Source organism: Microbacterium sp. XT11, assembly GCF_001513675.1.
Lineage (GTDB): Bacteria > Actinomycetota > Actinomycetes > Actinomycetales > Microbacteriaceae > Microbacterium.
This window is the reverse complement of sequence record NZ_CP013859.1, coordinates 2,616,613-2,731,955: the sequence shown is the minus strand read 5'-3', so window position 1 is coordinate 2,731,955 and position 115,343 is coordinate 2,616,613. Positions and strand designations below refer to the sequence as shown.

The following is a 115,343-nucleotide window of genomic DNA, read 5'->3' as shown; positions in this document are numbered from 1 at the left end:
GGATCGCCGGGACGATGGGCGTCTTGAGCTCGAGCAGCGGCAGGAAGTCGTTCGCGTTCTTCGACACGCCGCCACCCACGACGAAGAGGTCGGGGCTGAAGAGGAACTCGATGTGCGAGTAGAAGGCCTGGAGTCGCTCCGCCCACTCGGCCCAGCTCAGGCCCTCGCGCTCTCGCGCCGAGGTGGCCGCCCAGGTCTCGACCGATTCGTACTCGCGGAAGTTCAGGTGCCCGAGCTCGGTGTTCGGGACGAGCACGCCGTCGTAGAGGAACGCTGAGCCGATCCCCGTGCCGAGGGTCGTCATGAGCGTCAGACCTCGCACATCGCGGGCGGCGCCGTGACGCGCTTCGGCGACTCCGGCCGCGTCCGCGTCGTTGACGAACACGATGTTGCGACCGAGGCCGTCGCGGAAGAAGCGCTCAGCCTCGAAGTCCAGCCATCGCTTCGACACGTTGGCTGCCGAGAGCGTCTTGCCGCGCTTGACGATGGCGGGGAAGGCGACGCCGAGGGGGAGGGTCGAGTCGTGGACGTCGAGGGTCGTGAGCACCGTCTGGACGGCGACGAGCACGTCCTCCGGGGATGCCCCTTCGGGGGTCGGTACGCGCACCCTGTCGGATGCCATGACACCGTGGTCGAGGTCGACGATTCCTGCCTTGATTCCCGTGCCGCCGATGTCGACGCCGATCGCTTTTGCCATGGGCGATAGCTTAGCGACAGCCGCCTGGCCAGTAGGATCGATGACACCACGTGAAGAAGGGGGCGCCCCATGGCCAACGGCGATGAGAAGTACTGGTACAACCTCGAGACCGGGCAGGTCGAGTTCGGCATGATCTCCCCGTCGGTCGACCGCGTGGGGCCGTTCGACACCGAGGCCGAGGCCGCACGCGCTCCGGAGAAGCTCCAGGAACGGGCGCGGTCCTGGGCCGAGGAGGACGCCGCCGAAGACGCCGCCAAGAGCGGAGGCGCGGAGTAGCGATGGACAAGCAGCGCGATTTCGTCCTCCGCACCATCGAGGAACGCGGCGTCAAGTTCGTCCGGTTGTGGTTCACCGACGTCATCGGAACCCTCAAGTCTGTGGCGATCGCACCGGCTGAGGTCGAGGGAGCCTTTGCCGAGGGCATCGGCTTCGACGGGTCGGCGATCGAGGGTCTCACTCGGACCTACGAGTCCGATCTGCTCGCTCAGCCCGACCCGACCACGTTCCAGATCCTTCCGTGGCGGGGCGAGATCGATCCGACGGCGCGCATGTTCTGCGACATCACGACGCCCGACGGCCGCCCCGCGGTCTCCGATCCCCGCCACGTGCTCAAGCGCGCGCTCGCGAAGGCCGCCGACGCGGGGTTCACGTTCTACACGCACCCCGAGATCGAGTTCTATCTCCTCAAGTCATCGTCGTACGGTCCGGAGGGGCCGGTTCCGGTGGACTCCGCGGGCTACTTCGACAATGTCCCGGGCGGCACGGCGCACGACTTCCGTCGGCGTTCGGTGCGGATGCTCGAGGATCTCGGGATCTCGGTCGAGTTCAGCCACCACGAGGGCGGTCCCGGTCAGAACGAGATCGACCTCCGCTACGCCGATGCGCTCACCATGGCGGACAACGTCATGACGTTCCGCACGGTCATCAAGGAGGTGGCCATCGAGCAGGGCGTCTACGCGACCTTCATGCCGAAGCCGCTCAGCGGGCAGCCAGGCAGCGGCATGCACACCCACATGTCGCTCTTCGAGGGGGAGCGCAACGCCTTCTTCGAGGAGGGTGCCAAGTACCAGCTCTCCAAGACGGGGCGTCACTTCATCGCGGGGCTTCTCCGTCACGCGAACGAGATCGCGGCCGTGACCAACCAGTTCGTGAACTCGTACAAGCGCCTGTGGGGCGGTGACGAGGCGCCCAGCTTCATCACGTGGGGTCACAACAACCGCTCTGCGCTCGTCCGCGTGCCGATGTACAAGCCCAACAAGGGCGGCTCGACACGAGTCGAGTACCGGGCCCTCGACTCTGCGGCGAACCCCTACCTGGCATACGCGCTCATGCTCGCCGCCGGGCTGAAGGGCATCGAGGAGGGCTACGAGCTCCCGCCGGAGGCGGAGGACAACGTCTGGTCGCTCAGCGACGCCGAGCGTCGCGCCCTGGGGTACTCGGCGCTGCCGGCGAGCCTCGACCACGCCCTGGAGTACATGGAGGGCTCCGAGCTGGTTGCCGAGACTCTCGGCGAGTCGGTGTTCAACTACGTCCTTCTCAACAAGCGCAAGGAGTGGGAGTCGTACCGCGGTCAGGTGACGCCGCTGGAGCTGAAGAACAACCTCGAGCTCCTCTGAGGTCTGTGTGGCCCGTTCGCACGACTCCGTCTCCCTGTCCGCGCTGGCGAGACTCGGCTTCACCGATCTCGGCGATGCCGCCTCCGCGCTCGACGAGCTCGCATCGCTCCTTCGTAGCGACCGTGCCGGGGTGCTCGACGGCGCGGAGGCTGCCGACCCCGATTCCGCCCTGCAGGGTCTGCTGCGGATCGCCAGACGGGAACCGGGGGCACTCGACGGCTTCCGCGTCGACCGCGACATCCGGCGGCGCTTGTGGCTCGTGTTCGGCGCATCGGCCGGGCTCGCCGGGTTCTTCCTGCGTCACCCCGAGGAACTCGATGTGCTCGCCGCGCCCGCCGACGGCCTGCCCTCATCGGACGGGTTGCGTCAGCGCATGCTCGGCGCCGTCGGGGCGAGAGACGGCTTCGCCTCGTCGGGCGACGACGCGGCGGTGGTCGCGCTCCGGGTGGCGTATCGGCGGGAGCTGGCGGCGATCGCGGCGTTCGACCTGAGCCGAGATGATGCCGCAGCGGCGGTCGGCGACGTGGCGGCAGCGCTGTCCGACGCCGCAGGCGCTGCCATCGAGGCCTCGCTCGCGATCGCGCGCACGAAGGTCGGCGCCGCGATCGGCGCCGCCGAGGTGGCCGCCACGACCCTCGCCGTCATCGGCATGGGCAAGGCCGGGGCCCGCGAGCTCAACTACGTCAGCGACGTCGACGTCATTTTCGTCGGCGGAACGGCCGACGACCAGCTGGTGCCCGAGGCCAAGGCGATCGATATCGCGACGAGGCTCGCCAGGGAGACCATGCGCGGGCTCAGCGGGATCGAGGTGGAGCCGCCGCTGTGGGAGGTCGATGCCGCGCTGCGCCCAGAGGGCAAGCAGGGTGCACTCGTGCGGTCCCTCGCCTCGCACCTTGCGTACTACGACCGCTGGGCGAAGAGCTGGGAGTTCCAGGCCCTGCTGAAGGCCCGTCCGCTCGCCGGCGACGAGGCGCTCGGCGACGCGTACATCCGGGCCGTCCAGCCGAAGATCTGGTCGAGCGCTGCGCGGGAGGACTTCGTCGACAGCGTGCAACGCATGCGCGAGCGGGTGATGGACCACATCGATCCGGACGACGCCCCGTTCCAGGTGAAGCTGGGAGCGGGAGGCCTCCGCGACGTCGAGTTCACGGTGCAGCTCCTGCAGCTGGTGCACGGCCTGACCGACACCGGCATCCGGACCAGGGGGACTCTGGAGAGCATCGATGCGCTCGTCGAACGAGGCTACATCGGACGAGCGGATGCCGCGACGTTCGCCGGCGACTATCGGATGCTGCGGCTCATGGAGCACCGGCTGCAGCTGCGCGAGCTCTCGCGCACCCACCTCATGCCGCGCACGCCGTCGGGCCTCCGCGTGCTGGCGAGGGCTACCGGCCTCGCAGACTCCGGCGAGGCGCTCTGGGCGCGCTGGGAGGCCGTGCGCCGCGAGGTGAGGGAGATCCACACCCGGCTCTTCTACCGCCCGCTGCTCAGCGCCGTCGCCTCGCTCCCCGAGGAGGAGCGGACGCTGTCTCCCGAGCAGGCGCACGACCGGCTCGCGGCGATCGGATTCCGCGACCCGGCGGGCGCCCTGCGGCACATCGGCGCCCTCACGACGGGGCTGAGCCGCAAAGCGACGATCCAGCGACACCTCATGCCGGTCATGGTCCGATGGTTCGCCGACGGCAGCGACCCCGACTACGCGCTCATCGCGTTCCGTCGCATCAGCGAACGGCTCGGCGATACGCCGTGGTTCCTGCGGATGCTGCGGGACTCGTCCGGCGCCGCGGAGAGCCTGACCCGCCTCCTGTCGTCCTCGCGGTACGTGGGGGAGCTCATGGAATGGATCCCTGAGTCCGTGGCATGGCTCGACAGCAGCGAACTCCTCCGACCGCGCGGCGGTGCGGCGCTGGATGAGGAGGCGCGGGCCATCCAGACGCGGCACGACAACGTGCAGGATGCACTGCGAGCCGTGCGCGCCCTGCGGAGGCGTGAACTGCTGCGCACGGCGATGGGTGCCGTGCTGGACGTGCTCACGATCGACGAGGTGGCCCGTTCGCTCACCGAGATCACCGACGCCACGATCCAGGCCGCGCTGCGGGCGGTCATGCGCGAGATCGTCCCTCCGGAGGACGCAGACATCGACTTCGCCGTGATCGGCATGGGGCGCTTCGGCGGAGGGGAGCTGGGCTTCGGCTCGGATGCCGACATCCTCTATGTATACGACGCGAACGGCCTGGACCCGGAGAGGGCACAGCGCCTTGCAGCGCAGATCGTGCAGGGGCTTCGCGAACACCTCGCCGATGCGCGTGTTCCTCTGGAGCTCGACGCGGATCTGCGGCCGGAGGGCCGCAACGGCCCTGTGGTCCGCTCCATCGAGGCGTACGCGGAGTACTACCGGCGCTGGTCGCTGTCGTGGGAGGCTCAGGCCCTGCTGCGTGCACGTGGCGTGGCGGGGAGCGCCAAGCTCATCGCGCGGTTCACGTCGATGGCCGACGCCATCCGGTACCCGGAGTCCCTGGATCTGCAGGGGACGAGGGAGATCAAGCGCATCAAGGCGCGCGTCGAGGGCGAGAGGCTGCCGCAGGGCGTGGACCCGCGTCGTCACCTGAAGCTCGGTCCGGGGACCTTGAGCGACGTGGAGTGGCTCGTCCAACTCGTGCAGCTGCAGCACGCGCACGCGGTGCCCGCGCTGCGCACCACCTCGACGTTGGCGGCGCTCGACGCCGCGGTCGACGCAGGCTTCGTGCCGGCGGCGTCCGCGGCGCTCCTGCGAGACGCATGGCGCCTGTCGAGCCGCCTGCGGTCGGCGATCACGCTGTTCACGGGCCAGACCACCGATGTCCTGCCCGTCGACCCTCGCCGTCTCGACGCCGTGGCGCGCTTGCTCGGGTACCCCGACCGGGCCGCGTCTCAGCTCGAGGACGACTACTTGAAGACGACGCGTCGCGCACGCAAGGCGTTCGAGGACCTGTTCTACGGCTGACCCGTCGGCGGGGGCGACTTGCCTTCTCGCGCTCCGTCTCGCAGGCTGGCGTTATGAGCACGCGCATCGGATTCATCTGGAACCCCTCCAAGCTCGAAGAGCAGCCGCTCCGCGAGCAGGTCGACGCCGTCTTCGGCGACGCGTACGAGGTCCTGTGGTGGGAGACCAGCGTCGACGACCCCGGGCGCGGAATGGCGGGCGAGGCTGTCGAAGCCGGATGTGAGATCGTGGTCGCGGTCGGCGGCGACGGCACCGTGCGCGCCGTCGCCGAAGTGCTGGCGGGGACCGACGTCGCGCTGGGCATCGTCCCGCAGGGCACGGGAAACCTGCTCGCGCGGAATCTGGAGGTGCCCCTCGACGACATCGGAGCGGCGCTCGAACGGGTGCGGGATGGCGAGCCGCGTCGCATCGACATCGGATGGGTCGAGACCGACGGCGAGAAGCGCGCCTTCACGGTCATGGTCGGCTTCGGCATCGATGCGCAGATGCTCGTCGAGACGGACGACGACCTCAAGGATCGCGCGGGATGGCTCGCGTACCTGGAGGCCATGGGGCGGGCTGTCGCAGGCGCCGAGATGGTCGACATCACGGTCGCGCTCGATGGAAAGGAACCGACCGAGGTCCAGGGGCACACGATGCTCATCGGGAACTGCGGCATGCTGCAGGGCGGCATCCGCCTGCTGCCGGATGCCGTCATCGACGACGGCCGCCTCGACATCCTGCTCGTCAGCGCCGACGGCGCGCTCCAGTGGCTGGACACCGTGCGGTCGTTCGTCTGGGACAACGGCATCCGCCGGATGTTCGGAGGCTCCTCGGAGGCGGTGAGCACCGAATCCGCTCGTCATGTCTCGGCGGAGACGATCTCCGTGAGCCTCTCCACGCCTCAGCAGTTCGAGGTCGACGGCGAAGAACTGGGAGAGGTGTCCGCCTTCACGGTCGCCGTGCAGGCGGGCGCACTCATCGTGCGATGACGCCGGGAGGAGCCGTCTTGCGGTCCTGAGCCGGGAAAAGCACCTTCTGCACGATGATGATCACGCTCGCGGCGACGGGGATGGCGACGAGGGCTCCGGGGATGCCACCGAGCGCACCCCCGGCCACCGCGGCGATCACCACCAACGACCCGGGGACCGCGACGGCCTTGCTCATGATGCGCGGAGAGAGCACGTACGCCTCGACCTGCATATAGACCAGGTAGTAGCAGATCGCGATGAGGGCGGTGGTCGGGCCGGCGAACAGGCAGATCAGGGCGTTCACGATCGACGCCGACAGCGTTCCGACGAGGGGGATCATCGACCCGATGAAGGCGATGAGCGCCAGCAGCGCCGGCACGGGCGCGCCGATGATGCTCAGCATGATCAGGCTGAGGACGCCGTTGATGAGAGCGAGGCTCACCTGACCGATGACGTAGCGGCCGACGGCGCCAGAGACGTCCTCGACGAGTCCGCTGAAGGTCGCCCGCTGGTAGGCGGGGACGAATCGAGCGGCCACGCGCTTCATGCTGCGCAGCGATGCCATGAAGTACAGGGTGAGGATCAGCACGATGGTGACACCGGTGAATCCGCCCGCGATGCCCGTGCCGACCGCGAGCACCCCGCCGCCGATGTTGAGGAGGTTGGTCGGGTCCTGGACGAACTTCAGCACGGCGGCCGCGGCGTCTTCGAAGGTGGTTCCGAACTGGGCCGTCAGGTTCCCGTACCAGTCGGAGGACTGGATGTCCTTGACCATCTGCGGACCTCTCTCGATGAGATTCGAGATCTGCTCGACGAGGATCGGGACGATGGCGAGGATGATGCCGGCGAAGAGCAGCAGAACGGCCGCGACGACGATGGCGACGGCCCCGCCCCGCGGGATGGAGAGCCTTCGCTCGATGAACGACACGATCGGGTCGAGTCCGAGCGCCAGGAAGATGGCGAAGCCGATGTAGACGAGGACGGTGGCGAGCTGGCCGACGATGTCGCCGATGATCAGTGCCACGAGCACGCCGAGTGCGCCAAGGAGTCCGAACACGAAGGGGTTGATGCGCGAGATCGCCGCAGCCGCGGTGGTCGGCTCCTGGGCGCGTCGCGGCTCGTGGTCGATGTCGGCGACCGGCCTCGTGATGGCGTTCATCCTTTTCCGGCGCATGGAGCCCCCCGTGTCGTCTCGAATGTCTCAGTCGAGCATGCGTCGCGGGCGCCGGTCAAGCCGGTCGACACGCGGCGCCTCCCCGTGTTGGCCTAACCGTTCCGGAGGTCTCGCAACGCCTCGAGGTCGCGGCGAGCCTTGTCAACGTCGTTCGCGGCGTCCTCCAGCCGACGAGCGGCGCGGTCACGCCTGGCGGTGGCGGCCGCGGATTCGTCGCGCGCACTGGCCGACTCACGGCGGAGCCGACGGATCTCCGCGTCGAGTGCGGCGATGCGCTGTTCGGCCGCTTCTGCGCGTCGGTCGGCGTCACGGATCTCACGTTCGGCGGTCGCGTGGTCGCGTTCGGCGCGCGCATGGGCCTGCTCGGCATCGTGCAGCGCCTTCTCCGCTCTGCGACGTTCTCGCCGCTCCGACACCTCGTCCACCCGCATCTCAGGCGTCTGCTGTGGGCTTGGTGCGCCGCCGCCGCCGACGACGGCATCCATGTCGATCGGGAAGGAGCTCGACGGCTCCAGGTCATGGGTGAGCCTGCCGGACGCCACAGCCGACGCGGCGTCCGGGTCGAAGAACGCGGCGGAGAGAGTCTGGCGCACCGTCTCGATCGTCGCCTCCGTGACCCGACCGCCCCTGGCACGAGCGAGGGCCGCGGCTTCCGCCGCGAGCCGGTTCGTGAGCGCGCGTCGTTCGCGGCCCAGCTGGGAGAGCGCGCCGGCGTCGAGCTCGGCTTGCGCCTCCTGCAACTCGCCGGCGAGCTGCAGCGCTCCGTTAAGCTCTTCGCCCCGCTCTGACGCGAAGACGTCGATGATCCACGCGGCGACGGTCGGCTTGCGCAGTGCACGGATTCGCGCGGCGACGGAGCGGTCCTCCTCTTCGGATGCGCGCGCGTTGCGGCGTGCGACGAACGTGTCGAGCGGCCCGCTGTAGAGCTCTGCGGCGATGGTCTCGAAAGCGACAGCGCGCGTCATCGGAGCCTCCCGTCGCAGCCGCGCGCTCGGGGGCCGGCAGGTCGTTCCATGGAAGCGACCATACCTCCGTCGTCAGACGCCGACGGACTCCTGGGCGCGTTCGAAAGCTCCGCTGTCGGCGGGTTCGGGTGTGAGGTAGAGCCCGGTCGGGGAGTTCGCCGTGAAGGCGAGGGCGTCGACCCAGGTGCGGTTGATCGCCGGAGGCCTGCTGCCGAAGTACTTGAACACGAGCGAGCTTGCGGCATGCACCCAGACGGTCGTCCGGCCGCCGCCGACGCTCGCATCCTCCTTCCACGAGAACGCGAACGGCTCGCCACGTCGGAGCTTCGCCGTCATCACCAGTTGGACGTGTGTGAGGGCGCGGTCCTCGATATCGATCTTCGGACCGCCCTCGTAGATGAACTTGCCCATGGGGCCATTCCTCTGTTCATATCGCCACGGGAACCCGTGCCAAAGGCGCGATCGTCGATCGCTGTGGGGATGTGTCAACCTTCGCACACTTCGCGGTGGGACGGGTACGGGTATCTCCGCCGCGAGCCGGCGGCGGCTCCGGCGTGCGGTGCATCAGCGCGGAATCCGCGGGATCACGCGGGACCCAGGCGTGCTGTAGCGCATCGCGAGAGCCGAGGCAACCTCCTCTTGAGCCTGCGATCGTCCCACCTACGATCGTGGGCGCGGGTCTCGCACGGCCACTCGAGGGCAGGCCGACTTTCGGGGCGAGCACGACGCACTGCGGCCGGCTGCCGCTGCCCCCTTGTGGCAGCCGCCCGCCTGTCCCAGCGTGGTCGATCGTCGTCGCTGAGCATGCCCGTGCGATCCGACTGCGGGGCACGAGAGCAGCCCGCGCCGGGGAGCCCGACGCGGAAGAGCCCGCCCCAGCAAGACGCTGAGACGGGCTCTCTCCGAGATTCTGCGGAGCGGCTTCGGACCACCCCGACGAATCCCACGGCATCCGGTTACACCCCGTAGTACAGCTCGTACTCGAACGGGTGCGGGCGCTGGGCGATCGGGAGGATCTCGTTCTCGTACTTGTACGAGATCCACGTCTCGATGAGCTCTTCGGTGAACACACCGCCTTCGAGGAGGAAGGCGTGGTCGTTACGGAGCGCCTCGAGCGAGTCGAGCAGCGAGTTGGGCACCTGCGGGATGCCCTTCGCCTCCTCGGGCGGGAGCTCGTAGAGGTCCTTGTCGACGGGCTCGTGCGGCTCGATGCGGTTCTTGATGCCGTCGAGGCCGGCCATCAGCTGCGCCGCGAATGCCAGGTACGGGTTGCCGGACGCGTCGGGTGCGCGGAACTCGATGCGCTTGGCCTTCGGGTTCGAGCCCGTGATCGGGATGCGGATCGCCGCGGAGCGGTTGCCTGCGGAGTAGACGAGGTTGACCGGAGCCTCGAAGCCCTTGACGAGGCGGTGGTAGCTGTTGAGCGTCGGGTTCGTGAAGGCGAGGACGGCAGGCGCGTGCGCGAGCAGGCCGCCGATGTACCAGCGCGCGATGTCGCTGAGCTGCCCGTAGCCCGCCTCGTCGTAGAACAGCGGCTTCCCGTCGTTCCACAGCGACTGGTGGGTGTGCATACCGGAGCCGTTGTCGCCGAAGAGCGGCTTCGGCATGAACGTCGCCGTCTTACCCCACTGGTCGGCGGTGTTCTTGACGATGTACTTGAACTTCAGGATGTCGTCGGCCGCGTGCACCATGGTGTCGAAGCGGTAGTTGATCTCCTGCTGGCCGGCCGTACCCACCTCGTGGTGCGAACGCTCGAGGGTGAACCCCGCCTCGATCAGCTTGAGCGTGATGTCGTCACGCAGGTCGGCGGTCTTGTCGACCGGCGAGACCGGGAAGTAGCCGCCCTTGTACGGAGTCTTGTTGCCGAGGTTGCCGCCTTCCTCCTCGCGGCCGGTGTTCCACGCCGCCTCTTCGGAGTCGACCTTGTAGAAGCTCTCGCCGGCGGTGACCGAGTAGCGCACCTCGTCGAAGATGTAGAACTCCGCCTCGGGGGCGAAGTACGCCGTGTCGGCGATGCCGGTCGACGCGAGGTACTTCTCGGCGTTCTTCGCGACCTGACGCGGGTCCTTGGTGTAGATCTCGCCCGTGCGCGGGTTGTAGATGTCGAACACCATCACCAGCGTCGTGGCCTCGCGGAAGGGATCGACGTAGGCGGTCGTCACGTCGGGGATGAGCTGCATGTCGGACTCGTGGATGCTCGCGAATCCGCGGATGGAGGAGCCGTCGAAGAGCTGGCCGTTGACGAAGAAGTCCTCGTCGACGGTCGACGCCGGAATGTTGAAGTGCTGCTGCACACCCGGGAGATCGGTGAAGCGGATGTCAAGGAATTTGACGTCGTTCTCCTTGATGTACGCGAGCACCTCGGCTGAATCTTTGAACATGTACGGCTCCTGAATCGCGGATCGGTGGCGTGACGGCCACTGTGCACAGTACGGTCCGGGCGTTTCCCGAGAGTGTCCGCTTTGTTTCCGGCATGTTACGAGCCCGCCCGTCCGGGGTGCGTGCACGCGCTGGGTAGGCTGGAAGGGTGACGGATGCTGTGAACTCGTACCCCGGCGAGCGTCTCGGTCTCCCCGAGTCGGGGCCGCGCAGCATCGCCCGCCCCGGTCGCCGGATCGCCGGACTGCTCATCGACTACGCTCTCGCGACGATCATCGCGACGGGCTTCCTCGGATTCGATCAGTTCGCACACCCGACAGAAGCGGGATTGACGCAGTTCGCGCCGATGCTCGTGTTCGCCGTGCTGCAGGTGCTGTTCATCTCGACGCTCAGCGGCAGCCCCGGTCACCTGATTCTGGGGATGCGGGTGGTCCGCCTCGGAACCGGCTGGGTGGGCGTGTGGCGTCCGCTCGTTCGGACGCTGCTGCTCATCGTGGTGATCCCGGCGGTCATCTGGGATGCCGATCAGCGTGGGCTCCACGACAAGGCCGCCGGCACGGTGCTGATCCGGGCTTAGAGCTTGCCGCGGTTTCGTCGACGCGCTTCTCGCGGCGCGCGACCGCCGACGAACGAGCGGGCAGGGTCGACGACGTACCCCTGTCGCAGAGCCTCTCGTCCGATGAGCATCCGGAACCCCATCTCGTCGCGGTTGCTCAGCGTCACTTCGGCGAGCACTTCGCGGTCATGCAGACGGATGAGCAGTTCGACGACGAAACGCTCCTGTGCGTGCCCGGAGGAGCTGCGTACGGCTCGGCGGTCGTGCACGGGGCACTCGACCTCGACGGCATCCTCCTGGCTGTCCTGCCACGGCTTCACCCAGAAGCGCACCCAGTCCTCGCCGTCGCGCCGGAACTCCCGGATTCCGAACGCATGCAGCGACGAGGTGCGCGCGCCCGTGTCGATCTTGGCCTTGATCCAGTCGACCCCGAGATCGGGCAGGCTCACCCATTCTCGCCACCCGATAAGAGTGTTTGAATGGGATGTCTTACTCACCCGTACATCCTGGCAGGAAAACTCCGTGAAGATCGCTGTGCTCTCCCGTGCGCCGCAGGCGTACTCCACCCAACGGCTGCGTGCCGCGGCGCTCCAGCGCGGACACAACGTCAAGGTGCTGAACACCCTGCGCTTCGCGATCGACCTCACGTCCGACGAGCCCGACCTGCACTATCGAGGGCGCCAGCTCAGCGATTACGACGCGATCCTGCCGCGCATCGGCAACTCCATCACGTACTTCGGCACAGCCGTCGTGCGGCAGTTCGAGCAGATGGACGTCTACACGCCGAACACCGCGAACGGCATCTCGAGCGCGCGCGACAAGCTCAGGGCGAACCAGATCCTCTCGCGTCACAACATCGCGATGCCTCCGACCGCCTTCGTCCGCAATCGCGCGGACGTGCGGCCCGCGATCGAGCGGGTCGGCGGCGCTCCCGTGGTCATCAAGCTGCTCGAGGGGACGCAGGGCATCGGTGTGATCCTCGCTCCTCAGGTGAAGGTCGCGGAGGCGATCATCGAGACGCTGCACTCGACGAAGCAGAACGTGCTCATCCAGAAGTTCATCTCGGAGAGCCGTGGCAAGGACATCCGCGCGCTCGTGGTCGGCGATCGCGTGGTGGCGGCCATGAGGCGCTCCGCCGCGGGCGACGAATTCCGTTCCAACGTCCATCGCGGCGGGTCGGTGGAGGCCATCGAGCTCGATCCCGTGTACGAGCGCGCCGCCGTCCGTTCGGCGCAGATCATGGGCCTGCGGGTGGCCGGGGTGGACATGCTGGAAGGGGAGGAGGGTCCCCTCGTCATGGAGGTGAACTCCTCGCCCGGCTTGCAGGGCATCGAGACGGCGACCAAGCTCGACGTCGCGGGCGCGATCATCGACTACATCGCCGGCCAGGTGGCCTTCCCGGAGATCGATGTGCGACAGCGTCTCACGGTGTCGACCGGGTACGGGGTCGCAGAGCTCATGGTCCAGGGAGCCGCCGATCTCGTCGGCAAGACGCTCGGAGAGGCGGGTCTCTGGGAGCGGGACATCACGGTGCTGACGCTGCACCGCGGCGTGTCGGTGATCCCCAATCCGCGTAAGCATGTCGTGCTCGAGGCCGACGATCGCCTCTTCTGCTTCGGCAAGCTCGACGAGATGCGCTCGATGATCCCCGAGCGCAGGCGGAGGCGCGCCAAGGTCCGCAAGTTGCCTCGGCAGCCGCTGCCTGAATGACGACGACGGCCGAATGACGACGACGCGGCCGCCCCGAGGGGCGACCGCGTCGGTCGAGGTCCGATGGTGCGTCAGCGCGGACGCTGGGCGCGGACCTTGGTGGGGTCGATGCCCTTCGGGATCGGCAGCGACGACAGCGATTGCGATACCGACTCGATGCGGCGGATGACGGCGGCCATGGTCGGCTTGTCGATCGCCTTGGGCAGCTTCTTGATGGTCTTCGCGAGGTCGGCGATCGCGACGTCGTCATCGCCGTGGCCGACGTAGAGCACGGTGACGGGCACGCCGTGGGCGACGCGGGCGGCGCGGCTGCGCTCGTCATTGACCAGGCGCGTGAGCCGCCCGCGCGAGCCCTCGCCCACGACGACGATGCCTCCACGGCCGACGGTGCGATACACCGCGTCCTGCGTCTTGGGATTGATGCCGACGGGGGTGTCCGAAGCCTGCCAGTTGCGCCCGAGGCTGGTGCTCAGCACATGCCCGGTCGCGCCCGGCATGCCGTCGATCTTCTGGTACATCGCGGAGGTCGAGAGACGCGTCATCAGGAACATGGCGCCGAGCACGCCGAGCATGAGACCCGAGATGCCCCAGAGGACGAGCGTCCAGACCTGGAACGGCGGGATCAGGTAGCCGGCGATGAGGCCGACGAGGATGCCGGCGACGAGGATGGCGATCTGCGCCCACGGGAGCCAGGGGTAGACCTCGCGAGTGAAGGTGAAGAGGGACTTGATCTGGGAGAAGAACCCAGGTCGCTTCTCCGGTCCGGACGCACTTTTTGCCATGCTTCTCAGCCTACCGAGTCCCGCGCGCCGCCGATGTCCCGTTCGCGACCGGCGGACTCCACTTCTCCTGCACAATCTGCGGATCGCGAGAATCTGTCCACAATGCGCGGAAACCGGGCCTGGCGGCGGGGGCGATGCGGTGGGATCGAAGCATGACGGTCATGGGGGAGAACGCGAGTGCTGCCGGAGTGGTTCCCGGTGCGCACCGCGTCGTCAGGCTGCTCGACGCCGATGAGGGCCCATTCCGGGGCGCCCTCGTCAGCGCAGGGCAGACCGTCGCCGTGCTGGTCGACGCGGCGTCTCTGAGCGGCTGGGTCGGGTGGACCCACGCCGGTTCGGAGCACGTGGCGGCGCCGGGGGATCTGGTGCGGCGCGCGGATGGGCACGGCGTGCTCGTGCCCTGGTGCACCGAGCGGATCACGATGTTTCTGGGGCGTCGTGAATCCGCCGGTGCACCACTTGAACCAGGGGAGATCACGACGCTGGCGGGCAGTGTCCTCCGGGGGATCGACGAGCTCGGCGCTTCCGGCGTGACAGAACCGGGGGACTGGTGGCTCACTGTCGAGGGGCGTCCGGTCTTCGCGTTCGGCCGAGGTCCGCGTGCTCGAGAGGGGGCTGGCGAGATCCTGGCTCATCTGGCGGAAAACTGCGGCGACCGGGCGCTGACCCGGGTGCTCGATGGCATTCGGATGGAGCTCGCGTCGGCGGAAGAGCGCCCTCAGCTTGCGCGCGCGTGTGTGGATCGCTGGGAGGCCGACCTGATGGAGGTCGCCGCCCCGCGGCCGCTGCGCCGAGAGATCCACGCACCGGAGCCGATCCGCAGCATTCCTCTCCTTCGCCGAGAAGCGGCGTCGACGCCGTCCGCTTCGGCGGCCGGCCCCTTCATCGGTCCCGGTGTTCGCGGCAGAGCGGCGGCCCGAATGCCCCGTCCCGTGGTCGGTTCTGGCGACGCGGGGGAGGGAGAGACCACCGTACGATCGTGCAGGGCGCAGGCGCATGCTGCGAGGCTCTCTTCCCGAAGGTCTCGGGATCGGGCGCCACGACGCAACGTGCGCGCGGCGGCGGTGCGAGACGGTGCGGCCTGGATCGTCAGCGCCGTCCTCGCCGAGTGGGACAGGCGCTTCCGCGCGCATCATCCGGCCGGTGGCGACCGGAACGACGGGCGACCGGTGAATCGGCGTCGCATCGTGCTGGTCGCCGCCGTGACCACGGGCGTGGTGCTCGCGACCGGCCTGATGTGGCCTCATGCGGAGAGCGACACGGGCGGCGAAGCCGGGGGCGCCTCCGCGGCGCACAGCGGGCAGAGCGCGCAACCGAGCCGCGCGACGACGGACGATCGAAAGTCGCAGCCGCAGTCTCTGCCGAAGGAGCCTTCGGCAGAGGGGAAGGAACTGTCGTCGGCGGGAGGCGCGGACACCGAGAGCACTCGGGAGGAACCGCACCCCACCGATCCGGTCGCGGATACGCCGGACGATGCCGCATCGCTCGCAGAGGATCCGGTCAACGCGGCGCGGGCGCTGCTGCTGCTCATCAGAACCTGCGCGGACGACGGCGACACCGCATGTGCGAATGCCGTCGCGCCCGGATCCGCGATCGACGCACAGGGAATCGCGTCGCTACAGAAGCCGAACGTCGAGCTCGTGGATTCGTACGGCGACGTCGCTGTGGTCAGAGTCAGAAGCGCATCCGACGACGCGCCCCAGGAGGGCGCGTCCGAGCGGATGATCGTTCTCGTGCGCCAGGAAGAGAAATGGCTGGTCCGCGACGTCTACAGCGTCGCGGACCAGCCGGAGTGATTCGTTGATCAGATCCCGAGATCTGAAGCGAAGTCCGCAGCCTCGAGGCGGGCCTTCACCGCGCCCAGGAAGCGTGCGGCATCCGCACCGTCGATGATCCGGTGATCGTAGGAGATCGCCAGGTAGACGTACGAACGGACAGCGATCGCGTCGACGCCGTCGACCGTCACGACGCCTGGGCGCTTGAACACCGTGCCGGTGCCGAGGATCGCGGACTGCGGCAGGAACACGAGCGGCGTGTCGAACAGAGCGCCGCGCGATCCGGTGTTGGTCACGGTGAACGTGCCACCGGCGAGCTCGTCGGGCTTCAGCTTGTTGTCGCGCGTGCGAGCCGCGAGATCGGCGATCTCGTGCGCCAGCTGGGCGAGGTTCTTGCTCGCCGCATCGCGGACGACAGGGGTGAGCAGGCCACGCTCGGTGTCGACCGCGATCGAGATGTTCTCGGTGGCGGGGTAGACGATGTTGTCACCGTCGACCGTCGCGTTGATGATCGGGAACGCCTGAAGAGCCTCGGCCGCTGCCAGGGTGAAGAACGGAAGGAACGACAGCTTGTCGCCCGTCTTCTGCTGGAACGATGCCTTGACGCCGTCGCGGTACGCGGCGAGGGCGGTCACATCGACCTCGACGAAGGTCGTCAGCTGAGCGGTCTGCTGCATCGAGGCGACAGCACGCTCGGCGACGACCTTGCGCAGACGGGACATCTTCTGGGTCGTCCCGCGCAGCGGGGAGACCTCGAGGCGCGCGGGTGCCGGGGCGGAAGCAGCAGGCGCCGCCGAACCCGACTCGGCCGCCTTGAGGACGTCTTCCTTACGGATCCGTCCGCCGACGCCGGTGCCCTTGACGGTCGCGAGGTCGACGCCCTGCTGGGCCGCGAGGCGACGCACCAGCGGCGTCACATAGAGGTTGTCGTTTTCAGCCGGTGCCGCCGCGGGAGCCGGCGCAGCCTGCGCTGGCACGGGCTGCGCCGGAGCGGCCTGTGCGGGAGCAGCCGGCGCGGGAGCGGGAGCGGATGCGGGAGCAGCCGGCGCGGGAGCCGCGGCGGCAGGTGCGGGAGCAGCCGGCGCGGGAGCCGCGGCGGCAGGCGCGGGAGCCGCGGCGGCAGGTGCGGGAGCAGGTGCCGGAGCGGCAGGTGCCGGAGCGGGGGCGGCGGCTTCTGCCGGAGCCGCGGGCGCGGCGGGAGCAGCGGCAGGTGCAGCGCCCGAGCCGACGCGGGCGAGGACCGCGCCGACCGCGACGGTCTCGTCTTCGGCGGCGACGATCTCCTGCAGCACACCGGCGACCGGCGACGGGATCTCGGTGTCGACCTTGTCGGTGGAGATCTCGAGCAGCGCCTCGTCGACGGCGACCGTGTCGCCGACCTGCTTGAGCCAGCGGGTGACGGTGCCCTCGGTCACGCTCTCGCCGAGTTCGGGCAGCACGATGTCCGTGGAGTCGCCGGAAGCCGCCGCCGGAGCGGTCTCGGCAGGCGCCGCCCCGGCGGCCGGGGCGGCGGGCTCAGGGGCGGCCTCGGCTGCGGGCGCGGCCGCGGCGGGAGCATCCGTCGTCGGAGCGGTGCTGCTGCCGTCGCCGATGCGCGCGAGCAGCGCGCCGACCTCGACGGTCTCGTCTTCGGCGACGAGGATCTCCTCGATCACGCCGGTCACGGGGGAGGGGATCTCGGTGTCGACCTTGTCGGTCGAGATCTCGAGCAGGCCCTCGTCCGCCTGCACCGTGTCACCGACCTGCTTCAGCCAGCGGGTGACCGTACCCTCTGTGACGCTCTCTCCGAGAGCGGGGAGGACCACGGATGTGCTCATGACGGAGTCTCCTTCAGGAAGTTGTATGACGCTTGTCTAGCTTAGTGAACTGAGCACCGGTTGGTGGTCAGAGGACGTGGAGCGGCTTGCCGGCCAGTGCGAGGAAGGCCTCGCCGAGCGCCTCACTCTGGGTCGGATGCGCGTGGATGAGCGGGGCGATGTCCTCGGGATGCGCCTCCCAGGCGACCGCCAGCTGCCCCTCGGTGATGAGCTCGCCGACGCGGTCACCGAGCAGGTGCACGCCGAGGACCGGGCCGTCCTTGAGCCGAACCACCTTGACCAGCCCGCCGGTACCGATGATCTCGCTCTTCCCATTGCCGGCGAGGTTGTACTCGTAGCTCGTGACGGCATCGGCGCCGTGTGCGGCGACAGCCGCTTCCTCGGTGATGCCGACCGACGCGACCTCGGGACTGCAGTACGTGACCTTGGGGATCTGAGTGTCGGTGATCGTCGCCGGTGTGAGTCCCGCGATCCTCTCCGCGACGGCGATGCCCTGCTGGAAACCTCGGTGCGCGAGCTGGAGGCCGGGCACGATGTCGCCGACGGCCCACACCCCGGGCACGCTCGTGCGGAGCCGGTCGTCGACGGTCACGAATCCGCGGTCGAGTGCGACGCCTGCTTCCTCGAATCCGAGACTGGCCGTGGCGGGACCGCGTCCGACGGCCACGAGGAGATAGTCGGCGGTGAACTTCTTGCCGTCCTCCAGCGTCACCGTGACCGACGAATCGTCCTGCACGGCCGACTGGAACCTCACTCCGAGCGAGTACTGGATTCCCCGGCGGCGGAACGCCCGCTCGAGTCCCTTGCTCAGAGCGACATCCTCGTTCGGCACCAGGTGAGGCAGCGCCTCGATGATGGTGACCTCGGCTCCGAAGGAGCGCCACACGCTCGCGAACTCCACGCCGATCACGCCGCCGCCCAGCACGAGGACGCGCTCCGGGATGACGTCGAGTGTGAGCGCATGCTCGCTGGTGAGGATGCGGCCGCCGATCTCCAGTCCGGGGAGGGTGCGGCTGTACGAACCCGTTGCGAGGATCACATCGGCGCCGACATAGACGTCGTCTCCGACCGATACGGAACGGTCGGCGTTCAACCGCCCGGTTCCGGCGACGGTGGTGATGCCGCGTGCCTTGACGAGGCCCTCGAGCCCCTTGTACTTCTTCGCGACGATGCCCTCGCGATACGCGCGCACGCCCGCGGGGTCGATGCCGTCGAGCGACGCGGTGATGCCGACGTGCGAAGCACCGCGCACGTGCTCGGCGACTTCTGCCGCGTGGAGGAGCGCCTTCGTGGGGATGCACCCGCGATGCAGGCACGTGCCGCCGACCTTGTCCTTCTCGATGAGGGCGACGGACTTGCCGAGCTCGCTCGCGCGCAGAGCAGCTGCGTAGCCGCCACTGCCGCCACCGAGGACGACGATGTCGAAGGTGTGGGTTGTCATGGTCATGCCTCCGGGTGGGATGCGTCGGCGAAGGCGATGATCGATCGGACCATCGCCCCCGTTGGGCCCTTCTCAGTGAAGCCGTATGGTGCGCCGTTGTGCTCGCTGGAGCCGGCGATGTCGAGATGCACCCAGGGGATCCGCGGCGCGTCGTCTGCGTCGGTCGTGCGGCCGACGAACCGCTGCAGGAAGAGGCCGGCGAACGACGCCCCGCCCATGCGGTCGCTCATGTTCGCGTTCTGCAGGTCGGCGATGGGGGATTCGAGGGAGTCCTCCATGTACGCAGGCAGGGGCATGTGCCAGGCGGGCTCGTCCGTCGCCTCTGCCGCCGCGAGGAACTCCGCGACCGTCTCGTCGTCCCCGAAGACGCCGGTGTGGCGATGTCCGAGCGCCGCCACGATCGCACCTGTGAGAGTGGCGACGTCGATGATGACGTCCGGGTTCTCGCGGCTTGCCGCGACCAGTCCGTCGGCGAGCACCAGGCGTCCCTCGGCATCCGTGTTGTTCACCTCGACCGTGGTGCCGTCGAGCATCCGGATCACGTCGCCGGGGCGGAGCGCTCGTCCGGACGGCATGTTGTCGGTGATGCACATCCACGCCGTCATGCGCACGGGGAGCCGCAGGGTCGCGACCGCCCGGAGAGCCGCGAGCACCGTGGCGGCACCGGCCATGTCGAACTTCATCCCGACCATCGAGGCGGCGGGCTTCAGGGAGAGCCCGCCGGTGTCGAACGTGATGCCCTTGCCGACCAGAGCGATGTGTCGGACGGCATCCGCCGGGGAGTAGTCGAGTCGCACGAGGCGCGGCGGTCGATCGGAGCCCTGTGCGACGCCGAGGATGCCGCCGAAGCCCTGCTCGGCCAGCGCCTTCTCATCGAGGATCTCCACGGCGACGTCGAGGCCGGCGACGCTCTCCGCCGCGGTGTCTGCGAGCTGCGCCGGACTCTGCCATTCCGCCGGGACGTTCACGAGGTCCTTGACCAGTGCGACGGCCTCACCGATCGCCGTCGCCTTGGCGATGGCGTCGTCGTCGATCTCGGCGTGCAGCACGACGTTCGAGGCCCGGCTCTTGCCCTTGTCGCGGCGGTACGAGTCGAACCGGTAGCCGCCGAGCACGGCGCCCTCGGCTGCCGCTTCGGCGTGGTCGGCGAGGACCGGCGCGAGCGCCACGGCCACGGTGTCGAAGCCGGTGAGGCTTCGCAGGGCAGTGGCCACGGCGGCGCGCACGGCCTGCGCGGAGGGGTCGGCGCCAACGCCGACGACAGCGAACGGGAGCGACGTCACCTGAGGTGCGAACACGCGCGTGAACGACGAGGCTGCGCCGGTGAACCCTATGCCGCCGAGGGCCTCAGCCACGCCGGGGAAGTCGTCGATGGCCGCCGACGAATCGGTGAGATCGGGTACGACGAGCACTGCGGCATCTGCAGCGCTTCCGGGGAACGGATCTGAGGTGCGCGAGAGCGCGGGAAGCGTCATGCCTCCATCCTAAGGACCGTGCGTCCGGCGGTCGTGCGGCGGCGTGTTCGCTCTCAGCATGACGGCGTCGGCCCCGGGTCGCGGCACGGCTCGTAGCATGGGGGTATGCCCTTCTCCGGAGAGATCCACGAACGAGTCGCGAACGCGCCGGCGGTACCGCGCGGACTGCCCTTGGTGATGCTCCTGACCGGGTTCACCGACGCGGGAAGCGCGGTCTCCGGGCTCATCGAGCACCTTCGCGAGACGACATCGCCGCAGCCCATCGTGGTGTTCGACAACGACGCCCTGCTCGACTACCGCGCCCGTCGGCCCGTGATCTCCTTCGACCAGGATCATCTGACCGAGTTCCGCCCTGCGCGGCTCGAGCTTTCACTCGCGACCGACGCGCTGGGGCAGAAGTTCCTGCTCCTCGCCGGATACGAGCCCGACTTCGCGTGGAACGAGTTCGCGCGCACCGTGCTCGACCTGGCGACGGAGTTCGAGGTGTCCGGACTCAGCTGGGTGCACTCGATCGCCATGCCGGTGCCGCACACGCGCCCGATCGGCACCACGGTCAGCGGGAACCGTCGCGAGCTGACTGTGGCCCACTCGGTGTGGCGCCCGCGCACGCAGGTGCCGGCGACCGCCGGTCACCTGCTGGAGTTCCGGCTCGCGGAGCAGGGCGACCGGGTGGTCGGTTTCGTGCTGCTCGTGCCGCACTATCTCGCCGAGACCGAGAACCCGGATGCCGTCATCACCGCTGCCGACCGGCTCATGGCAGCGACCGGGCTGGTGCTGATGCTCGACGAGGTGCAGTCCCGCCGTGACGACTACATCGCGCGCGTCGACGAGCAGGTCGCAGGCAACGAAGAGCTGCAGCGCATGGTCCACAGCCTCGAGCGTCGCTACGACGCCTACATGGCCGGCCGCGACCCCGAGGACGACTCCTACGACGAAGGCGGCTTCAGCGAGCGCGACCTCCCCAGCGCCGACGAACTCGCAGCCGAACTGGAGCGTTATCTCGCGTCGCGGCGCTCGGGGGACGAGGACAAGCCGGGCCGCGGCTGACCTTTCGCCGACGAAGTTGCCGACAATGCAGCCGCACCGTCTCACGTGTGCGATACTAGGAGTCCGACCCGTTGTCAATCACTCTTTTCCGAAGAGCCGACTTGACAAGGGTCTTACTAGTGTCCGAAATGTCCCGGGGTGACCGCGTCGCCCCGTGAAAGGCGAAACGTGACTCCTGCCACGACCAACAAATCACGGACGAAGAAGAACGCCGAGACCCCCGAGAGCGACGCTCCTGTCGAGGAGCCCACGGAGGCCGCGGCGCCCAAGACCGCCGCTCAGCGTGCGGCTGCCAAGCGTGCTCCCGCGAAGAAGAAGAAGTCGGACGACATCGTCGATGAGGACGAGGCGCCCGTCATCGGTGCCGCTGATGAAGCGGAGGACGATGAGGAGGACGCGGCGCCGTCGTTCACGGAACCGCTGCCGACCGGCGCGATCGTCATCTCGTCCAACGACGACGAGGACGTCCCCGTCTACTCGACCCAGATCACCGGCGCCACCGCCGACCCGGTCAAGGACTACCTGAAGCAGATCGGAAAGGTCGCGCTGCTGAACGCGGCCGAAGAGGTCGAGCTGGCGATGCGCATCGAGGCAGGTCTCTTCGCCGAGGAGAAGCTGTCGACCATGTCGGAGGCGGAGAAGTCGAGCCAGCTCGGACTCGACCTCCAGTGGGTGGCCCGCGACGGCCAGCGGGCCAAGAGCCACCTGCTCGGCGCCAACCTCCGCCTCGTCGTGTCGCTCGCCAAGCGCTACACCGGCCGCGGCATGCAGTTCCTGGATCTGATCCAGGAGGGCAACCTCGGTCTCATCCGCGCCGTCGAGAAGTTCGACTACACCAAGGGCTTCAAGTTCTCGACCTACGCCACGTGGTGGATCCGTCAGGCGATCACGCGCGCCATGGCAGACCAGGCGCGCACGATCCGCATCCCCGTGCACATGGTCGAGGTCATCAACAAGCTCGCGCGCGTGCAGCGTCAGATGCTGCAGGACCTCGGTCGTGAACCCACTCCAGAGGAGCTCAGCCGCGAGCTCGACATGACCCCGGAGAAGGTCATCGAGGTGCAGAAGTACGGCCGCGAGCCGATCTCCCTGCACACTCCCCTCGGCGAAGACGGCGACAGCGAGTTCGGCGACCTCATCGAGGACACCGAGGCGGTCGTGCCGGCCGACGCGGTCGGCTTCACGATGCTGCAGCGGCAGCTCGAGCAACTGCTGGACTCCCTCTCCGAGCGCGAGGCCGGTGTGATCCGCATGCGCTTCGGCCTGGGTGACGGTCAGCCGAAGACCCTCGACCAGATCGGTGACACGTTCGGGGTGACGCGCGAGCGCATCCGTCAGATCGAGTCGAAGACGATGGCCAAGCTGCGGCATCCGAGCCGGTCGCAGTCGCTGCGGGACTACCTCGAATGATGGCGGGCGCACCTCAGGCGCGCTCCGCAGGCATCCGCTACGTCTTCCCCGTCCTCGCGGGGAAGGTGGCGCGCTTCGCGACGCGCCTCCGCGGCGGCGGCTCGGCGTTCCCCGGATATCTCACGAACCGGCTCGCGCCGACCCTGCTCCCGACGCTCGCCGACCAGTTCCGGTACGGCGTGGTGTTCGTGCTGGGTTCGAACGGCAAGACCACGACCACCCACATGATCAGCGAGGTGCTGCGCGCACACGGGCTGCGGGTGTTCACGAACCCGACGGGCGCCAACCTGCCGCAGGGCGTGACGAGCGCGCTGCTCGCCGACGCGACCCTGACCGGTCGCATCAAGGCCGACGTGGCGGTGCTCGAGATCGACGAGGGCTATGCGGCTGACCTGGCGGATCGCCTGTCGCCGTCGGTGATCCTCTCGCTGAACGTGCAGGTCGATCAGCTGTACCGCTTCTACGAGACCGAGCGCGTGGCTGACATGATGCTCGATGCGTCGACGCGCGCGTCCGCGCATGTGGTCGTGAACCGCGACGATCCGTACCTCAGCAAGATCGACGAGAGTGCCATGAAGGGCCAGGTGTCGTTCTTCGGTGTCTCCTCCGAGATCGTCGAGGCGTCGGCGCACGGCCTGGCGAACGCCGCCGACACGCGGAGCGGAATCGCAGGGACGGTCGAGCGCGACGCGTTCGCCGAGGTCGTCTCCGTCGACGGACGCGACGTCGTCGTGCGGGTCGACGGGGCGGATGCCGCGATCACGCTGCCCGCCCGCGGGCTGCACTACGCCGCGGATGCTGCCGCTGCGCTCACGGTCGCGGCGCGCGTGCTCGGCGACGGGTTCGCCGTCGCGAAGGCGGCCGCCGGCTTCGCGCACATGGCGCCGGCATATGGACGCGGGGAGGTCATCCCGCTGCGTCGTGACCCTTCCGGCGAGCAGGTCGAGTTCGTGATGTTCAAGAACGCGCCCAGCCTGCAGATGAACCTCGACGCGCTGGAGGAGACGCCGGAGCGTGCTCTGATCGCGATCGACGAGGGGACCCCCGACGTCTCCTGGCTCTACGACGTCGACTTCGACGTTCTGCGCAGGATCGACGTCGTGACGGGAGAGAAGGCGTACCAGCTCGCCCTCAGCCTCGAGCACGCCGGCGTCGAGATCGGCGTCGTCGAGCCCGATATGGAGAAGGCGGTAGAGCTCATGCGTGCGCTCGAGCCGACGTCGTCTGGCAGGCAGACGTGGTTCGTGAACTACGAGCTGATGATGATCGGACGGCGACTGCTCGGCCACGGAGATCAGGAGGTGGCGCGGCGATGAGCGAGTCCGTCCGTATCGTGCAGCTGTACCCTGCGGAGCTGGGCATCACAGGCGACAGGGGCAACGTGCGTGCGTTGCAGGTCCGCCTCGAGAGATCCGGAGTGCCGGTCGATGTGCACCGCGTCGGCATCGGCGAGCCGCTTCCCGCCGAGCCTGACATCATCATCCTCGGCAACGGTCCGTTGTCGGCCATGCGCATCGTCGTGGACGACCTCCGTACCCGCGCGGCGCAGCTGGAAGAGCACGTCGCCGCTGGTCGCTCCCTTCTGGCCGTCGGCGCGTCTGCGGAACTCCTCAGTGAGGGTGTCGACACACTCGACGGGGCGGTGCTTGACGGCCTCGGGATCTTCCCCTTCCGCGTCGCCAGGACACGGGAGCGCAACGTGGGCTACATCATCGCCGAAACGCCGCTCGGCCGCATCATCGGCTTCGAGGACCACGCGTCTCGATGGACCCTGCGTGACGAGGCGAAGGCCTTCGGGACCGTCGCTGCGGGCAAGGGGAGCTTCACGCGCGGCGGAACGGCGGGGGAGATCGTCCGGCGCGGCGAGGCGTACGCCACGAACGTGCAGGGTCCTGCGCTGCCGCTGAACCCGCGGTGGAGCGACGCGATCCTCACGGCGACGACGACGCGACGGGGGATCGCGTGGTCGACAGGTGATGCGCACGCGCGACTCGACGAGTACGCCGACGGCGCCCGCACGACGATCGAGCACCTGATCCACACCAAGGACTTCAGCACGATCGGCCTCTGACTCGCGGCGGCGTCGGCCGGGGGACAGGCGCACGGATGGATGAGGCGGTGACGGAGTGACGAGCAGCAGCGCGTTGCCGAGGGCGATCATGTCGCGCTCGGCGCTGGCCGCGTGCGCGGCGGCGGCGGTCGAGGCCGGAGGCCGGACCGCTGATCTCCGTCGCGACGCGTGGGGGCACGGCGTGCTCGCCGTCGCTCATGCGGTGACGGCCGCAGGTGCCTCATCGGTGCTCGTCGACCGGCCCACCGAGGTCGAGGCGCTGCGGCTCGAAGGCATCGACGCTGTGCTCGATGAACAGGCCGACATCGACGCTGACCTTCTCTACGGCCTTCCGGACGGCGACGGGGTGCTGCGGACCCCGCCGGTGATGCGGCTCGCCGGTCGCGTGATGTCCACGAAGCGGCTGAAGGCGGGGGACGCCGTATCGTACGGGTACACCCACCGCGCCGAGCGCGACACGGTGGCCGCGCTCGTGACGGGCGGATACGCGCAGGGCATCGTGCGCGCACTGGGCAATCAGGCCCACGTCGAAGTCGAAGGCAGGGAACGGCCCATCATCGGACGTGTGGCGATGGACGTGTGCGTCGTCGACCTCGAAGGGGAGGACGTCCCCGTCGACACCGAGGTCACCTACTTCGGCGGTCGGGGCGCCGCCGGACCCGCTCTCGCCCGCTGGAGCGCTGTCACCGGCCTGACGGTCGCCGAGCTCGTCGCGGTCGCCGGACTCCACGCGGAACGTGGATGGGAGGCATGATGATGCGTCCGGAACTGCGCCTGCACACGGCCCGCCTGCGTGCCAACATCGACGCCGTGCGCGCGCGCATCGCTCCGTCGGAGTTGATGTTCGTGATGAAGGACGACGCCTACGGACATGGCCTGACGTGGGCGACCGAGACCGCGGAGCAGGCCGGACTCGGATGGTACGGCAGCTACGACGTCCGGGGCGGCCTGGAGATCAGGAGGGTGCTGGAGACGCCGGCGCGCGTGTTCGCCTGGGCAACCTCCAGTGACGACGAAGTCGACGCTGCTCTCCTGCACGACATCGACCTCGGCGTCGGCACCCTCGAGTACCTCGACCGCGTGATCGCGCGGGCGGAGCGGCTCGGGCAGTGCGCCCGTGTGCACCTGAAGATCGATACAGGCCTGCACCGCAACGGCGTCCTCGGCGAGGACTGGGCGGATGCCCTCACACGCGTCCGCGCGGCGGAGAATGCCGGACTCGTCGACTTCGCCGGCATCTGGAGCCACCTCGCCGAGGCGAGCGACGACGAGGACGACGACGCGCAGAAGGCGTTCCTCGATGCGGTGGATGCGGCGTCCGCCACAGGACCGCAGCCGGGCGCTCTCCACCTCACGGCATCTGCGGCTTCGTGGTGGCGCCCCGAACTGCGGGGGTCGCTCTCACGCATCGGCGCGTTCTGCTACGGCATCCGCTCGGCCGACGGGCCGGAGCTGGAAGGTGTCACTCCCGCAGCCGATCTGGTCGCCTTCGTCACCGAGGTCGAAGACGACCGCGTCACACTCGGGATCGGAGCGTTCGACGGGTTGCCGTCCACGCTCGTCGGTGTCGACGTGGGTACGCCTGCCGGGTTGCGTCCGCTGACGGGAATCGGAGCGACCAGCGCCGAGGTCAGGGGATGGCCGGGGGTCGCGGTGGGTGACGAGGTGCGCGTGTTCGGTGCCGGCGATCGGGGCGAGTCGAACGCGACCACTCTCGCCGAGCGCATCGGAACGGTCGGGGAGGAGATCCTCACCAGGCTCACCTCACGGGTGCGCCGGGTGATCGTCGATCCTTCAGGCGGGGAGAATCCTCGCTGAGCTCACGCCTCGATGAGACGGGCGGTCTCGTCGTGCCAGCTCGTCGCCACGCTGCGCAGCTTCTCCTCGTACTTGCGACCGTGGTGGGCGCAGAAGAGCAGCTCGGAGCCGTTGACGGTGGCGGCGATGTACGCCTGGGCGCCGCACGAGTCGCACCGGTCCATCGCGGTCAGGCGGAACTCGATCGCGGAGGTCTCACGTTCGGTCGTTGCGTTCATCTCTGTGCCTCCTCGTTGTCGGGTTCGCTGTGAGGGCGTGCTCAATACAACCACGCCCCGGCTGTGGGCATGCCCGATGTGCGGCGTGTTTCGCTCAGCGCGTACGCCGGGCGATGCGGCTTGCTCTGCGCCGGGGAGTGTCTGCCGGGTCGCTGCGACCGCCGCGAATAGAATCGAGGATTGTGACCGCCGAGTATTCCGCCCATCATCTCCAGGTGCTCGAAGGGCTCGAAGCCGTCCGCAAACGACCCGGGATGTACATCGGCTCGAACGGCTCTCCTGGGCTCATGCACTGCCTCTGGGAGATCATCGACAACGCCGTCGACGAGGCCGTCGCGGGCAACGGGTCGAGGATCGATGTGATCCTGCACGCCGACGGCAGCGTCGAGGTGCATGACCGTGGTCGCGGCATCCCCGTCGACGTCGAGCCCCGCACCGGCCTGACCGGCGTGGAGGTCGTCTTCACGAAGCTGCATGCGGGTGGCAAGTTCGGCGGCGGGTCGTATGCGGCCTCCGGTGGGCTCCACGGCGTGGGCGCCTCCGTCGTGAACGCCCTGTCGGAGCGTCTCGACGTGGAGGTCGACCGGGGCGGCAAGACCTACGCGATGTCGTTCCACCGCGGCGAGCCCGGCATCTTCGCGGACGCGGGGGAGAAGCGACCGGACGCTCCCTTCTCCCCGTTCGAGGAGAAGAGCGAGCTCCGCGTCATCGGCAAGGCGCCGCGCGGCGTCACGGGCAGCAGGATCCGCTACTGGGCGGACAGGCAGATCTTCACCAAGGATGCGGCCTTCCAGCTCGGCGAACTGGAGACGCGCGCCAGGCAGACCGCGTTCCTCGTCCCGGGGCTCGAGATCGTCATCCGGGACGAGCGCGGCGACGAGCCCAACGAGACCTCATACCGCTATGAGGGCGGCATCTCCGAGTTCGTGGACTTCCTCGCCATCGACCCGCCTGTGACCGACACGTGGCGGGTGCAGGGACAGGGAACCTTCCGAGAGACGGTCCCCGTGCTCCAGCCAGACGGGCACATGGTGGCCACGGAAGTCGAGCGGGTGTGCGAGGTCGACCTCGCACTTCGCTGGGGCACGGGGTACGACACGGTCATCCGGTCGTTCGTCAACATCATCGCCACACCCAAGGGCGGTACGCATCAGCAGGGCTTCGAGCAGGAGCTGCTGAAGGTGCTGCGCGCGCAGGTGGAGCAGAACGCGCGTCGCCTCAAAGTGGGCAGCAACGACAAGCTCGAGAAGGACGACGTGCTCGCAGGCCTCACGGCGGTGCTCACCGTCAACGTGCCAGAGCCGCAGTTCGAAGGGCAGACCAAGGAGGTCCTCGGCCCCCCCGCCGTTCGTCAGATCGTCGCCCAGGTGCTGCGCAAGGATCTCGCCGCACGGTTCTCGTCGACCAAGCGCGACGACAAGAGTCAGGCCACCCAGCTGCTCGACAAGATCGTCGCCGAGATGAAGGCGCGGGTATCGGCCCGCGCGCACAAGGAGACACAGCGGCGCAAGAACGCCCTGGAGTCGTCGACCCTTCCGACGAAACTCGTCGACTGCCGCACGAACGACGTGGAGCGCAGCGAGCTGTTCATCGTCGAGGGCGACTCCGCGCTCGGCACCGCGAAGAACGCCCGGAACAGCGAGTTCCAGGCTCTGCTGCCGATCCGCGGGAAGATCCTGAACGTGCAGAAGGCGTCGATCGGCGACATGCTGTCGAACGCGGAGTGCGCCTCGATCATCCAGGTGATCGGCGCCGGCTCCGGACGCACGTTCGACATCGACGCCGCTCGGTACGGCAAGATCATCCTCATGAGCGACGCGGACGTCGACGGCGCCCACATCCGCACCCTTCTCCTGACGCTCTTCTTCCGTTACATGCGTCCGCTCATCGAGCACGGCCGGGTGTTCGCCGCTGTCCCGCCGCTGCACCGGATCATCGTCATCAACCCCGGTTCGAAGCCGAACGAGACGATCTACACGTACAGCGAGCAGGAGATGCACGCGCTGCTCGCCAAGCTGCGCAAGGCGGGCAAGCGCGGGCAGGAGCCGATCCAGCGCTACAAGGGTCTGGGCGAGATGGATGCGGAGCAGCTGGCCACCACGACCATGGACCGCGGCGGTCGTCTGCTTCGGCGGGTCCGCATGGAGGACGCCGAGGCCGCCGGTCGCGTCTTCGAGCTGCTCATGGGCAACGAGGTCGCGCCGCGCCGCGAGTTCATCATCGACTCCTCTGACCGTCTGTCGCGCGAGTCCATCGACGCCTGAGCCCGGGACCAGACGCCTGAGCCCGGGACCAGACACCTGCGTCCGGGGTCGACGCCTGAGTTCCAGCATCGACGCCTGAGCCCGGGATCCGGCGTCTGAGGGTTAGGACAGCGCGCGGCCGATCGAGCCGATGACGCCGTCGACGGGCTGACCCGACGCGTCACGGCGGGAACGCGTCTCCGGCAGCTTGCGCACGGCGCCGGTCGGGTCCACAGCGAGCGCGGGCGCCGGCCCCACCCAGGCCACGGTGAGCCGGTCTTCGCCCTTGAGGAACGCGTGCGCGCGCACGCCGCCCGTCGCGCGGCCCTTCGAAGGGTACTCGGCGAAGTCCGAGAGCTTCGCGCGGCCGGGTTCGGTGCCGGGCAGAGCGCTGTCGGTGCCGGAGACGGTGGTCACGACCGCGGCCTCGGGGGCTGTCACGGCGCCGAAGAACAGCACCGATGCGCGTGGACTCAGCTTGATGCCCGCCATGCCGCCGGCCGGGGCTCCCTGCGGACGCACGGCGGATGCCGAGAAGCGGAGGAGCTGCGCATCGGTCGTGACGAAGACGAGCTCTGCATCGTTGGGCGCCTCGGCCGCGCCGACGACCGAGTCACCTGGCTTCAGTCCGATGACCTCGAGGTCGGGGCGCACCGGCAGCGCCGATGGCACGATCCTCTTCACGGTGCCCTGCGCCGTGCCCAGAGCGACGGGGGTGTCGCTGTCGAACCGGACGAAGGAGAGGATGCGCTCTGCTCGGTCGGTGATGCCGAGGTAGTCGCGGAGGGGCGTGCCTGCCGCGAGCTGCACGGACGACGCGGGCACCGACGGCAGATCGACGGGGGAGAAGCGCACGACGCGGCCGGCGCTGGTCAGCGCACCGATCTCCGCCCGTACGGTGGTCGCCACGGTCGTGAGGATGGCATCGTGCTTGCTGCGGCGTGCGGGCGTCGCGAGCTCCTGACCTTCGCCCAGGTCGACGCGCACGGCGCGGCCCGTCGTCGAGAGGACGAGCACAGTGGGCGCATCCGCGATCTGCAGATCCGCCGCACCCTTCGACGCTCGGGGCTTCGGCGGCGCCGCGTTCATCAGCAGCGTGCGCCGGGGCGTTCCGTACGCATCGGCGACGGCATCGAGCTCCTTGGCGACCGCAGCTCGCAGCAGCGCGTCATTGCTCAGCAGCTCGCGCAGCGAGGCGATCTCGGCGAGAAGCGCGTCACGCTCCGACTCCAGCTCGATGCGCGAGAACTTCGTCAGCCGGCGCAGGCGCAGCTCGAGGATGTACTCGGCCTGCGCCTCGCTCAGGTCGAAGACGGCGCGCAGTCGGCTCCGCGCCTGCTCCGAATCGTCCGAGGAGCGGATGACCTGGATGACCTCATCGATGTCCAGGATCGCGATGAGGAGGCCCTCGACGAGATGCAGACGCTCTTCGCGGCGTGCCAGCCGGAAGCGGCTGCGGCGGGTGACGACCTCGAGGCGATGAGACACGTAGACGCTGAGCAGGTCCTTGAGACCGAGCGTGCGTGGCTGGCCGTCGACCAGCGCCACGTTGTTGATGCTGAAGGAGTCCTCGAGCGGGGTGAGGCGGTACAGCTGTTCGAGCACGGCGTTCGGCTCGAACCCGGTCTTCCCCCCGATCGCCACCCGCAGACCGTGGTTGCGGTCGGTGAGGTCGGTGACATCGCTGATGCCCTGCAGCTTCTTCGACTGCACGGCGTCGCGGATCTTCTCGATGAGGCGCTCAGGGCCCACCATGTACGGCAACTCGGAGACGATGATGCCCGTGCGCCGCGGACCGAGCGGCTCGATGGACACCTTGCCGCGCACGCGCAATGCGCCGCGGCCCGTGGTGTACGCGTCCTTCACGCCGTCGAGGCCCATGAGGATGCCGCCGGACGGGAAGTCCGGCCCTGGGACGAACTCCATCAGCTCCTCGGTCGTGGCGTCGGGGTGCTCGAGCAGGTGTGTGGCGGCGGCGACGACCTCGATGAGGTTGTGCGGGGCCATGTTGGTCGCCATGCCCACGGCGATGCCGCTCGCGCCGTTGACGAGGAGGTTCGGGAACGCGGCGGGCAGAACCGCCGGCTGCTGGAACTGACCGTCGTAGTTGGGGACGAAGTCGACGACGTCCTCGTCGAGATCCTCCGTGAGCGCCATGGCGGGCGAGGCCAGGCGAGCCTCGGTGTAGCGGGCGGCCGCGGGACCGTCGTCCAAAGAGCCGAAGTTCCCATGGCCGTCGACGAGCGGCACCCGCAGTGCGAAGTCCTGCGCGAGGCGCACGAGCGCGTCGTAGATCGCCGAGTCGCCGTGGGGATGCAGCTTCCCCATGACCTCCCCGACGACGCGGGCGCTCTTCACGTGCCCGCGGTCTGGACGCAGACCCATCTCCGCCATCTGGAAGAGGATGCGACGCTGAACGGGCTTGAGGCCGTCGCGTGCATCGGGCAGCGCGCGGGAGTAGATGACGGAGTAGGCGTACTCGAGGAACGAGCCCTGCATCTCGCTTTCGAGATCGATGTCCTGGATGCGTTCAGGGGCGAGCTCGGGAGGAGGGGTCTTCGGCATGGAGTTCCTGAGGGCAGACGGGAGCCTGTGTCAGACTGGCTCGGATGTCCCTCATGCTACCGTCCGAGTCGCCGACAGCCCGGAGCGTCGTCGGGGTGGCGGACGACCTCATCGCCGCGCTGCGCGGCGAGTCCGCACAGCTGCCGCGCGCCGAGTCTGTCGTCCTCCTGCTCGTCGACGGGCTCGGCGCCATCAGCCTTCGCGCCCACGCGGGCCACGCGCGAGCCCTCACCTCGGTCTTGACGAAGAAGGACGTCGCGTACTCGGTGTTCCCGTCCACGACGGCGTCCGCACTGACGAGCATCCTCACAGGCGTCCAGCCGGGTGAGCACGGCCTCGTCGGGTACAGGGTCCTCGACCGTGAACGTGACGTGCTCGTCAACCAGCTCTCGGGATGGGAGAGCGACGGGATCGACCCGGAGCGATGGCAGCCCCTCCCGACGGTGTTCGAGCGGGAACGCGCGCAGGGGCGGCCGGTGTTCGCCGTGGGCGTGGCGGCCTATGCGCACAGCGGCTTCAGCAGGGCCACGCTGCGGGGTGCGGAGTTCATCGCCGCCAGGACGCCGGCCGACCGTGTCGCCGCGGCGTACGACCTCGCCGAGCGGCATCCCGGTGCCTTCGTGTACTGCTACGTCCCCGAGGTCGACAAGGCCGGTCACAAGCACGGGATCGCCTCTCCTCAGTGGGTCGCGGCGCTGGAGGACGTGGATGCGGCGCTCGCTCAGCGCGTGCCGCCGGGGGTGGGCGTGCTCGTCACCGCGGACCACGGGATGGTCGATGTGCCCGCTCACCGGCAGATCGTGCTGGAGGCGCGTGATCTCCGCGGCGTCCGTCACCTGGGCGGGGAACCGCGCATGATCCACGCCTACGTCGAGCAGGGGGTGGTGGCGGATGCCGTCGCCGAGCGGTGGCGTCGCGACCTGGACGGCGTCGCAGACGTCGCCACACGGGATGAAGCCGTCGCATCCGGGCTGTTCGGCTCCGTGGTGACCGATGCCGCGGCGTCGCGCATCGGCGACCTGCTGCTCGTGCCGCGGGGGATCGGCGCGGTGTACGACGGCACGGCTGCCGACCAGCGCAGTCGCGGCATGATCGGTCAGCACGGCGGGCTCACACCGGAAGAGCGTCAGGTGCCGATGGTGCGGCTCGGCGCGTTCAGCCGCTGAGCTCCCGCGCGTCGGGTCGCGGTCCTGATCTCCGTCGGCTCAGTCGTCCGTGCGGGCGCCGAAGACGATCTCGTCCCACGACGGCATCGCGTTGCGGCGCCGCTTGCGTCCGCTGTTCTCCGCGGTGGGCCCCGGGTCGGGGGAGGGCTCCGGCTCCGGCTCTTCTGCTTCGGGAGCGCTCTCGAAGGCGTCGAAGATCGCGATCGGGTTCGCGTGTGCCGGCTCGTCGTCTCCCGGCATGAGCGGCGCGGTCTCTCGTTGGCCGCGTCTGCGCCGCAGCGCCTCGAGCAGGTCGGCTGTCTCCGGGCTCGTCGTCTGAGACTCCGGCGCGCGCTTGATCGCGGCGTCCTGCACGGCTGGGGCCGACCGCTCCGGCACGGCCGGCTCCTCCGCCTCGACATCCGGGGCGGGAAGCAGACGAGGACCGAACGCACCGGAATCGAACCTGCTGTCGTCCTTGTACGGCGACGGCCGCTCGGTGTCGACGGCGCGCAGGCGCGGGATCAGACCCTCAGGGAGCGATCCCTGGCGGGAGAGCTGCGTGGCATCGGCGTTCAGCGGAGCGAGGGCGCTGCGGCGCGGATCGAAGCTCCACCGTGCGTCGTGCTCCACCTCGTTCGCTGTGAACTCGAGCTTCACGACCCAGCCGGACTCCTCTTTCCAGCTCGCCCACCGCTCGCCCGTCGCGTGGACCTCGGCGAGCTTGGCGCGGATCGCCGTGCCGAACGTGGGCTGGGCATCGGGCTCGACCTCGCTTCCGATGAGCACCGGAACGGCCAGGGCCTGGCCGATGATGTGCTCGCGCTCAGCGAGCACGGGCCCCTCGAACCGCGTGACGTCCTCGACCGTGATGCCCAGCAGCTCGGCGACCTCCGGGGCGGTGAGTCCCGCCCGGATCTGCGCCTGGATGTCGCGAGGGCTGGCGGCCAGCTTCTGCGCGGCGGGCTCGCTCTGCCGTGTCGCGCGGCGGATCTCACGGTGCAGCACGTCGTCGATGGGCAGCGCGAACCGCTCGCCCGACTCGGTGGCGAGGACGAGCACTCCTGCTTCTGTGCCGACGATGGTGACGTTTTCCATGCGAATGCCCCTCTGATGGGTGTGTCCTCATGGTGTCACGCACGGCGGCCTCGATTCGGGAATACCCTGGGCGTGCCGTGAGTTTGCTCGGGTGCGCCCGCGGGCATTTGCGTATTCGCTCGCGGTCGTGCAAACTATGGCCGCCGATTACCCGACGGCGCACCACCCACTCGCACCATGAAAGTGGAGATCTACCGCATGGCCACCGATTACGACGCTCCCCGAAAGAGCGAAGACGACTCCGAGTCGATCGAAGCCCTGAAGGAGCGTGTGCCGGACAAGCTGTCCGGCGCGACGGGCGACGAGGACGCGGACAACCCGTCCAGCTTCGATCTGCCGGGGGCCGACCTCTCCGACCTCGAGCTCGACGTCGTCGTGCTGCCGGCGCAGCAGGACGAGTTCACCTGCATGAGCTGCTTCCTCGTGAAGCACCGCTCGCAGCTGGACCACGAGGACGCGTCCGGCCCCATCTGCAAGGAGTGCGCTGCCTGAGCGCATCCCCATCGCACTTCACGCGCCCCCGGCCCGACGGCTCGGGGGCGCGTCGTCGTCTCGGCTCTGCTCCGTCGTCTCGGCCCTGCTCCGTCGTCTCGGCGCTGCTCGTCTGCGGTGTGCCCGTCGCCCGAAGTTCGCGGGGGCGGACGTGCTCAGATCCTGGCTGCGGTGATCGCGGCCGCCAACCGGTCCGGCGTGCGGCTGGAGATGGTCCAGTGGGTGACCGGGTCGTCGGGATCGATGTCCGGTACCACGACGACTCCGTCGATGCCGCCGCGGATCAGGTGCCACCCGCGGGCAGGCAGACCGGGACCCCGTGCCTCACGGGCGCTCTCACCGACGAGCGGCAACGGCTCGCCCAGGTGACGCACGTCGATGTGCGCCCGACCCGCGCGCAGCTCTCCGCCCTCCACGCTCACCACGGGCGTCGCCACGATCGCGCACGCGACCAGCAGCGCCGACACCGCACCGCCGATGAGCAGCGCGATCGTCGAACCGACCGGCACGAAGACGAGCGCGACCATCGGTCCCGCGAGCGCCACCGTCACCAGAAGCCACAGGCTCGGCGAAAGCCGTTCCCGATACAGCGGGCGTGTGTCTGCGGCGGTGTTCTGCATTAGCCTCGTGGGGTGAGTGATTGCGTCGATGTCCCCATTATCGCCCCTGTCCTCGACGGTCATGTCGCCCTGCCGGCATACGCGCACCCGGGTGACGCGGGCGCCGACCTCGTCGCCGCCGAAGCGGTACGCCTCGAGCCGGGCGAGCGCGCCCTCGTGCCGACGGGTGTGCGCATCGCGCTCCCCGAGGGTTATGCGGCCTTCGTCGTGCCGCGCAGCGGCCTGGCGGTGAAGCACGGCATCACCATCGTGAACTCGCCGGGGACCGTCGACGCCGGATACCGCGGTGAGATCAAGGTGAGCCTGCTCAACACGGACCTCCGCAGCGCGTACGATGTGGCGGTCGGCGACCGCATCGCGCAGCTCATCATCATGCCCGTCACGCGTGCCCGGTTCCTCCCCGTGGAGGAGCTGCCGGAGAGCGTCCGCGGTGACGGCGGATTCGGATCGACCGGATACCAGGCAGGGAAGACCAATGACTGACAACAACGCGACACCAGCGAAGTCCGCACCCGCGAACCGCGCGACTGAGGGTCCCCTCGACGACTCCGAGGCCAATCCCGTCCGCCCCTACATCGATCTCGGCGGCATTAAGATCCTTCCGCGCGAAGGGCTGAACCTGCGCCTCGAGGTGGAGGAGCAGTCCAAGCGCATCGTCGCCGTCGGCCTCGACTACGCCGACTCTTCTCTGCAGGTGCAGCCGTTCGCGGCTCCGCGCTCCGGCGGGCTCTGGGATGAGACGCGCGTGCAGCTGCGCGACCAGATCCGCGCCCAGGGCGGTCGAGTCGAGGAGCGGGAGGGGTCGCTGGGCAAGGAGCTCCTCGCGGAGGTGCCCGCACCGGCGAGCGAGGGATCCGAGCTGCGACTGGCGCGATTCGTCGGCGTCGACGGCCCACGCTGGTTCCTCCGCGGTGTGATCAGCGGGGCCGCGACGTCGGATCTCGACGCCGCAGCCAAGGTCGAGGATCTCTTCCGCTCCATCGTGGTCGTCCGGGGCGGAGCTCCGATGCCACCGCGCGACCTCATCCCGCTGAAGATGCCTGCGACCCCGGGCTCGGCGTGACCGTGCCGGGTCCGGGCGACGAGAAAGCGCCGGAGGCCGCGGAGGACGACATCCGTGAGCCGAGGGCGTCGGAGGTGCTCGGCGCCGCCCTCGGGGGAGCAGCGCGTCGCGCTGGTCTCGACCCGGCGGACGGCGCGTCGACGCAGCGGGTCGTGTGGTCGGCCATGGGCGGGTGGCGCGGCGTCCTCGAATCCGTCATTCCCAGCCTCGCGTTCGTCGTGCTCTTCACGATCCAGCCTGAGCCGTTGATCCTGGCGCTCGGAGTGTCCGTGGGGGCTGCGGCCGTGTTCACGGTCATCCGTCTCATTCAGAAGTCGCCGCCGTCGGCCGCGATCGGCGGCCTCGTCGCCGCGGCGGCTGCCGCCGCGCTCGCACTGTGGACCGGGCGCGGGCAGGACAACTTCGTGCCCGGGCTCATCACGAACGCCGCCTACGGAACCGTTCTCCTCGTGTCGGCCCTCATCGGCTGGTCGCTCATCGGCCTGGCCATCGGCTTCCTCATGGGGGAGGGCACGATGTGGCGGCGGGATCGCCGCAAACGCAGGGCGTTCTTCTGGCTGGGCATCGCGTGGGCCGCGTTGTTCTTCGCGCGTCTCGCGGTGCAGCTGCCGCTGTATCTCGCCGGCGACGTGACCGCGCTCGGGACGCTGAAGCTCATCATGGGCCTGCCGCTGTTCGCACCGCTGGTCGCAGTCACCTGGCTCGTCGTGCGTGCGCTCTACCCCCGCGCGTCGGATGCTCCCGCAGCTCCCGCGGCGTGATAGATTTATCTCGACATCAAGATAAATCGCGGGCTTTCGTCTGCGGCGACCGCGGGGCAGACTGGTTAGGTGCGCCTTGCTAGCCGTGCGGCGTCGGAGGCGAGCAAGATGGAGGCGCCTGTCGCTCCCATCCGAATAGAAGGAGACGGATTCGTGTCCACGGTGAACAGCTTCGGTGCCAAGAGCACCCTGACGGTCGGCAGCACCGACTACGAGATCTTCCGCATCGACACGGTGCCCGGTTTCGACAAGCTCCCCTTCAGCCTCAAGGTTCTCCTCGAGAACCTTCTCCGCACCGAGGACGGAGCCAACGTCACGAAGGCGCAGATCGAGGCGCTCGGGTCGTGGGATGCGTCGGCTGAGCCGAACACGGAGATCCAGTTCACGCCTGCGCGCGTGGTCATGCAGGACTTCACCGGTGTGCCCTGCATCGTCGACCTCGCCACGATGCGCGAGGCCGTCACGGCGCTCGGCGGCGACGCCAACAAGATCAATCCGCTCTCGCCGGCCGAGATGGTCATCGACCACTCGGTGATCGCCGACCTGTTCGGGCGCGAGGATGCGCTCGAGCGCAACGTCGAGATCGAGTACGAGCGCAACGGCGAGCGCTACCAGTTCCTGCGCTGGGGCCAGACCGCGTTCCAGGACTTCAAGGTCGTGCCCCCCGGCACCGGCATCGTGCACCAGGTCAACATCGAGCACCTGGCCAAGGTCATCTACGACCGCACGGTCGACGGCGTGCTCCGCGCCTACCCCGACACGTGCGTCGGCACCGACTCGCACACCACCATGGTCAACGGCCTCGGCGTGCTGGGTTGGGGCGTCGGCGGCATCGAGGCCGAGGCGGCGATGCTCGGACAGCCGGTGTCGATGCTCATCCCGCGGGTCGTCGGGTTCAAGCTCACGGGTGAGATCCCCGCGGGCGTGACCGCGACCGACGTGGTGCTCACGATCACCGACATGCTGCGCAAGCACGGCGTCGTCGGCAAGTTCGTCGAGTTCTACGGTGCGGGCGTCGCATCGGTGCCGCTCGCCAACCGCGCCACCATCGGCAACATGTCCCCCGAGTTCGGCTCGACCGCCGCGATCTTCCCGATCGACGACGTCACGCTCGACTACCTGCGTCTCACCGGTCGCAGCGAGGAGGCCGTCGCGCTGGTCGAGGCGTACGCCAAGGAGCAGTCGCTGTGGCACGACCCGGCCAACGAGCCTCAGTACAGCGAGTACCTCGAGCTCGACCTCGGCACCGTCGTTCCGTCGATCGCCGGCCCGAAGCGTCCGCAGGACCGCATCCTCCTCTCCGAGGCCAAGGCGCAGTTCGAGCAGGACATCTTGAACTACGCGACGCCGTCGACGAGCGAGGACATCGTCGACCTCGAGTCGAAGCACTCCTTCCCGGCCTCCGACCCCGGCCAGGTTCCCGGTGAGGAGGAGCCGACGACGCGCCCCGTGCACATCAACAGCGGCGCTCCGGCGAACGCGTCGAAGCCGGTGCCGGTCACCACGCCGTCGGGGGACAAGTACATCCTCGACAACGGCGCGGTCACCCTCGCTGCGATCACCTCGTGCACCAACACGTCGAACCCGTCGGTCATGATCGCGGCGGGTCTGCTGGCGCGCAAGGCGCGCGAGAAGGGCCTGAAGCAGAAGCCGTGGGTCAAGACCACGCTCGGCCCCGGCTCGAAGGTCGTCACCGACTACTACGAGAAGTCCGGACTCGACAAGGACCTCGAGGCGCTCGGCTTCTACACCGTCGGCTACGGCTGCACGATCTGCATCGGCAACTCGGGACCGTTGATCGAAGAGGTCTCCGCCGCGATCAACGAGAACGACCTGGCGGTCACCGCTGTGCTCTCGGGCAACCGCAACTTCGAGGGTCGTATCAGCCCCGATGTGAAGATGAACTACCTCGCGAGCCCGCCGCTGGTCGTCGCGTACGCCCTCGCCGGCTCGATGCACTTCGACTTCGAGACCGACGCGCTGGGCACGGATGCCGAGGGGAACGACGTGTTCCTCAAGGACATCTGGCCTGCTCCCGAGGAGGTGCAGGAGATCATCGATTCGTCGATCTCCCGCGACCAGTTCATCAAGCAGTACTCGACCGTCTTCGACGGCGACGACCGCTGGCGCAACCTCCCGACCCCGACCGGACCCGTGTTCGAGTGGGACGAGAACTCGACCTACGTGCGCAAGGCTCCGTACTTCGACGGCATGGAGCTGACCCCGGCGCCCGTCACCGACATCACCGGCGCGCGCGTGCTCGCGACGCTTGGTGACTCGGTCACGACCGACCACATCTCGCCCGCCGGCAACATCAAGGCGGGGACGCCCGCCGCGCAGTACCTCACCGAGCACGGCGTCGCGCAGAAGGACTTCAACTCCTACGGCTCGCGCCGCGGCAACCACGAGGTGATGATCCGTGGAACCTTCGCCAACATCCGTCTGAAGAACGCTCTGGTCAAGGCCGTCAACGACGGTCAGCAGATCGAGGGCGGCTTCACGCGCGACTTCACCAAGCCCGAGGGTCCGCAGTCGTACATCTACGACGCAGCGATGAACTATCAGGCACAGGGCACCCCGCTCGTGATCTTCGGCGGCAAGGAGTACGGTTCGGGCTCGTCGCGCGACTGGGCGGCCAAGGGCACCAACCTGCTCGGCGTCAAGGCGGTCATCACCGAGAGCTTCGAGCGCATCCACCGCTCGAACCTCATCGGCATGGGCGTCGTGCCGCTGCAGTTCCCTGCGGGTGAGAGCTGGGAGTCGCTGGGCCTCGACGGCACCGAGATCGTCTCGATCTCCGGCCTGGAGGAGCTCAACAACGGTGTCACCCCGAAGACCGTGCACGTGACGGCGACGCCGAGCGAGCACTCGCCCGAGGGCAAGCAGGTCGTCGAGTTCGACGCGATCGTCCGCATCGACACCCCTGGTGAGGCCGACTACTACCGCAACGGCGGCATCCTGCAGTACGTGCTGCGGTCGCTGGTCTGACCAGCCCCCCACGCGAGCGCCCCATCCGGCTCCGGCCAGGTGGGGCGCTCTCGTGCGCAGGCTTCATGCTCGCGCGTGCGGGCTTCAAAGGATGGCTCCGCCATCACTGTCAAGCCTCGGAGCCTCACGGAGGATTCCCCGGCACGCGCGATAGGATCGACAGGACGTCCGACCGGAAACGGATGTCGTCGACGGTGCCTGTGAGGAGGTGCAGATGCCCGTTCTTCCGAGCATCTCAGGACCCCGCGATCTGGACGGACTGTCCGAAGAGCAACTGGTCGAGCTGGCCGCAGAGGTGCGGCAGTTCCTGATCGAGAACGTGTCGCGCACCGGCGGGCATCTCGGACCCAACCTCGGCGTGGTGGAGCTCACCATCGCGCTGCACCGGGTGTTCTCGTCTCCTGATGACCCGATCATCTTCGACACCGGACATCAGTCGTACGTGCACAAGCTGCTCACGGGGCGTCAGGACTTCTCGGCGCTGCGGGCGCGCGGCGGACTCGCAGGCTACCCGCAGCGCAGCGAGAGCCCGCACGACGTCGTCGAGTCCTCCCACGCGTCGAGCTCGCTCAGCTGGGCCGACGGCGTCTCGCGCGCGCTGACCGCCACAGGAAGGGCGGATCGCCACGTGGTGGCTGTCGTGGGAGACGGCGCGCTGACCGGCGGCATGACGTGGGAGGCTCTCAACAACATCTCCGACGACAACGATCGCAATCTCGTGATCGTGGTGAACGACAACGGGCGCTCCTACGCGCCGACGATCGGCGGGATGTCCCGCTACCTGAACCGCGTCCGCACCGCGGCCGCATACAAGGATCTGCACCGCAAGTCCGACCGGCTGTTCCGCGCGTTCGGACCGGTCGGGCGGGCGCTGTTCCGCGGAGTGCGCGGCGGAACGCACGGCTTCCTGTCTCGCTTCACCAACAACGACGCTCTCTACTCGAACCTCGACATCAAGTACCTCGGCCCCGTCGACGGTCACGACCTCCCCGCGCTCATCGAGACGCTGCAGCTCGCGAAGTCCTACGGTGCACCAGTGATCGTGCACGCGATCACCGAGAAGGGCCGGGGATTCCAGCCCGCGCGCGACGACGAAGCCGATCAGTTCCACGCCGTGGGCAAGATCGATCCCACGACGGGGGAGACGCTGTCCTCGGGGGGGCAGGGGTGGACGGATGTCTTCTCCGACGCGCTCGTTGAGGTCGGTCAGCGGCGCTCCGATGTGATCGCGATGACGGCGGCGATGCTCAGGCCCACCGGCCTCGCGCCCTTCGCCGAGCGTTTCCCCGACCGTGTCTACGACGTCGGCATCGCGGAGCAGCACGCCGTGGCCTCGGCCGCCGGTCTCGCCTTCGGCGGGCTGCATCCCGTCGTCGCCGTGTACGCGACGTTCATGGGGCGCGCCTTCGACCAGGTGCTCATGGACGTCGCTCTGCACCGCGCAGGCGTCACCTTCGTGCTCGATCGGGCGGGAGTCACCGGTCCCGACGGACCGAGCCACCACGGCATGTGGGACCTTGCGATGCTGCAGATCGTGCCGCACATCCGCATCGCCGCGCCGCGCGACGGCATACGGCTGAAGGAGGCGCTCGACGAGGCCGTCGAGGTCGACGACGCACCGACGGTCATCCGATTCCCGAAGGGCGAAGTGGCTCCCGAACTCCCGGCGATCGAACGCCTCGAAGACGGAGTGGATGTGCTCGCGCGGGCAGACGCCGAAGACGTGCTCCTCGTCGGCATCGGCCCGTTCGCCGCCCTCGCGATGGACGTCGCCGGCCGCCTGCGCGCCCAAGGCATCGGGGCGACGGTGATCGACCCGCGCTGGGCGATTCCCGTGCAGCCCTCCGTCGTCGAACTGGCGGCACGGCACCGCCTCGTCATCACCCTCGAGGACGGCATCCGTGTCGGAGGCATCGGCACGAGGGTGCGGCAGGTGCTGCGGGAGGCCGGCATCGACACCGCTGTCGACGAACTGGGGCTCCCCGACGAGTTCATCGATCACGCCTCGCGGGAGCAGGTGCTGGCGGATGCCGGCCTCACGGCGTCGAAGATCGCTCAGGACGTCGTGGCGCAGGTGCTCGGCACGCGCATCCCGGTGGCCAGGAACGCAGGCGAGACGGGTGCCATCGACCTCCCTCTGCACCAGCGACGCTGAAAGCGACCGGAGACGCTGAGCGCGCGCCGGCACGGCTCAGTTGAGGGCGTGCAAGGCGGAGACGACCTGCGCTTCGCGGTCGGCGTCGCGCAGTGCCGTAGACAGCAGGTAGCCGTCGGTGAGCGCGTCTCCGGTGACCATCACGCGGATCAGTTCCACCCCGCACGACCGCCGTACTTCGTCGGCGCTGGCTGCGATCACTCGTGTGTTGATCTCGTCGTTGTGGGGGAGTTCCGCGCCGTCCAGACCGCGGATCACGTCGCGAAGCGCGGCGCCCACGATGTTCGAGGCCCGCTCTTTGACGTTGACGACGTCGAGTTCGAACACGCGCAGATCACGGCCAGTGGGGATGGGTCGCCACTCGAAGGACGCATGGACGCGATGCTGATGCCCGTTCGCCCCGCTCATCTCCCGCGCGGGAAGGTCGGTGGCGCGACAGCGCACGTCGATGAGCTTGTACCAGTAGAACAGCGGGAAGGCCCCGTGCGAGCCGGGGTCGAGCACGACGACCTCGCCCACTGCGCCGCGGCGGTGCGCAGGACGACGCGGGGGCCGGTTGCGGATGATGGGCTTGCCGTTGCGTGTGCGGATGGCCGCCCAGCCTTCGTCGACGGTGACCACGAACAGCTTCAGAAGCGCGGGAACCACCAAGAGCATCGTGAGGATCGCGGTACCGGTCTTGAAGAGGCTCGACATCCCCTTGCCGCCGAGCATCGAGAAGAGCATGTCCATGACACCACTGTGCCCGCTCCATAGGGCGCAGATCGCGCCGAGGCGCACCAGGACGAGGGAGTTCACCACCTGTTCGTCGCGCGTTCTCCGCTGCGCCGCGCATCGGCCCAGTGCGATGCGCGGTCGTGGATCGTCGCGTCGGCCTCACGGCCGTCCACTGAGCCGACGATGGGAGGGGGTCCCGATGCGAGCGCACCGGGACCCCCTCCCGTCAAGGTCGCCACGCAGTCAGCGTCGCTCGATCCCGCGGATCGGCGGCGTGTGGAACGTTCCGCCGAAGGCGCGCTCCGATGCGCCCTCGCGGTCGAGATAGGGCGATGCCCCGCCGTCGATGAACGGCCATCCTGCGCCGAGGATGAGGCACAGGTCGATGTCCTCGACCTCGGGGACCACACCCTCGTCGAGCATGAGCTTGATCTCGGTGGCCAGGCCGTCCTGCACACGTCGGAGGATGGTCTCCGCGGATGCCGGAGTGCTGCCCACGGCCGGCTTGGTGACCTTCTCGGCTTGCTTGGTCCAGCCGGTCACCCTGCCGCCCTTGTCCTTCTCGACGACCGCGTCCAGCTCCGCCAGAGCGTGGAAGTTCTCGTTCGCGTAGAACCGGTCGGGGAAGGCGTGCACCATGGTGTCCTGCACGTGCGCGGCGACCTTCCAGCCGACCAGGTCGATCAGCTGGAACGGTCCCATCGGCAGGCCCAGCGGAGCGAACGCCTTCTCGACGTCGGCCACCGGAGTGCCCTCGTAGACGGCGCGTGCCGCCTCGCCCATGACCTTCGCGAGCAGCCGGTTGACCACGAAGCCGGGCGCGTCGGCCGTGAGCACGGCGTTCTTGCCGAGTCCCTTCGCCACGACGAACGCGGTCGAGAGGGCGGCATCCGTCGTCGTCGGCGTCTTGACGACCTCGATGAGCGGCATCACTGCCACCGGGTTGAAGAAGTGGAAGCCCACGAGCCGCTCGGGGTGCTCGAGCTTCGAACCGATCTCTTCGACGGACAGCGACGAGGTGTTGGTCGCAAGGATCGCGTCGTCGGCGACGATCTTCTCGATCTCGCCGAACACCTGCTGCTTGACACCGACCTCCTCGAACACCGCCTCGATGACGAAGTCGCAGTCGGCGTAGAGGCTCTTGTCGGTCGTGCCGGTGACGAGCGAGCGCAGCTTGTTGGCGGTGTCTCCGTCGAGCCGTCCCTTCGCCTCCAGCTTGCCGATCTCCTCGTGGATGTAGGCGACGCCCTTGTCGACACGTGCCTGGTCGAGATCGGTGATGAGCACCGGCACCTGGAGCTTGCGGACGAAGAGCAGCGCGAACTGGCTGGCCATGAGGCCGGCGCCGATGATGCCGACCTTCGTCACCTTCTTCGCGAGCGCCTTGTCGGGAGCGCCGACGGGTCGCTTCGCGCGCTTCTGCACCAGGTCGAACGCGTACATCGACGCGGCGAACTGGTCGCCCGTGACGAGTTCGGCAAGGGCTTCGTCCTCGCGGGCGAAGCCCTCGGCCTTCGTGCCGCTCTTGGCCTTGTCGAGCAGGTCGAGCGCCACATACGGCGATCGGGGAACGGTGCCGATCTTCGACTCGAGCATCCCTCGTGCCATCTTGATCGCGATCGGCCACTTGGTGAGCCGCTCGATCTTCCCCGGCTCGTTCTTGCGCTCCACCTTCTTGCCCGAGAGCACCGCATCGGCCCATGCGAGCGAGTTCTCGAGATAGTTCGCCGCAGGGAAGATCGCGTCGAAGATGCCGAGTTCGTACGCCTGCTGCGGCTTGAGCATCCGGTTCTGCTTGAGCGGGTTCGAGATGACGACCTCGAGAGCGTTCTCGATGCCGATGAGGTTCGGCAGGAGGTATGCACCGCCCCAGCCGGGGATGATCCCGAGGAACACCTCCGGCAGTGCGACGGCCGCGGCGGAGGCGTCGACCGTGCGATACGTCGAGTTGAGCGCGATCTCGAGTCCGCCGCCGAGCGCGAGGCCGTTGACGAAGGCGAACGACGGAACGCCCAGTTCGCCGAGCATGCCGAGAACCTTGTGCCCGAGCTGGGCGATGAGACGGGCGTTGTCGCGCGATCCCACCTTCGAGATGTCGGAGAGGTCGGCGCCCGCTGCCAGGATGTACTGCTTACCGGTGATGCCGACCGCCTGGATCTCGCCGGCCGCAGCACGCGCCTTGAGCGCGGTCAGGGTCTCGCCGAGCTCGGTGAGCGTGGCTGGCCCGAGCGTGTTCGGCCGGGTGTGGTCGCGGCCGTTGTCGAGTGTGATCAGCGCCAACACCTTGCCCGAGGGGAGGCGGATGTCGCGCACAGGGGAGTGCGTGACGACCTCGCCGTCGGTCAGGGCCTGGATGGGGGAGAAGTCGACGTCCTCGTAGCTCACTTCTTCTTCTTTCCGTCGTAGTGGGGGTTCTCCCAGATGACCGATCCGCCCTGGCCGAGACCGACGCACATGGCGGTCAGACCGTAACGGACATCCGGGCGCTCCGCGAACTGCGCGGCGAGCTGGATCATGAGTCGCACGCCCGACGCGGCGAGCGGGTGACCGAGCGCGATCGCCCCGCCCCACGGGTTCACACGGGGGTCGTCGTCGGCGATCCCGAAGTGGTCGAGCAGGGAGATGACCTGGACGGCGAACGCCTCGTTCAGCTCGAACAGGCCGATGTCCGAGATATCGAGACCGGCCTTCTTCAGCGCCTTCTCGGTCGACGGGATCGGTCCGATGCCCATGATCTCCGGCTGCACGCCGGCGAATGCGAACGACACCATGCGCATCTTCGGCGCAAGCCCGAACTCCTTGACCGCGCCGCCGCCGGCGAGCAGCGACATGGTGGCGCCGTCGGTGAGAGGGGAAGAGGTGCCCGCGGTGACGCGTCCGTGCGGGCGGAACGGGGTCTTGAGGCCGGCGAGGTCCTCCATAGTGGTCTGCGGGCGGCGGCCCTCATCCTCCGTGGCGAGGCCCCACGCACCGTCGGCGTCCTTGATCGCGACAGGCACGAGGTCGGGCTGGATCTTGCCGGCGTCGTAGGCCGCCTGCACCTTGTGCTGGCTCAGCATCCCGAAGCGGTCGGAGCGCTCCTTGGTCAGGTGCGGGAAGCGGTCGAAGATGCGCTCGGCCGTGACACCCATGTTGAGCGCGCCCGGGTCGACCATCTTCTCCGCCACGAAGCGCGGGTTCGGGTCGGCGTTGCCGCCGATGGGGTGGTGGCCCATGTGCTCGACCCCGCCCGCGAGAGCGAAGTCGTACATGCCGACGCCGATCGAGCCCGCCATCGTGGTGACGGCCGTCATGGCGCCCGCGCACATGCGGTCGATCGCGAGCCCCGGCACCGTCTGGGGCAGTCCGGCGAGGATCGCGACGGAGCGCCCGAGCGTGAGCCCCTGGTCTCCGGTCTGGCTCGTCGCGGCGATCGCCACGTCGTCGATCCGGTCGGCCGGGACGGCCGCGTTGCGCTCCATCAGGCCGATGGTCGCCTTCACGGCGAGGTCATCAGCGCGGGTGTTCCAGTACATGCCCTTTTCGCCGGCGCGCCCGAAGGGGGTGCGCACTCCATCGACGAAGTAGACGTCCGAGATCTCGGCCACTCTGCCTCCAAGTTTGTGCGTTGGCCTCAGTCTAGGAACGCCGCAGAAACGGGAGGAATCGGTTGGGTCGAACCTACGAACGGGCCGCCGACGAGGCGTCAGGCGATTGCGCGGCCTCTACAAACGCATCCGCGATCTTCTGTGCGACCTGTGCAATCTGCCATGGACGCGCGCCCAGTGCCGCCAGCGCGGCTCCCACCGCCTCCGCCGTGGCAGCCGGTCCGTCCCAGGCGACCCTCCGCAGGTACTCCGGGGTCAGCAGGTTCTCCGTCGGCATGCCCAGTTCCTGCGCTGCGGCCTCCACGACGGGGCGTGCGGCCTTGAGGCGGGCGTCCGCCTCGGGGTTGCGGTCGGCCCAGGCGCGCGGCGGCGGAAGCGCATCGCTCGGCATCCGCTCCCGCGGCAGCTCTTCGGTCGCGCGTCCGTCGACGATCGCCTGCCACCACCTGTCGATCTGAGTGCGGCTCGCTCGGCCCTGGAACTCCTTGTTGCCGGCGAGTGCCGACTTGCTCTGCGGATTCGCGAGCACCGCGGCGACGAGCGACCGATCGGGCACGAGACGGCCGGGGGACACGTCCTGCTCCTGCGCGTACGCCTCCCTGGCGAGCCACAGCTCCCTGGCCACGGCGAGGTTGCGGGCGCCGCGCACCTGGTGGAGTCCGCTCAGACGCCGCCACGGGTCCTCCCGCGGAGGCTTCGGGGGCCGCGCGAGCGTGGCGGCGAACTCCTCTGCGGCGAACTGCGTCTTGCCCTGCTCCGCCAGCTCGGCCTCGAGCGCCTCCTTGACATCCACGAGATGGAGCACATCGAGGGCCGCGTACTCGAGCCATGCCGCAGGGAGCGGCCGCGTCGACCAGTCCGCGGCCGAGTGCTCCTTCTTCAGCGTGATGCCAAGGGTGGACTCGACCACGGCAGCCAGCCCGACACGCTCATGGCCGAGGAGCCTCGACGCGAGTTCGGTGTCGAAGATCGACGCCGGCTCGAGCTCGAGCTCGCGCAGCGACGGGAGGTCCTGGCTCGCCGCGTGGAAGACCCACTGCTCAGCGCCGATCGCGCGCTGAAGGGGGGAGAAGTCGCCGAGCGCCGGAGGATCGAAGAGGAACACCCCGGCCCCGCGACGGAAGACCTGAACCAGATACGCCCGCTGCGAGTAGCGGAAGCCGGACGCGCGCTCGACGTCGACGGCGACCGGACCGGTCCCTTCAGCCAGTGCGGCGCACGCCGCGAGGAATTCCTCGGCATCCGAGATCACGGAGTATTCAGTCACGTGCAGCCTTTCGCGCGCCGATCACGGCGATGCCCTCGGATCCGGGCGGAAGCCCCGCCAGCATTCCCACCAGTTCGGCCCACGCCTCGACGTGCGGTCGCAGCGGCCCCTCTGGTGTCCAGGACGCACGCAATTCTATCTGTGCGCCATCGCCCTCGACCGCAAGCCCGCCGAAACCCTTGGACAGCGTCTTCGTCGACGTGCCGGATGCCGAGTGGTAGACCGCCTTCCGCGACTCCAGGGCGTCGACCAGCCACGACCACGTGACGTCGGCGAGGAGCGGATCCGTGCCGATCTCCGGTTCCAGAGGCGCCTGGGCGAAGAGCACGATGCGCCAGGTGCCGTCCCATGCAGTCGGAGCGTCGGGATCGTGCAGCAAGACGAACCGGCCCGTGCCGTACACCGACTCGCCGTCGGGGCCGGGGCGCACGTCCGCGGCGAGCGCGATCGCATAGGGGGCGAGGCCCTGGGGCGTGGCGATCTCCCGAACCGTGATGTCCGCACGGAAGGCGGTGTCACGCAGTTCGGCTACGGCGGCGTCGAATTCGGTCCCGGCATCGGGCTGAGCGGTCACGGCAACAGGCTAGAGTCAGGAGGCGATGAAGAGTCTCAGGCACGCCGTTGCGATCCTCGTCCCCGCGGTGCTCGCCCTCGGCGCCTCGGTCGCGCTGCTGGTGCTGAGCGTGGCGCGCCGCGTGATCACACCTCGTGGCAGGGCGAAGGACACCGTCATCCGGTCGATCGACACCGGAGCGCAGACCATCGAGCTTGCGCGCACACCCGACACCGAGCTCCCGGGACGCTACGGCCTCTTCACGACCGGGACATACGGCTACGTGAAGCTCGGGGCGGTGCTCGCGGCCGACGCGTCATCCGTGCGGCGCAAGCTCCTCACGCAGATCGAGCCGGGCGCACGGGTCGACCGGGATGCGACGTTCAGCGGCTGGTACTACTCGTCGCCAGGCGAACTGCATCTGCCGTGGCAGAACGTGCTGATCGGCTCACCGGCGGGTCCCTGCCCCGCGTGGTACTTCCCCGGTGAGTCGTCGACGTGGGTGATCCAGGTGCACGGCCGGGGTGCGATGCGCGCCGAATGTCTCAGGGCCGTCCCCGTGCTGCACGGCGCCGGCCTGCCGAACCTCGTCGTGTCGTACCGCAACGACGGGGAGGCGCCGCGAAGCCGGGCAGGTGCATACGCACTGGGCGCGGCGGAATGGCGCGACGTGGACGCGGCGATCTCCTACGCGTTGCGGCACGGCGCCGACAGAGTGATCCTCATGGGGTGGTCCATGGGTGGAGCGGTGGCGTTGCAGGCGGCGGTGAGTTCGGGGAACCGGGACCGCATCGCGGGGCTGATCCTCGAGTCTCCCGTGGTCGACTGGCGCACGGTGCTGCGGTTCCAGGCCGCGCTGGCCCGCGTGCGCGCTCCGCTTCCCGACCTCGCGATGGGAGCACTCCAGGTTCCTCTGACCGCACGGCTCAGCGGCGCCGATGAGGCGATCTCGTTCGACAGGCTCGACATGGTCGCCAGGGCGGACGAACTGCGCGCACCCATCCTGATCCTTCACAGCGAGGACGACGGGTTCGTGCCGGTCGACGCCTCGCAGGCGTTGCATGATGCCCGCCCCGATCTCGTCACGATGCCGCGATTCACCGTCGCGCGGCATACTAAGCTGTGGAACTACGACCAGGCGGCGTGGAGCGAGGCGATCACGTCGTGGCTCGAGGCGCAGGGCCTCAGCGCTTCTGCCTGACCTGGTTCTTGGCGCGCATCAGCATGCCCGTCATGCCGGCGATGCGCAGAGGCGAGACGGCCTTCGTCAGCCCGATCGACTGCGGATAGTCGTCGGGGATCGCGAGAACCTCGTCGGGGGAGAGCCCCGTGACGCCCTGCACGAGGATGCTCGCGAAACCGCGGGTGGTCGGGGCCTCGGGCGGCGCCGTCGCATGCATGGTGACCACGTCGTCGGCCACCTCGACATAGATGTAGACGGGCGACTGGCATTCGGCCACGCGCTCGCACATCTCCGGGTGCGCTGCGACCTCGTCCGAGACCTCGGGGAGCTCATCGGCGTACTCGAGGAGCAGCAGCAGACGATCGGCCTCCGGGGTCTCCAGGAAGGCGTCGCGGATCTCGGCGAGGGTGTCGGGGACGTGGCTGGTGCTCATCCCAGCCATTGTCACACGCTCAGACGGTGCCAGGCTCGGTGCCGGTGACGATCGGAACCCGCACGGCGCTGCCCCACTCCGTCCACGACCCGTCGTAGTTGCGGACGTCCTCGAAGCCGAGCAGGTGCTTGAGCACGAACCAGGTGTGGCTGGAGCGCTCACCGATGCGGCAGTAGGCGATGACCGGGTCGCCGTCGGCGAGGCCTGCGCCGTCGCGGTAGATCGCCTCGAGTTCGGCGCGGGTCTTGAACCCTCCGTCGTCCGCGACCGCCTTCGCCCACGGCACGCTCTGAGCCGTCGGGATGTGTCCGGCGCGCAGGGCACCCTCCTCCGGGTAGGCCGGCGCGCTCGTGCGCTCACCGCTGTACTCCTCCGGTGACCGCACGTCGATGAGGGGATTGCCCAGGTGCGCGAGGACGTCTTCCTTGTACGCCCGGATGACCGAGTCGTCGCGCTCCACGACCGGGTAGTCGGTGCGGGGCCGTTCGGTGGCCTCGCGCGTGAGCTCGCGTCCCTCGGCGATCCATCGGTCGCGCCCGCCGTCGAGAAGGCGCACGTCCTCGTGTCCGAAGAGCGAGAACACCCAGAGCGCGTACGCCGCCCACCAGTTGTTCTTGTCTCCGTAGATGACCACCGTGTCATCCCGGGCGATGCCCTTGCGGCTGAGCAGCGCCGCGAAGCCCTCGCCGTCGACATAGTCACGCACGACCGGATCGTTCAGCTCGGTGTGCCAGTCGACCTTCACCGCGCCGGGGATGTGTCCCGTCTCGTAGAGGAGCACGTCCTCGTCGGACTCGACGACCACGAGCCCCGGCTCGCCCAGGTGCTCTGCGAGCCAATCCGTGCTCACCAGGCGACCGGGCTCGGCGTAGTCGGCGAACTTGGGAGAGGAGGTGTCGAACTCGATGGCCACAGGGATCTCCAGGGGTGAGGCGATGGTGCGGATTCCGACGGCGTAATGTGGAGCCGTCCCTTCGACGATAGATCCCCGCTGCGCCCCCGGCACCGGATTCGTAAGACTTCGACACAGGAAAATCCGATGACTGACAACGCGAGCCGCACCGGCGTCGTGCACCTGACCGAGCGCCAGCCCACCGTCACCGGCCCGGAGATGTTGGCGAGCCTCGTTCCGCCGCCGCAGTTCGACGGCGCGACGTTCGACAGCTACCGCGCCGATCCCGCCTACCCGTCGCAGGAGGACGCGAAGGAGACGCTCATCCGCTTCGCCGGACGTGGCGGACCCGTCAAGCGCGGAGGCCTGTTCAGCCGGGCCAAGAAAGAGCCGGAGACGAAGCCTGGTGTGTATCTCGATGGGGGCTTCGGCGTCGGGAAGACGCACCTGTTGGCCTCGATCTATCACGCGATGCCGGCGCGGAGGAAGTACTTCGGTTCGTTCATCGAGTACACCGCGCTGGTCGGAGCGCTCGGCTACAAGAACACGGTCGACCTGCTCAAGGGCGCCGACCTGCTGTGCATCGACGAGTTCGAACTCGACGATCCCGGCGACACCATGGTGATGACGCGGCTGCTGGGCGAACTCGTGCCCACGGGCACCAAACTGGCCGCCACCTCGAACACGCCGCCGAACGCCCTGGGAGAGGGGCGCTTCGCCGCTCAGGACTTCCTCCGCGAGATACACGCGATGGCCGACAGCTTCCAGACGCTGCGGATCGACGGCGTCGACTTCCGCCAGCGTGCCCTCGACGGACACGCGCTGGTCGCCTCGGATGAGCAGTATGCGGACGGCGTGGAGCAGGGGGCTGCCGCGGGCACGGCATCCGACGATTCCTTCGATGACGTCATCCGCCATCTTGCTCGCGTCCACCCGTCGCGCTACATCCGGCTGATCGATGGCATCGACCTCGTCGGGCTGCGCGACGTGCACGTGCTGACCGATCAGTCTGAGGCCCTGCGATTCGTCGCGTTCGTCGACCGCGTGTACGACGCGCAGATCCCGATCGTGGCGACCGGGCTCAGTCTCGACAAGGTGTTCGGCGAGGAGATGCTCGGCGGCGGGTATCGCAAGAAGTACCTGCGCGCCATCTCCCGACTCAATGCGCTCACGCACGCCGAACGCTGAGACGTCGTAACGCGATGTTCACACAGGACGTCGCGCTGTAACGTGCCTGCAACAAACCTCGCGCATTCCTGAAACCGTGCGTGGTCACACTGAACCTCACAGTTTCCCGAATGTGAGGTTTACACATGGACGCACCCGGCAACATCTCCTGGGCGATCACAGCGACGGCTCTCGTGCTGCTGATGACCCCGGGAGTCGCCTTCTTCTACGGCGGCCTGGTCAAGGCCAAGAGCGTCGTCAGCATGATGATGATGAGCTTCGGCTCGATCGGACTGGTGGCGGTGCTGTGGGTCTTGTTCGGGTTCTCGATGAGCGCCGTGGAGAGCCCGCTGCAGTTCGCGGGCAACCCGTTCGCCGACTTCGGACTCAGCTCGCTGGCGTCGGGCGAAGGGGCGAACGTCGCACTGATCGGGGTCGCCTACGGAGCCACCTTCGCGATCATCACCGTGGCGCTGATCTCCGGTGCCATCGCCGACCGGGCCAAGTTCGGCTCGTGGCTGATCTTCGCCGGCGTGTTCGCGACCGTCGGCTACTTCCCGGTCGCTGCGTGGGTCTGGGGCGGCGGCTGGATCATGAACCTCGGGACGGCGCTCTTCGGCGAGGACAGCGGCATCGCCGTGATCGACTACGCCGGCGGCACTGCGGTGCACATCAACGCCGGTGCTGCGGCCCTCGCTCTCGCGCTCGTGCTCGGCAAGCGCATCGGGTTCCAGAAGGGCATCCTCAAGCCGCACAACGTTCCGCTCACGCTCCTCGGCGCGGCCCTGCTGTGGTTCGGCTGGTTCGGATTCAACGCCGGAGCCGAGTGGCTGGCGGAGGACATGGGCGGAGTCGGCCTCATCGGCATCAACACGCTCGGCGCCACCGCGGCGGCGATCCTCGGGTGGATCCTCGTCGAGCGCATCAAGGACGGCAAGGCCACCTCGGTCGGTGCGGCGTCCGGCGCCGTGGCGGGTCTGGTCGCCATCACCCCGGCCTGTGCGAACCTCACGCCAGGATGGGCGCTGCTCCTCGGTGCTCTCGCGGGTGTCCTGTGCGCCCTGGCTGTCGAGCTCAAGTTCCGCCTCGGATTCGACGACTCGCTCGACGTGGTCGGCATCCACCTCGTCGGCGGTCTGTTCGGCACCCTTTACCTCGGGTTCTTCGCTACGGGCACGGGGCTGTTCGTCGGCGGTGACGCACGGCAGCTCGTGGTTCAGGCGATCGCCGCAGTCGGCGTGATGATCTACTCCTTCGTCGTGGCGTACATCATCGGCTTCGCGATCCAGAAGACGATCGGCTTCCGGATCACGAACGAGGATGAGATCGCCGGCGTCGACCTGGTGGTCCACGGCGAGGAGGGGTACGCCCTGGCGGACGCGTGACGGCGTCGGCGTCACCCGTGGGCGCCCTGGACCGCTCGGGTCCGGGGCGCCCTTCGCCCCGTGCGGGGCGGCTGCCGGCGGCACGTTAGGGTGAGCGTGTGAGCAACGCGAACGGCATCCTCTCGGCACTGCTCGACATCGTCGTGAAGCTGGTGGCTCCAGCGAAGGCCCCCCGGTCGGGTGCGCGATCGCAGCGCCGGGGCGCTCGTCCTCGGGCGCACCTTCGGACGGGGTCGGACCGTGCGCGTACGGGCGTCGTCCTCGAGCCGGGGCGGGAGCCGGGGACGGCGACGCTTCGCGTGGATCCCGAACGCGTCGGCGACCTGCGCATCGACTATGCGCCCGATCGCGACGGCGCGCCCGACGCGGGCGAGATCGTCTGGACGTGGGTGCCGTACGAGGAGAACGACGGACGCGGCAAGGACCGGCCCGTGCTCGTCATCGCGCGTCAGTCGCAGGACCGCGTCTACGCGGTACGCATGACGAGCAAGTCGCACGACGGCGAGCGGGACTATCTCTCCATCGGAACCGGACCCTGGGACGGCCAGGGGCGCGGGTCCTGGGTCGACATCGAGCAGCTGTACAGCGTGCATGAGAACGGACTGCGGCGCGAGGCGGCCGTCCTCGACACCCGTCGCTTCGCAGCCGTCGCACAGGCGTTGTCCCGCCGCTACGGATGGCGCGCTGCTCGCTGACCGCACCGGCGAGGCCATCGCGTCGAGACGACGGTCAGGAAAGGGCCTCGCTCAGCCAGCGGGCGTAGAGCTGCCACGGCTCACCCTCCGCCTGCAGCCGGCGGATGTGCGCGGTCAGCGGCACCGAAAGCGTGAACCACTCGCCGCCCTCCCGCTCGGCGGCGAACTCGCGGTGGCGCCTCTGTTCGACATCGCGACCGCCGCGTTCGAAAGCCAGCAGCTCGTCGTGTCGGATGCTCGCCAGGCGCTGTCGCGGAGCGCGACTCGTCCCGATCTTCACGCGCGTGTCGAACCGCACGTAGTAGACGACGTCGATTCGAGGGAGAGGCAATTCAGGATCGGGGACGTCGCCGTACCGCCATCCGCACGCCGCGCACCGCCAGCCCTCGGATGTCGTGCGGACCCCGTTGCGGGCGCCGCACAGGCCGCACGGGCCGGGGAGGGGTCCCGTCGTCTTCACGGAGCGAGTCTATGGCGTGGCACCGACACCGCATTCGCGTCGCGTTGCCAAGGGCGTGGCACGTGCGAGACCGCACGAAAAGAGGCCCGGCGAGCGTTCTTCGCGTTCGCCGGGCCTCTTTCTGGTGGGCGATGCCGGACTCGAACCGACGACCTCTTCCGTGTGAAGGAAGCGCGCTACCAACTGCGCCAATCGCCCGCACCTGCGGGGTACGTCAACCGATACTACCTGACGTCCGGGCGTCCTCTTGACCACTTCGTGAGACACGCGCGAGATTCGTCTCCGGTTTTGACACGGAGCGATCTTCGGCTAATGTTTCATAAGTGCCCGGGACGAAAGCCCCGGAGACAACGCGGATGTAGCGCAGTTGGTAGCGCATCACCTTGCCAAGGTGAGGGTCGCGAGTTCGAGTCTCGTCATCCGCTCAAGTGCAGGGGCCTTCTTCGGAAGGCCTTCAGCACGTGGGGTCAATCCACACGGTGGCGTGGCCGAGCGGCTAGGCACCGGCCTGCAAAGCCGTTTACACGGGTTCGAATCCCGTCGCCACCTCTCTTCCAACTGAATAGCCCACATGGGCGCGATTGGCGCAGCGGTAGCGCGCTTCCCTGACACGGAAGAGGTCACTGGTTCGATCCCAGTATCGCGCACAGACGAAAACCCCCGGTCTCCCGGGGGTTTCTTTGTGTCGGCGCCGTGCCTCAGGCGCGCGCCGCGTGGGAGCCGTTGCGGGGAACGCGTCGTTCGTAGGGGACGAAGATCCCGAGCAGCACCATGGCGATGGCGAGGACGAGGTGAAGCCAGTTGTCCGCGTCGTTGACGGGGATGATGTTGATCTGGTCGTTGCCGACGGCGATGAGGCCGTAGACCCAGACGACGAGGTACACCAGGCCCCCGATCATGAGGTACAGCCGCGATGCGCGGGCTCTGGCTGCGAAGGCGAGGCCCGCGATGCCGAATGCCAGGTGCACGATGTTGTGCAGCACGGAGACCTGGAAGACCCCGAGCAACTGCGCATCTGATGACGCCCCTGCTGCGTGCAGGTGCTCGGCCGAGTGCGTGAGGCCGGGGATGAAGCCCGCGATCCCCACGACGAGGAAGATGATGCCGGCGATTAGTGCGGTCTTCTGCACGGGCGTGCCGGCGTAGCGATGGGTGAGAGCGGTGTCGGTCACGGGATCCTCCGGGTCAGGTGATGGGAGCCCGACGCTAGCGCGGAGAAGGATGCCGCTTCAGGGGATTGACCGGCGGATCACCGCGGCGTATAGTTACGCGACCGCGACCCGCAGGCGAGATCGACCCGCAGGCGAGATCGCCGCCGCGACCTGAGCCGACCCCGAGGTACCGCGGTCGAGGCGCATCGCGGGTGTCCGGCCCGATGCTCCGCCGGTCTGTCAAGCCCCTGCGACGACGGGTCGTCGCTCCGTACGCTCACGGCATGCCGCAAGAGCCTCTGTCGTCGACCGGGCTGGTCGGGTCCGACGCCGGTACCGACGACGATGCGCGACGGCACAGCATCGACACCGAGAGCGGGCTCGAGCTTCGCGGACTGTCGGTGAACCCCCTGGACGCCGAAGACTGGTGGACGCGTCCGCTCGAGGATTGGCTGGCCCGCCAGCTCTCGCAGTACCGGCACCTGGCACAGAAGGACCCGGAGCGCATCGCCTGGATCCTCGGCGGTGAGCTCGCCGGGCGTGGACCGGACTGCGAACCCCTGTTGCGCGACGTGGAGCCCGTCGCCATCCTCGACGAGCATCTCCTCGACGAGGCCTGGGAGAGGTACCAGCGCGTGTTCGATGCCGGCCATGGTCCTGCCGACGACGGAGGCGAGTCGTGAGCAGTCGCGCGTCGCGCCAGATCCGGTTCCGGCCGACCGCGAGGGAAAGGAAGCGACATGACCGCACGAGATGAGGGCTGGGAGCGCGAGCAGCCGGTGATCCCGGACGAACTCGCGCCGCGGCAGCGGAGCGACGACCCCGTGGGCGGCGCGGACTCGGCCGACGGGGACGACGCTCACGAGGGCGCAGCTCACGAGGAGGCAGATCCCGCGGATGTGCCGGCCGGGGGAGCGGGCGCCGACTCCGGCGCGGCCGACGCGGTGCGTGTCGATCCGGACGATGAGGGCGCCGTGCCGGACGAATCCGTGCACAACGCAGAGCCGGGAGTGGGGACGCGGCGGACGGATCGGGACTGAGCCGCGGTCAGGAGGACCCGGGCATGCGGGTAGCCTAGATTCCTGACCCAGATGGAGTGCTCAGTGCCTGAAAACGCCCAGCCGCAAGACGGCTTCGCCCTGTTCTCCGACCGATCCGTCGTCGCGATGCGCGTCAACGGCGTCCTCAAGGACCTCGCCGCCACCGTGACGGAGGCCGACGACGTCGAGCCGGTCACCATCGACAGCCCTGACGGTCTCAACATCCTTCGGCACTCGACTGCGCACGTGCTGGCGCAGGCGGTGCAGCGGATCAACCCGCAGGCGAACCTCGGCATCGGCCCGCCCATCACCGACGGCTTCTACTACGACTTCGGCGTGGACTCGCCCTTCACGCCCGAGGATCTCAAGGCGATCTCGAAGGAGATGCAGCGCATCGTCCGCGAGGGGCAGCGCTTCGTGCGCCGTGTCGTCACCGACGACGAGGCACGCGCCGAGCTCGCGAACGAGCCGTTCAAGCTCGAACTGATCGGCCTCAAGGGGGGCAAGGAGGCCGCCGAGGGCGCCTCGGTCGAGGTCGGCGAGGGCGAGCTCACGATCTACGACAACACGACCCGCGACGGCGAGGTCGTCTGGAAGGACCTCTGCCGCGGTCCGCACCTGCCCAACACGCGCATGATCGGCAACGGCTGGGATCTCACCAGGGTCGCGGCTGCGTACTGGCGCGGAAGCGAGAAGAACCCGCAGCTGCAGCGCATCTACGGCACGGCGTGGCCCTCGAAGGAGGAGCTCCGCGACTACCAGCACCGGCTGGAGGAGGCGGCCAAGCGCGACCATCGCCGCCTGGGCAAGGAGCTCGACCTGTTCTCGTTCCCGGAGGAGATCGGCTCGGGTCTGTCGGTGTGGCACCCTCGGGGCGGCATCGTCCGGGGAGAGATGGAGCAGCACGCCCGCAGGCGCCACATCGAGGCCGGCTACACCTACGTGTACACGCCGCACATCTCGAAGGAGGACCTCTTCCTCACCTCGAACCACCTCGTCACCTACAAGGACGGCATGTTCCCGCCCATCGTCATGGACGAGGAGCGCGACGAGAACGGCGAGATCACCAAGCAGGGCCAGGACTACTACCTCAAGCCCATGAACTGCCCCATGCACATCCTCATCTACAAGGAGCGTGCGCGCAGCTACCGCGACCTGCCGCTGCGGTTCGCCGAGAACGGCACGGTGTACCGCAACGAGCTCTCCGGCGCTCTGCACGGGCTCACCCGCGTGCGAGGGTTCACGCAGGACGACTCGCACCTGTTCGTGACGCCCGACCAGCTCGAGGAGGAGGTCGGCAAGGTCCTCGAGTTCATCCTGTCGATGCTCCGCGACTTCGGCCTCACCGACTTCGAGCTCGAGCTGTCGATGAAGGACGACGAGAAGTCGAAGTGGATCGGGTCGGACGAGTTCTGGGAGTCGTCGACGGAGGCGCTGCGCCGTGTCGCGCTGGCGTCGGGCCTCAAGCTCACCGAGGTGCCGGGAGAGGCCGCGTTCTACGGGCCGAAGATCGACCTCAAGACGCGTGACGCGATCGGTCGCACGTGGCAGCTGTCGACCGTGCAGGTCGACCCGAACCTGCCGGAGCGATTCGACCTGGAGTTCATGGACAAGGACGGCCAGAAGAAGCGCCCCATCATGATCCACCGGGCGCTGTTCGGCTCGATCGAGCGGTTCTTCGCGATCCTCCTCGAGCACTACGCGGGCGACTTCCCGCTGTGGCTCGCACCGAGCCAGGTCGTCGGCGTGCCGGTCGCCGAGCAGTACGGCGACTACCTCGACGAGGTGATCGGCCAGCTCCGAGCCGCAGGAGTCCGCGCCGAGGTTGATCACTCGGACGACCGCATGCAGAAGAAGATCCGCACGCACACGACCGCGAAGGTGCCTCTGATCCTCATCGTGGGCGAGCAGGACCGTGCGGCCGGCACCGTGTCGTTCCGGTTCCGCGACGGGACGCAGGAGAACGGCGTGCCGGTGGCGGATGCCGTGCGTCGCATCCGTGCCGCGATCGACGCGCACGATCTGGTGCTGAAGGCCGGGGACCTGGCGTGACCGACGCCCCGGAGTCGTTGGAGGACGCCGGTCGCCTGGCCGGCGCCCCCGACGAGTTCCAGCGGCTGTGGACCCCGCACCGGATGGCGTACATCCAGGCGGGGCCCGAACCGCTGCGCGAGGAGTGCCCGTTCTGCGAGGCCCCCAAGTACCCGGACGCCGAGCGCCTCGTGGTGGCGCGCGGCGAGACCGCGTACGTTCTGCTGAACCTCTTCCCGTACAACTCGGGGCACATGCTCGTGTGCCCGTATCGGCACATCGCCACCTACGATCAGGCGACGCCGGAAGAGGTGGCGGAGATCGGCGCGCTGACGCAGACGGCGATGAGGGTGCTCCGTCAGGTCTCGCGATGCGATGGGTTCAACCTCGGCATGAACCAGGGAGCGATCGCAGGCGCGGGGGTCGACGCGCATCTGCACCAGCACGTCGTGCCGCGGTGGATGTCCGACGCCAACTTCTTCCCGATCATCGCGAAGACCAAGGCGCTGCCGCAGCTGCTCGGCGAGGTCAGGGACGCCGTGGCCGGGGCCTGGCCCGCGTAGGCGCGCGCGCCTCAGCGCACCTGTCGCGCCGCGAACTGCATCCGCGGGTGCGCGTAGAACTCCTGCGCCTCGATGAGCTGCAGCTCGCGCTCACCGGACTCCAGCGTGAGGCTCAGCAGGTCGAACACGCTCGAGGCGGTGCGTTCCAGCGCCGTCTTCGCGCTGCCCGTCTCCACGTAATGGGCGGTGAAAAGCGCGGCGGTGACGTCGCCGGAGCCGTTCGCCTTCATCGGGAGCAGCGGGGTCTGCACGACCCACGCACCCGCGTCGTCGGCCACGAGCATCTCGATGGTGCCCTCTTCGCGATCGGGGCGCTCCACGCTCGTGACGAGAACGGTCTTCGGGCCCATCGCCCTGGCAAGGTCGATCGACTCCAGCGTCGACTCCAGCGTGTCGGGTTCGGTCTCGGTGAGGAAGCCGAGCTCGAACTGGTTCGGGGTGATGATGTCCGCCACCGGCACGACCTTGTCGCGGAGAAGCACCGGGATGGCAGGCGCCACGAAGCATCCGCTCTCGGCGTTGCCCATGACGGGGTCGCACGCGTACACCGCGCGGGGGTTGGCCGCCTTGACGCGTGTCACGGCGTCGATGATGACGTCGCCGATGCCCTCGCCGCCCTGGTAGCCGCTGAGCACCGCATCGATCCCGGGGAACACGCCGCGCTCCTCGATGCCCGTGATGACCTCGGCGACATCGGCCGGGTCGATGAGCGGTCCGCGCCACGCGCCGTAGCCGGTGTGATTGGAGAAGTTGACCGTGTACACCGGCAGCGCCTCGACGCCGATGCGCTGCAGCGGGAACACGGCGGCGGAGTTGCCGACGTGGCCGTACGCCACGGCGGACTGGATGGAGAGGATCTTCATTCCTCGATCCCTTCGTGTGAGGCGGGCATCGGCCCGCGGCGGGTGGTCATCGGACTGCCGCGATGAGGTCGTCGGCGAGGGCGTCGGCGTCGTCGTCGGACAGATCGTGCACGGTGAGCCGGAGGTGGCGCGACGCCTCGGTGCGGTCTCCGAGCGCGAACTCGTCGCCCGTGCGCGCCAGCCACCCGCGCCGCATGAGCCTTTCGGCGACGGTCCTCGCGGCGAGCGGAAGTTCGACCCACAGGCTCAGCCCGTCGGTGGACGGCGTGTCCAGGCCGTTCCTGCGCAGCCGCTCAGCGAAGCGGTCGTTGCGCGACGCATAGTGGTCGCCGGCCCGCTCGATCTGCGCGCGGACGCCCGGATCGGTGAGCTGCGCGAGGGCGAGCCGCTGCAGCAGGTGGCTCACCCAGGTCGTCCCGGGGCTGAGGCGCATCGCGAGCCGCTCCGCGGTCTCGGGGTCGGTCGCCGCGAGGGCGAGGCACATGTCCGGCCCGAGGAACTTCGACACGGAGCGCACGAGTGCGAAGCGCCGGTGACCGGGCCCGATCAGGCCCTCGTAGGCGCGCCTCGACAGCAAGGAGAAGTGGTCGTCCTCGATGACGAGGACGTAGGGATGGTCTGCGAGCAGACCCCGCAGCTCCGCGGCGCGGCGCGCGGAGAGCCCGGCGCCCGTCGGATTCTGGGCCCGCGGCGTGCAGATCACAGCCCGCACTCCGGCATCGAGCGCGGCGCGCAGGCCGTCGACGGTCATGCCCTCCTCATCGACCGGCACCGGCACCGCCCGGTATCCGCCGAGACGCACCGTGTGGATGCTGGCGAGGAAGCACGGGTCTTCCAAAGCGACCGCGTCGTCGCGCATGAGGGCCTGCGCCAGCAGCCGCTCGACGGCGTCGACCGCGCCGCTGGTGACCGTGATCCGGAAGTCGTGTCCTGGCAGGTCCGCGCGCATCCACTCGTGGGCCCACGTGTCGAGGCCGCTGTCGATGACGGGCTCGCCGTACAAGACGGGCCTTCCGACGATGCTGGCGAGGGCGGGCGTCGGATCGGGGATGAGAGCAGGGTCGGGGTTCCCCGTCGCGACATCACGGAGCACGGTGTCGGGGGAGTACCCCTCCTGCGCGACCGACTCGTGCCCGGCGACCACGGTGCCGGCACGACCGCGGGAGACGACAAGGCCGGCCTGCGCGAGCTGCCGATAGGCCGCCACCGCTGTGTTGCGGTTCACGCCGAGTGTCGCCGCGAGTTCGCGCACAGGAGGCAGTACGGAGCCCGGCCGGAGGACGCCGCGGTCGCGCAGGTCGCGCACGCTGTCGGCGATGTCCGCTGCCGTCGCTCCGGTGATCTGGTGGTCGCTCATGGTCCTCGCACTTGATTCTAGGTGGTCCATGACAGTGCTATGGTTTGGCCTAGATCAAAGTGAAGATCGGTCCAGACAGGAGCCAGCCATGACCGAGAACCCCCAGACCACCACCGGATCCTCTCGTGTGAAGCGCGGCCTCGCCGAGATGCTGAAGGGCGGCGTGATCATGGACGTCGTCACGCCGGAGCAGGCGCGCATCGCCGAGGATGCCGGCGCGGTGGCCGTGATGGCGCTCGAGCGCGTTCCCGCCGACATCCGCGCGCAGGGCGGCGTCTCGCGCATGAGCGACCCGGACATGATCGACGGCATCATCGACGCCGTGTCGATCCCGGTCATGGCGAAAGCCCGGATCGGCCACTTCGTGGAAGCTCAGGTGCTGCAGGAGCTCGGGGTCGACTACATCGACGAGTCGGAGGTGCTCTCTCCCGCCGACTACGTGAACCACATCGACAAGTGGGCGTTCACGGTGCCCTTCGTCTGCGGTGCGACCAACCTCGGCGAGGCCCTCCGACGCATCAACGAGGGTGCGGCGATGATCCGTTCCAAGGGCGAGGCCGGCACCGGCGACGTGTCGGAGGCGATGAAGCACATCCGGAAGATCCGTGGGGAGATCGCCGCGCTGACGTCGCTGTCCAAGGACGAGCTGTACGTCGCCGCGAAGGAACTGCAGGCCCCGTACGAGCTCGTGGCCGAGATCGCGGAGACGGGGAAGCTCCCCGTGGTGATGTTCGTCGCCGGTGGTGTCGCCACGCCGGCGGATGCCGCGATGATGATGCAGCTCGGCGCCGACGGCGTCTTCGTCGGATCCGGCATCTTCAAGTCGGGCAACCCGGCGGAGCGAGCGAAGGCGATCGTCAAGGCGACGACGTTCTTCGACGACCCGAAGGTGATCGCCGACGTGTCGCGCGGTCTCGGCGAAGCCATGGTCGGCCTCAACGTGGCTGACCTGCCCGCGCCGCACCGCCTCGCCGAGCGTGGCTGGTAAGCCCCGCGTCGGCGTGCTCGCGCTGCAAGGAGATGTGCGCGAGCACGCGGCGCTGCTCGCCGGTCTGGGTGCCGAGGTCGCGCTCGTGCGCCGTCCGGAGGAACTCGCATCCGTCAGCGGTCTCGTGATCCCCGGGGGCGAATCCAGCGTCATCGACAAGCTCTCCCGTGCCTTCGGCCTGCGTGAGCCGATCCGCGAGGCAATCGCCGACGGGATGCCGATGCTCGGCACCTGTGCGGGGCTCATCATGCTCGCGGATGTCGTCGTGGACGCGATCGAGGGGCAGCAGTCCTTCGGAGGCCTCGACGTGACGGTGAGGCGCAATGCTTTCGGACGTCAGGTCGAATCGTTCGAGGCCGAGTTGTCGGTGCCCGAGCTCGGCGACGAGCCGGTGCACGCGGCCTTCATCCGCGGGCCGGTCGTGGAGACGGTCGGACCGTCGGCGTCGCCCCTGGCCGAACTCTCGGACGGCCGGGTCGTGGCCGTCGAGCAGGGGAACCTGCTCGGCATCAGCTTCCACCCGGAGATCGCAGGCGAGCCGCGGTTCCATCAGCGCTTCTTGGCCCGCACGGCCTCGTACGCCTGACGACGGGGAGTCGTTCGCGATTCGTTAGAATGGACGACGCCCTGGACGCGACTCCTGGGCAGACGATACGAGCGGAGACTTATGTCCGGGCATTCCAAGTGGGCCACGACCAAGCACAAGAAGGCCGTCATCGACGCCAAGCGTGCGAAGTCGTGGGCGAAGCTCATCAAGAACATCGAGGTCGCGGCCAAGCTCGGCGGCCCCGACCTGCAGGGCAACCCGACCCTGTTCGACGCTGTCCTCAAGGCGAAGAAGACCTCGGTCCCCAAGGACAACATCGACCGCGCGATCAAGCGCGGGGCGGGGATCGGCGGCGAGGCCGTCGAGTACACCTCGATCATGTACGAAGGCTACGGTCCGAACGGCGTCGCCCTCATGATCGAGTGTCTGACCGACAACAAGAACCGTGCCGCGGCCGAGGTGCGCACGGCGCTCAGCCGCAACGGTGGAACCCTCGCCGATCCGGGCAGCGTGGCATACAACTTCAGCCGCAAGGGCGTCATCGTCGTCGGCTCGGAGGGCACCACCGAGGATGACGTCATGATGGCCGCCCTCGAAGCGGGTGCGGAAGAGATCGAGCCGCACGCCGAGGGCTTCGAGATCATCACCGAGGCGACGGATCTCGTGACCGTGCGCACCGCCCTGGCCGACGCCGGCATCGAGTACGAGTCGGCCGACGTCGAGTTCGTGCCGAACCTCAAGGTGGAGATCGACGCCGAGACCGCTCGCAAGGTCTTCCGCCTCATCGACGCGCTGGAGGACAGCGACGACGTGCAGAACGTGTTCAGCAACTTCGATCTGTCGCCCGAGGTGCAGGCCGAGCTGGAGAACGACGAGGACTGAGCGGCCCGTGGGCTCCGACCCCCTGAGCGGGCGCCGCGAGCCGATCGATCCCGCCATGATCCGTGACGGACAGAACCCTTTGGCGCGCCTGCGCCCGGGGGTTCTGTCTCGTCATTAGCCTGGGGGAGTGACCTCCTCACTGCGCGTCCTCGGCATCGACCCTGGCCTGACCCGGTGCGGAGTGGGCGTCGTCGACGTAGACCGCGGGCGCCGCGGCACCCTCGTGCACGTCGGCGTGATCCGCACTCCGGTCGACGCCCCGACCGGCGAACGCCTCGCAGCCGTCGCCGCCGGCATCCGGCAGGTCCTCGACGCCCACCGTCCGGATGCCGTCGCCGTCGAGCGCGTCTTCGCACAGCAGAACAGCCACACCGTCATGGGCACGGCGCAGGCGAGCGGCGTCGCGCTGCTGCTGGCCGCCGAGGCAGGGCTCCCGGCCGCCACGCACACTCCGAGCGAGGTGAAGGCCGCGGTGACCGGCTACGGCTCGGCGGACAAGCGCCAGGTGCAGACCATGATCGCGCGGATCCTGCGCCTGGATGCGCCGCCCCAGCCCGCGGATGCGGCCGACGCCCTCGCGATCGCCCTATGCCATGCATGGCGCCGTGGCGGGGCCGGCGCAAGGGAGACCGGTGCGCTCACGCCCGCACAGCGGGCATGGGCAGACGCCGAGCGTGTCGCTCGAACGTATGTACGATCCCGCGTCTAGGCTGGGGGGATGATCTCCTCGCTCCACGGCACCGTCCTGCACACGACGCCGGATCATGTGGTCATCGATGTCGGCGGCGTCGGCTTCTCCGTGGCCGTTCCCGGAGACGTGGCGCACACCGCGGTCGTGGGCGAGAGGCTGCGCCTGCACACGAGTCTGATCGTGCGCGAAGACGCCCTGTCGCTCTACGGGTTCGCCGAGCGCGACGAGCTAGAGATCTTCGGCCTCCTTATCGGAGTCACCGGCGTCGGCCCCAAGTCGGCGCTGGGCGTTCTCTCGCACCTCACCGTCGACCAGATCGCCGAGGCAGTGACAGCAGAAGACGACGCACCGTTCCGTCGCGTCTCCGGCATCGGGCCGAAGACGGCCAAGCTCATCGTCCTGCAGCTCGCAGGCAAGGTCCACGCGTCCGCGCCTGCCGCGGCACCGGCAAGCGACGGTGGCGTCGTCGACCAGGTCATCGCGGCTCTCGTCGGCCTCGGCTGGTCGGAGAAGGTCGCCGCAGAGGCAGCGGCGCAGACCGCTGCCGATGCGACGGACGCCGAGAAGGCGGCGGTCGCTCCGCTCCTGCGCCGCACGCTCGCACTCCTGGGGCCGGCTCGTGTCTGAGGCCCGCGACGCCGCCGAGCCGGTCGACGAGGTCGAACTCGCGATCGAGGGTGCCCTGCGCCCCACGCGACTCGACGAGTTCGTGGGGCAGCAGAAGGTGCGAGGGCAGCTGCAGCTGCTCCTCGACGCCGCCCGCATCCAAGGGCGGCCGGCCGACCACATCCTCCTCGCCGGACCTCCGGGGCTGGGCAAGACGACTCTCGCGATGATCGTCGCGCACGAGAGCGAGCGCCCCCTCCGCCTGTCCAGCGGCCCCGCCATCCAGCACGCGGGCGACCTGGCGGCGCTGTTGTCGAGTCTCGTTCCCGGCGAAGTGCTGTTCATCGACGAGATCCACCGCATGGCCCGGTCCGCCGAGGAGATGCTGTACCTCGCGATGGAGGACTTCCGCATCGACATCATGGTCGGCAAGGGAGCCGGAGCCACCAGCATCCCGCTGGAGCTCGCGCCGTTCACGCTCGTCGGTGCGACCACGCGCTCCGGCCTCCTGCCCAATCCTCTGCGCGACCGCTTCGGGTTCACCGGTCACCTCGAGTTCTATGAACAGAACGAGCTCGAGAAGGTGATCGAGCGTTCGGCTCTCGTGCTCGGCGTCGAGTTGCCGCCGGACTCGCTGTCGGAGATCGCGCGCCGCTCGCGTGGCACCCCCCGTATCGCGAACCGGCTTCTGCGGCGCGTGCGCGACTACGCGCTCGTGCACGGCGGGGGAGCCGCGACGCTCGCCGACGTCCGAGCGGCTCTGGACCTGTACGACGTCGACCCCATCGGACTCGATCGTCTCGATCGTGCGGTGCTCGATGCGCTGGTGCGGAGGTTCCGCGGGGGGCCGGTGGGCCTCAGCACGCTCGCTGTCGCCGTCGGCGAGGAGGCCGAGACCGTGGAGAGCGTGGTCGAGCCCTATCTCGTCCGCATCGGATTCCTCGGTCGCACCCCGCGAGGGCGGGTGGCCATGCCCGAAGCGTATGCGCACCTCGGATTCCCGCATCCCGACGGGACGCTCCGTCTGGATGACCTATAATCGCTGAAGACTTCCCCCAATACGCTGTGCGCCCAATGGCTGGTGCGTGCACCTGAGAAAGGCGCTTGCGCAATGCCCATGGAATTCATCCTGCTCCCCATCCTCGCGGTGCTGATCGTGTTCATGTTCCTCAACACCCGCAAGCGCCAGAAGCAGATGAAGGCCGAGCAGGAGGAGAAGGCGACCAAGACCGTCCCGGGCGCGAAGGTCCTGCTCCAGGGCGGCATCTACGGCACCATCGTCGCCTACGACCACGACGACCTCGACAGCCCGGCTCTCGTGGAGATCGCCCCCGGCACCGTGATCGAGGTGCACAGCCAGGCGATCCTCCGCATCGTCGAGCCGACCGACGCGGTCGCCGACACGGCCGACGCGGCAGGTGGGGATCTGGCAGACCGCACTCCGGCCGACGAGGCGCCTGCGATCGAGACCCCGGAGGAGACGCGGGCGCGTCTCGAGCGCGACGCCGACGATAAGTAGTCTCTTCCCTGCAACGACGCACCAAGCGGCACTCGGTATCCCAGAAAGCTGATCACACGTGGCTTCATCCTCTCCGGTCCGTCATGCCTGGCGGGTCCTTCTCGGCCTCGTCCTCGTGACAGGCGTCCTCTTCGGTATCAACGCGCTCGGCGTGTACGTCTTCCAGAAGAGCTCGTGGACCCCCGAACTCGCCCTCGACCTGCAGGGCGGTACGCAGATCGTGCTGCAGGCGCAGACTGAGGACGGCGCCGCCCCCTCGCAGGAGCAGATGGATCAGGCCGCAGCGATCATCCGCCAGCGTGTCGACGCGTCGGGTGTGTCGGAGGCCGACATCACCACCGAGGGCGGCCAGAACATCGTCGTGCAGATCCCCGGTGTGGCCGACGAGCAGACGCGAGATCGGATCAAGTCCAGTGCGCAGCTCGAGTTCCGCGCTGTGCTCGCGACGACTGCGGCGAGCAACGAGTTCGTCGGCGACGACGGCAACTCGACTCCGTATCCGAGCCCCGATCCGTCGCTGAACGCCACGCCGACCGCGAAGCCCACGGACGCGAGCGACCCCTCCTGGGTCACCGACAAGCTGCAGGCGGAGTTCCTCGCCTACGACTGCGCGAACCCCGACAACGACCCCGCGCGCGCACCCAAGGATCAGCCGCTGATCGCGTGCGACGACATGGGGCAGGCGAAGTACCTCCTCGGTCCCGCAGAGCTCGACGGCACCGCGATCACGGATGCGGTAGCCGGACGCGACCCGAAGTCGGGCGCCTGGCTGGTGCAGCTCACGATGAACGACAAGGGCACCGAGGACTTCGGCACCGTGAGCACGCGACTGAACCAGTACCGACTCGACGGCCTCTCGCCGCGCGATCAGTTCGCGTTCGTGCTCGACGGGCGGGTGATCAGCGCGCCGCGCATGAACGGCCTCATCCTCGACGGACGCCCGAGCATCTCGGGCAGCTTCACTCAGGAGTCCGCGACGACGCTCGCCGACCAGCTCAAGTTCGGTGCGCTGCCGCTGAGCTTCACCGTGCAGAGCTCCGGCACCGTCTCGGCCACCCTTGGCACCCAGCAGCTGCAGATCGGCCTGATCGCAGGTCTCATCGGCCTGGCCCTCGTCGCGGTGTACTCGCTGATCGTCTACCGCGCCCTCGGTGCGATCATCGTGGCGTCGATCGCCGTGATGGGCGTGCTGACCTACATCATCATCTGCATCCTCGCCTGGCGCATGGGCTTCCGTCTGTCGCTCGCGGGCGTGGCGGGTCTCATCGTGTCCATCGGCTTCGTGGCCGACTCCTTCATCGTCTACTTCGAGCGCATCAGGGATGAGCTGCGTGACGGCAAGTCGATCACCGCGGCCGTCGAAGACGGATGGGGACGCGCGAAGCGCACGATCTACATCTCCAAGTCGATCAACATCCTCGCCGCGGTAGTGCTCTACATCCTCGCGGATGCCACCGTGAAGGGCTTCGCCTTCACGCTCGGGCTCACGACGCTCATCGATGTCTTCATCTTCGTGATCTTCACGCACCCGGTCATGCAGCTGCTCGTCCGCACGCGCTTCTTCGGCGGCGGCCACCCGCTCTCGGGCCTCGACCCGCAGGCTCTCGGCGCCGTGTACCGCAGCAGGTCGCAGTTCCGTGAGGTGGCGACGGCGTCGGCCGGACGCGGGGCCAGGGTCGCGCGCTCACGCGGAGAGGCCGACCGCAGGCAGACCATCGCCGAACGCAAGCGCGCGGAGGCTCTTGCGGCAGAGAGATCCAGCACGACGAGCGGGGAGGGGGAGAACTGATGGCTTCCATGAACGAGTTCGGGAACAACCTCTACTCCGGGAAGACGTCCTTCCCGTTCGTCGGCAAGCGCCGGTTGTGGTTCATCATCGCGATCGCGCTCGTGGTCGGGTCGATCCTCGTTCCGCTCATCCGTCCGATTCAGTTCTCCATCGAGTTCACGGGCGGGTCGCAGTTCACGGTCCAGGCACCCGACAGCATCGATCAGAAGACCGCATCGACCGCCGTCCACTCCGTGGTGCCCACGGCGACCACGAAGGTCGTCGTCGTCAGCGGCAAGGACATCCGTGTCCAGACCGACCAGATGAGCGACGAAGAGACCCAGAAGGTGTCCGCAGCGCTCGCGGACGCCTACGGCGTCGAGACTGACAGCGTGACCTCGTCGTACATCGGCCCGGCCTGGGGCGAGAACGTCACCCGGCAGTCGCTGTGGGGTCTTGCGATCTTCCTCGCACTGACATTCCTCATCCTCGCCCTGTACTTCCGGACGTGGAAGATGTCCGCCGCCGCGATCATCGGCCTCCTCGACGTGCTGGTGATCACGATCGGCGTCTACGCCCTCGCCGGATTCGAGATCTCGCCGGCCGCGGTCATCGGGTTCCTCACGATCCTCGCGTACTCCCTCTACGACACGACCGTCGTGTTCGACAAGATCCGCGAGAACACGACGGAAGACGGTGAGAAGTCCGGCCGCACCTTCGGCGAGTCCGTCAACCTCGCCGTCAACCAGACCCTCGTGCGATCGATCAACACGTCGATCGTGGCGGCGCTCCCTGTCGGTGCGATCCTCTTCATCGGAGCGTTCTGGTTGGGCGCCGAGACGCTCACGGACATCTCGCTGTCGATCTTCGTCGGCATCCTCGTCGCGACCTACTCGACGTTGTTCGTCGCTGCGCCGCTGTACTCGCTGTTCCGCGAGAACGAACCGCAGATCAAGTCGCGCGACGCGAAGGTGCGCGCCGCGCGCCTCAAGGCCACCGCCGACGTGTGACCGAGGCTCCGGGGGAGTCCCGGCCTCCCGTGCGCGCGTAAAATGTACTGATTCGGAGGTGAGCGGATGGCGGAGCCGCAGACGGCGTCACAGGGATCGAGCCTGCGACGGCTGGTGCCCCGCATCTTCTCCCGCGCACCCCGCATCAACGACCTCGACAATCTGATCCGGACCGTACGCGTCAACCACCCCAAAGGCGACTTCTCCGTCATCGAGCGTGCATACGCCGTCGCGAAGGAGAAGCACGACGGGCAGCTGCGTCAGAGCGGTGAGCCGTACATCACGCATCCCCTGGCCGTCGCGCAGATCCTGGCGGAGCTCGGACTGGGGCCGCGGGCGATCGCTGCTGCGCTCTTGCATGACACCGTGGAGGACACGGGCTACGCCCTGACGGATCTGACGGCGGAGTTCGGCGACGAGGTCGCGATGCTCGTCGACGGCGTCACCAAGCTCGACAAGGTCAAGTACGGTGAGAGCGCGCAGGCCGAGACCGTTCGCAAGATGATCGTCGCGATGTCGAAGGACATCCGCGTGCTGCTCATCAAGCTGGCCGATCGCCTGCACAACGCGCGCACATGGGGGTTCGTGCCGCCGGAGAAGGCCGCGAAGAAGGCCAAGGAGACCCTCGAGATCTATGCGCCCCTGGCGAACCGACTCGGCATCCAGGCCATCAAGTCGGAGCTCGAGGATCTCTCCTTCGCCGTGCTGCATCCGAAGATCTACAACGAGATCCACAGCCTCATCGCTCAGCGCACCCCGCAGCGAGAGAAGTACCTCAGCCAGGTCATCGAGGAGATCGATGAAGACCTGCGCGATCTGCGCATCCGCGGAAAGGTCGTCGGCCGTCCGAAGCAGCTCTACTCGGTGTACCAGAAGATGGTCGTGCGCGGTCGTGAGTTTGACGACATCTACGACCTCATCGGCATCAGGGTGATCGTCGGATCCGTACGTGACTGCTACGCGGTCCTCGGGGCCATCCACGCACGCTGGACGCCGCTGCCCGGGCGATTCAAGGACTACATCGCCACGCCCAAGTTCAACCTCTATCAGTCGCTGCACACCACCGTGATCGGGCCGGCCGGACGCACGGTCGAGATCCAGATCCGCACGCAGGAGATGCACCAGCAGGCGGAGTACGGCGTTGCCGCGCACTGGATGTACAAGGAGCGGATGAACGGCGGCAAGACCGAGCTGCGTGCGTCGGATGCGGACATGGCATGGCTCGCCCACATCTCCGACTGGCAGGCCGAGACGGCGGACCCCGGTGAGTTCCTGGATTCTCTGCGCTTCGAGATCGGCGCGAAGGAGGTCTACGTCTTCACTCCGAAGGGGCGCGTGATCGGACTCCCGGCCGGGGCGACGCCCGTCGACTTCGCGTACGCCGTGCACACCGAGATCGGCCATCGCACGATGGGCGCGAAGGTGAACGGTCGACTCGTGCCGCTCGAGTCCGAGCTCAAGAGCGGTGACGTCGTCGAGGTCTTCACATCGAAGAACCCGGATGCAGGTCCCAGCCAGGATTGGCTGGGCTTCGTCAAGAGCACGCGTGCCCGCAACAAGATCCGCGGCTGGTTCACGAAGGAGCGTCGCGAGGAGGCGATCGAGCAGGGCAAGGAGGCGATCGCCCGAGCGATGCGCAGGCAGAACCTCCCCTTGCAGCGGCTGATGAGCCAGGACTCGTTCGCCGAGGTCGCCCAGCAGCTGCACTACGAAGACGTTTCGGCCCTCTACGCCGCGGTCGGCGAGGGGCACGTGTCCACGCAATCGGTGCTCGGGAAGGTCACGGCCCTCGTCGCGGCCGACGACCCGACGACGGGCGCGATCGACCTCCCCGGGCGCATCCCGTCGCGTGAGCCTCGAGCGGGCGATTCCGGTGTGCTCGTGCGCGGTGCGGCCGACATCCTCGTGAAGCTCGCGAAGTGCTGCACGCCGGTGCCGGGTGACCCGATCGTGGGTTTCGTGACACGGGGGAGCGGGGTCTCGGTGCACCGAGCCGATTGCGTCAACGTCAAGGCGCTGGGCAACGAGGCCGACCAGGACCGGTTCGTCGAGGTGTCATGGGCTCCGACGACGAAGAGCGTGTTCCGGGTGCAGATCCAGGTGGAGGCCCTCGATCGCGCGGGCCTGCTCTCCGATGTCACGCGAGTGCTGAGCGAGCACCACGTCAACATCCTCTCGGCCACCGTGTCGACGACCGACGAGCGACTCGCCCTCAGCCGGTTCGTGTTCGAGATGGGCGACGCCGTGCACCTCGACCGCGTCCTCAACGCGGTCCGGCGCATCGACGCCGTCTACGACGTCTACCGTGTCACGTCGTCCTGACGCTCCCGCAGTCGGCACAGGGTGTCTATCGCCCGCTTCGTCCCCGGCACCCTGGTCAGGCCTTCGGCCTGCGTGATGGCATCATCGGCGGCGTGCGGCACCACCGTGGCGAGGAGGCGCAGCCACTCGAGGAGGGAGGGATCGCGGTGAAGTCCCAGCGCGAGGTCGAGCATCGTCCTCGTCGGTGAGGTGATGGCGACGCCCGAGATCAGCACGAGGTGCTCGGGAGGCACGTAGACATCGTGGAAGACCACGCGCGCCTGCGGCAGGACACGGATGCGGCGCTCCACCGTGCGCCGGACGTGGTGCCTCCCCGGGGGCCGGTCTCCGGCGCCGTGCACCCAGGCCGCGGAAGGGCCTGACGCGGCGGTGCGCGGCGGGATCAGCGGAGCAAGGGAGGCTGCTCGCACGCCGGCGCCCTCTGGCAGGTCGGCCGGGATGTATCCTTCGCCGACCTCGATCACATGGCCGTCCAGGCGTGCGGCGGAGAGTTCGGGAAGCGTCAGACGCCGCCCAGGGAGATACAGCAACGCGGGGTGCACTACGCCAGTGTGACGTACAGCACCCCGCGCCGGAGGGTCCGAAGCTCAGACTGTGGAGAACATCAGCCGCCGAGAGCGCTGAGCCAGGACCGCCGAGCCTCCAGCGCGTCGGCTGCGGCCTTCGCGGCCTTCTCGTCTCCGGCCGCCGTGGCAGCTGCGAGCTCGGCTTCGAGCTTCTCGATGGCCTCGACGAGCTGCGACGACATGTCGTTCGCGCGAGCCTTCGTCTCGGGGTTGTTGTTCTTCCAGTCGACGTCCTCACGGGCCTTGAGCGCCTGCTCGATCACACGGAGCCGATCGTCGAGGGCGCGTTCCTTCTCGCGAGGGAAGATGCGGCCGACCTCGTCCCACCGGCGCTGGATGCCGGTGAGGAGGGCGCGTGCCCGCTTGATGTTCGGCTCGTCGGCGACGGCCTTCGCCTCTTCGAGGAGCGCCTCACGTGCTTCGATCTTCGGCGCCGAATCCGCTTCCTCGGCTGCGGCCTGCTCGGCGCGCGCGGCGTACAGGGCGTCGCCGGCAGCCTTGAACCGGGCCCAGAGGGCGTCGTCGGCCTTGCGACCCGCACGACCGGCCGTCTTCCACTCGTCGAGCAGCGCACGGTACGCGGGGATGCCGTCGACGCCGCGGGGCGCGAGCGCCTCGGCGCGCTCGACGAGGCGTGCCTTGGCATCGCGAGCGGCCTTGTGGGCCTCATCGAGTTCTGCGTAGAAGGCCCTGCGATGCTTGTCGACCGTGGCACGCGCGTCGCGGAAGCGCTTCCAGAGCTGCTGTGAGACACCCTTGGAGAGGCGGGGTCCGTTCTGCTGGTGCGCCTGCCACTGCTCGAACAGCTCGTTGAGCTCGGCGGTCACCTGCTTCCACTGCACCTTCGACAGATCACGCGCGGCGATGGCCTCGGCGCGCTCGACCAGCTCGGTGCGCTCCGCGATCGCCTTCTCCTGGAGCTCCTTGGCCTGCTGCGCCTCCTGCGCCGTCGCCTCGGAGAGGGCCTCCGTGAGCGCGTTCAGCCGCTCACGGAGGCCGGCGAGGTCGCCGACGGCGGCGGCATCCGTCACCTCATCGAGCACGCGCGTGGCCTGCTTGACGAGATCGCTCGCCGACGCGCCGCCGGCCTGGTGCCGCTGCTCGAGCGTGCGAACTTTGAACGCGAGATCGTCGTACTTGCGGGCGTAGTACGCCAGCGCCTCATCGGGCGTCCCGTCGGGGTACTGCCCGACCGCCCGCCACGAGTCGCCCTCGCGCACCTCGACGGTGCCGTCCTCGGATACGCGACCCCACGTGCGGATCTCTTCGAGCGACGTGGTCGGCGCAGCCGCTGCGGGCGGTACAGGACCCGCAGGGGCGGGAGCCGCCAGCTTGCGCGGCATGGGGACCGCAGGGGGCGTGGGGACAGGGGGAGTCGGCTTCGAGGACTCGGTGGCAGACACGATGATTCTCCTTGCGCGGGACGCCCGCGGGAGGCGGAAAGGACGATGCTCAGCCTAGTACGACACCGGTCGGCGGAGGAGGCCGCGTGCCGGTTCGAGCCGGTCCTCACATTCGCCGTTACCGTTCCGTGAGCAGAACGTTCGCTGGGCGAAACATCCCCGCGCACCTCCGTGAAACACCCCGCTCCTATCGTCGCCAGCACGACATCAGCCCGCGTCGACAGGAGAGCACGTGAACGAGACCGAGCAGACCGCAGCGGAGATCGTCGTCGTCGGGGCGGGCATGGTGGCGCATCGCTTCGTCGAAAGCCTGCTGTCCCGCAGGGACGCCGCCGTGCGTGTGCGGATGTTCGGAGATGAGGCGCGCGTTCCGTACGATCGCGTCGGGCTGACCTCGTACTTCTCCGGGGCTACGCCCGAAGATCTCGAGCTGGACCGCTCCGTGTTCGCGGACGAACGTGTGACTCTCCACCCGGACGATCGCGTCCTCCGCATCGACCGCGCGGCCAGGACCGTCCTCACCCGGTCGCGCCGGGTCGTCGCGTACGACACGCTCGTGCTCGCCACCGGCTCGTACGCCGCCAGGGTCGCGGTGGACGGCGCCGACCTGCCGGGATGCTTCGTCTACCGCACGCTGGACGACGTCGGCGGCCTGCGAGCCTTCGTGGACAAGAGGAGCCGTGAGCTCGGACGGCCGCTGCGGGGAGCCGTGATCGGGGGAGGGCTTCTCGGCCTCGAAGCCGCGGGGGCGCTGCAGGGGATGGACGTCGAGACGACGGTCGTCCAGTATTCCGACAGGCTCATGTCGCAGCAGCTGGATTCACGTGGAGCCGCGGTGCTGCAGCGCCTCCTCGAAGATCGCGGCATCGCCGTGCGGACCCAGTCGCGTACCACGCGCCTCGACCCCGATGAATCCGGCTGCGTCACGGCACTGGAGTTCCAGGACGGCTCGTTCCAGCGCGCCGACGTCGTGGTGTTCACCGTGGGCGTGCGGCCGCGGGACGAGCTCGCGCGAAACGCCGGCCTCGTCGTCGAGCCGCGCGGAGGCGTGGTCATCGACGACCGCTGCCGCACGTCCGACCCGCGCATCGTCGCGATCGGCGAAGTGGCGAGCTTCGGCGGCCGGTGTGTCGGGCTCGTCGCACCCGGGTATGCCATGGCTGAAGTCGCTGCCACCCGGCTCGTGGGCGGCGACGCGGTGTTCCCCGGATATGACGACTCCTCCAAGCTGAAGCTGTCGGGCGTCGAGGTCGCAAGCTTCGGCGACGCGATGGCGGCGTCGCCGGGCGCGCTCGACGTCGTGTACGCGGATCCCGTCGCGGGCGTGTACAAGAAGCTCGTGATGTCCGACGACGCGCGCACTCTGCTCGGCGGCATCCTCGTCGGCGATGCGTCGGCTTACGGCGCACTGCGGCCCCTCGTCGGAGCGACCCTCGGAGCAGACCCGTCGGCGTACCTCCTCCCTGAAGGTTCGGGCGAGGTCCCGTCGACGACCCTTCCGGACGACGCCGTCGTCTGCTCGTGCGCGAACGTCACGGCAGGACGCATCCGGAAAGCAGTGCACGAGGACGGATGCGCGGACGCCGGCGCCGTGAAGGCCTGCACGCGGGCGGGGGCGACCTGCGGCTCGTGCGTGCTGATGGTGAAGAAGATCGTCGGAGCGGAGCTCACGGCCCTCGGCCGCACTCCCTCCTCCGCCCTGTGCGAGCACTTCGACATGTCGCGGCGGCAGCTCTTCGACGCGGTCCGCGTATCCGGCATGACCACGTTCAGCGCGATCGTCGAGAGGTTCGGACGTGGCCGCGGCTGCGACGTGTGCAAGCCGGCCATCGCCAGCATCCTGTCGGTCCTGGTCGGCTCCCACGTCCTCGAAGGGGAGAATGCCGCGCTGCAGGACACGAACGACCACGTCATGGCCAACATGCAGAAGGACGGCACCTACTCGGTCGTGCCGCGGATGCCGGGAGGAGAGGTGACGCCAGACGGTCTGCTCGCCATCGGCGGCATCGCGAAGGAGTTCGGCCTCTACACGAAGATCACCGGCGGCCAGCGCATCGACATGTTCGGCGCGCGACTCGAGCAGCTGCCGCAGATCTGGCAGCGGCTCGTCGACGCCGGTTTCGAATCCGGCCACGCGTACGGGAAGTCGCTGCGCACCGTGAAGTCGTGCGTCGGGTCGACCTGGTGCCGATTCGGCGTCCTGGATTCCGTGGGCATGGCCGTGCGCCTGGAGCTGCGCTACCGGGGCCTGCGCGCGCCGCACAAGCTCAAGCTCGGCGTCTCCGGCTGTGCGCGGGAGTGCGCCGAGGCGCGCAGCAAGGACGTCGGTGTCATCGCCACGGAGTCGGGATGGAACATGTACGTCGGCGGCAACGGCGGGTTCTCACCGCAGCACGCGCGTCTCCTCGCCACCGACCTCGACGACGACGGACTCATCCGCGCCATCGACCGGTTCTTCATGTACTACATCCGCACGGCTGATCGGCTGCAGCGCACCGCTCCGTGGCTGGATGACCTCGAGGGCGGGATCGAAGGGCTGCGGGCGGTGATCTTCGATGACGCGCTCGGAATCTGCGCCGACCTCGACGCCGCGATGGCGCAGCATGTCGATCGCTATGAGGACGAGTGGGCGGCGACGCTGCGTGATCCGGAGAAGCTCGCGCGGTTCCGTTCGTTCGTCAACGCGGCCGACACGCCGGACCCGTCGCTCGCCTATGTGACCGAGCGCGGCCAGCGGCGCCCGGCGACGCCGGAGGAGCGCAAGGACGGGGTGCTCATCGCGGGAGCGGTTCTGGAGGTACGACGATGACGATGACGACGGATGCCCTCGTGCGAGTCTGTGCGGTCGACGACCTCACGGTCGAACGAGGGAGCGCGGCGCTGCTCGGAGAGGAGCAGGTGGCGCTCTTCCTTCTCGCCGACGGGTCGGTGCGTGCCGTGGACAACCTCGACCCGTACAGCGGGGCGTGCGTGATGTCCCGCGGCATCGTGGGGACCCGAGGAGAGCGCCCGACGGTGGCATCGCCGCTGCACAAACAGGTGTTCGACCTGGAGACCGGTCAGTGCCTCGACACGCAGGGGAAGCCCGATGCGGCGTTGCGGGTGTGGCCGGTGACCGTCGTCGACGGAGACGTCTACATCGAGGTGAGCCGGTGAGCGCGCCACTGGGGCGGGTCGATCTGGTCGGCGGAGGACCCGGACCGGCGGATCTCATGACTCTTCGGGGCTACCGACTGCTCCAAGCGGCCGACGTCGTCATCGCCGACAGACTCGGGCCGCTGGAGGAGCTCCGCTCGGAGATCGCCCCAGACGTCGTGCTCATCGACGTCGGGAAGAGGCCTGGCCATCATCCCGTGCCCCAGAACGAGATCAATGCGCTGCTGATCGGCCACGCCAAGGCCGGGCGCCGCGTCGTGAGGCTCAAGGGCGGTGATCCGTTCGTCTTCGGACGCGGTGGCGAAGAGGTCCTCGCGTGCCGCGCCGCCGGTGTGCCCGTGAGCGTGACGCCGGGCGTCAGCAGTGCGGTCGCGGTCCCGCAGGCGGCGGGGATCCCCGTCACGCACCGCGGCGTGGCATCCGCCGTGCATGTCGTGAACGGGCATGACGACCTCGGCGAGACCGCACGCGCGGCACTGCGAGACCCCGCCGTGACCACGGTCGTGCTCATGGGAGTCGCAGGGCTGCCCCGGATCGTCGAGACCGCGCTGGCGAGTGGGGCGGCACCGGACACACCGGTCGCCGTGGTGGAGAACGGACTGAGCGACCGGCAGCGCGTGGTCCGCGGCACGCTGCGGACCACGGTGGCAGCCGCCGCGGAGGCGCGAGTGGCCAACCCCGCGGTGATCGTCATCGGGCAGGTGGCAGACCCGGCGCTCCTGCTGCCGCAGGCCGTCGGCGCCGAGTCCGCGGCGTGAGCGGCTCGGTCCCGCTCCCGCCCGCCCTCGCGGGGTGCACGCTGATCGTCGCCGCCGACCGCCGGTCGACGGAGCTCGCGGCAGCGCTGGAGCGCCGCGGTGCGATCGTGCACCGTGCGCCTGCGCTGACGATCGTGCCGAATGCAGACGACGCGGAGCTCCGCCGCCGCACGGAGGCGCTCCTCGTCGCGCCGCCGGACATCGTCGTCGCGACGACGGGAGTCGGGTTCCGCGGGTGGATGGACGCCGCGCAGGAGCACGGCCTCGACTCGCGGCTCGACGAGGCGCTGAGCGACGCGCAGTTCGTCGCGCGCGGTCCGAAAGCGCACGGGGCGATACAGCAGGCGGGTTTCATCGCGGACTGGGTGGCGGAGTCGGAGACGGCCGCGGAGGTGGCGGAGTACCTGCTCGCCTCAGGTGTCGCAGGCAAGAGAGTGGTCGTGCAGCATCACGGCGCCGGCGCGGACGGGCTCGACGAGGTGCTCAGCGAGGCCGGAGCCGAGGTGATCAGCATCACCGTGTATCGCTGGGGCCCGCCGCCTGATCCGGACGCTGTCCGGCGATCCGCCGTGCACGCGGGCGCGGGTGAGGCCGACGCGGTTCTGTTCACGTCCGCGCCAGGTGCGTCGTCGTGGCTCGCGTTCGCCGATGAGGCGGGCGCCCTCGACGACATCCGTCGTCGTGCGGAGAGCGGTCGGCTCCTCCTCGCCGCCGTCGGCCCGATCACGGCCGCTCCTCTCGTCGAGCGGCGGCTGGTGCACACGGTCGCGGAGCGCGGACGCCTCGGATCGCTCGCCCGTACGGTCGTCGCGCACTTCGGCGGTGGAAGAGCTCCGTCGACGCAGACGATCGTCGGCCGGCTGGAGGTGCGAAGCGGCGGCGCGCTGCTCGACGGAAGGTTCGTGCCCCTTTCCCGCACCGGTTCGGCCCTTCTGGAGGCGCTCGCTGACGCCGAGGGACGCGTGCTCTCGCGCGCGGAGCTGGGCACGAGGCTGCCCGGTGGTGAAGGGAATCCGCACGCCGTGGAGGTGGCGATCGCCCGCCTGCGCGAGGCTCTGGGTACCGCGGAACCCATCCAGACCATCGTCAAGCGCGGTTATCGCCTCGCCGTGGACTGATGGACGTCGCATCGCCCGGAACGGGGATGCCGAAAGAGCCGTCCGCGCCCGCCTCACATCGTGGCGGGCGCGGACGGCTCGGCTCACAGCGCCCCCACTGTCTCCGGTGCGAGGTCGGCGGAGGGGAGGGAGGCGGGTGCGGCGTTGCGCGCCCGCCGTCCGCGCGGACCGCGCACGCGACGCGCGGCCGTGCGTCCGTACGTCAGATACAGCGGAAGGCCGGCGAGCAGAAGGCCTCCGACGAGGTTCCCGACCACGGTCGGGATCTCGTTCCAGAGCAGATAGTCCATGAGCGTGAAGTCGGCCCCGAGCAGCAGACCGGACGGGAAGAGGAACATGTTGACGATCGAGTGCTCGAAGCCCATGTAGAAGAAGAGGCTGATCGGCAGCCACATGGCCACGATCTTGCCCAGCACGGAGCGGGAGACCATCGACATGATCACGCCGGTCGACACCATCCAGTTGCAGAGCACACCGCGCACGAACAGCGTGAGCATTCCGGCTGCCCCGTGCTCGGCATAGCCGACCGTGCGGCCGTGTCCGATCTCACCGATCGCGACGCCGACCGGGCTCGGGTCGCTCGAGAAGCCGTACGTGAAGTAGATGGCCATCAGCACAGCGACGAGCAGCGCGCCGGCGAAGTTGCCGACGAACACGAGGCCCCAGTTGCGCAGCAGAGCGGGAACCGTGGCACCGGGGCGGCGGTCGATCACGGCCAGCGGTCCGAGGGTAAACACACCCGTGAGCAGGTCGTAGCCGAGGAGGTAGAGCAGCACGAAGCCGATCGGGAAGAGCAGTGCGCCGAGCAGCGGCTGTCCCGTCTGGGTCGAGACGGTGACGGCGAACGCCGCTCCGAGCGTGAGCACGGCTGCGCCCATGACAGCGCGGATGAGCGTGTCGCGCGTCGAGAGCTGCAGCTTGTAGGCACCGGCATCGACCATGAGGGTCACGAGCTCGGCTGGTCTGGCGTAGGACATGAGGACCTCCGGGGGGACGGGGCGAGCGGGTGCTCGCTGCGCCCAGCCTGATCGGTCGACATTTCCGTTCAGCGCCGCCGCGGTTACGGCCGTGGTGCGATTCGCTCACACCCCCGCGGTGACGGGTGTGAGCGCGGCGGCTACGGCGCCGGAGTCTCCGAGGGCTGCGGCTCAGGGGTCGCGTCCGGCGTCGGCGCCTCGGTGGGCGTCGGAGTCGACGTGACAGTGGGGGAGGGAGTGGGCGCAGGGGCGGTGACCTGGGCGTGGACGACCTGGCTGGCGAGCGCCGCCACGACGACGATCCCACCCGCGATGCCGGCGATGGTGTTGTCGCGCACACGGCGCCGGATCTGCCCCTCGTGCCACGCCGTGCGGGCGGCGTGAAGCCGAGCTCGCTCGGCCTGCGCCCTCGCCTGCTGCGCGCTCTTGGAACCGCGTCCGGCCATGCCGTGTCCTCCTTCGATGCTGCGACCGTTATGCCGTGGATTGTCAGCCTATCGTCGCGTCCAGGAATCCCGACGCCACGGATCGGTGTCGGCGGTGCGGACTAGCCTGGATGCATGACCTCTCCCTCTGCGCTGCTCTCGGGGCAGACGCCCCTGGCCGTGCGCATGCGACCCGTGTCGCTCGACGAGGTCGCCGGGCAACGTCATCTCTTGCGTGCGGGGTCACCGGTCGTCGCCCTCGCCGATCCCTCTGCCGCGAGTCCCGGTGCGGTCTCCATCATCCTGTGGGGTCCGCCAGGGACGGGCAAGACGACCCTCGCCCAGGCCATCGCGCGATCCTCGGGCCGTCGCTTCGTCGAGCTGTCGGCGATCACCGCCGGTGTGAAAGACGTGCGCGAGGTGATGCAGGAGGCCATCACCCAGCGCGACCTCTACGGGCAGACCACCATCCTGTTCCTCGACGAGATCCACCGCTTCACCAAGGCCCAGCAGGATGCGCTCCTGCCCGGCGTCGAGAACGGCTGGGTCATCCTCATCGCCGCAACGACCGAGAACCCGTCGTTCTCGGTGATCTCGCCGCTGCTGTCGCGTTCGCTCCTCCTCACGCTCCAGCCCCTCACGGATGACGACATCGGGGTGCTGGTCGACCGGGCGGTCGTCGACGCGCGGGGCCTCGCCGGAGGAGTGACCCTGGCCGACGACGCGCGGTCCGCACTCATCCGGCTCGCGTCGGGCGATGCGCGGCGCGCGCTCACTGGGCTCGAGGCCGCCGCCGCTGTGGCGGTGTCGCGCAGTAGCGAGCAGACAGAGCCAGAAGGCGGCGAAGACGAGGTGCCGGCCGCGGACGATCCGGTCGAGATCCCGGTCGTCACCGCCGACGATGTGGCACAGGCCGTCGACAAGGCTCTGCTGCGCTACGACCGGCAGGGCGACGAGCACTACGACGTGATCAGCGCGTTCATCAAGTCGATCAGGGGATCCGACCCTGATGCCGCTCTCCACTACCTCGCGCGGATGATCGAGGCCGGGGAGGACCCGCGGTTCATCGCACGGCGCCTGGTCATCTCCGCAGCGGAGGACGTCGGCCTCGCGGATCCCCAGGCCCTGGGCATCGCCGTCGCGGCCGCTGACGCGGTCGCGTTCATCGGCATGCCCGAGGGGCGCATCCCGCTCGCAGAGGCGACGGTGTACCTCGCCACGACCGCCAAGTCGAACGCGGCGTACGTCGGGATCGACGCTGCCATCGCCGACATCCGTGCCGGCGGCTTCGGGCGCGTCCCCGTGCACCTTCGTGACGCGCACTACCCTGGCGCGAAGCGGCTGGGGCACGGCAAGGGTTACGTGTATCCGCACGACAGTGAGATGGGCATCCTCCCTCAGCAGTACCTGCCAGACGAGTTGCGCGGGCGCCGGTACTACTCGCCCAAGAACCTGGGCGCGGAGCGCGAGATCACCGCGCGTCTGGAGCGCATCCGCCGCATCCTCGACGGACGCTGATGACGTGGGAGGGCGCCGCGGCCGGCGTCCCTCGGGGGCGAGGCCCGATCTGTTAGACTTGATCGGCTCGAAACCGAGTTTTCGGGCATCTCCTCGTTCACACCCCACCTCGACGGCGCCCCGGCGTGCGTCCCGAGGCAGAACGCGGGGATACGTCCGTGCGTCGTGAAAGTCACGTCCACGTCATCGGAAGGAAGCTTCGTGGTCACGAAGTCCCAGGACCGCCGCAAGGTCCGTCTCAGCCGCGCCCTCGGCGTGGCGCTCACCCCCAAGGCAGCCCGCTACCTCGAGAAGCGTCCGTACGCTCCGGGCGAGCACGGCCGCACCAAGCGCAAGGCCGACAGCGACTACGCCGTCCGTCTGCGCGAGAAGCAGCGTCTGCGTGAGCAGTACGGCATCCGCGAGAAGCAGCTGCGCATCGCGTTCAACGAGGCCCGTCGCCAGGAGGGCCTGACCGGTGAGAACCTCGTCGAGCTCCTCGAGATGCGTCTCGACGCCCTCGTGCTGCGTTCGGGCTTCGCCCGCACGACCGCGCAGGCTCGCCAGCTCGTCGTGCACCGTCACATCCTCGTCGACGGTCAGCTCGTCGACCGCCCGTCGTTCCGCGTGAAGCCGGGTCAGCTCATCCACGTCAAGCCCAAGAGCGAGGGCCTCGAGCCCTTCCAGGTGGCAGCGGCCGGCGGCCACGCCGAGGTGCTTCCCCCGGTCCCGGGCTACCTCGAGGTCGAGCTCGACAAGCTGCAGGCCCGCCTGGTCCGTCGTCCGAAGCGCGCTGAGGTCCCCGTGACCTGTGAAGTGCAGCTCGTCGTCGAGTACTACGCGGCTCGCTGATTCAGCGTTTCAGGCAGGAGGCGTCGGGGCGACCCGACGCCTCCTGTCGTTTCCGCATACGATGGGAGGACCGCGCCTTCGCGGATCGAGATGGCAAGGATGACGACATGAAGAACGTGCTGTGGTTCCTGATCGGCGTGATCGGCGGCTTCGTCGCGGCGCACTTCATGAACAAGGACCCGCGCGGGCACGACATCCTCGCCGAGATCGACGCACGGATCAACGAGTTCACGGCGATCATCGGCGACGCATACCGAGAGCAGCAGGCGCGCCTCTCGGAGACCGCCGAAGACTGAACCCCGCGCGCCGCGCGCCCCTTTCACCCCTGTACGCAAGGACACCCAGGCACACCTATGAAAACTGCGGAGATCGCGCAGCGCTATCTCGACTACTTCGAGAAGAACGACCACCTCATCGTCCCCTCGGCGTCCCTGGTCAGCGACGATCCGTCGCTGCTCTTCACGGTCGCCGGCATGGTGCCGATGATCCCGTACCTGACCGGTGTCGTCCCCGCTCCGCACCCGCGCATCGCCGACCTCCAGAAGTGCATCCGCACGAACGACATCGAGGAGGTCGGTCGCACGGCGCGTCACGGCACGTTCTTCCAGATGCTCGGCAACTGGTCGTTCGGCGACTACTTCAAAGAGGGTGCCATCCGGTACGCCTGGGAACTGCTCACCACGTCGGAGGCCGACGGCGGCCTCGGCTTCGACGAGAAGGACCTGTGGGTCACGGTCTACGAGACGGATGACGAGGCAGAGGCGATCTGGCGCGACGTCATCGGCTTGAAGCCCGAGCGCATCCAGCGCCTCGGCCGTGCGGACAACTACTGGAACACGGGCCAGCCGGGTCCCGGCGGTCCCGACAGCGAGATCTTCTTCGACCGAGGCCCCGCCTACGGCAAGGACGGTGGTCCCGCCGCAGACGACACGCGGTTCCTCGAGATCTGGAACCTCGTGTTCATGCAGGACTTCATCGAGAACATCCGCGGCAAGACCGAGTTCGACATCGTGGGCGAGCTGCCGCAGAAGAACATCGACACCGGCATGGGTCTCGAGCGTGTGGCTTTCCTCAAGCAGGGCGTCGAGAACATGTACGAGACCGACCAGGTGCGTCCGGTGCTCGACCGCGCGGTCGAGCTCTCGGGGAGGACCTACGGCAAGGTCCACGAGGACGACGTGCGGTTCCGCGTCGTCGCCGATCACGTGCGCTCCTCGCTCATGCTGCTCTCCGACGGCGTGCGGCCGTCGAACGAGGGACGCGGCTACATCCTGCGCCGTCTCATGCGTCGAACGGTTCGCGCCATGCGCCTGCTGGGTGTCGACGCGCCGACCTTCCCCGAGTTGTTCGCCGCATCCCGTGACGCGATGAAGGCCGTCTACCCTGTGCTGGAGACGGAGTGGTCGGTGCTCTCATCCGCCGCATTCGCCGAGGAGGAGACCTTCCGGCGCACCCTCGTACAGGGATCGACGATCCTCGACCTCGCGCTCGACGAGACGAAGAAGAGCGGAGGATCGACCCTGAGCGGGTCCGAGGCGTTCCTGCTGCACGACACCTACGGCTTCCCGATCGATCTCACCCTCGAGGTCGCGGAGGAAGCCGGTCTCTCGGTCGACCGCGCCGCGTTCGACTCGCTCATGCAGGAGCAGCGCGCACGCGCCAAGGCCGACGCGCGTAACCGCAAGCGGCAGCTCGCCGACGTCTCGGTGTACCGCGACCTGCGGTCTCTGGGCGAGACCGGCTTCGACGGGTACACGGCGCTCGAGGTGGAGTCGCGCATCCTTGGCATCCTCGTCGACGGCCAGCCGGTGAAGAGCGCATCGGAGGGGCAGATCGCCGAGGTCGTGCTCGCCGAGACGACGCTGTACGCCGAGTCCGGTGGCCAGGTGGCCGACAAGGGCACCATCGTGGGCCCGGGCTTCGAGCTCGAAGTCCTCGACGTGCAGAAGCCGGTCCCCGGTCTGATCAGCCACACGATCGAGGTGAGCCGCGGAGTGGTCGCCGTCGATGATGTCGCCACGACGATCGTCGACGCCGCGAACCGCCGAGCCGCACGCCAGGCGCACTCCGCGACGCACCTCGTGCACGCGGCGCTCCGCGACACGCTGGGCAAGTCCGCCACGCAGGCCGGTTCGCTGAACCGTGCAGGCTACCTCAGGTTCGATTTCTCGTGGTCGCAGGCGCTGTCTGCCGAGACCCGCACCGAGATCGAGGAGATCACCAACCGCGCCGTGCAGGACGCGCTCGAGGTCACCACCCGCATCGTCACCCTCGACGAGGCCAAAGAGGCCGGGGCGATGGCGCTGTTCGGCGAGAAGTACGGCGATGTCGTGCGCATGGTGGACATCGGCGGCCCGTGGTCGCGCGAGCTCTGCGCGGGCACGCACGTCAGCTCCAGCGCGGAGATCGGGCTCGTCAGCATCGTCGGTGAGTCGTCGGTGGGCGCGTCGAACCGCCGCATCGAGGCGCTCGTCGGTCAGGACGCCTTCCGCGAGCTCGCCGCCGAACGGGCACTCGTGTCGCAGCTCACGTCGACGCTGAAGACCCCGCGGGAGCAGCTGCCCGAGCGCATCGCCGACCTCACGGCGAGCCTGAAGGCCGCGGAGAAGCGCATCGCACAGTTCGAGGCGAAGGAGCGGGCCGGTCGCGCGCCTGCCATCGCCGATGCTGCCGTGCGCGAGGGAGCCTTCCTCGTCGCCGCGCAGTCGCTCGGCGAGCTGGCGTCGGCGGACGACGTGCGCGAGCTGGTCCTGGCGGTGCGCGAGCGCCTGGTGGCGGAGGCCGCTGTCGTCGCTCTCGGTGCTGTCGTGAACGGACGTCCCGTGGTCGTCGTCGCGACCACGGAGGCGGCTCGATCCGCCGGCGCCAAGGCCGGCGCGCTCGCGAAGCGCGCAGCCGGTGTGCTCGGCGGTGGCGGTGGAGGACGCGACGACGTCGCTCAGGGCGGTGGAGCGGATGCCGCGGCCCTGCCGGCGGCCCTCGACGCCGTGTCGCAGGAGCTGCGCGCAGCGTGAGCGGGTTCCGCCGCGGTGTGCGGATCGGCGTCGACGTCGGTCGAGCGCGCATCGGCGTCGCACGATGCGACCCTGACGGCATGCTCGCCGTGCCCGTCGAGACCGTCCAGCGCAGCGAAACGTCGATCGATCGCATCGCCGAGATCGCGGCGGAGTACGACGTGCTCGAGTTCGTCGTCGGCCTTCCCGTGAACATGCAGGGAGCGGACACGGCGTCGACCACGGACGCGCGGGGATTCGCCGCAGACCTCGCCCGACGCACGGGCATCGCGGTGCGGCTGGTCGACGAGCGGCTGAGCACCGTGAGCGCACACGCCGCGCTTCGCTCATCGGGCAGAACCCAGAAGAACTCTCGTAGCATTGTGGATCAGGTCGCCGCTGTGGTGCTGCTGCAGCAGGCGGTCGACACGGAGAAGAGCACCGGGAACCCGCCTGGCGCCACGATTCCGCTCGATGAGGAGTCCGCCTGACAATGCCCGAACGTGAGAGTGCCTCCCCCCAGCACGATCCGGACGCCCGCCTGGGTGAGCTCTTCGAGAACCTCCCCGCGCCGAACCCGCAGCTTCCCGCGGTCGACGACACTCGGCCGGCACCTGGCTCTCGCCGCGCCGCGCGCGAGGCCGCGGCTGCCGCGCGCGCTGCGGATGGCGGTGCACCCGCGGCTCCGGATGGGCGGTCGGCCGATGCATCCGCGCATCCGCCGACCGGGCCCGCGACCCGGGTGGTGGATGCCCACCGCGCGTCGGCCGCCGAAGATCTGACGGCGGCCGCGTCGCCGGCACCTGATGGAGCCGCCTCCGTCGCGCCGTCGGGCATTCCGCTCGCCGCCGCTTCCGACGGCTCCGCCGGACCGGCTTCCTCGGAGGCCGTCTCCGCTGCCGGACGCCCCGCAGGCGGCGCGCTGGAGGATCTGTTCCGCGCGGAGCCGGAGCACGACTCACCGCGGCCACCGAAGAAGAAGCGTCGCACCGGCTGCCTCGTCGCGCTCATCGTCGTGCTCGCGCTGCTCGGCGGCGTCGCGGCTGCGGGCGTCTGGGTGATGAACACCTACGGAGACAAGATCTCCGAGATCATGGGCTGGGGAGAACCCAAGGACTGGGAGCCCGGCCTGGCGACCGGTGAGGCCATGGTCACCATCCGCGACGGCGACACAGGGAAACCCGTGTCGCAGGCCCTCTACGAGGCCGGCGTGACGAAGACCGAGGACGTGTTCTACGACTATCTCGTCGAGGAGAACATCGCCGTCACGTTCTACCCGGGCGTGTACCGGCTGCAGCGGAAGATGACCGCGGCCGCGGCGCTCGAGGCGCTCGAGAACCCGGACAACAAGCTGGAGAACACGGTCGCCGTGCCCGAAGGCGGCACCATCTCGTCGATCCTGCCGGTCATCTCCGAGAGCCTCGGGTTCACGGCCGAGGAGCTCGCCGCGGCCGTGCAGAATCCGGCGGCGTACGGCGTCGCAGCGCAGAGCCTCGAGGGGTGGCTCTTCCCCGCGGTGTACACGTTCGATCCCGGGGTCACGGCGCCGGACGTGGTCCGCCGCATGGTCGACCGCACGCGGGAGTCCCTGGCATCCGCCGGCGTTCCCGACGCGGATGCCGAACGCATCCTGACCATCGCGTCGATCATCCAGCGCGAGGGCCGCACGGCGGACTTCGACAAGGTGTCCCGCGTGATCCAGAACCGCCTCGACATCGACATGAAGCTGCAGATGGACTCGACGGCGCAGTACGGCTACGGCTCGCTGCACGAGGGCGTGGTGTCGAGCTCGGCCGAAGCGCTGGCCGACCCCAACCCGTGGAACACCTATGTGCACACGGGTCTGCCGGTGACGCCGATCGCCAGCCCCACCGACGCAGCCATCAAGGCTGCCATGCACCCCGCCGACGGGCCGTGGCTCTATTTCGTCACAGTGAACCTCGCGACGGGGGAGACGGTGTTCTCCACCACGTACGAGGAGCATCAGGCGGCGATCAAGCAGTGGGATGCGTGGTGCAAGGCGAACCCGGACGGCGGATGCAGCAAGTGACTGCGCACCGGCTGGCCGTATGGGGCGACCCCATCTCGCACTCGCGGTCGCCGCAGCTGCACGCCGCGGCGTATCGGATGCTCGGTCTCGACTGGGAGTACGGGCGCAGGCGCGTGTCGGCCGAGGACTTCACCGCGGACCTCGCTGGACTCGATCGGACGTGGCGTGGTCTCTCGCTCACGATGCCGCTCAAGGAGGCCGCGTACCGTGCGGCCGACTCCCGTGACCGGCACGCGCAGCTGACCGGCGCGGTGAACACGCTTCTGCTGGGCGCGTCGCTCCACGGATTCAACACCGACGTCGGCGGCATCGTCGACGCCCTCGCGGAGCAGGGCATCCGCGAACTCGGCCGCGTACGCATCATCGGTGCCGGCGCCACGGCCGCCTCGGCACTCGTCGCCGCCAGCGATCTGGGAGCGCAGGTCGTCGAGGTCCGCGCGCGGCGCCCAGAGCGCGCGACGGGCCTTGTCGACCTGGGCGAACGGCTCGGCGCGTTCGTGACGGTCCGGCTGATGGACGAACCGGCTGAGGGCGTGGACCTCACGGTCGCGACCCTGCCGAGCGGGACCGTCCTGCCCGACGAGCAGGCGGCGCGGCTGTCCGAAGATGGGGGAGTGCTGTTCGACGCGGCCTACGCGCCGTGGCCCTCCGCCCTCGCGCAGCGCTGGGGCTCGGCGCCGGCGATCTCGGGCTTCGGCATGCTGCTGCACCAGGCCGTGCGGCAGATCAGGATCTTCCTGCATGGCGACCCGGACACGCCCCTTCCGGACGAGCCCCGCGTCGTCGTCGCCATGCGCGACGCGATCGCCTGATCGGCGCCGTCGGCGATGCGATCGCATCGGTCGTCATGCGGGCGTCTGAGCTCTCGGCTCGTGGGAGACTAGAGCAATGCTCCGCGTGCTCACGGCCGGCGAATCACACGGCCCAGAACTCATTGCCGTCATGGAGGGACTGCCCTCCGGCGTCCCGGTGTCGTCCGAGGCCATCCAGGCCGACCTCGCCCGCCGCAAGCTCGGCTACGGCCGCGGGTCGCGCATGAAGTTCGAACAGGACGAGCTCACCATCTCCGGCGGCGTGCGCCACGGCAAGACCCTCGGGAGCCCGATCGCGCTGCGCATCGGCAACACGGAGTGGCCGAAGTGGACCGAGGTCATGAACCCCGAGCCCGTGGAGCTCACCGACAAGTCACGTGGCCGCGGTGCGCCGCTCACGCGTCCGCGTCCCGGTCATGCCGACCTCGTCGGCATGCAGAAGTACGACTTCGACGAGGCGCGTCCGATCCTCGAGCGTGCGAGCGCCAGGGAGACGGCAGCGCGCGTCGCGCTGGGAGCCGTCGCACGGGCGTTCCTCGGCGAGCTCGGCATCCGCCTGGTGAGCCACACGCTCTCGATCGGTCCGGTACGCGTGCCCGACGGCTCGCCGCTGCCGACTCCGGACGACGTCGACGCGCTCGACGCGGATCCGCTGCGCTGCTTCGACCCCGCGACCTCGGCGCTCATGGTCGCGGAGGTGGACGACGCCAAGAAGGACGGAGACACGCTCGGCGGGATCGTCGAGGTGCTCGCCTACGGGCTCCCGCCGGGGCTCGGGTCGCACGTGCACTGGGACCGTCGCCTCGACGCGCGACTCGCCCAGGCGCTCATGAGCATCCAGGCCATCAAGGGCGTCGAGGTCGGCGACGGGTTCGAGACGACCCGGCGCCGCGGATCGGCTGCGCACGACGAGCTGTTCGCGACCGCAGGCGGCATCACGAGAGGCACGGATCGCGCAGGCGGCACCGAGGGCGGGATGTCGACCGGGACGGTGCTGCGGGTTCGTGCCGGCATGAAGCCGATCGCCACGGTGCCGCACGCCCTGCGCACCATCGACGTCGCGACCGGTGAGGACGCGACGGCGCATCACCAGCGCTCCGACGTCTGCGCAGTCCCCGCCGCCGGAGTCGTCGCCGAGGCCATGGTCGCCATCGAGCTCGCCCGCGCGGTGCTGGAGAAGTTCGGCGGGGACAGCATCGGCGAGACCCGGCGCAATCTCGAGGGCTACCTGGCCGCCATCCCCGAGGCACTGCGCACGGCTCCGGCGTCCGAAGCCGCGCTCATCGCGCATGACGAGCGGGGCTGAACCGCTGACGCTGGTGCTGGTCGGGCCGATGGCTGCCGGCAAGACCAGCGTGGGTCGGCGCGTGGCACGTGCGCTCGGCGTGCCCTTCATCGACACCGACAAGCGGGTCTCCGCTGCTCACGGCCCCATCCCCGAGATCTTCGCGCAGAGTGGCGAGGCGCATTTCCGCGATCTCGAGCGGGCAGCAGTCGCTGAGGCACTGTCCGAGGGCGGCGTCGTCTCCCTGGGCGGCGGAGCCGTGACCGATTCGGGGACCCGGGCGCTGCTCGCGCGTCACCCCGTCGTGCTCCTGACCGTCTCGAAGGAGGCTGTCGCGCACCGGCTGGCAGGCGGCGGACGTCCACTGCTCGAGGGCGACGACCCCGTCGAACGGTGGGCCCGGATCTACGACGAGCGCCGGAGATGGTACCTGGAGGTGGCCGATGTGACGTTCGACACATCGCGTCGGCCGATGCAGAGGATCGCGGACGACATCGCGGCATGGAGGAGAGAGCAGTCATGAGCACGACCACCATCGGCGTCACGGGGAGCGACCCGTACGACGTCCTCATCGGGCGCGGCATCCTCGATCGGGTGTCGGGCGCACTCGACCCTGCCGTGCGCAAGGTGCTCGTGATCCACCCGCCCACGCTGGCCGACCGCGCGGCGGAGCTGCGAGACAGACTTCTCGCGGATGCGGCGAACGGACCGCGGGAGGTGCTGCTCGCCGAGGTGCCCGACGCCGAGCAGGGCAAGCGCATCGAGGTGGCCGCCTTCTGCTGGCAGGTCATGGGGCAGGCCGACTTCACCCGCACCGACGCGGTGATCGGATACGGCGGGGGAGCGGTCACCGACCTGGCCGGTTTCGTCGCCGCAACCTGGCTGCGCGGCGTGCAGGTGGTGCAGGTGCCGACGACGGTGCTCGGGCTCGTCGACGCGTCGGTGGGCGGGAAGACGGGGATCAACACCGCGGAGGGCAAGAACCTCGTCGGTGCGTTCTGGGCACCGCGTGCAGTGATCGGCGACCTGGACGAGCTCGGCAGCCTGAGCGGGAACGAGGCGACGGCCGGGTTCGCGGAGGTCGTGAAGGCCGGCTTCATCTGGGCGCCGGAGATCCTCGACATCGTCGAGGCGGACCCGTCTCGCGCGGTCGACACGAGCACGCCCGAGTTCCGCAGGGCTGTCGAGCTCGCGGTCGAGATGAAGGCCAGGGTCGTCTCCGACGATTTCCGCGAGGCTGGACAGCGCGAGATCCTCAACTACGGCCACACCCTGGGGCACGCGATCGAGCACGCCGAGCGCTACCGCTGGCGCCACGGCGCCGCCATCTCGGTCGGGATGCTGTACGCGGCGGAGTTGTCGCGTCTCGCCGGGCGGCTCTCGGATTCCGCCGCCGAACGGCACCGCAGCATCCTGGAGTCCCTCGGCCTCCCCACGTCGTATCGTGCGGGCGCCTGGCCGCAGCTCCTGGCGACCATGCAGCGCGACAAGAAGGCCCGGGGCGGCATGCTGCGTTTCATCGTGCTCGACGACATCGCGAAGCCCACCGTTCTGCAGGCGCCGGACGAGTCGCTGCTGTTCGCGGCGTATCAGGAGGTCGGCGCGTGAGCGGACGACTGCTTCTCCTGAACGGCCCCAACCTCAATCTGCTGGGTACGCGCGAGCCAGGGGTCTACGGGACGGCGACCCTCGCCGACGTCGAGCGCCTGGCCGCCGACGCCGCCTCGTCGCTCGGGTTCGAGTTGCGCGCGGTGCAGAGCAACCATGAGGGCGTGCTGATCGACGAGATCCATGCGGCGCGGCACGACTGCGACGGGATCGTGATCAACCCTGGCGGCCTGACGCACACCTCGGTCGCGCTGCGCGACGCTCTGACGGGTGTGGGGCTGCCGTTCGCCGAGGTGCACATCTCCGACGTGTACGCGCGCGAAGCGTTCCGCCATCATTCCTACCTCGACGACGTGGCAGCGGTACGCGTGGTCGGTCACGGCGTCGACGGATACGCCGAGGCGGTGCGCGAGCTCGCCGCCTTCCTCCGGCACCGCGAGAGCTGACCGCGAGACGACCGCCGTCTGCTCAGCCGCTGAGCGGAGACCACACGAGCATGACGCACACGGTCATGCCGATGAGCGCCACGAGGGCCATGGCGAGGAAGCACACCGCGAGCGGTCGCAGACGAGGAGGGCCCGGTCGCGCGCGCAGGCGCACCACCACCATCGCCACGAGCCCCGCGACCAGCAGCGCCGCCGTCACCCAGGCGACGGCCGACGCGGCTCCACCCGAGCCGGCGATCAGGACCAGCGGGATGAGGCATACGGCCGTGAAGACCGATGCCACGATGATCCAGACGGCGCCGGACGAGGTGCGCAGCGCCGGCTGCGACGAGACCCTCGTTGGGTCCGGAGGATCGGGCGGGACAGGACCGGTGTGCGTGGATGACATGCGGAACCTCCTGGTGGGCCTCCCAGGATGAGCGCGGTTCCCGCTCACGTCAATGGGGTGTCGCGCGCCACGCGACGGGTCGTAGCGTGGCCGTCGGCGCGTGCGGCTCGCGCGCCGGACCGACGAAGGGAGACGGCATGACCGTGCGACTGAACAAGAAGGCGGCCGAGCAGGCGCGATGGCTCGTGCGTGACGGCGACGTCGTGCGCGATGAACGCGACGACTGGAGCGAGCACGCGCCGAGCACCGAAGACGAGAACGCCTTCATCGACGACGAAGGCATGGCGGCGTATGCGTCCTGGCACCTCGGAGAGGACACCGATGCAGGCGAGGACACCAAGGGACGATGGAAGTTCCCCTACGGCGATTTCCGTCGCGTGCACCGGTGCGCCGTGATCTCCGGTGAGAGCCGCGCAGGGCAGTATGACCACGACGACATCGAACAGGCGCTGAAGGATATCCTCCGACTCATCGATGACGAGGGGAGCGGTCGCGACTGATGCGACATGCGGGCCGGGATCATGCGGCGTGCGGCAGCGCCGTCTGCATCCCGTAGAATCGACTGTCGGCTCCGCCGAGCCCCGCAGACTCACGAACGGAACTCCCAGCGCATGGCAACTACTGCAGACATCAAGAACGGCGTCGTCCTCAACCTCGAGGGTCAGCTCTGGAGCGTCGTCGAGTTCCAGCACGTCAAGCCCGGCAAGGGCGGCGCGTTCGTTCGGACCAAGCTGAAGAACGTGCTCACCGGCAAGGTGGTCGACAAGACGTTCAACGCCGGGTCCAAGGTCGAGCTCGAGAACGTCGATCGTCGTGACTTCACGTACCTGTACACCGACGGCGACGGCTTCGTCTTCATGGATCAGACCGACTACGACCAGATCACTGTGAGCGCGGCCACCGTCGGCGACGCGAAGAACTTCCTCCTGGAGAACCAGCAGGTCACCATCGCGCTGAACAACGGCAACCCGCTGTACATCGATCTTCCGGCATCCGTCATCCTCGAGGTGACCTACACCGAGCCGGGACTGCAGGGCGACCGCTCGTCCGCCGGCACGAAGCCCGCGACGCTGGAGACCGGATACGAGATCCAGGTTCCGCTCTTCCTCGAGACCGGCACCAAGGTCAAGGTCGACACCCGTACGGGCGAGTACCTCGGTCGCGAGAAGTAAGGCGTGAGCGCCCGGACCAAGGCGCGCAAGCGCGCTCTCGACATCCTCTTCTCCGCCGACGTGCGCGGTGACGATCTGGCGGTGACCCTGGCCGCCGAGGCGACGCGTGCCGCGAGTGAGCCGGCGCGCGAGGCCTCATGGCTGTACGCGAGAGAGATCGTCGACGGGATCATCGATCACCGCGACGAGATCGATGAGCACATCACGACGCACAGCCGCGACTGGAAGCTCGACCGCATGCCGGCCGTCGATCGGGCGCTGCTCCGCATCGGCGCCTGGGAGATCCTCTTCAACGACGAGGTGCCGACGGCCGTGGCGATCGATGAGGCCGTCGAGCTCGCCAAGGAGTTCTCCACCGACGACTCCGGCGCCTTCGTGCACGGCGTGCTCGCCAGGGTGGCACGCGCCGCGTGATCCGGTGCGCGTGCGCACCGTGATGTCGGATGCCGAGGGGAGGATGTCGGCATGCCCGCACCCCATGTCGATCTGCGTGACCTCATGCAGATCACGGATGCCGGGGGCTACGCCCGCGGGCTCGCGTACTTCCGCGAGGGCCACGTCGCCGAGCTGATCTGGCACGAGGACCGCCAGGAGCTCGAGGCGTACGTCGCGGGGAGCAACGGTGCGCAGTATGTCACCGAGGTGACGTTCGTGTCGTCGAGCGGCAAGGGACGCGTCCGGTCGACGCGGTGCTCGTGCCCCGTGCGCTCCGGATGCAAGCACGTCGTCGCGGCGTTGCTGGCCTCGAACGTGCACGAGTACTCGCAGCAGGCGGGTGCGCGTCGCGCTGAAACCGACGCAGCGGAGCCCGCGCCTGCGACCACCCCGGTGCCGCCGTCGTGGCGTGCTCTGCTGGGCGAGACGGACGTCCGCGGATCTCGGGCCACGCCCCTCGCGCTGGGCTGGGAGCTCCGGCATCGTGAAGCGCGCGGCGGCAACCCGTGGGCGGCACGGTCGGTGCGACCGGCGACTCCGCGCGATCTGGCGACGACGTCCGGAGAGCTGTTGCTGGCGATGCGTCCGCTGATGAGGAGCAGGCAGACGGGCGCCTGGGTGCACGGGAACGCGGGGTGGGACACGGTCCGTCGTGATTCGTCGCAGTTCGAGCGTGGCCAGAGCCGCTGGTTCGCCGATCTGCTGAGCATCTCGCGCGATTCGCTCCTGTCGGGGAACGCCGGAGACTGGCTGGTGATCGACCAGGTCGAGTCCCCCTTGCTGTGGTCGCATCTGCGCACGGCCGAGTCGCTCGGCATCCCGCTCGTCGCGAGCCGCACGCACACGAGCGTGCGCCTCGCAGACTCGGCCGCGGTCGAGACCGTGGTCCGGCGCGCCGAGCAGGGCGGGCTCGCCGTGTCGGCAGAAGTCCGGATCGACGGCGAGATCGTCGACCCGCGCGGCGTCCGCCCCGTCGGAAGGAGCGGTCTCTACGCCGCCGCCCTCCAGGGCAGCCGCATCCGGGTCGTCCTCGCCGAGGCTCCCCTCACCGCACAGACACGGGCGCTCCTCGCCGCGTCCGTGCCGGTTACCGTGCCGCCCGACGAGGAGAAGGACTTCGTGCGCGAGGCCTATCCGCTGCTCGCGCGCACCACGCGGTTGCGAGCGGACGGCGATGTGACGCTGCCGGAGGTGCCCGAGCCGGTCGCGGTGCTCACGGTGACGTTCGAGCGAGGCGACGTGGTGAGCTTCGCCTTCTCGTGGGCGTATGAGGGCTTCGGCACGGTTCCGTTCGAGTGGACGGCGACCGCGGTGCGCGACGCGGATGCGGAGGCGGCAGCGCGGGCGGTGATCGAGGAGGCATGGCGCACCCACGTCGGCTCCCGGTTCATGGCCGAGGGGGCGCTGCACGATGTCGAGGCGGCAGCCTTCGTGGCGACGGCGCTCCCCGCCCTGGAGAGCGCAGGAGTGCGTGTGCAGACAGCAGGGACGCGCAAGCAGTACCGCGAACTCACCGGGGACCCACAGGTGAAGGTGACCACGGTGGAGACGACCGACGCCGACTGGTTCGACCTCGGCATCATCGTGACGATAGACGGGAGGAACATCCCGTTCGGACCCCTCTTCAGCGCGTTGAGCCGAGGACGCAAGAAGCTCCTGCTCTCGGACGGCGGGTACTTCTCGCTGAGCCATCCCGCGCTCGACCGCCTGCGCGAGCTCATCGACGAAGCCGCGGAGCTCGACGAGTGGGAGTCCGGCCCGCGCATCAGCCGCTACCAGACCGATCTCTGGGAGGAGTTCGAGGACCTCGCCGCGGAGGCTGAGCCGGCCGTGTCATGGCGGGCGACGGCCGAGGGGCTGCGCGCCGCCACCGGCGTCCCGCCGACGCCGGTGCCCGCGGGCCTGCGCGCGGAGCTGCGGCCCTACCAGAAGACCGGGTTCGACTGGCTCGTCTTCTTGTGGCAGCACAGGCTCGGCGGGATCCTCGCCGACGACATGGGCCTGGGCAAGACGCTTCAGCTGCTGGCCTTCGTGCAGCACACCCGGGAGACGGGGGCGCGTCGTCCGTTCCTGGTCCTCGCCCCGACGTCGGTGCTGGGCACGTGGAGGACCGAGGCTGCGCGGTTCACCCCCGAACTGCGCGTCGTCACGGTCGACGGAACCCGCGCCAGTCGCGACGGACGGCTCGCGGATGCCGCAGCCGCACACGACCTCGTGATCAGCTCGTACACCGTCGCCCGGCTCGGCGCTGAGGAGTTCTCGACGATCGAGTGGGCCGGATTGATCCTCGACGAGGCCCAGTTCGTCAAGAACCCGAAGACGAAACTGCACCGGGCGATCTCCGGCTTCCACGCCGACGTCACGTACGCCGTCACAGGCACCCCGCTGGAGAACAGCCTGTCGGAGCTGTGGTCGCTGCTGAAGCTCGCCGCACCCGGCCTCTTCCCGTCGGCGCGCCGCTTCCGCGAGCGCTACATCCAGCCCATCGAGCAGGGCAAGGTCCCTGAGAACTCCGAAGGAGGCGAGTACCGGAGACGCCGTCTCGAGCAGCTGCGGCGTCGCATCCGCCCGCTCGTGCTGCGGCGGACGAAGGAGCTGGTCGCGCCTGAGCTCCCTCCCAAGCAGGAGCAGGTCCTCGACGTCGAGCTCAGCCCGGCGCACCGGGCGCTGTACGACGTCGTCCTCCAGAGGGAGCGGCAGAAGGTGCTCGGCCTGCTCGACGATCTCGACCGCAACCGCTTCATCGTGTTCCGCTCGCTGACGCTCCTGCGAATGCTGAGCCTTGCGCCGGGGCTCATCGACGAAGACGACGCGGCCATCGGCTCCGCCAAGCTCGACACCCTGCTGGAGCGGGTGACGGAGCTGCAGGCCGAGGGGCACAGGGCTCTGGTGTTCAGCCAGTTCACGTCGTTCCTCGACATGGCGGCAGAGCGTCTTCGGCTCCACGGCATCCCGTACGCGCATCTCGACGGATCGACGAGGCGCCGTGACGACGTCGTCGCAGGCTTCAAGGCCGGTGAGCAGCCGGTGTTCCTCATCAGCCTGAAGGCAGGCGGGTTCGGCCTCACGCTCACCGAGGCCGACTACGTCTTTCTGCTCGACCCGTGGTGGAATCCCGCGGCGGAAGCTCAGGCGGTCGACCGCACGCACCGCATCGGGCAGACGAGCCAGGTCTTCGTCTACCGCATGATCGCGACCGGCACGATCGAAGAGAAGGTGCGCGAACTGCAGCAGCGCAAGGCGCGGCTGTTCACGGCCGTGATGGATGACGACGAGCTCTTCGCTCGCAGCCTGACAGCAGACGACATCCGCGCGCTCTTCGACGACGAGCGCTGACCACGGTCGATTGTCACGGCTGTCCTCCCTGGCCGCTCAGGAGGCCGCGGGTAGACTCGTGCTGTCCACTTCGAGAGGAATGCAATGCGGATCACGGGCCTCGGCCACGCCGGAATGTTCATCGAGACGACCGGGGGGAACATCATCTGCGACCCCGTGCTCGGTCCCTCCTTCTTCGGCTCCTGGTTCCCGTTCCCCGACAACCGCGGACTCGACTGGGAGCGCTTCGGCCGCGACGCGGACTTCCTCTACATCTCGCACCGCCACCGCGACCACTTCGACCCGCGGCTGCTCGAGCGCTACATCCGCAAGGACATCGAGGTGCTGCTCCCGGAGTACCCGATCGACGATCTCGAGCAGGACATCCGAGCGCTCGGATACACCAACATCACGTATGCGCCGGCGGGTGAGATCATCCAGCGCGGCGATCTCAAGATCATGATCACCCCGCTGCGGGCCCCGAGCGACGGACCGATCGGCGACTCGTCCCTCAGCGTCGACGACGGCACGGGCTCTGTGCTCAACCAGAACGACTCCCACCCGCTCGACCTCGAGAAGCTGCTGCACTTCGGCAAGCCCGATGCGTACTTCACGCAGGTGTCCGGGGCCATCTGGTGGCCGATGGTGTACGACCTCCCGATGGACGCGAAGCAGAACTTCGCGCGTCTTAAGCGCGAAGCGCAGAACAAGCGTGCCATGTACTACATCGAGAAGGTCGACGCGCCCCACGTCTTCCCGATGGCGGGTCCGCCGATGTTCCTGCGCGACGACCTGTTCGACTTCAACGGCACCGGACGCAACGGCGAGTCGATCTTCACGGATCAGAAGGAGTTCCTCGCGCATCTGAAGGAGCTGGCGCCGCAGTATGACGGCCAGCTCTTCATCCCGGGCACGGTGGTCACCGTCGAGGGCGGCGAGGTCACCACCGAGCAGACCCTCTACACCGATGCCGAGATCGCGCACATCTTCGACGAGAAGTGGGACTACCTCGAGGAGCAGCGCGCCAGCCGTCAGCAGGAGATCGCCGACGAGATCGCGACGCGCGCGGAGGTCATCCCTCCGGCCGAGATGCTGCAGGCGATCAAGGAGTGGTGGGAACCGCTGCTGAAGAAGTCGCGCACCATCCGGCTCGGCGTGGGCGGCAATGTGCGGTTCCGGATCGGCGAACTCGACATGGTCGTCGACTTCCCGCGGGCCAAGGTGCGCGAGTACGCCGGCGAAGAGTGCATCTACTGGTACACGATCCCCGCCGATCTCGTCTCGACCAACATCCGCGACCACGAGATCGACTGGTCGAACTCCATCTTCCTGTCGATGCAGTTCTCGGTGGGCCGCAGCGGCAAGTTCAACGAGTTCCTCACCACCTTCCTCAAGTGCCTGTCGGTCGACCGCATCGAGTACGTCGAGAACTGGTACCAGGAGCAGACCGACCAGACCGAGGACGCGCAGATCGGGGAGTGGATCGTGCAGCGCCGGTGCCCGCACCTGCGTGCCGACCTCACGCGCACGGGATCGGTCGACGAGGACGGCGTGCTCACGTGCAGCATGCACGACTGGAAGTGGGACCTGAAGACCGGGCGATGCCTGTCGACGGCCGGCCACCCGATCCGCTCGGCCAAGGTCGACGAGGTCACCGAGGACGCGCTGCGCCCGGCGGTCTGACGCGGGAGCGACCCGCCGGGTCCGATAGACTGACAGCACCGAAGCAACCTTTAACACCGTCCTGTGAGGCGGAGAAGGGAGCAGCTGATGAGCACGCGCACCGTGCTTCAGCATGCCGACGTGTCGCGAGCGCTGACGCGCATCGCCCACGAGATCCTCGAATCCAACCGCGGCGCCGACGACCTCGTGCTGCTGGGCATCCCGACACGGGGGGTGACGCTGGCCCGCCGGCTGGGCGTCCTGATCAGCGAGATCGCGCAGACGTCGGTGCCCACCGGCGCCCTTGACGTCACGCTGTTCCGTGATGACCTCGCGCGGCATCCCGTACGCTCGCCCCGGCCTACCGAGATCCCCGCCGGCGGCATCGACGGGAAGACCGTCGTGCTCGTCGACGATGTGCTGTTCTCCGGTCGCAGCATCCGCGCCGCTCTCGACGCGATCCAGTCGATCGGACGGCCGTCGGTCGTCCGCCTCGCGATCCTCGTCGACCGCGGACACCGCGAGCTGCCCATCCGCCCCGACTTCGTCGGCAAGAACATCCCCTCGTCCCGCCAGGAGCGCGTCAACGTGCGCTTGACGGAGGACGACGGCGTCGAGGAGGTGACGATCGAGTCATGAGGCACCTCCTCGACACGAAGCACCTCGACAGGGCCACGGCCCTGCGCATCCTCGACGTCGCCGAGGACATGGCCGACACGCAGTCGCGCGAGGTGAAGAAGCTTCCGACCCTCCGAGGCAAGACGGTGGTGAACCTCTTCTTCGAGGACTCCACCCGCACCCGCATCTCGTTCGAGGCAGCGGCCAAGCGCCTGTCCGCCGACGTGATCAACTTCGCCGCGAAGGGATCGAGCGTCTCGAAGGGCGAGAGCCTCAAGGACACGGCTCAGACGCTCGAGGCGATCGGCGCGGATGCCGTCGTCGTGCGGCATCCGGCCTCCGGAGCCCCGCAGACGCTGGCCACCAGCGGCTGGATCTCCGCGGGCGTCGTGAACGCCGGAGACGGCACGCACGAGCATCCGACGCAGGCCCTGCTCGACGCCTTCACCATCCGCAAGCGCCGCTTCGGCGACGCGAGCCGCGGACGCGACCTCTCCGGGGTGCGGGTCGTGATCGTCGGGGACGTGCTGCACTCCCGCGTCGCCCGCTCGAACGTCTGGCTGCTCAGCACGCTCGGTGCAGACGTCACCCTCGTGTCGCCGCCGACCCTCGTGCCGCAGAACACGAGCCTCTGGCCGGCGCGCGTCGTGTACGACCTCGACCGCGCCCTCGCCGAGGAGCCGGATGCCGTGATGATGCTGAGGATCCAGCTGGAACGGATGAACGCTGCGTATTTCCCCACTGAGCGGGAGTATTCCCGCCTGTGGGGTCTCGACGCACTGCGCGTGGCGGGTCTTCCGGACGGTAGCATTGTGATGCACCCCGGACCCATGAACCGCGGTCTGGAGATCTCCTCCGAGGCAGCCGATTCCGAGCGCTCCACCGTGCTCGAGCAGGTGACGAACGGGGTGTCCGTGCGCATGGCGGTGCTGTACCTGCTGCTGGCAGGAGAACGAGACGACGAACGAGGGGGAGACCTGTGAGCGAGACCCTCGTCATCACCGGTGCACAGCTGCTCGGCGCCGAGAGCGTCGACATCGTGATCGAGGACGGAGTGATCTCCGAGCTCGGCGGCGGACTGAGCCGCGCGGGCGCCCGCGTGATCGACGCCGACGGTCTGGTGGCCCTTCCCGGGCTCGTCGACCTCCACACGCACCTGCGCGAGCCCGGTTACGAAGCCTCCGAGACGATCCTCACGGGAACGCGGGCGGCCGCGGCCGGAGGTTTCACCGCCGTCTTCGCGATGCCCAACACCTCTCCTGTCGCCGACACCGCCGGAGTCGTCGAGCAGGAGCTCGCGCTCGGCGAGGCGGCGGGTTACGCCACGGTCCAGCCGATCGGCGCCGTGACCGTCGGGCAGAAGGGCGAGCGTCTCGCCGAACTGGGCGCCATGGCGACGTCGCGCGCACAGGTGCGCGTGTTCAGCGACGACGGCTTCTGCGTGTCCGACCCGCTGATCATGCGGCGCGCCCTCGAGTACGTGAAGTCCTTCGACGGGGTCATCGCGCAGCACGCGCAGGACCCGCGCCTCACCGAGGGCGCCCAGATGAACGAGGGAACCGTGTCGGCGGAGCTCGGGCTCGCCGGATGGCCGGCGGTCGCGGAGGAGTCGATCATCGCCCGCGACGTGCTGCTCGCCGAGCATGTGGGCTCCCGGCTGCACGTGTGTCATCTGTCCACGGCCGGCTCGGTCGACATCATCCGCTGGGCCAAGAAGCGCGGCATCCGCGTCACCGCCGAGGTGACCCCTCACCACCTGCTGCTGACCGACGAGCTGGTGCGCGGCTATGACGCGCGGTACAAGGTGAACCCGCCCCTGCGACGCGAGGAGGACGTCCTCGCGGTGCGGGAGGGACTCGCCGACGGCACGATCGACATCGTGGCGACCGACCACGCACCGCACCCGAGCGAGCACAAGTCCTGCGAGTGGCAGGCGGCTGCGAACGGCATGGTCGGGCTCGAGAGCGCCCTGCGCGTCGTGCATCAGGCCGTGGTGCAGACAGGCCTGATCGGCTGGTCCGACGTGGCGCGCGTGATGAGCGCGGCACCCGCGCGCATCGGACGGCTCGCGGGCCACGGCACTCCGCTGGAGGCCGGACAGCCGGCGCACCTGGCGCTCTACGACCCCTCGGTCGAGGGCGTGTTCACGACGGAGGATCTGCACGGTCGCAGCGCGAACTCGCCGTACCTCGGCCGGTCGCTTCCCGGCCGCGTGCAGTACACGCTGCACGGCGGCGCGCTCACCGTCGACGGAGGAGCCGTCGTGGCGGAGCTCGGGGCATGAGCGCACGCGACATCGCCATCGCGATCACGATCGCCGTGGCACTCCTGGTGCTGCTGACGATGTTCCTCGCCTGGCGCCGACGACTCCGACGCGACGCGTCCCTCACGGCGCCGCTCGGAGTGCCGGAGCATGCCGAGGTCCTCGACCGGCACGAGGTGCTGTACGTGTCGACCACAAGGCACGACGAGCCCTTGGAGCGTCTGGCGCTGACACCGCTCGCATACCGAGCGCGGGGCGAGGCGGCGGTCACCGATCGCGGGCTCGCGCTGTGCCTCGACGGTTCACCCACCGTGTTCATCGCCGCGGGGCGCCTGGCGGGCGTCGACCGCGCGACCGTGACCATCGACCGGGTCGTCGAGCCCGGTGGTCTCGTGCGCGTCGCCTGGCGGGTCGACGACGAGACCGTCGTCGACTCGTACCTGCGCGTCGCCGACGGCGACCCCCACCACTTCATCTCTGAACTGCAGCGGCTCGTCCCCGCCGCCGACGATCGAGGAGCAACCTCATGACCTCCCTGCCCGCACCGGCCGTCCTCGTCCTGGAAGACGGCACCCGACACACCGGTCGTGCATACGGCGCCACCGGGACCACCCTCGGCGAGGTCGTCTTCGCCACCGGCATGTCCGGATATCAGGAGACGCTCACCGACCCGTCCTACGCGGGGCAGATCGTGCTGCAGACGGCACCCCACATCGGCAACACCGGTATGAACGACGAGGACCCCGAGTCGCGGCGCATCTGGGTCGCCGGGTACATCGTGCGCGACCCCTCGCGCGTGGTGTCGAACTGGCGAGCGAACGCCTCGCTCGACGACATCCTCGTGCAGGACGGCATCGTCGGCATCAGCGGCATCGACACGCGCGCCGTGACGCGCCACATCCGCTCCGCCGGCTCCATGCGCGGGGGCATCTTCTCGGGAGAAGCCGCCGCACTCGACGCCGACGAGCAGCTGCGCATCGTGCGCGAGGCACCGGAGATGACGGGCCAGAACCTGTCCGCCCAGGTCTCCGTGCAGACGGCGGCGGTCACGCCGGCCGTTGCGGAGAAGATCGGCAACCTCGCCGTCCTGGACCTCGGCGTGAAGCAGGCGACGATCGACAATCTCGCGGCACGGGGCTTCGAGGTCCACGTGCTGCCGCAGTCGTCCACGTTCGAGGAGATCATGGCGATCGATCCGGTCGCGGTCTTCTACTCGAACGGCCCCGGTGACCCCTCGGCCTCCGATGCCCAGGTGCAGGTGCTGCGCGAGGTCCTCGACGCGAAGCTGCCGTACTTCGGGATCTGCTTCGGCAATCAGCTGTTCGGCCGCGCCCTCGGCCTCGGCACCTACAAGCTCACCTTCGGGCACCGCGGCATCAACCAGCCCGTGCTCGACAAGGCGACGGGCCGGGTCGAGATCACGGCGCACAACCACGGCTTCGCCGTGGAGGCCCCCCTCGACGGCGCCTTCGACAGCCCGCAGGGCTACGGCAAGGTCGAGGTGAGCCACGTCGGTCTCAACGACCAGGTGGTCGAGGGCCTGCGCGCCCTGGACATCCCCGCCTTCTCCGTGCAATACCACCCCGAGGCCGCTGCCGGCCCGCACGACGCCAACTACCTCTTCGACCGGTTCCGTGACCTGGTCCTCGCCGACATCGCCTCGAAGGACGCCAAGTAATGCCCAAGCGCGACGACATCACCTCCGTCCTCGTCATCGGATCCGGCCCGATCGTCATCGGCCAGGCCTGCGAGTTCGACTACTCCGGCACCCAGGCGTGCCGCGTGCTCCGCGAGGAGGGCGTGCGCGTCATCCTCGTCAACTCCAACCCGGCGACGATCATGACCGACCCGGACTTCGCCGACGCGACCTACATCGAGCCGATCACCCCCGAGGTGATCGAGACGATCATCGCCAAGGAGAAGCCCGACGCCATCCTGCCGACGCTCGGCGGCCAGACCGCGCTCAACGCGGCGATGGCCCTGCATGAGCGCGGCATCCTCGAGAAGTACGACGTCGAGCTCATCGGGGCCAAGGTCGACGCCATCAAGAAGGGCGAGGATCGGCACATCTTCAAGGAGCTCGTGATCGAGGCGGGTGCCGACGTCGCGGCATCCGTCATCTGCCACTCGATGGACGAGCTGCTGGCAGGTGCCGAGAAGCTCGGCTACCCGCTCGTCGTTCGTCCGTCGTTCACGATGGGCGGGCTCGGCTCCGGTTTCGCATTCGACGAAGAGGACCTCCGCCGCATCGGCGGGGCCGGCCTGCACGACTCGCCCACCAACGAGGTGCTCCTCGAGGAGTCGATCCTCGGATGGAAGGAGTACGAGCTCGAGCTCATGCGCGACACGGCGGACAACACCGTCGTGGTGTGCTCCATCGAGAACGTCGACCCCGTCGGCGTGCACACCGGTGACTCGATCACCGTCGCGCCCGCCCTGACCCTCACCGACCGCGAGTACCAGAAGCTCCGCGACATCGGGATCGACATCATCCGCGCCGTGGGCGTCGACACCGGCGGCTGCAACATCCAGTTCGCGGTGAACCCGGAGAACGGCCGGATCATCGTCATCGAGATGAACCCGCGCGTGTCGCGCTCGTCGGCGCTCGCATCGAAGGCCACCGGCTTCCCGATCGCGAAGCTCGCCGCCAAGCTCGCGCTCGGCTACCGGCTCGACGAGATCCCCAACGACATCACGGGCGTGACGCCGGCGAGCTTCGAGCCGACCCTCGACTACGTCGTCGTGAAGGTGCCGCGGTTCGCCTTCGAGAAGTTCCCGGCCGCCGACGCGACCCTCACGACCACCATGAAGTCGGTCGGCGAGGCCATGGCGATCGGCCGCAACTACACCACGGCACTGCAGAAGGCCCTGCGGTCGCTGGAGAAGCGCGGATCGAGCTTCCACTGGGGGCCGGAGGAGCGCTCCGTCGAGGAGCTGCTCGAGGTCGCGAAGACGCCGACGGACGGCCGCATCGTCACGCTCCAGCAGGCGCTGCGCAAGGGCGCGACGATCGAGCAGGCCTTCGAGGCGACCGCGATCGACCCGTGGTTCCTCGACCAGATCGTGCTCATCAACGAGGTCGCCGAGGTCGTGCGGACCGCGGGAGAGCTCGACGCGGCCACGCTGCGCTATGCGAAGGAGCACGGCTTCTCCGATGCGCAGATCGCGCAGCTCCGCGGGATCTCGGAGCCGGAGGTCCGCGGGGTGCGTCACGGCCTCGGGATCCGTCCGGTGTACAAGACGGTCGACACGTGCGCGGGCGAGTTCCCGGCGCTGACCCCGTACCACTACTCGAGCTACGACGCCGAGACCGAGGTCGAGCCGTCGGACCGCACCAAGGTCGTCATCATCGGCTCCGGCCCGAACCGCATCGGCCAGGGCGTCGAGTTCGACTACTCGTGCGTGCACGCGTCGTTCGCGCTGTCGGATGCCGGGTTCGAGACGGTCATGATCAACTGCAACCCGGAGACCGTGTCTACCGACTACGACACGTCCGACCGCCTGTACTTCGAGCCGCTGACCCTCGAGGACGTGCTCGAGGTGCTCGACGCCGAGGCCGCGAGCGGCACGATCCTCGGCGTGGTGTGCCAGCTCGGCGGTCAGACGCCGCTCGGCCTGGCCAAGGGCATCGAGGCGGCGGGTTACACGGTGCTCGGAACCAGCCCCGCGGCGATCGACCTCGCCGAGGAGCGCGAGCTGTTCTCGCGTCTGCTCGACGACGCCGGGCTCGTGGCTCCGCGCAACGGCACGGCGATCGACGTCGAGGGTGCCGTTCGCATCGCCGAGGAGATCGGCTACCCCGTGCTCGTCCGGCCCAGCTTCGTGCTCGGCGGCCGCGGCATGGAGATCGTCTACAGCACCGAGTCGCTGCGCGACTACTTCGTGCGCACCGCCGGCGAGGTCGTCATCGAGGAGGGCAAGCCGCTGCTCGTCGACCGGTTCCTCGACGACGCGATCGAGCTCGACGTCGACGCGCTCTATGACGGCACCGACCTGTTCATCGGCGGCGTCATGGAGCACCTCGAGGAGGCCGGCATCCACTCCGGAGACTCCAGCTGCACCCTGCCGCCCGTGTCGCTCGGCCGCACCGACATCGACCGCGTGCGCGAGGCGACGCTCGCCATCGCCGAGGGCGTGGGCGTGCGCGGCCTGCTGAACGTGCAGTTCGCGATCAGCGCCGGCGTGCTCTACGTCATCGAGGCGAACCCCCGCGCGAGCCGCACGGTGCCGTTCGTCTCCAAGGCCCTCGGCATCCCCATGGCGAAGGCCGCGAGCCGCATCATGGCAGGCTCCACGATCGCCGAGCTGCGAGCGGAGGGCCTGCTGCCCGAGCAGGACGGCTCCCGTGTGCCGCTCGGCTCGCCCGTTTCGGTGAAGGAAGCGGTGCTTCCGTTCAAGCGGTTCCGCACGGCAGACGGCAAGACGGTCGACTCCGTGCTCGGCCCCGAGATGCGCTCGACCGGCGAGGTCATGGGCATCGACCGCGACTTCCCGACCGCGTTCGCGAAGAGCCAGGCCGCGGCCTACGGCGGCATGCCGACCTCGGGCACCGTGTTCATCTCGGTGGCGGACTCCGACAAGCGTGCGGTGATCCTTCCCGCGCACCGCCTGCAGCAGCTGGGCTTCACGATCGTGGCGACCGAGGGGACGGCCGAGATCCTCTCGCGCAACGGCATCGCCGTGACGGTCGTGGAGAAGTACAGCGAGACGCAGGAGACGGGCGCGAAGAACATCGTCGACCTCATCGACGAAGGCGCCATCGACATCGTCGTGAACACGCCGTCCGGGGGTGCCGCCCGCGCAGACGGCTACGAGATCCGCGCGGCGGCCGTCGCTGCCGACAAGGCGCTGTTCACCACCATGGCCGTGCTCGGCGCCGCCGTCAGCGGCATGGACGCTGCACACGAGGGCTTCCAGGTGCGCAGCCTCCAGGAGTACGCCGAGGACCGGAAGGCGGCGGTGTGAGCGAACGCTTCGGCGAAAGGGTCCGCGCGGCGCTGGTTGCGCGCGGACCGCTGTGCGTGGGGATCGACCCGCACGAGTCCCTGCTGCAGCAGTGGAGCCTCGCCCCCGATGCATCAGGCGTCCGCGAGTTCGGCCTGCGCGCGGTCGAAGCGGCCGAGGGGCGTGTGGGCTTCGTGAAGCCGCAGATGTCGTTCTTCGAACGCTTCGGCGCCGCCGGCATCGCAGCGCTCGAAGAGGTCATCGCCGCGGCCCGCACCGCGGGCCTCATCGTGATCGCCGACGCCAAGCGCGGCGACATCGGCTCGACGATGGATGCGTACGGGGCGGCGTGGCTGGCTCCCGGGTCGGCGCTCGAGGCCGACGCGGTCACCGTCAGCCCGTACCTCGGCGTCGGAGCCCTGGACGGGACGTTCCGCCTCGCCGAGGATCACGGGAAGGGCGTGTTCGTGCTCGCCGCGACGAGCAATCCCGAAGCGATCGGCCTGCAGCGCTCGACGGGGCGCGACGGGGGGACGGTGTCGGCACAGGTCGTCGCGGCGGTGTCCGCCCGCAACGCCGAAACCACGCCGACGGGGGAGTGGGGCAGCCTCGGCTTCGTCATCGGCGCGACGGTGGACTGGACGGATGCCGGCATCGCGCCGTTCACCCCGACCGCGCCGATCCTCGGCCCTGGTTTCGGTGCACAGGGCGCAGGCCCCCGGGATCTGCGTGCGCGATATGGCGCTCTGGCGCACGCCGTGATCGCAAGCGAGAGCCGCAGTCTCCTGACCGTCGGAGCCGACGGGCTGGCCGAGGCCATCGACGCGCGCGCCGACGAGTACCGGGAGGCCGCCCGTGACTGATGCCCGCCCCGTGCCCGAGGTGGATCGCGCCGCAGCGGCTCGACGCGCCGTGGAACGACGTCGCGCCAGGGCGTCCCTCAAGCGCGACCTGACGATGCGCGTGGTCACGCCCCAGGCGGTGCTCGAACAGGCGATCGCCGACCCTGACTCCGTGGCCGGTTCCATGCGCATCACCGACTTCCTCCTCGCGCTGCCCGCGATCGGAGCGGGAAAACGCGACCGCATCCTCACGGAGCTGCAGATCTCTCCGGTGAAGCGCCTCGGCGGACTGGGAGTGCGTCAGAGGGTCGCGCTGCGCGACTGGCTCGATCGGCGGTTCCCGCTGCCGCAGCCTCGTGGGGCGCGCAGCAGGCTTCTCGTGCTCGCGGGTCCTACCGCGGTGGGCAAGGGCACGGTGGCTGCGTATATCAGGGAGCACCATCCGGAGATCCACCTGTCGGTGTCCGCCACGACGAGGCCCCCGCGGCCCGGTGAGATCGACGGTGTGCACTACTACTTCGTGGACGACGCCGAGTTCGACCGTCTCATCGCGGACGGGGAGCTGCTGGAGTACGCCGTCGTCCACAACCGCTCGCGCTACGGCACGCCACGCGCTCCGATCGACGCAGCTCTCGCCGAGGGCAAGACCGTGCTGCTCGAGATCGACCTGCAGGGCGCGCGCCAGGTACGGCAGGCGGAGCCGAGCGCCACGCTGATCTTCCTGCTCCCGCCGAGCTGGGACGAGCTCGTGCACCGCCTGGTCGGTCGGGGCACCGAAGACGCGGAGGAGCGCGCGCGGCGCCTGCGCACCGCCAAGGTCGAGCTCGCGGCGCAGAACGAGTTCGATCACCTCATCGTGAACGAGGACGTCGCCGCCGCCGCCGCGGAGGTCGTAGACTTGTCTTCGAGCTCTGCGCGCTGACACGGATCCCACGCTCTCCAGCATCCGGGACCCCGGGCTCATCCAAGGGTCGCGCGCCCACTGCACCGTCTTCGCGACGACCACGTCGCCTGATCAGGAGGTCCACCATGGCCGGACACCACAACAAGGGCATCATCGACCCGCCGATCGACAACCTGCTCGACCGCGTGGACTCGAAGTACGAGCTCGTCATCTACGCCGCCAAGCGCGCGCGCCAGATCAACGACTACTACTCCGACCTTCACGAGGGCAACCTGTTCGACAACGTCGGGCCTCTCGTCGACTCCTCGGTCGAGGACAAGCCGCTGACCATCGCGCTCCACGAGATCAACGAGGACAAGCTCCGCCTGCGTCACGCAGAGTGATATTCGCCGCCGCGTCGCCGCGATGTCGGCGACGCGGCACAGAATGGGTTCACACCCGCACAGTTTCCGATCCCGTTCTGGAGCCCCGATGAGCGCGCTGCGTCTGTTCACATCCGAGTCCGTGACCGAAGGGCACCCGGACAAGATCTGCGACCAGATCTCCGACAGCATCCTCGACGGCCTGATCGCGAAGGATCCGGGTTCCCGCGTCGCCGTGGAGACCCTTGTCACGACCGGGCTCGTCCACGTCGCAGGAGAGATCCGCACCGAGGCCTACGTCGACATCCCGACCATCGTCCGTCAGGTCGTCAACGGCATCGGCTACACGTCGAGCGACACCGGCTTCGACGGCGATTCCTGCGGCGTCAGCGTGTCGGTGGGGGAGCAGTCCAGCGACATCGCCCACGGGGTCGACAACGCCCGCGAGCACCGCGACGGCACATCGACCGACCCTCTCGACGGGCTGGGAGCAGGAGACCAGGGGATCATGTTCGGCTTCGCCGCGCGCGAGACCCCTCAGCTCATGCCGATGGCGGCGTGGACGGCGCATCGCATCGCCGAGCGCCTCACGGAGGTGCGCCGCAGCGGACTGCTCCCCTTCCTGCGTCCTGACGGAAAGACGCAGGTCACGCTCGGCTATGACGGGTTCACGCCGAAGACCGTCGACGCCGTGGTGCTCTCCACGCAGCACAACCCCGATGTGTCTCAAGACGAGATCAAGGCGCAGGTGCGTCGCCACGTGATCGACCCCGTGCTCGAGACGACCGGGCTCGACCTCGAGGACGTCACGTACTACATCAACCCGGCAGGGCCCTTCGTCACCGGCGGTCCGAAGGGTGACGCCGGTCTCACCGGCCGCAAGATCATCATCGACACCTACGGCGGAGCGGCTCGTCACGGCGGCGGCGCGTTCAGCGGCAAGGATCCGTCGAAGGTCGACCGCTCCGGCGCATACGCGATGCGGTGGGTCGCGAAGAACGCGGTCGCGGCGGGTCTCGCCGATCGGCTCGAGGTGCAGGTGGCGTACGCCATCGGCGTCGCGCGCCCTGTCGGGCTCTACGTCGAGACGTTCGGCACGGGCCGCGTGTCCGACGAGGTGATCACGCGTGCGATCGACGAGGTGTTCGATCTGCGTCCGCAGGCGATCATCGAGCAGCTCGACCTTCTGCGTCCGATCTATGCGCAGACGGCGGCATACGGCCACTTCGGCCGGGAGCTCCCCGACTTCACCTGGGAGCGCACCGATCGCGCCGAGGAGCTGCGGCGCGCCGCCGGCATCTGATGTCGCAGGAGAGCCGGCGCATCGCGCGCGTGCTCCTCGACTCGCCGCTGCCGCAGCTCGACAGGCTCTTCGACTACGCCGTTCCCGAGGAGCTGGGCGAGGTCGAAGCCGGTGTTCGGGTGCGGGTCCCGCTGCGCACGGCGGGGCGCGTGGTGGACGGATATGTCGTCGAGCTCGCGACGGAGGGCGACGCGGATCGGCCGCTGTCGGAGGTCGAGAGCATCGTGTCCCCGGCGGTGGTGCTGCCGGAACGGCTGTACCGGCTCGCACGCAGAGTGGCCGACCGCGCGGCGGGGTCCGCGTCCGACGTGCTGCGGCTCGTCATCCCGAAGCGGCAGGTCCGCGTCGAGAAGACATGGTCTGCCCCGGAGGCGGCCGCGGTGCCGGATGCAGCGCAGCGCAGCGCCGCCGAGGACGTGATCGCCCGCTACGACGGCCTGGAGACGCTGCTGGCGGAACACGGTCGTGCAGCCGTCGAGGCGATCCCGCAGCTCGACGACGGCGTGCCGGGGGGTCTCGTGCTGATCGCCGCCGCAGCGGCGTCTGCGCTGTCCCGCGGCGAGTCGAGCGTCCTCGTGGTACCCGACCATCGCGACCTCGACCGCCTTCTGCATGCGCTCGAGCGTTTCGTCCCGGAGCAGTCGGTCGTGCGCTTCGACTCGCGACAGACCAACCCCGACCGGTACCGGGCGTTCCTGCGCTCGCTCGACGCGGCCCCGTGCATCGTCGTGGGGAACCGTTCGGCCGTCTACGCGCCCCTGCGCGCAGGACTGGTGGCAGTGTGGGATGACGGCGACCCCCTGCTGGGCGAGCCGCTTGCTCCGTACGTGCACGCGCGCGATGCCGCGCTGCTGAGGCAGGAGCAGGAGGACTCCGCGCTGCTGTTCGCCGCCCACACCCGCAGCACCGACGTCGAACGTCTCGTGCTGCGGGGATGGCTGAACGACATCCGCGCCGCCCGCCGCGTCCTTCCCCGCGTCGTGCTCAGCACCGCCCAGGAGCTGGAACAGCCGACCGCGCAGAGGATGCCGTCTTCGGCGTTCCTCAGCGCGCGCGCCGCGGCGGCAGAGGGCCCTGTGCTCGTGCAGGTCTCGCGTCCCGGTTTCGCTCCGTCCCTCGTATGCGCGGAGTGCCGCGCTCCTGCACGGTGCGCGCACTGCGGCGGTCCGCTCGGTGCGGCCCATCGCGGGGCGATCCCGGTGTGCGGATGGTGCGGTCGTGCGGCCCGCGCGTGGGCCTGCCCGCACTGCTCGTCGACCCAGCTCCGCCTGGCGTCGTCCGGGAGCGAGCGCACCGCCGACGAACTCGGACGTGCGTTCCCCGGCATCCGGGTGATCGTCGCCGACGCCGCCCATCCCGTCGAGACGGTGAGCGGTCGGCCGGCACTCGTCGTGGCGACGCGGGGCGCCGAGCCGATCGCGGATGGCGGCTATCGCGCCGTGGTGCTGCTCGACGGGGCGCGGATGCTGCAGGCACCCGACCTGCGCGTCGGGGAGTCGTGCCTGCGGTGGTGGTCGAATGCCGCCGCACTGGCCGCACCGGGCGCCCCTGTGCACTTGGTCGGCGTCGACGGGCCGGTGGCGAAGGCCTTGGCGACGTGGAGCCACGGCGGCTATGCGCGCACGGAGCTCGAGGAGCGAGCACCGTTGCACATGCCGCCCGCTGCGCGCGTCGCGCTCGTCGAGGGGACGACGGCTGCGGTGTCGCGCGCGATCGCAGCGCTGGAGCCGATCGGCCTTCCCACCGACGCGGTCCTCGGGCCGGTGCCTGTGGACTCCGACGATGTGCCGCCGCGGGTCCGCGCGCTGGTGCGGTTCGAGTACGGCGCAGGGGCCCGTGTCGCCACCGCCTTGCGGGCCGCGGTCGTCGCCGAAGCGGTGTCCAGCCGGCGCGGTCGCGCGAGGGCGGCGCGCATCCCCCTGGCTGTCCGCCTCGATATCCTCGATCCAGACCTCTAGTCCTTCCGGAGAACCTTCATGCGCCTCGTCTTCGCCGGCACGCCCGATGCCGCCGTCCCCACGCTCCGTCGCCTCGCGGCCGAGCATGAGATCGCGGCGGTCGTGACGCGCCCCGACGCCCCGCTCGGCCGTAAGCGGGTGCACACGCCGTCGCCGGTGGCCGCGGCAGCCGACGAGCTCGGCCTCGCCGTCATCAAAGCCGCACGCCTGGACGACGAGGTGACCGAGCGGATCGTCGCGCTCGGCGCCGACCTCGGCGTGATCGTCGCGTACGGAGGACTCGTGCGCGAGCCCCTGCTGTCGACACCGACGCACGGATGGATCAACCTGCACTTCTCCCTGCTGCCGCGATGGCGGGGGGCGGCGCCGGTGCAGCGCGCCCTCATCGCCGGCGACGACGTGATCGGGGCGAGCGTGTTCCAGCTCGTCCCGGCTCTCGACGCGGGAGACGTGTACGCGACCCGCACGGTCGTCCTGCCGGAGAACGCGACGGCGGACGTCGCTCTTGCGACCCTCGCGGCCGACGGCGCCGCACTCACGGCCGAGGTCGTCGCCGACATCTCAGCCGGGCGGGCGCGAGCGGTGCCCCAGGAGGGCGAGGTCACGTTCGCTCCGAAGCTCACCCTCGACGACGGGCTCGTCGACTGGCGGCAGCCGCTGGCAGACGTCTACGCCCGGTTCCGGGGCGTCACGCCCGAACCGGGTGCGCACACCACCGTCGCCGGTACCCGGGTGAAGATCCTCGCCGCGCACCCCGCGGACGCCGAGCGTCCTGCCGACGCCGGGCCAATGGGCCCCGGTGTCATCGCGGCCACGAAGCGCGAGGTGCTCATCGGGACGGCGGATGCCCCGCTCGCCGTGACGCGCGTGCAGCCCGCAGGCAAGGGGGCGATGAACGCGGTCGACTGGTGGCGCGGCATCCGTTCCTCCGACGGTCTGCGAGCCGGCTCGTGAGCGGCGAGGCACAGCACCGCCGCGCGCGGAGGCGGCCGCCGGCGGACCGCGACGGCGCACGGGAGCGACCCCAGCGGCGCGGACCCGCCCGCACCGTCCAGCCCGCGCGTCGCGTCGCCTATGACGTCATCCGTGCGGTGAGCGATGCCGACGCCTACGCGAACCTCCTCCTCCCGTCGGCCATCGCCGCGGCCGGACTGGGTGCGCAGGACTCAGCGCTTGCGACCGAACTCACCTACGGCACGCTGCGGCGGCGCGGCACCTATGACGCGATCATCGCCGAGGCGGCAGCGCGCCCGGTCTCCCAGATCGACCCCGCGATCCTCGACGCCCTCCGGCTCGCGACCCACCAGCTCCTCGCCACCCGCGTCGCGTCCCATGCGGCCGTGAACGAGTCGGTCAACATCGTCGCGGCGACGCAGGGCAGGGGAGCGGCCAGTTTCGCCAACGCCGTCCTCCGGCGGATCTCGCGGGAGACGCCGGGACAATGGCAGGAGCGCATCGAGCGCGCCGCACGGTCCGACGACGAGCGCCTCGCATTGCGCACCGCGCATCCGGTCTGGGTCATCAGAGCCCTTCGCCGTGCCCTGGCGGCGGAGGGGCGCGGCGACGAGCTCGACGCGCTGCTCGAGGCCGACAACGCCTCGCCGCATGTCACGCTCGTCGCCCTTCCCGGCCTCGCCGAGCCCGCGGAGCCGCGACGCCCCTACGCGCCGACGGCGTTCGGCTCGCCCGGCGGCGACCCGCACACGGTGGTCGCGGCATCCGGCGGTCTCGTCAGGGTGCAGGACGAGGGGTCTCAGCTGGTCGCGCTCGCCCTGGCTGCGGCCGCCCCGATCACCGGCGGAGAACGGTGGCTCGATCTCTGCGCCGGCCCCGGGGGCAAGACCGCACTCCTCGCAGCCATCGCCCATCAGCACGGGGTCGCGATGGAAGCCAACGAGGTGGTGCCCGCTCGAGCTGGGCTCGTGCGCAACGCGCTGCGTCCGGTGCCGGGTGACGTCCCCGTGCATGAGCGGGATGGCCGCGAGCTGGCCCGCAGCCGCCAGGGGGAGTTCACCCGGATCCTCGTCGATGCGCCGTGCACCGGTCTCGGAGCGCTGCGCCGTCGGCCCGAAGCGCGCTGGCGCAAATCGCCGGCCGACGTGGCCGAGCTGGTGCCGCTGCAGACCGAGCTGCTGACGGCCGCGATCGACGCGCTCGCCCCCGGGGGCATCGTCGCCTACGTGACCTGCTCGCCCCACCTCGCCGAGACGACCGGCGTGGTGGAGGACGTGCTGCGCACGCGCGACGACGTGGAGCAGCTCGACGCCGAGGCCGTCGTGCGCGGGGTCGCCCTGTCGCCGATCGACCTCGCCGGCGACGGCTCAGGGCGCGTGCAGCTCTGGCCGCATCGGCACGGCACGGACGCGATGTTCCTGGCCCTCCTCCGGAAGCGCCCGTGACGGAGCGCGCCGGGGATAATGGGCGCATGCACGATCTTCCCGCCGCCCCGCGCATCAATCCCAGCATCCTGGCCGCCGACTTCGTGAACATGCAGCGCGACCTGGCGCGGATCGCGACGGCGGACTTCGTGCACGTCGACGTCATGGACAACCACTTCGTGCCGAACCTCACCTTCGGCCCGCAGATGGTCGAGCGCATCCAGGCGACGAGTCCCGTGCCGTTGGACGTGCATCTGATGATCACCGACCCCGACCGGTGGGCCCCCGGCTACGCGGAACTCGGCGCCGCCAGCGTGACGTTCCATCTCGAAGCAGCCGCCGACCCCGTGGCCGTGGCTCGCGCGCTCCGCGAACGCGGGGCTCGGGCCGGGGTCGCCATCAAACCGGGCACTCCGGGTGAGAGCCTGTACAGCATCCTCGACGAGTTCGACCAGGTGCTCGTGATGACCGTGGAGCCCGGATTCGGCGGGCAGGGATTCATGCCCGAGACGATGCCCAAGCTCGAAGCACTGGTCGCCGAGGCCCGGCGAAGGGGGTCCGAGGTGTGGTTCCAGGTGGACGGCGGGATCTCGGACGCGACGATCGAGATCGCGGCCGCTGCCGGGGCTGACACGTTCGTCGCGGGGTCGGCGGTCTATGGGGCGGACGACGTGGAGGCCGCCGTCACCCGGCTCAGAGAGCTCGCCAGAGCCGCTAGCCTGGAATCGTGAAGACTTTCGACGAACTGTTCGCTGAGCTCAGCCGCAAGGCCGAGACCCGGCCCGCGGGCTCGGGGACGGTCGCCGAGCTCGACGCGGGCGTCCACACGATCGGGAAGAAGATCGTCGAGGAGGCCGCCGAGGTCTGGATGGCGTCCGAGTACGAGTCCGACGACGCCGCAGCCGAGGAGATCTCGCAGCTGCTCTACCACCTCCAGGTGATGATGATCGCGAAGGGCCTGTCCCTGCAGGACGTCTACCGACATCTGTGATGCGCCCCGCCCCCTCACCCTCGACCTGAAGGCTGTTCATGCTGCGCATCGCTGTTCCCAACAAGGGCTCGCTCTCCGAGACCGCCGCCGAGATGTTGGCGGAGGCAGGTTACGCCGGCCGTCGTGATCCCAAGACCCTGCACGTCGTCGACGCGGAGAACGACGTCGAGT

The 115,343-nt window shown here is 69.1% G+C and carries 105 protein-coding genes and 4 tRNA genes (2 of these 109 only partly in view); 78 read left to right on the top strand and 31 right to left on the bottom strand.

All coding sequences use genetic code 11. The annotated features are described in order from the left end of the window. Window positions 1–697, bottom strand: the 5' portion of a protein-coding gene (ppgK, locus tag AB663_RS12865; protein WP_067199799.1) for a polyphosphate--glucose phosphotransferase. The gene continues 50 nt to the left of window position 1, outside the view; only the first 697 of its 747 coding nucleotides appear in the window; its start codon is at window positions 695–697; the stop codon falls past the left edge of the window. Between the two features lie 69 nt (window positions 698–766). Here ppgK and AB663_RS12860 point away from each other — a divergent pair, with 69 nt between their 5' ends. The 4 genes from AB663_RS12860 to AB663_RS12845 are packed head-to-tail and all read left to right on the top strand — an operon-like array spanning window position 767 to window position 6,267. Then, a complete protein-coding gene (locus AB663_RS12860) occupies window positions 767–973 on the top strand; it encodes a methionine aminopeptidase (protein WP_067199797.1) in 207 nt (68 codons plus the stop codon). A 2-nt stretch (window positions 974–975) separates the two neighbouring features. Beyond that, entirely contained in the window at window positions 976–2,313 is a 1,338-nt protein-coding gene (gene glnA, locus AB663_RS12855; protein WP_067199794.1) for a type I glutamate--ammonia ligase, read from the top strand. 7 nt (window positions 2,314–2,320) lie between these two features. After that, window positions 2,321–5,296, top strand: coding sequence for a bifunctional [glutamine synthetase] adenylyltransferase/[glutamine synthetase]-adenylyl-L-tyrosine phosphorylase (locus tag AB663_RS12850; protein WP_067199790.1), 2,976 nt, complete (start codon window positions 2,321–2,323; stop codon window positions 5,294–5,296). Window positions 5,297–5,349: 53 nt separating this feature from the next. Then, window positions 5,350–6,267 carry a diacylglycerol/lipid kinase family protein gene (locus tag AB663_RS12845; protein ID WP_067199787.1) on the top strand — a complete coding sequence of 306 codons (918 nt, stop codon included), beginning with the start codon at window positions 5,350–5,352 and terminating at the stop codon, window positions 6,265–6,267. Here AB663_RS12845 and AB663_RS12840 read toward each other — a convergent pair. The 4 genes from AB663_RS12840 to glnA (AB663_RS12825) form a co-directional block, all read right to left on the bottom strand. Then, on the bottom strand, window positions 6,254–7,405 hold the full coding sequence (locus tag AB663_RS12840) for an AI-2E family transporter (RefSeq protein ID WP_157541058.1): 1,152 nt from the start codon (window positions 7,403–7,405) through the stop codon (window positions 6,254–6,256). The genes AB663_RS12845 and AB663_RS12840 overlap by 14 nt on opposite strands. A 107-nt stretch (window positions 7,406–7,512) precedes the next feature. After that, on the bottom strand, window positions 7,513–8,385 hold the full coding sequence (locus AB663_RS12835; protein WP_067199780.1) for a hypothetical protein: 873 nt from the start codon (window positions 8,383–8,385) through the stop codon (window positions 7,513–7,515). A gap of 72 nt (window positions 8,386–8,457) precedes the next feature. Further along, the gene (locus tag AB663_RS12830; RefSeq protein WP_067199777.1) at window positions 8,458–8,796 is read right to left on the bottom strand and encodes a DUF7882 family protein; all 339 of its coding nucleotides are present in this window, start codon (window positions 8,794–8,796) and stop codon (window positions 8,458–8,460) included. 545 nt (window positions 8,797–9,341) lie between these two features. Continuing rightward, entirely contained in the window at window positions 9,342–10,766 is a 1,425-nt protein-coding gene (gene glnA, locus AB663_RS12825; RefSeq protein ID WP_067199774.1) for a type I glutamate--ammonia ligase, read from the bottom strand. A gap of 146 nt (window positions 10,767–10,912) precedes the next feature. Between glnA (AB663_RS12825) and AB663_RS12820 the strand changes: the two genes are divergently transcribed. Continuing rightward, complete coding sequence (locus tag AB663_RS12820) at window positions 10,913–11,341, top strand: RDD family protein (protein ID WP_067199770.1); 429 nt, start codon at window positions 10,913–10,915, stop codon at window positions 11,339–11,341. Here AB663_RS12820 and AB663_RS12815 read toward each other — a convergent pair. Then, the gene (locus tag AB663_RS12815) at window positions 11,338–11,817 is read right to left on the bottom strand and encodes an ATP-dependent zinc protease family protein (protein ID WP_067199767.1); all 480 of its coding nucleotides are present in this window, start codon (window positions 11,815–11,817) and stop codon (window positions 11,338–11,340) included. The genes AB663_RS12820 and AB663_RS12815 overlap by 4 nt on opposite strands. A 25-nt stretch (window positions 11,818–11,842) precedes the next feature. Here AB663_RS12815 and AB663_RS12810 point away from each other — a divergent pair, with 25 nt between their 5' ends. Next, the gene (locus tag AB663_RS12810) at window positions 11,843–13,030 is read left to right on the top strand and encodes a RimK family alpha-L-glutamate ligase (RefSeq protein WP_067199763.1); all 1,188 of its coding nucleotides are present in this window, start codon (window positions 11,843–11,845) and stop codon (window positions 13,028–13,030) included. Window positions 13,031–13,101: 71 nt separating this feature from the next. On the opposite strand, the gene AB663_RS12805 is transcribed toward AB663_RS12810, so the two are convergent. Beyond that, window positions 13,102–13,812, bottom strand: coding sequence for a DUF4191 family protein (locus AB663_RS12805; protein ID WP_067199760.1), 711 nt, complete (start codon window positions 13,810–13,812; stop codon window positions 13,102–13,104). A 281-nt stretch (window positions 13,813–14,093) separates the two neighbouring features. On the opposite strand from AB663_RS12805, the gene AB663_RS17575 reads away from it, so the two are divergent. Beyond that, window positions 14,094–15,608: a hypothetical protein gene (locus AB663_RS17575; protein ID WP_232304543.1), complete on the top strand. Its 1,515-nt coding sequence runs from the start codon at window positions 14,094–14,096 to the stop codon at window positions 15,606–15,608. An 8-nt stretch (window positions 15,609–15,616) separates the two neighbouring features. On the opposite strand, the gene AB663_RS12795 is transcribed toward AB663_RS17575, so the two are convergent. From AB663_RS12795 to AB663_RS12785, 3 genes are all read right to left on the bottom strand, one after another. Beyond that, entirely contained in the window at window positions 15,617–17,404 is a 1,788-nt protein-coding gene (locus AB663_RS12795; protein ID WP_067199754.1) for a 2-oxo acid dehydrogenase subunit E2, read from the bottom strand. Between the two features lie 67 nt (window positions 17,405–17,471). Further along, window positions 17,472–18,845, bottom strand: a complete 1,374-nt coding sequence (gene lpdA / locus AB663_RS12790) for a dihydrolipoyl dehydrogenase (protein ID WP_067199750.1) — start codon at window positions 18,843–18,845, stop codon at window positions 17,472–17,474. 2 nt (window positions 18,846–18,847) lie between these two features. Next, entirely contained in the window at window positions 18,848–20,320 is a 1,473-nt protein-coding gene (locus AB663_RS12785) for a leucyl aminopeptidase (RefSeq protein WP_067199747.1), read from the bottom strand. Between the two features lie 105 nt (window positions 20,321–20,425). On the opposite strand from AB663_RS12785, the gene AB663_RS12780 reads away from it, so the two are divergent. The 6 genes from AB663_RS12780 (at window position 20,426) to AB663_RS12755 (ending at window position 26,666) form a co-directional block, all read left to right on the top strand. After that, window positions 20,426–21,367, top strand: a complete 942-nt coding sequence (locus AB663_RS12780) for a proteasome assembly chaperone family protein (RefSeq protein WP_067199744.1) — start codon at window positions 20,426–20,428, stop codon at window positions 21,365–21,367. A 168-nt stretch (window positions 21,368–21,535) separates the two neighbouring features. Beyond that, on the top strand, window positions 21,536–22,777 hold the full coding sequence (locus AB663_RS12775; protein WP_067199741.1) for an RNA polymerase sigma factor: 1,242 nt from the start codon (window positions 21,536–21,538) through the stop codon (window positions 22,775–22,777). After that, on the top strand, window positions 22,777–24,093 hold the full coding sequence (locus AB663_RS12770; protein WP_067199738.1) for a MurT ligase domain-containing protein: 1,317 nt from the start codon (window positions 22,777–22,779) through the stop codon (window positions 24,091–24,093). The genes AB663_RS12775 and AB663_RS12770 overlap by 1 nt, the downstream gene beginning before the upstream one ends. Further along, window positions 24,090–24,848, top strand: a complete 759-nt coding sequence (locus AB663_RS12765; RefSeq protein ID WP_067199733.1) for a type 1 glutamine amidotransferase — start codon at window positions 24,090–24,092, stop codon at window positions 24,846–24,848. The genes AB663_RS12770 and AB663_RS12765 overlap by 4 nt, the downstream gene beginning before the upstream one ends. A 55-nt stretch (window positions 24,849–24,903) precedes the next feature. After that, window positions 24,904–25,602 (top strand): alanine racemase C-terminal domain-containing protein, encoded by a 699-nt coding sequence (locus AB663_RS12760; protein ID WP_232304542.1) that lies wholly within the window; start codon window positions 24,904–24,906, stop codon window positions 25,600–25,602. After that, the gene (locus AB663_RS12755; RefSeq protein ID WP_232304541.1) at window positions 25,599–26,666 is read left to right on the top strand and encodes an alanine racemase; all 1,068 of its coding nucleotides are present in this window, start codon (window positions 25,599–25,601) and stop codon (window positions 26,664–26,666) included. The genes AB663_RS12760 and AB663_RS12755 overlap by 4 nt, the downstream gene beginning before the upstream one ends. A 2-nt stretch (window positions 26,667–26,668) precedes the next feature. On the opposite strand, the gene AB663_RS12750 is transcribed toward AB663_RS12755, so the two are convergent. Beyond that, window positions 26,669–26,884, bottom strand: a complete 216-nt coding sequence (locus AB663_RS12750; protein WP_067199727.1) for a DUF7455 domain-containing protein — start codon at window positions 26,882–26,884, stop codon at window positions 26,669–26,671. A 182-nt stretch (window positions 26,885–27,066) separates the two neighbouring features. Here AB663_RS12750 and AB663_RS12745 point away from each other — a divergent pair, with 182 nt between their 5' ends. Next, complete coding sequence (locus AB663_RS12745; protein WP_083511241.1) at window positions 27,067–29,148, top strand: DNA gyrase/topoisomerase IV subunit B; 2,082 nt, start codon at window positions 27,067–27,069, stop codon at window positions 29,146–29,148. Window positions 29,149–29,250: 102 nt separating this feature from the next. Here the strand turns inward: AB663_RS12745 and AB663_RS12740 are convergent, their stop codons facing one another. After that, window positions 29,251–31,692, bottom strand: coding sequence for a DNA gyrase/topoisomerase IV subunit A (locus tag AB663_RS12740; protein WP_067199724.1), 2,442 nt, complete (start codon window positions 31,690–31,692; stop codon window positions 29,251–29,253). Window positions 31,693–31,736: 44 nt separating this feature from the next. Between AB663_RS12740 and AB663_RS12735 the strand changes: the two genes are divergently transcribed. Beyond that, window positions 31,737–32,858: an alkaline phosphatase family protein gene (locus AB663_RS12735; protein ID WP_067199720.1), complete on the top strand. Its 1,122-nt coding sequence runs from the start codon at window positions 31,737–31,739 to the stop codon at window positions 32,856–32,858. A 39-nt stretch (window positions 32,859–32,897) separates the two neighbouring features. On the opposite strand, the gene sepH is transcribed toward AB663_RS12735, so the two are convergent. Continuing rightward, a complete protein-coding gene (gene sepH / locus AB663_RS12730) occupies window positions 32,898–33,935 on the bottom strand; it encodes a septation protein SepH (protein WP_067199716.1) in 1,038 nt (345 codons plus the stop codon). 198 nt (window positions 33,936–34,133) lie between these two features. Between sepH and AB663_RS12725 the strand changes: the two genes are divergently transcribed. After that, window positions 34,134–34,427: a DUF4193 domain-containing protein gene (locus AB663_RS12725; protein WP_067202722.1), complete on the top strand. Its 294-nt coding sequence runs from the start codon at window positions 34,134–34,136 to the stop codon at window positions 34,425–34,427. 155 nt (window positions 34,428–34,582) lie between these two features. On the opposite strand, the gene AB663_RS12720 is transcribed toward AB663_RS12725, so the two are convergent. Beyond that, window positions 34,583–35,047 carry a DUF3093 domain-containing protein gene (locus AB663_RS12720; protein WP_067199714.1) on the bottom strand — a complete coding sequence of 155 codons (465 nt, stop codon included), beginning with the start codon at window positions 35,045–35,047 and terminating at the stop codon, window positions 34,583–34,585. Window positions 35,048–35,059: 12 nt separating this feature from the next. Here AB663_RS12720 and dut point away from each other — a divergent pair, with 12 nt between their 5' ends. The 5 genes from dut (at window position 35,060) to dxs (ending at window position 42,014) form a co-directional block, all read left to right on the top strand. Beyond that, the gene (dut, locus tag AB663_RS12715; RefSeq protein ID WP_067199711.1) at window positions 35,060–35,530 is read left to right on the top strand and encodes a dUTP diphosphatase; all 471 of its coding nucleotides are present in this window, start codon (window positions 35,060–35,062) and stop codon (window positions 35,528–35,530) included. Further along, window positions 35,523–36,110 carry a DUF3710 domain-containing protein gene (locus AB663_RS12710; protein WP_067199707.1) on the top strand — a complete coding sequence of 196 codons (588 nt, stop codon included), beginning with the start codon at window positions 35,523–35,525 and terminating at the stop codon, window positions 36,108–36,110. The genes dut and AB663_RS12710 overlap by 8 nt, the downstream gene beginning before the upstream one ends. A 2-nt stretch (window positions 36,111–36,112) precedes the next feature. After that, window positions 36,113–36,871 carry a DUF3159 domain-containing protein gene (locus AB663_RS12705; protein ID WP_198147979.1) on the top strand — a complete coding sequence of 253 codons (759 nt, stop codon included), beginning with the start codon at window positions 36,113–36,115 and terminating at the stop codon, window positions 36,869–36,871. 153 nt (window positions 36,872–37,024) lie between these two features. Next, window positions 37,025–39,859 (top strand): aconitate hydratase AcnA, encoded by a 2,835-nt coding sequence (gene acnA, locus AB663_RS12700; RefSeq protein ID WP_067199698.1) that lies wholly within the window; start codon window positions 37,025–37,027, stop codon window positions 39,857–39,859. A gap of 214 nt (window positions 39,860–40,073) precedes the next feature. Further along, the gene (gene dxs / locus AB663_RS12695; protein WP_067199695.1) at window positions 40,074–42,014 is read left to right on the top strand and encodes a 1-deoxy-D-xylulose-5-phosphate synthase; all 1,941 of its coding nucleotides are present in this window, start codon (window positions 40,074–40,076) and stop codon (window positions 42,012–42,014) included. 36 nt (window positions 42,015–42,050) lie between these two features. Here the strand turns inward: dxs and AB663_RS12690 are convergent, their stop codons facing one another. From AB663_RS12690 to AB663_RS12670, 5 genes are all read right to left on the bottom strand, one after another. Continuing rightward, the gene (locus AB663_RS12690) at window positions 42,051–42,746 is read right to left on the bottom strand and encodes an SPFH domain-containing protein (protein WP_067199692.1); all 696 of its coding nucleotides are present in this window, start codon (window positions 42,744–42,746) and stop codon (window positions 42,051–42,053) included. A gap of 228 nt (window positions 42,747–42,974) precedes the next feature. Further along, window positions 42,975–45,116: a 3-hydroxyacyl-CoA dehydrogenase NAD-binding domain-containing protein gene (locus AB663_RS12685; RefSeq protein ID WP_067199688.1), complete on the bottom strand. Its 2,142-nt coding sequence runs from the start codon at window positions 45,114–45,116 to the stop codon at window positions 42,975–42,977. After that, window positions 45,113–46,318, bottom strand: coding sequence for a thiolase family protein (locus AB663_RS12680; protein WP_067199685.1), 1,206 nt, complete (start codon window positions 46,316–46,318; stop codon window positions 45,113–45,115). Before AB663_RS12680 ends, AB663_RS12685 begins: the two co-directional genes overlap by 4 nt. Window positions 46,319–46,391: 73 nt before the next feature. Then, entirely contained in the window at window positions 46,392–47,585 is a 1,194-nt protein-coding gene (locus AB663_RS12675; protein ID WP_067199682.1) for a ribonuclease D, read from the bottom strand. After that, window positions 47,578–48,159: a DUF3000 domain-containing protein gene (locus AB663_RS12670; protein WP_067199678.1), complete on the bottom strand. Its 582-nt coding sequence runs from the start codon at window positions 48,157–48,159 to the stop codon at window positions 47,578–47,580. Before AB663_RS12670 ends, AB663_RS12675 begins: the two co-directional genes overlap by 8 nt. A 25-nt stretch (window positions 48,160–48,184) precedes the next feature. Between AB663_RS12670 and AB663_RS12665 the strand changes: the two genes are divergently transcribed. Further along, window positions 48,185–49,339, top strand: a complete 1,155-nt coding sequence (locus tag AB663_RS12665; RefSeq protein WP_067199675.1) for an alpha/beta hydrolase family protein — start codon at window positions 48,185–48,187, stop codon at window positions 49,337–49,339. Here AB663_RS12665 and AB663_RS12660 read toward each other — a convergent pair. Together AB663_RS12660 and AB663_RS12655 are read right to left on the bottom strand one after the other, a co-directional pair. Continuing rightward, on the bottom strand, window positions 49,323–49,754 hold the full coding sequence (locus AB663_RS12660; protein WP_067199671.1) for a SufE family protein: 432 nt from the start codon (window positions 49,752–49,754) through the stop codon (window positions 49,323–49,325). The genes AB663_RS12665 and AB663_RS12660 overlap by 17 nt on opposite strands. Window positions 49,755–49,773: 19 nt before the next feature. Next, the gene (locus AB663_RS12655; protein ID WP_067199667.1) at window positions 49,774–50,667 is read right to left on the bottom strand and encodes a sulfurtransferase; all 894 of its coding nucleotides are present in this window, start codon (window positions 50,665–50,667) and stop codon (window positions 49,774–49,776) included. Between the two features lie 126 nt (window positions 50,668–50,793). Between AB663_RS12655 and zapE the strand changes: the two genes are divergently transcribed. From zapE to AB663_RS12640, 3 genes are all read left to right on the top strand, one after another. After that, entirely contained in the window at window positions 50,794–51,834 is a 1,041-nt protein-coding gene (gene zapE / locus AB663_RS12650; protein WP_067199665.1) for a cell division protein ZapE, read from the top strand. 125 nt (window positions 51,835–51,959) lie between these two features. Next, on the top strand, window positions 51,960–53,198 hold the full coding sequence (locus tag AB663_RS12645; protein WP_067199662.1) for an ammonium transporter: 1,239 nt from the start codon (window positions 51,960–51,962) through the stop codon (window positions 53,196–53,198). A gap of 98 nt (window positions 53,199–53,296) precedes the next feature. Next, the gene (locus AB663_RS12640) at window positions 53,297–53,893 is read left to right on the top strand and encodes a type II toxin-antitoxin system PemK/MazF family toxin (protein ID WP_067199658.1); all 597 of its coding nucleotides are present in this window, start codon (window positions 53,297–53,299) and stop codon (window positions 53,891–53,893) included. Window positions 53,894–53,927: 34 nt separating this feature from the next. Here the strand turns inward: AB663_RS12640 and AB663_RS12635 are convergent, their stop codons facing one another. After that, the gene (locus tag AB663_RS12635; RefSeq protein ID WP_067199655.1) at window positions 53,928–54,353 is read right to left on the bottom strand and encodes a GIY-YIG nuclease family protein; all 426 of its coding nucleotides are present in this window, start codon (window positions 54,351–54,353) and stop codon (window positions 53,928–53,930) included. A gap of 122 nt (window positions 54,354–54,475) precedes the next feature. Further along, window positions 54,476–54,551: transfer RNA gene (locus AB663_RS12630), tRNA-Val, on the bottom strand. Between the two features lie 154 nt (window positions 54,552–54,705). Here AB663_RS12630 and AB663_RS12625 point away from each other — a divergent pair. The 3 genes from AB663_RS12625 (at window position 54,706) to AB663_RS12615 (ending at window position 55,000) form a co-directional block, all read left to right on the top strand. Further along, window positions 54,706–54,778, top strand: a tRNA-Gly gene (locus AB663_RS12625). A gap of 53 nt (window positions 54,779–54,831) precedes the next feature. After that, window positions 54,832–54,902 (top strand) — tRNA-Cys (locus AB663_RS12620). A 26-nt stretch (window positions 54,903–54,928) separates the two neighbouring features. Continuing rightward, window positions 54,929–55,000 (top strand) — tRNA-Val (locus AB663_RS12615). 51 nt (window positions 55,001–55,051) lie between these two features. On the opposite strand, the gene AB663_RS12610 is transcribed toward AB663_RS12615, so the two are convergent. Further along, a complete protein-coding gene (locus AB663_RS12610) occupies window positions 55,052–55,525 on the bottom strand; it encodes a DUF4383 domain-containing protein (RefSeq protein WP_067199651.1) in 474 nt (157 codons plus the stop codon). Window positions 55,526–55,788: 263 nt separating this feature from the next. On the opposite strand from AB663_RS12610, the gene AB663_RS12605 reads away from it, so the two are divergent. The 4 genes from AB663_RS12605 (at window position 55,789) to AB663_RS12590 (ending at window position 59,138) form a co-directional block, all read left to right on the top strand. After that, a complete protein-coding gene (locus AB663_RS12605) occupies window positions 55,789–56,187 on the top strand; it encodes a DUF6098 family protein (protein ID WP_198147867.1) in 399 nt (132 codons plus the stop codon). Window positions 56,188–56,244: 57 nt separating this feature from the next. Continuing rightward, window positions 56,245–56,544, top strand: coding sequence for a hypothetical protein (locus tag AB663_RS12600; protein WP_067199648.1), 300 nt, complete (start codon window positions 56,245–56,247; stop codon window positions 56,542–56,544). Window positions 56,545–56,670: 126 nt separating this feature from the next. Beyond that, on the top strand, window positions 56,671–58,596 hold the full coding sequence (gene thrS, locus AB663_RS12595; protein ID WP_232304692.1) for a threonine--tRNA ligase: 1,926 nt from the start codon (window positions 56,671–56,673) through the stop codon (window positions 58,594–58,596). Beyond that, window positions 58,593–59,138, top strand: coding sequence for an HIT family protein (locus AB663_RS12590; protein ID WP_067199638.1), 546 nt, complete (start codon window positions 58,593–58,595; stop codon window positions 59,136–59,138). The genes thrS and AB663_RS12590 overlap by 4 nt, the downstream gene beginning before the upstream one ends. Before the next feature lie 11 nt (window positions 59,139–59,149). Here the strand turns inward: AB663_RS12590 and pdxY are convergent, their stop codons facing one another. After that, a complete protein-coding gene (gene pdxY, locus AB663_RS12585) occupies window positions 59,150–60,001 on the bottom strand; it encodes a pyridoxal kinase PdxY (protein WP_067199635.1) in 852 nt (283 codons plus the stop codon). A 46-nt stretch (window positions 60,002–60,047) separates the two neighbouring features. Then, window positions 60,048–61,358 (bottom strand): GntR family transcriptional regulator, encoded by a 1,311-nt coding sequence (locus AB663_RS12580; protein WP_067199631.1) that lies wholly within the window; start codon window positions 61,356–61,358, stop codon window positions 60,048–60,050. 88 nt (window positions 61,359–61,446) lie between these two features. Here AB663_RS12580 and pdxS point away from each other — a divergent pair, with 88 nt between their 5' ends. The 10 genes from pdxS to AB663_RS12530 all read left to right on the top strand — a co-directional run bounded on the left by pdxS (window position 61,447) and on the right by AB663_RS12530 (window position 71,691). Beyond that, window positions 61,447–62,346: a pyridoxal 5'-phosphate synthase lyase subunit PdxS gene (gene pdxS / locus AB663_RS12575; RefSeq protein WP_067199628.1), complete on the top strand. Its 900-nt coding sequence runs from the start codon at window positions 61,447–61,449 to the stop codon at window positions 62,344–62,346. Beyond that, window positions 62,336–62,932 (top strand): pyridoxal 5'-phosphate synthase glutaminase subunit PdxT, encoded by a 597-nt coding sequence (gene pdxT, locus AB663_RS12570; protein WP_083511240.1) that lies wholly within the window; start codon window positions 62,336–62,338, stop codon window positions 62,930–62,932. Before pdxS ends, pdxT begins: the two co-directional genes overlap by 11 nt. 81 nt (window positions 62,933–63,013) lie before the next feature. After that, window positions 63,014–63,775: a YebC/PmpR family DNA-binding transcriptional regulator gene (locus tag AB663_RS12565; RefSeq protein WP_067199622.1), complete on the top strand. Its 762-nt coding sequence runs from the start codon at window positions 63,014–63,016 to the stop codon at window positions 63,773–63,775. A gap of 127 nt (window positions 63,776–63,902) precedes the next feature. Beyond that, on the top strand, window positions 63,903–64,484 hold the full coding sequence (ruvC, locus tag AB663_RS12560) for a crossover junction endodeoxyribonuclease RuvC (RefSeq protein ID WP_067199619.1): 582 nt from the start codon (window positions 63,903–63,905) through the stop codon (window positions 64,482–64,484). 9 nt (window positions 64,485–64,493) lie between these two features. Then, a complete protein-coding gene (gene ruvA, locus AB663_RS12555; protein WP_067199616.1) occupies window positions 64,494–65,093 on the top strand; it encodes a Holliday junction branch migration protein RuvA in 600 nt (199 codons plus the stop codon). Further along, window positions 65,086–66,111, top strand: a complete 1,026-nt coding sequence (gene ruvB, locus AB663_RS12550) for a Holliday junction branch migration DNA helicase RuvB (RefSeq protein WP_067199613.1) — start codon at window positions 65,086–65,088, stop codon at window positions 66,109–66,111. Before ruvA ends, ruvB begins: the two co-directional genes overlap by 8 nt. Before the next feature lie 72 nt (window positions 66,112–66,183). Continuing rightward, a complete protein-coding gene (gene yajC / locus AB663_RS12545; RefSeq protein WP_335338555.1) occupies window positions 66,184–66,591 on the top strand; it encodes a preprotein translocase subunit YajC in 408 nt (135 codons plus the stop codon). Between the two features lie 58 nt (window positions 66,592–66,649). Next, window positions 66,650–68,380, top strand: coding sequence for a protein translocase subunit SecD (gene secD, locus AB663_RS12540; protein ID WP_067199607.1), 1,731 nt, complete (start codon window positions 66,650–66,652; stop codon window positions 68,378–68,380). Next, a complete protein-coding gene (gene secF, locus AB663_RS12535; protein ID WP_067199606.1) occupies window positions 68,380–69,369 on the top strand; it encodes a protein translocase subunit SecF in 990 nt (329 codons plus the stop codon). The genes secD and secF overlap by 1 nt, the downstream gene beginning before the upstream one ends. Before the next feature lie 66 nt (window positions 69,370–69,435). Then, entirely contained in the window at window positions 69,436–71,691 is a 2,256-nt protein-coding gene (locus AB663_RS12530; RefSeq protein ID WP_067199604.1) for a RelA/SpoT family protein, read from the top strand. Here AB663_RS12530 and AB663_RS12525 read toward each other — a convergent pair. Then, entirely contained in the window at window positions 71,670–72,233 is a 564-nt protein-coding gene (locus AB663_RS12525; RefSeq protein ID WP_067199601.1) for a type IV toxin-antitoxin system AbiEi family antitoxin, read from the bottom strand. The genes AB663_RS12530 and AB663_RS12525 overlap by 22 nt on opposite strands. Window positions 72,234–72,295: 62 nt before the next feature. Beyond that, window positions 72,296–73,660: a DUF349 domain-containing protein gene (locus tag AB663_RS12520; protein ID WP_232304540.1), complete on the bottom strand. Its 1,365-nt coding sequence runs from the start codon at window positions 73,658–73,660 to the stop codon at window positions 72,296–72,298. A 232-nt stretch (window positions 73,661–73,892) separates the two neighbouring features. Between AB663_RS12520 and nirB the strand changes: the two genes are divergently transcribed. The 4 genes from nirB to AB663_RS12500 are packed head-to-tail and all read left to right on the top strand — an operon-like array spanning window position 73,893 to window position 78,692. After that, entirely contained in the window at window positions 73,893–76,469 is a 2,577-nt protein-coding gene (gene nirB / locus AB663_RS12515) for a nitrite reductase large subunit NirB (RefSeq protein ID WP_257720782.1), read from the top strand. Next, window positions 76,466–76,816, top strand: coding sequence for a nitrite reductase small subunit NirD (gene nirD / locus AB663_RS17200; RefSeq protein WP_067199599.1), 351 nt, complete (start codon window positions 76,466–76,468; stop codon window positions 76,814–76,816). The genes nirB and nirD overlap by 4 nt, the downstream gene beginning before the upstream one ends. After that, on the top strand, window positions 76,813–77,574 hold the full coding sequence (cobA, locus tag AB663_RS12505; protein WP_232304539.1) for a uroporphyrinogen-III C-methyltransferase: 762 nt from the start codon (window positions 76,813–76,815) through the stop codon (window positions 77,572–77,574). Before nirD ends, cobA begins: the two co-directional genes overlap by 4 nt. Further along, window positions 77,571–78,692 (top strand): uroporphyrinogen-III synthase, encoded by a 1,122-nt coding sequence (locus tag AB663_RS12500; RefSeq protein WP_067199596.1) that lies wholly within the window; start codon window positions 77,571–77,573, stop codon window positions 78,690–78,692. Before cobA ends, AB663_RS12500 begins: the two co-directional genes overlap by 4 nt. A gap of 83 nt (window positions 78,693–78,775) precedes the next feature. Here AB663_RS12500 and AB663_RS12495 read toward each other — a convergent pair whose 3' ends face one another. Together AB663_RS12495 and AB663_RS12490 are read right to left on the bottom strand one after the other, a co-directional pair. Further along, window positions 78,776–79,669 carry a formate/nitrite transporter family protein gene (locus AB663_RS12495; RefSeq protein WP_083511237.1) on the bottom strand — a complete coding sequence of 298 codons (894 nt, stop codon included), beginning with the start codon at window positions 79,667–79,669 and terminating at the stop codon, window positions 78,776–78,778. 140 nt (window positions 79,670–79,809) lie between these two features. Continuing rightward, on the bottom strand, window positions 79,810–80,115 hold the full coding sequence (locus AB663_RS12490; RefSeq protein ID WP_067199593.1) for a hypothetical protein: 306 nt from the start codon (window positions 80,113–80,115) through the stop codon (window positions 79,810–79,812). A 114-nt stretch (window positions 80,116–80,229) separates the two neighbouring features. On the opposite strand from AB663_RS12490, the gene AB663_RS12485 reads away from it, so the two are divergent. The 11 genes from AB663_RS12485 (at window position 80,230) to aroQ (ending at window position 91,637) form a co-directional block, all read left to right on the top strand. Then, window positions 80,230–81,612 carry a replication-associated recombination protein A gene (locus AB663_RS12485; RefSeq protein ID WP_083511236.1) on the top strand — a complete coding sequence of 461 codons (1,383 nt, stop codon included), beginning with the start codon at window positions 80,230–80,232 and terminating at the stop codon, window positions 81,610–81,612. Between the two features lie 201 nt (window positions 81,613–81,813). Further along, window positions 81,814–82,443, top strand: a complete 630-nt coding sequence (gene rpsD, locus AB663_RS12480) for a 30S ribosomal protein S4 (protein WP_067199590.1) — start codon at window positions 81,814–81,816, stop codon at window positions 82,441–82,443. A 107-nt stretch (window positions 82,444–82,550) separates the two neighbouring features. Then, the gene (locus AB663_RS12475) at window positions 82,551–82,739 is read left to right on the top strand and encodes a hypothetical protein (RefSeq protein ID WP_067199586.1); all 189 of its coding nucleotides are present in this window, start codon (window positions 82,551–82,553) and stop codon (window positions 82,737–82,739) included. A gap of 57 nt (window positions 82,740–82,796) precedes the next feature. Further along, window positions 82,797–85,457, top strand: coding sequence for an alanine--tRNA ligase (alaS, locus tag AB663_RS12470; protein ID WP_067199583.1), 2,661 nt, complete (start codon window positions 82,797–82,799; stop codon window positions 85,455–85,457). Continuing rightward, entirely contained in the window at window positions 85,454–85,927 is a 474-nt protein-coding gene (gene ruvX, locus AB663_RS12465; protein WP_067199580.1) for a Holliday junction resolvase RuvX, read from the top strand. Before alaS ends, ruvX begins: the two co-directional genes overlap by 4 nt. Before the next feature lie 2 nt (window positions 85,928–85,929). After that, on the top strand, window positions 85,930–87,486 hold the full coding sequence (mltG, locus tag AB663_RS12460) for an endolytic transglycosylase MltG (RefSeq protein WP_067199577.1): 1,557 nt from the start codon (window positions 85,930–85,932) through the stop codon (window positions 87,484–87,486). Then, window positions 87,474–88,298: a shikimate dehydrogenase gene (locus AB663_RS12455; protein ID WP_067202707.1), complete on the top strand. Its 825-nt coding sequence runs from the start codon at window positions 87,474–87,476 to the stop codon at window positions 88,296–88,298. Before mltG ends, AB663_RS12455 begins: the two co-directional genes overlap by 13 nt. A gap of 76 nt (window positions 88,299–88,374) precedes the next feature. Next, window positions 88,375–89,604, top strand: coding sequence for a chorismate synthase (gene aroC, locus AB663_RS12450; RefSeq protein ID WP_067199574.1), 1,230 nt, complete (start codon window positions 88,375–88,377; stop codon window positions 89,602–89,604). Next, complete coding sequence (locus AB663_RS12445; protein ID WP_067199572.1) at window positions 89,588–90,106, top strand: shikimate kinase; 519 nt, start codon at window positions 89,588–89,590, stop codon at window positions 90,104–90,106. Before aroC ends, AB663_RS12445 begins: the two co-directional genes overlap by 17 nt. After that, complete coding sequence (gene aroB / locus AB663_RS12440; protein WP_067199568.1) at window positions 90,103–91,191, top strand: 3-dehydroquinate synthase; 1,089 nt, start codon at window positions 90,103–90,105, stop codon at window positions 91,189–91,191. The genes AB663_RS12445 and aroB overlap by 4 nt, the downstream gene beginning before the upstream one ends. Continuing rightward, a complete protein-coding gene (gene aroQ / locus AB663_RS12435) occupies window positions 91,188–91,637 on the top strand; it encodes a type II 3-dehydroquinate dehydratase (protein ID WP_067199564.1) in 450 nt (149 codons plus the stop codon). The genes aroB and aroQ overlap by 4 nt, the downstream gene beginning before the upstream one ends. A gap of 22 nt (window positions 91,638–91,659) precedes the next feature. Here the strand turns inward: aroQ and AB663_RS12430 are convergent, their stop codons facing one another. Then, window positions 91,660–92,025, bottom strand: coding sequence for a hypothetical protein (locus AB663_RS12430; protein ID WP_067199561.1), 366 nt, complete (start codon window positions 92,023–92,025; stop codon window positions 91,660–91,662). Between the two features lie 137 nt (window positions 92,026–92,162). Between AB663_RS12430 and AB663_RS12425 the strand changes: the two genes are divergently transcribed. From AB663_RS12425 to hisG, 21 genes are all read left to right on the top strand, one after another. Then, entirely contained in the window at window positions 92,163–92,525 is a 363-nt protein-coding gene (locus AB663_RS12425) for a hypothetical protein (RefSeq protein ID WP_067202704.1), read from the top strand. A gap of 111 nt (window positions 92,526–92,636) precedes the next feature. Further along, window positions 92,637–93,197: an elongation factor P gene (gene efp / locus AB663_RS12420; RefSeq protein WP_067199558.1), complete on the top strand. Its 561-nt coding sequence runs from the start codon at window positions 92,637–92,639 to the stop codon at window positions 93,195–93,197. A gap of 3 nt (window positions 93,198–93,200) precedes the next feature. Continuing rightward, window positions 93,201–93,611: a transcription antitermination factor NusB gene (nusB, locus tag AB663_RS12415; protein ID WP_067199555.1), complete on the top strand. Its 411-nt coding sequence runs from the start codon at window positions 93,201–93,203 to the stop codon at window positions 93,609–93,611. A gap of 51 nt (window positions 93,612–93,662) precedes the next feature. Beyond that, window positions 93,663–96,968 carry a DEAD/DEAH box helicase gene (locus AB663_RS12410; RefSeq protein WP_232304538.1) on the top strand — a complete coding sequence of 1,102 codons (3,306 nt, stop codon included), beginning with the start codon at window positions 93,663–93,665 and terminating at the stop codon, window positions 96,966–96,968. An 84-nt stretch (window positions 96,969–97,052) separates the two neighbouring features. Beyond that, window positions 97,053–98,630, top strand: a complete 1,578-nt coding sequence (locus AB663_RS12405; protein ID WP_067199551.1) for a Rieske 2Fe-2S domain-containing protein — start codon at window positions 97,053–97,055, stop codon at window positions 98,628–98,630. A gap of 87 nt (window positions 98,631–98,717) precedes the next feature. Further along, complete coding sequence (gene pyrR / locus AB663_RS12400) at window positions 98,718–99,248, top strand: bifunctional pyr operon transcriptional regulator/uracil phosphoribosyltransferase PyrR (protein WP_067199548.1); 531 nt, start codon at window positions 98,718–98,720, stop codon at window positions 99,246–99,248. After that, window positions 99,245–100,210 (top strand): aspartate carbamoyltransferase catalytic subunit, encoded by a 966-nt coding sequence (locus tag AB663_RS12395; protein ID WP_067199546.1) that lies wholly within the window; start codon window positions 99,245–99,247, stop codon window positions 100,208–100,210. The genes pyrR and AB663_RS12395 overlap by 4 nt, the downstream gene beginning before the upstream one ends. Further along, window positions 100,207–101,511 (top strand): dihydroorotase, encoded by a 1,305-nt coding sequence (locus tag AB663_RS12390; RefSeq protein WP_067199542.1) that lies wholly within the window; start codon window positions 100,207–100,209, stop codon window positions 101,509–101,511. The genes AB663_RS12395 and AB663_RS12390 overlap by 4 nt, the downstream gene beginning before the upstream one ends. Beyond that, window positions 101,508–102,020: a PH-like domain-containing protein gene (locus tag AB663_RS12385; RefSeq protein ID WP_067199540.1), complete on the top strand. Its 513-nt coding sequence runs from the start codon at window positions 101,508–101,510 to the stop codon at window positions 102,018–102,020. The genes AB663_RS12390 and AB663_RS12385 overlap by 4 nt, the downstream gene beginning before the upstream one ends. Further along, window positions 102,017–103,168, top strand: coding sequence for a glutamine-hydrolyzing carbamoyl-phosphate synthase small subunit (gene carA / locus AB663_RS12380; protein ID WP_067199537.1), 1,152 nt, complete (start codon window positions 102,017–102,019; stop codon window positions 103,166–103,168). The genes AB663_RS12385 and carA overlap by 4 nt, the downstream gene beginning before the upstream one ends. After that, window positions 103,168–106,455, top strand: coding sequence for a carbamoyl-phosphate synthase large subunit (carB, locus tag AB663_RS12375; protein WP_067199533.1), 3,288 nt, complete (start codon window positions 103,168–103,170; stop codon window positions 106,453–106,455). The genes carA and carB overlap by 1 nt, the downstream gene beginning before the upstream one ends. Next, entirely contained in the window at window positions 106,452–107,297 is an 846-nt protein-coding gene (gene pyrF, locus AB663_RS12370; RefSeq protein ID WP_067199531.1) for an orotidine-5'-phosphate decarboxylase, read from the top strand. The genes carB and pyrF overlap by 4 nt, the downstream gene beginning before the upstream one ends. Further along, the gene (gmk, locus tag AB663_RS12365; protein WP_067199529.1) at window positions 107,290–108,198 is read left to right on the top strand and encodes a guanylate kinase; all 909 of its coding nucleotides are present in this window, start codon (window positions 107,290–107,292) and stop codon (window positions 108,196–108,198) included. Before pyrF ends, gmk begins: the two co-directional genes overlap by 8 nt. 107 nt (window positions 108,199–108,305) lie before the next feature. Beyond that, on the top strand, window positions 108,306–108,563 hold the full coding sequence (gene rpoZ, locus AB663_RS12360; protein WP_045258544.1) for a DNA-directed RNA polymerase subunit omega: 258 nt from the start codon (window positions 108,306–108,308) through the stop codon (window positions 108,561–108,563). Window positions 108,564–108,651: 88 nt separating this feature from the next. Then, window positions 108,652–109,845 (top strand): methionine adenosyltransferase, encoded by a 1,194-nt coding sequence (gene metK, locus AB663_RS12355; protein WP_067199526.1) that lies wholly within the window; start codon window positions 108,652–108,654, stop codon window positions 109,843–109,845. After that, window positions 109,845–111,803: a hypothetical protein gene (locus AB663_RS12350; RefSeq protein WP_067199524.1), complete on the top strand. Its 1,959-nt coding sequence runs from the start codon at window positions 109,845–109,847 to the stop codon at window positions 111,801–111,803. Before metK ends, AB663_RS12350 begins: the two co-directional genes overlap by 1 nt. 18 nt (window positions 111,804–111,821) lie before the next feature. Next, window positions 111,822–112,757, top strand: a complete 936-nt coding sequence (gene fmt / locus AB663_RS12345) for a methionyl-tRNA formyltransferase (protein ID WP_067199521.1) — start codon at window positions 111,822–111,824, stop codon at window positions 112,755–112,757. Then, window positions 112,754–114,202, top strand: a complete 1,449-nt coding sequence (locus tag AB663_RS12340) for an RsmB/NOP family class I SAM-dependent RNA methyltransferase (protein WP_083511361.1) — start codon at window positions 112,754–112,756, stop codon at window positions 114,200–114,202. Before fmt ends, AB663_RS12340 begins: the two co-directional genes overlap by 4 nt. 26 nt (window positions 114,203–114,228) lie before the next feature. After that, the gene (rpe, locus tag AB663_RS12335) at window positions 114,229–114,912 is read left to right on the top strand and encodes a ribulose-phosphate 3-epimerase (RefSeq protein ID WP_067199517.1); all 684 of its coding nucleotides are present in this window, start codon (window positions 114,229–114,231) and stop codon (window positions 114,910–114,912) included. After that, on the top strand, window positions 114,909–115,172 hold the full coding sequence (locus AB663_RS12330; RefSeq protein ID WP_067199514.1) for a phosphoribosyl-ATP diphosphatase: 264 nt from the start codon (window positions 114,909–114,911) through the stop codon (window positions 115,170–115,172). Before rpe ends, AB663_RS12330 begins: the two co-directional genes overlap by 4 nt. Before the next feature lie 38 nt (window positions 115,173–115,210). Next, window positions 115,211–115,343, top strand: partial view of an ATP phosphoribosyltransferase gene (gene hisG, locus AB663_RS12325; RefSeq protein WP_067199510.1) — the 5' portion only. 707 nt of this gene lie beyond the right edge of the window; 133 of the gene's 840 nt are visible here — the first part of the coding sequence; its start codon is at window positions 115,211–115,213; its stop codon lies beyond the right edge, outside the window.

Coding starts and splice junctions, on each gene's coding strand:
- AB663_RS12860 (WP_067199797.1), top strand. CDS start 767: ATGGCCAACGGCGATGAGAAGTACTGGTACAACCTCGAGACCGGGCAG.
- glnA (WP_067199794.1), top strand. CDS start 976: ATGGACAAGCAGCGCGATTTCGTCCTCCGCACCATCGAGGAACGCGGC.
- AB663_RS12845 (WP_067199787.1), top strand. CDS start 5,350: ATGAGCACGCGCATCGGATTCATCTGGAACCCCTCCAAGCTCGAAGAG.
- AB663_RS12840 (WP_157541058.1), bottom strand. CDS start 7,405: ATGAACGCCATCACGAGGCCGGTCGCCGACATCGACCACGAGCCGCGA.
- AB663_RS12835 (WP_067199780.1), bottom strand. CDS start 8,385: ATGACGCGCGCTGTCGCTTTCGAGACCATCGCCGCAGAGCTCTACAGC.
- AB663_RS12830 (WP_067199777.1), bottom strand. CDS start 8,796: ATGGGCAAGTTCATCTACGAGGGCGGTCCGAAGATCGATATCGAGGAC.
- glnA (WP_067199774.1), bottom strand. CDS start 10,766: ATGTTCAAAGATTCAGCCGAGGTGCTCGCGTACATCAAGGAGAACGAC.
- AB663_RS12805 (WP_067199760.1), bottom strand. CDS start 13,812: ATGGCAAAAAGTGCGTCCGGACCGGAGAAGCGACCTGGGTTCTTCTCC.
- AB663_RS12795 (WP_067199754.1), bottom strand. CDS start 17,404: ATGAGCACATCCGTGGTCCTCCCCGCTCTCGGAGAGAGCGTCACAGAG.
- lpdA (WP_067199750.1), bottom strand. CDS start 18,845: ATGACAACCCACACCTTCGACATCGTCGTCCTCGGTGGCGGCAGTGGC.
- AB663_RS12785 (WP_067199747.1), bottom strand. CDS start 20,320: ATGACGCTTCCCGCGCTCTCGCGCACCTCAGATCCGTTCCCCGGAAGC.
- AB663_RS12780 (WP_067199744.1), top strand. CDS start 20,426: ATGCCCTTCTCCGGAGAGATCCACGAACGAGTCGCGAACGCGCCGGCG.
- AB663_RS12770 (WP_067199738.1), top strand. CDS start 22,777: ATGGCGGGCGCACCTCAGGCGCGCTCCGCAGGCATCCGCTACGTCTTC.
- AB663_RS12765 (WP_067199733.1), top strand. CDS start 24,090: ATGAGCGAGTCCGTCCGTATCGTGCAGCTGTACCCTGCGGAGCTGGGC.
- AB663_RS12755 (WP_232304541.1), top strand. CDS start 25,599: ATGATGATGCGTCCGGAACTGCGCCTGCACACGGCCCGCCTGCGTGCC.
- AB663_RS12750 (WP_067199727.1), bottom strand. CDS start 26,884: ATGAACGCAACGACCGAACGTGAGACCTCCGCGATCGAGTTCCGCCTG.
- AB663_RS12740 (WP_067199724.1), bottom strand. CDS start 31,692: ATGCCGAAGACCCCTCCTCCCGAGCTCGCCCCTGAACGCATCCAGGAC.
- AB663_RS12735 (WP_067199720.1), top strand. CDS start 31,737: ATGTCCCTCATGCTACCGTCCGAGTCGCCGACAGCCCGGAGCGTCGTC.
- sepH (WP_067199716.1), bottom strand. CDS start 33,935: ATGGAAAACGTCACCATCGTCGGCACAGAAGCAGGAGTGCTCGTCCTC.
- AB663_RS12725 (WP_067202722.1), top strand. CDS start 34,134: ATGGCCACCGATTACGACGCTCCCCGAAAGAGCGAAGACGACTCCGAG.
- AB663_RS12720 (WP_067199714.1), bottom strand. CDS start 35,047: ATGCAGAACACCGCCGCAGACACACGCCCGCTGTATCGGGAACGGCTT.
- AB663_RS12710 (WP_067199707.1), top strand. CDS start 35,523: ATGACTGACAACAACGCGACACCAGCGAAGTCCGCACCCGCGAACCGC.
- dxs (WP_067199695.1), top strand. CDS start 40,074: ATGCCCGTTCTTCCGAGCATCTCAGGACCCCGCGATCTGGACGGACTG.
- AB663_RS12690 (WP_067199692.1), bottom strand. CDS start 42,746: ATGGACATGCTCTTCTCGATGCTCGGCGGCAAGGGGATGTCGAGCCTC.
- AB663_RS12665 (WP_067199675.1), top strand. CDS start 48,185: ATGAAGAGTCTCAGGCACGCCGTTGCGATCCTCGTCCCCGCGGTGCTC.
- AB663_RS12660 (WP_067199671.1), bottom strand. CDS start 49,754: ATGAGCACCAGCCACGTCCCCGACACCCTCGCCGAGATCCGCGACGCC.
- zapE (WP_067199665.1), top strand. CDS start 50,794: ATGACTGACAACGCGAGCCGCACCGGCGTCGTGCACCTGACCGAGCGC.
- AB663_RS12645 (WP_067199662.1), top strand. CDS start 51,960: ATGGACGCACCCGGCAACATCTCCTGGGCGATCACAGCGACGGCTCTC.
- AB663_RS12605 (WP_198147867.1), top strand. CDS start 55,789: ATGCCGCAAGAGCCTCTGTCGTCGACCGGGCTGGTCGGGTCCGACGCC.
- AB663_RS12600 (WP_067199648.1), top strand. CDS start 56,245: ATGACCGCACGAGATGAGGGCTGGGAGCGCGAGCAGCCGGTGATCCCG.
- thrS (WP_232304692.1), top strand. CDS start 56,671: ATGCGCGTCAACGGCGTCCTCAAGGACCTCGCCGCCACCGTGACGGAG.
- pdxY (WP_067199635.1), bottom strand. CDS start 60,001: ATGAAGATCCTCTCCATCCAGTCCGCCGTGGCGTACGGCCACGTCGGC.
- AB663_RS12580 (WP_067199631.1), bottom strand. CDS start 61,358: ATGAGCGACCACCAGATCACCGGAGCGACGGCAGCGGACATCGCCGAC.
- pdxS (WP_067199628.1), top strand. CDS start 61,447: ATGACCGAGAACCCCCAGACCACCACCGGATCCTCTCGTGTGAAGCGC.
- AB663_RS12565 (WP_067199622.1), top strand. CDS start 63,014: ATGTCCGGGCATTCCAAGTGGGCCACGACCAAGCACAAGAAGGCCGTC.
- ruvA (WP_067199616.1), top strand. CDS start 64,494: ATGATCTCCTCGCTCCACGGCACCGTCCTGCACACGACGCCGGATCAT.
- yajC (WP_335338555.1), top strand. CDS start 66,184: ATGCCCATGGAATTCATCCTGCTCCCCATCCTCGCGGTGCTGATCGTG.
- secF (WP_067199606.1), top strand. CDS start 68,380: ATGGCTTCCATGAACGAGTTCGGGAACAACCTCTACTCCGGGAAGACG.
- AB663_RS12530 (WP_067199604.1), top strand. CDS start 69,436: ATGGCGGAGCCGCAGACGGCGTCACAGGGATCGAGCCTGCGACGGCTG.
- nirD (WP_067199599.1), top strand. CDS start 76,466: ATGACGATGACGACGGATGCCCTCGTGCGAGTCTGTGCGGTCGACGAC.
- AB663_RS12495 (WP_083511237.1), bottom strand. CDS start 79,669: ATGTCCTACGCCAGACCAGCCGAGCTCGTGACCCTCATGGTCGATGCC.
- AB663_RS12490 (WP_067199593.1), bottom strand. CDS start 80,115: ATGGCCGGACGCGGTTCCAAGAGCGCGCAGCAGGCGAGGGCGCAGGCC.
- AB663_RS12485 (WP_083511236.1), top strand. CDS start 80,230: ATGACCTCTCCCTCTGCGCTGCTCTCGGGGCAGACGCCCCTGGCCGTG.
- AB663_RS12475 (WP_067199586.1), top strand. CDS start 82,551: ATGAAGAACGTGCTGTGGTTCCTGATCGGCGTGATCGGCGGCTTCGTC.
- alaS (WP_067199583.1), top strand. CDS start 82,797: ATGAAAACTGCGGAGATCGCGCAGCGCTATCTCGACTACTTCGAGAAG.
- mltG (WP_067199577.1), top strand. CDS start 85,930: ATGCCCGAACGTGAGAGTGCCTCCCCCCAGCACGATCCGGACGCCCGC.
- AB663_RS12455 (WP_067202707.1), top strand. CDS start 87,474: ATGCAGCAAGTGACTGCGCACCGGCTGGCCGTATGGGGCGACCCCATC.
- aroC (WP_067199574.1), top strand. CDS start 88,375: ATGCTCCGCGTGCTCACGGCCGGCGAATCACACGGCCCAGAACTCATT.
- AB663_RS12445 (WP_067199572.1), top strand. CDS start 89,588: ATGACGAGCGGGGCTGAACCGCTGACGCTGGTGCTGGTCGGGCCGATG.
- aroB (WP_067199568.1), top strand. CDS start 90,103: ATGAGCACGACCACCATCGGCGTCACGGGGAGCGACCCGTACGACGTC.
- AB663_RS12430 (WP_067199561.1), bottom strand. CDS start 92,025: ATGTCATCCACGCACACCGGTCCTGTCCCGCCCGATCCTCCGGACCCA.
- AB663_RS12425 (WP_067202704.1), top strand. CDS start 92,163: ATGACCGTGCGACTGAACAAGAAGGCGGCCGAGCAGGCGCGATGGCTC.
- efp (WP_067199558.1), top strand. CDS start 92,637: ATGGCAACTACTGCAGACATCAAGAACGGCGTCGTCCTCAACCTCGAG.
- AB663_RS12410 (WP_232304538.1), top strand. CDS start 93,663: ATGCCCGCACCCCATGTCGATCTGCGTGACCTCATGCAGATCACGGAT.
- AB663_RS12405 (WP_067199551.1), top strand. CDS start 97,053: ATGCGGATCACGGGCCTCGGCCACGCCGGAATGTTCATCGAGACGACC.
- pyrR (WP_067199548.1), top strand. CDS start 98,718: ATGAGCACGCGCACCGTGCTTCAGCATGCCGACGTGTCGCGAGCGCTG.
- AB663_RS12395 (WP_067199546.1), top strand. CDS start 99,245: ATGAGGCACCTCCTCGACACGAAGCACCTCGACAGGGCCACGGCCCTG.
- AB663_RS12385 (WP_067199540.1), top strand. CDS start 101,508: ATGAGCGCACGCGACATCGCCATCGCGATCACGATCGCCGTGGCACTC.
- carA (WP_067199537.1), top strand. CDS start 102,017: ATGACCTCCCTGCCCGCACCGGCCGTCCTCGTCCTGGAAGACGGCACC.
- carB (WP_067199533.1), top strand. CDS start 103,168: ATGCCCAAGCGCGACGACATCACCTCCGTCCTCGTCATCGGATCCGGC.
- rpoZ (WP_045258544.1), top strand. CDS start 108,306: ATGGCCGGACACCACAACAAGGGCATCATCGACCCGCCGATCGACAAC.
- metK (WP_067199526.1), top strand. CDS start 108,652: ATGAGCGCGCTGCGTCTGTTCACATCCGAGTCCGTGACCGAAGGGCAC.
- AB663_RS12350 (WP_067199524.1), top strand. CDS start 109,845: ATGTCGCAGGAGAGCCGGCGCATCGCGCGCGTGCTCCTCGACTCGCCG.
- fmt (WP_067199521.1), top strand. CDS start 111,822: ATGCGCCTCGTCTTCGCCGGCACGCCCGATGCCGCCGTCCCCACGCTC.
- rpe (WP_067199517.1), top strand. CDS start 114,229: ATGCACGATCTTCCCGCCGCCCCGCGCATCAATCCCAGCATCCTGGCC.